The following is a 99,166-nucleotide window of genomic DNA, read 5'->3' on the forward strand; positions in this document are numbered from 1 at the left end:
TATTCAACAATGAAAAACCACAATAGCAGAATGCTGCACCACGAGCGACGCCCATGGCCAAAGACGGCTTTGGGTCAAACTGAGAAGTCCGGGCGTTCAACCGGGAGGTCGGCTTTACCCCCAACTCCGGACGTGGCCTTACACTGCGCAAATTGACGCTTTGTGCCAATGGGCGACATCGCACGCTTGGTTTGATATGAAAGAGGCCGCCCACTGAGGCGGCCTACAGGGGATAAAATGACAGACGTACCGTTCAAAGTAGGCGACCGAGTAAAGAAGCGCTCAGGCTACGAATATCCGGGCTTCATCGTGTCGGTTTTTACAAACCGAGCCGGAGCCGTTCGGTACGTAGTGGAGGCAGACCACCCTGCCTTCTCCGGCATGTTGCACATCTTCAATGGCGATCAGCTTGAACATCGCTAAGGCAAACTAGGCCACTGCGAAAATCAGAACAGGCCACCAGGGCCTAAAACAGGCCAGCACCCGAGTTTCAATAGGCACAGTTCGATAACCGAGAACCTTTCCTGAACTCGGCAGATGTCGTCACGACTTACCGCATGTCTCTTGCGGGTCAATCGCGACCGGGTCGCGGCGATAGCAAGTCCAGCCATGTCCGCTATGCCGCCGAAGGCGGAAGTAGATTCAGAGCATTGGCGGTAACGCATAGGCATGGCGGGTTGATCTCATATGACGGAATCAGCTGTTCTCCTTTGTTCTTTTGGTCCTGTCGGGGTCCCGGTTGGGTCCCGCATGAACGTGAACGAACGCAGAAGATCGCAAATTATCGACGTAAAAAAACCCGAGAAAACAAGGGCGTTCTGCTGATCCAGACCGCTCATAACGGTCTGGTTGCAGGTTCGAGTCGTGCCGGGCCGACCAGCGAAATCAAATGGTTGTCTTCCCATGGCGGAGACGATCGCCGCGACACCATGACCCCGGGCACGCAGGTCGGCGAGACTGCGCGCAACCGCGCGAATTTTCGCAGGTGTTACGACAGACACCGACGTATTTTTCAAGATGATGGGATGGTTGGCGCATCTAACCTCGTTGAAAAGCCTCGCGCGCCTCGCCCATCGAACCGACACCGCCGATCCATGTGCCGACGATTTCAAAGTTCGGATTGAAGGCGACAAGGTCCGCGCGGTATCCGGGCGCGATCCGTCCAAGTTCGGACTCAAGGCCCAGAAATGCCGCTGATGTCCGGGAGGCCATGATGAGGGCATCGACAAGGGAGATTCCGAGCAGCGCAACGGCGTTGCGCACCGCCTCGATCATGGTGAGGTGAGCGCCCGCCAGTGTGCCATCGGGGCCAGTCAGGCGATTTTCGTGCAACGTGATCTGCCTTCCTTGCAGCATGAATTGCCGGTCGTTCGTGCCCGCCAATGGCATGGCATCGGTGACCAGCATCAATCGATCGCGTCCCTTGCAGCGGAAGGCAACACGCAAACCGGCGCGGTCGACGTGGATGCCGTCGCAGATGATCCCTGCAAACAGCCGGTCATCCCCAAGCGCGGCGCCCACCAGGCCCGGCTCCCGGGCGTTCAACTGCGACATGGCATTGAACAGATGGGTCACCCCGGAGACACCGCGATCGACCGCCTGCCCGATTTCGGCTGCGGTGGCATCGCTGTGGCCGGCCGCTATACGCAATCCGGCGCCGATCAATTCGTCGATCATGGACGCGGGCACGCATTCCGGCGCCAAGGTCACAATGGAGCGGCCGCGGCCCCCAAAACTCTTGATGGCGGCGAGATCGCGCCGGTCCGGCACGCGTATCTCGGCTTCCGGGTGAATACCCTTGCGAGACCTGTTGAGAGCCGGTCCTTCCAGATGAAAGCCGAGAACGCCGGGAATCTTCAGACAAGCCTGGGCGACTGCAGCCAAACGCTCGATGATCTCGCTGCGATCGGTGATGAGGGTCGGCAAGCAGCCCGTGGTCCCCTCCTTGCGGTGCGCCTCAACGATGCGTCGAACGCCAGCCTCCGTTGGCTGGTCGTTGAGAAGAACGCCCCCGCCTCCGTTGACCTGGATGTCGATGAACCCGGGTGCAAGGATCGCGTCTGCGGGAAGGTGGATCGAGGCGCGCGCCTCGGCCTCGCCGAAGGTGATGCTTTCAATCCGCCCCTGCGAGATCCTGACCGACCCTGGCCCGCGCATGTCGGCACCATCAAAGATGTGCTGCGCGGCAATCGTGAGAGAGGAAGAACCAGCGTGGCCCATCAGTATTGATCCGAGAATGGCAGTCACGGACTCGTGAGACGAGTCCGGTACAAGACTTCATATGTACACCAAGGCGCTTTGGGAGGACCCGGAGCGAAACCTTCGCGTTAACTTTCCATGGGAACAAAAGGTACCACGTATCTCGGTATCGATGGCGGCGGAACCCGCTGCCGCGCCCGGATCGAGGACGAAAACGGCCGGACGCTCGGTGAAGCGAGCTCGGGGCCCGCCTCGACGCGGATTGGCTTCGAGAAGGCCTGGCGGTCCATCATGGAGGCCACTGAAGCGGCAGCCGCACCGGCCGGACTGCCGCGCGAGGATTTTGCGCGGATGCGCGCCGGAATTGGCCTTGCCGGTCTTGGTCGCAGGGGCGCGGAAGCGGCGCTCAACAAGATCGCCCATCCCTTTGCGTCCGTCATCTTCATCAGCGACGGCCTGGCGGCCTGTCTCGGCGCCCACAGCGGCGCGGATGGGGCCATCGTGGTAGCAGGCACAGGCTCAGTGGGTGTCGGCCTGATCGACGGCCGCGAAATTCGTCTCGCCGGTTACGGCTTTCCCGTGTCGGACGAAGGCAGCGGTGCCGACATCGGCCTGCAGGTTGTTCGACTGGCGCTGCGGGCCGCGGATCGCCGCGGCGAGCTGACCCCATTGCTTTCAGAGGTGCTGGGCGCATTCGATCATGATCCTTATCAGGCGGTGGCCTGGTCTGAAGAAGCCAGGGCCACAGACTACGCTGCGTTCGCGCCGATCGTGCTGCGGCACGCCAATCAAGGCGATCCGGTCGGCCGTCGCATTATCGAACGCGCGGCCGATGCCATTGGCGATCTGCTCGATCTGTTCCTGGCGAGAGGAATTGACCGGCTCTCGCTGGTGGGCGGGCTCGCGGATGCCATTACGCCCTGGCTGACACCTGACTTGCGCGCCCGCCTGAGGCGTCCTGATGCTGACGCGGCGGCCGGCGCGTTACTGGTGGCGCGAGGGCGGCTTGACGTGCCCAAGAGAGAAACTGACGATAAACAGGCTTCAAAGTTCCAAGTTTAAGGGCGAATGGATCAACCATATGGCCACCGAAGAAGTCGATCCTCGCTTTGCCGATCTCGATGCATGGTCGCTCACGTCAGCGATGGAAGCCATGTGGGAGGGGCAACTTGCGGCAGTCGCGGCGATTGGCCGTGCCCTTCCCGCGATCACCGCGGCTACCGAAGCGGCCAAAGCCGCGCTGGGCGATCGAGGACGCATAGTATATGTCGGCGCCGGCACCTCGGGCCGCGTAGCGGTCCAGGACGGCGCCGAGCTGACGCCGACCTTTGCCTGGCCCAAAGAACGCGTCCGATTCATCGTTGCCGGCGGAGACAGCGCGTTTGTAACCAGCATCGAGGGCGCGGAGGACGATGTGGATGATGCGACGATGCAGATCGACGCCGCGCGGCTCACGTCGCACGACGTGGTGATCGCGGTTGCCGCTAGCGGGACTACGCCATTCACGGTCGCGGCGCTGCAGCAGGCAGGCTCTTTCGATGCAGTGACGATCGGTGTCGCCAACAATCCCGGCACCGCACTGCTGGCATCGGCAAAGTTTCCGATCTTGATCGAGACCGGCCGGGAGCTGATCGCCGGCTCCACGCGGATGAAGGCGGGCACCGCGCAGAAGGTTGTGCTAAACCTGATCTCTTCAGGGATCATGCTGCGGCTTGGCCGGGTGTATCGCGGCATGATGGTGAACATGCCGCCGACCAATGCCAAGCTGAAGCGACGCGCCGAGGCCATGGTGGCGCAAATCGCGCACTGTGATCCGTCGCAAGCGGCGCGCTCGCTAGAGCAGGCCGAGGGAGACATCAAGACGGCAGTCCTTCTGGCGTTGGGTGTCGGCAGGGTTGATGCCGAGACCATTCTGAAAAATTGTGACGGTAACCTTCGCCGCGTGTTTGCCGAACTCGCCAAGGATCGTGACTCGCATCGTGACCGGCATCCCAAGGGAGTGGCGGCGCGCAAGCAAGGCGGAGTGGTCGAGCCGTGACGACATCCGCGATGGCGAGCGAAATCGGGGAAAGCGCGGATGTTGTCGCCAAAATTGTTCGTAACCGCCACGCCACGCGCGACATCGCACAGCGAATTGGGATCGGCTCCGCCCCCCTGTGCGTCGTGTGCGGCCGGGGAAGCTCGGGGCATGCCGGGGTTTTCCTAAGATACCTTGTCGAGACGCGGCTTCGCCTTCCCGTTTCAGCCAGCGCTCCTTCGGTGATCACGGCATTTCGCACGCCCTTGATACTGCGCCATGCGCTGTTCATCGTGATCTCGCAATCCGGGCGCAGCCCGGACCTTGTCGCGGCGACCAGGTCGGCGCGCGCCGCGGGCGCCCGCACCGTCGCCATCGTCAATGCGACGTCGTCGCCGGTGGCTGACGAAGCGGAGTTCGTCGTTCCGATCGAAGCCGGCAGAGAACACTCTGTGGCGGCGACCAAGACCGTGATCGGCTCGATGGCCGCTGGCGCCGGACTTGTTGCCGAGCTGACGGAAGATCGTGCGCTGCGGTCGGCCCTCGACCGGCTGCCCGAGCGCCTGCACCGCGCGCGGGCGCTCGACTGGTCCGAGATTGCCGATGATCTCGCCAAGGCGTCAGCTGTGTTTGTGGCGGCACGGGGCCTGGGCCTGGGCTCGGCGCGGGAGATCGCGCTCAAATTTTCGGAAATCCTGCGCCTGCCGTCCATTGGTCTGAGCGCCGCCGAGCTGCAGCATGGGCCGCGGGCCGCGTTATCATCGCGCACGCCGGTTGTCATGATGCGCCTCATGGATGAAACGGCTGTTACGGTGGATGCACTGGTAGAAGAATTGCGCGAGCAAAAGATCACGCTGCATCTATGCGGCGGACCGCATGGCTCGCTGCCCTGGTTGGCTGAGGATGACCCCGCCACTGACGCGATCACCATGCTCGTTCCAGCCTATCGGATCATCGAGCAGACGGCGCGCGCCTGCGGATTTGACCCGGATCGTCCCCCTCGCCTGAGCAAGATTACCGAGACGTTTTGACGGCTGACTCATAACGGCCTGGTTGCAGGTTCGCGTCCTGCCGGGCGTTCCTCAACAGCCGCGGCAGATCGATCCTTCAAGCATCCTATCGAGCCGCGCGTCTTCCTTGTCGATGGTGGGGTCTGTACCAAGCAACGGCCCCTTCATGACGTGGCCACCGATGCCGGATGGCAGCGCTGTACCCAGCGAATTCGTCCCCGGTGCAGCACCACTCGTGCCGAGCGCTCCACCGCCTGGCATCGACATCGACATGTGCGATCCCATGCCGCCACGGGCCAACGCGGCATCCGAGAGCACTAGGCAAGCGGCGAACAAGAGAAGCGAAAGTGGTTTCATGGTTCACACTCCACGTGTTGCGATAGCCCGGACTTAAAGCTAGGTGCTGCGCGCCGCCTGGCCGCGCACGATTGCGCGAGCAGATCATTACAATACCGACAGGATACCGCTCCGAGGGCCTCATCTCGGCTGATCCGCTTTGCTCCGATCGAGCGTTGCAGCAGGGATGCTGCCGCGCCGAGGTTCAGGCTGTCAGCGACGCGGGCCCTCTCCCTGGTCGCCGTTGCCCGACAAGATCTGCGCCGCGCCGCCGATGCCGCGCCGGAAGGCTTCATCGAATGTAACGCCGCGAAGCTGCCAACGGTGCGTCCGGCCAGCCCAATCGATCTGCCACTGCGTGGCCCAGCCGAGCTGCCGATCATCCCAGACCAGTCGCCCGGTCAGAACGGCCTCCGCGTCCTGCTCGGCTGCAACAGGCGCAAGCGCCGACAACGGTGTCGTCCCGAGCGTCTCGCCAGTGACGTTCGATTTCGCCAATGCCGCCGCGCCGGGCAGCACGATAAGCATGCCGCGCTTGTCAGCCGCGGCGAGCAACGCGTCGCGCTGCAGGTCGGACTGGGCTTCATCCAACGTCACGACGTAGTTCCTTGGGCCCTGCTCCATCGCGACAAAGACCGCAAGCACCGGACGGTGCGAAAGCCAGGGCTTGAGGCCGAACGCCCCAAGGATGTCGTTGATCTTGCTCTCCTCAAAATCGACAGTCAGGTCGTAGGGCCGATCGCGGGTGCCCTGCTCGTCACGAATGGGCTTGCCTGCAAACTGATCGCGATAGCTGAATGACGTGACGAGATCTTTTGCCTTCGATTTGTAAGCTGCCAATCTCCGGTCACCGGCGAGTTTCTGTGCGCCGGATGCCTTGATGAGGACATCCTCCAGGCACGTGGCAAAGCCAACCATGCGGTTCGCCTCGCCCTGCCCCGTCACAGTGACCTTCGTGCGATAAAGATCAGCTCCCGCGGCGGCCATGCTACCGGTGCACCAGGTCAGGGCTGCTGCCACAAATATCCTGACAATCGCGCAGTTCGCGCCGCGGCCTATCATGATGGACCAGCGTCTTGTCCTATGCAGATCGGCCATGATGATACCTCCGCGGTTCCGCTCACGCCTCTTGCGAGGTTCTTAAACCGGCGCCTCAACCGGCGCACCGGTCGCGGGTCCGCGCCCTGCGCACCCGTCAGTGAAATCAGGGACTTATTGCTTCATCCTTGCAGCCTGCAATCTTGAATCATCGATCCCAACTGACCGCAAATCTCGTCGCGGCGCAGCATGCAAAATGAGACTACCTGTCAAGTTGCGGCAGGTGAAGTTGCGCGCGCCGGCCCAGTCATCAGCTAGCTTTCGCCCCGGCGATCCCGAATGCATTCCGGCTCACGATGGACAACCGGCCATCAACAGCATGGCGATTTTGGAACGACCTAAAAACTGGCGATACAAGGGAGGGGTTCGATGTTTAAAAGCTGTGCGGGACTGGTCGCGCTGAGCAGCCTGTTGCTTTCTGGCGCCGCCATAGCCCAAGAGAAGATCAAGGTCGGCGTCACCGCGACGCTCGAAGGCACCTACACGGTGCTCGGCGAGGACGGAATCCGCGGCCATCAGACCGCGATCAATACGCTCGGCAAGAAGGTCGGCGACAAGGAGATCGAGTTCATCGTCGCCTCCACGGATGCGACACCCGACTCCGCCATTCGCGCCGTGCGCAAGCTGATCGAGCAGGACAAGGTCCAGATCCTGCTATCGCCGCTGTCCGGCGACGAAGGCATCGCGGTCAAGAACTTTGCCAAGACGCGCCCCGAGCTGACCTTCGTGAACGCGGCTTCCGGCGCGCAGGAAACCACTTATGTCGACCCGGCGCCGAACTTCTACCGCTACAACATGGACGGCGCCCAGTGGCAGGTCGGCCTGGGCAAGTACGCGTACGAAACCAAGGGCTATAAAAAGATAGCGACGGTCGGCGACGACTATTCGTTCATCTACACCCAGGTGTTCGGACTTGTGCTGGAGTTCTGCGGAGCCGGCGGACAGGTCACGAACCGACAATGGGTGCCGCTCGGCACCAAGGACTTTGCCTCCGTTATTGCCGCCCTGCCCGACGACGTCGATGCGATCTATCTCGGCCTTGGCGGCGCCGACGCCGTCAACTTCCTGAACCAGTATCAGCAGGCCGGCGGCAAGGCCCACCTCATGGGCGGCTCGATCATGGTCGACCAGACCATCCTCTCCGCAAAAGGCAACGCCAAGAATGCGCTGATCGGCACCATCGCGGCGAGTGGCCAGGCCGATACGTGGGAGGATCCAGGCTGGCAGAAATTCGTGAAGGCCTATCAGGATGCCTTCCCGCCGAACAAGCGGTTCCCGAGCCCGTCGCTGCTCGCCACCAACTACTACAACTCGACGATGGCACTGATCCTCGCACTGCGTCAGGCCAACGGCGATCTCAGCAACAACCAGGCAAAGCTGAGGGAAGCCCTCGCCAAGATCGAGCTCGACGCGCCCAACGGCAAGATCAAGCTCGACTCCAACCGCCAGGCCATCGGAACCAACTTCGTCACCGAGGTGGTGGACGACGGCAAGGGCGCGTTGTTCAGCAAGGTGGTGAAGGTGATCCCGAACGTGAACCAGACCCTGGGCTACGATCCCGCGGTATTCGCCAAGATCGGGGTGCCGAGCCGAACGGTTCCGGAGTGCAAGAAGTATTGAGTTCTTCGCATTTGCGAACGGGCCCCGGTCACGCGCCGGGGCCCGGGCTGGACGTGATCTTCCCTTGCATTCCCGCGGCGGATGTTGAACGCTGGTTGAAAAGACAAGAACATCCCGCGGGAGGGAAGGCATGAGCAAGGCTCTCGCCGTCTTCCACGGCCGGTTCGGTCGCGCGACGGTCTATCAGTTGAATCGCCCCTTCAACATGCATGCGCATCGCGAAGGGCATCTGATTTTTCATGTCGGTGGAACGCCAGCCCGCATTGATGTGTGCGATGAGCGATGGCTGCTCACAGAAGACTCCATTGTTGCCATCAACCCCTGGGAACCACACAATTTTGTCCCGACGGATATGGAGAATGGCGCGATCTTCTTCGTCCTTTACGTCAACGCCGAATGGTTCGCCCCCGATGCGGCGCGCGCGCACAGCCTGCGGTTCGGCCGCACCTGTTTCAAACGAACGGTTCCCCTCGACCGCCATATCAGGCGAACCGCCGCGCTGGTCTGCGGCGCGCCTTCGCTAAGCAGCCTCGATTGCGAACTCAGGCAGTTGATCGACGGTTGCTATGAGGAGAGCTGGCAGAGGCCCGAGCCGGTGCAGGAGACGCGCGCCGCCGCCGCCGTCACCGACTTTCGCGTCCGCAAATCCATCAAGCTGATGTCCGAAAGCCCTGGCGCCGAGATCGAGCTGGATTCGATCGCGCGGGAGTCGGGGCTGTCGCGTCCGCACTTTTACAGGTTGTTCCGTACCCAGACCGGCGTCACCCCGAACCTCTATCTCAATACACTGATCATGGAACAGGCGCTCGACGCCCTCGTCGCGACTGAAGTGCCGATCGCCGATATCGGCTTCGATCTCGGCTTCTCCTCCCAGAGCGGTTTCACGCGCTTCTTCGCCGCCAATGTCGGGATGGCGCCGACCGAATACCGCCGCGCCGCCAAAGTCTTGCGCCCCTGAGTGTATCAGGCGCGAAAAGATACTGACAATCAAGTGCAGGGTTTGCAGCGCCGTTAGGATGCCCAGAAAACGCGAGCCGAAACGGCCGCGGGCGTCTGGGAGGACGGCATGGTGACGGCCGGGCTGCTACCGTGACAAGATTCATCGAACGCCATCCGGCATGGGCGCTGATCCTGCTGATCGCGGTCGCGGTGATGCTGTGGCTGATCCTTGCCGTCTGGCCGCCCGGCCTCGAAGAGGCGATCGGCAGGAAGCGGGTCTTTCTCAACGCCGTCTTCAACGGCATCACGCTCGGCAGCCTCTACTTCCTGGTGGCCAGCGGCTTCACCCTGATTTTCGGCCTGATGCGCAACGTCAATCTGGCGCATGGCTCGCTCTATCTGTTCGGAGGCTATATCGGCTACGCCATCAGCGTCTGGACCGGCTCATGGGTGCTCGGTTTCATCATCGCGTTTGTCGGTGTGGCGCTGGTCGGCGTCGTCCTGCAGATCGTCGTCTTCCGCCGCATGGAGGGCGAGGATTTGCGCCAGACCATGGTCACGATCGGGCTCTCGATCGTGTTTGCGGATCTGATGCTGTGGGCGTTCGGCGGCGACTTCTATCAGATCCAGACCCCGAGCTGGCTGGTCGGCCCAATCGAATTGCCGCTGGTCACCGCGGTCAAATCGTCGGGCGAGGCGGTCTATCTGCGGTACCCGATGGTGCGGCTCGTGATCTTCGTCGCTGCCGTGGTGATCGGCATCGCGATGTGGCTGGCGCTCAATCGAACCCGCGTCGGGATGATGGTGCGCGCCGGCGTCGATGACCGCGACATGCTCGCCGCGACCGGCGTGCCGATCCAGCTCGTCTTCGTGGCCGTGTTCGCACTCGGCGCGGGGCTTGCCGGCATCGCGGGCGTGGTCGGCGGAACCTTTCAGTCGATTTCGCCCGGCGAGGATACCCGCTTTCTGCTCGCCTCTCTGGTGGTCGTCATCGTCGGCGGCATGGGATCGATCCCGGGTGCGGCGCTGGGCGCCGTGATCATCGGCCTCGCCGAGCAGCTTGGCTCCGTCTACATCCCGACCTACGCGATCGTGGTGACCTTCCTGATCATGGTGCTGGTGCTGGCGCTGCGGCCGCAGGGCCTGTTGGCGAGGCGCTGACATGTCGCTGGTCCAGGGCGCGCATCCTCAGACCACCCAGCCGGCAGAAGGGGCGCGCGCGGCGTTGCTGGCGTGGCCGGAATTCAACAAGCCGGCGGTCTGGCTGGTGGCGGTGATCCTCCTGATCATGCCGTTCATCGCCAGCGGATTCTTCCTGATCGAGATCTTCGCCACGACGCTGATCCTCGGGACCATCGCCCTCAGCCTGATGTTCCTGGCAGGCTATGGCGGCATGGTCAGCCTGATGCAGCTCACCATCGCCGGCTTTGCCGCCTATATGGTCGCGGTGTTCGGCATGAGCGCCAACACCAATATCAGCCTCGGCTGGCCGTGGTGGCTCGCCACGCCGATGGCGCTGGTGCTCGCGACCGCCTTCGGCACGCTCGGCGGCGCACTCGCGGTGCGCACCGAGGGCATCTACACCATCATGATCACGCTCGCGATCGGTGCGGCCTTCTACTATTTCACCAACCAGAACTGGGCGATCTTCGGCGGCCACACCGGCATCAACACCATCGCCACGCCGAAATTCTGGGGCGTCGACTGGCGCTCCGACATCCCCTACTATTACGTCACGCTGGGCGTCGCCGCGTTTTGCTATTTCGCCGTTCAATATGTCTCGCGTGCGCCGTTCGGCCTCGCGCTGCAGGGCGTGCGTGACAATCCACGCCGCATGGCGGCACTCGGCTTTAACGTCAACGCGCACCGCGTGGCAGCCTACGCCTTCGCATCCTTTATCGCCGCACTCGGCGGCGTGCTGCAGGTCTGGAACTACCGGCAGATCTCGCCAGGCTCCGTCAGCGTCGGCGCCTGCATCGATATCCTGATTATCGCCGTGGTCGGCGGCATCACCCGTCCCATTGGCCCCTTCATCGGCGCCTTCATCTTCGTCATCCTGCGCACCTTCGCGCTTGATCTGCTGGTCAAGTTTGGGCTCGACGGCAATCGCTTCCGGCTCCTGATCGGCCTCGGTTTCCTCGCCATCGTGTTCTGGTCATCGGATGGCGTGATCGGGCTCTGGGAGCGATGGCGCCGCCGCGCAACCGCTACCGACAAACGCCCGGGCGGAGGCCACGGTCATGGATAGATCAGCGCCACGCTTTTCATCCGTCGGCGCCGGTGCCGCGCTGGAGCTGCGCGGCGTGACGCGGCTGTTCGGCGCACTCGCGGCACTGACCGACGTCACCATCACGGTCCGCCCGGGGGAACGCCGCGCCGTGCTCGGCTCCAACGGCGCCGGCAAGACCACGCTGTTCAATTGCGTGACCGGCGACTTTCCGCCCTCCTCCGGCACCATCCGCTTCTTCGGCGAGGACATTACACACTTCCCGCCTTACGAACGTATCAGGCGAGGCTTGCGCCGCACCTATCAGATTTCAGCGCTGTTTCCAGGCCTCACGGTGCGGGACAATGTCTACCTCGCCTGCCGCGGCGTTTCCCGAGGGCGATTTTCTCCGCTGCGCCCGGGCGCAAACGATGCCCTCATGCATGCGACTGAGTCGCTGATCCAGGCGGTGCATCTGACGCCGGTCAGGGAACAGTTGGTCGCGGAACTCGCGCATGGTCAGCAGCGACAGCTCGAGATCGCGCTCGCGCTTGCCGGCGCCCCGCGCTTCATCCTGTTCGACGAACCGGCCGCGGGCCTCTCCCCCACCGAGCGGCGCGAACTGATCGAAATCCTGACGTCGCTGCCCGCCCATATCGGCTACATCATCATCGAGCACGACATGGATGTCGCGCTGCGCGTCGTCGAAAGCGTCACGATGATGCACAACGGCCGCATCTTCAAGGAGGGCCTGCCGCACGAGATCGAAGCCGACCCCGAGGTTCAGGAACTCTATCTGGGGGCCGGTCATGAGTGAGGTCCGCCGCTCCGCGCCTGCCCTCGAAGTCCGGGGCCTCGACGTCTACTACGGCCATTCCCATGCATTGCAGGGCGTCGACCTGACGCTGGACTCAGGCGTGTTCTCGGTGGTCGGCCGCAACGGCATGGGCAAGACCACCCTGTGCAAGACCATCATGGGCCTGTTGCGGGCGAGCGGTGGCTCGGTTCGCGTTCGCGGCGAGGATATCACCCGCCTCAGCCCGGCGCGGATCGCGCAGGCAGGCGTCGGCTATGTCCCGCAGGGACGGCGGCTGTGGCGCTCGCTCAGCGTCGCGGAGCATTTGAGCCTCGCCGCCGGGATGCGGCGCGGTGCCTGGACCATCGATCGCATCTACGAGACATTTCCCCGCCTTGCCGAGCGCAAGGACCATGGCGGCGGTCAGCTCTCGGGCGGCGAGCAGCAGATGCTGGCGATCTCCCGCGCGCTTCTGACCAATCCGAATCTTCTCATCATGGACGAGCCGACCGAAGGCCTTGCGCCTGTCATCGTCGCCCAGGTCGAGGAAATGCTGGTGCGCCTCGGCGAAGACGGCGACATGTCGGTGCTCGTGATCGAGCAAAATATCGGCGTCGCCACGGCGATCTCGAAGAACGTCGCGATCATGGTCAACGGCCGGATCAACCGGATCATCGACTCCGCGCGCCTTGCTGCTGACCGGGAACTGCAACAACGCTTGCTTGGTGTGGGGGTCGTTGGTGTCCACGCCGGACCCGAAACGGATATCGAAACCGCGGATGCGAGCGCCGCGGCCGAGGCGCGTTCCGCGCCGCCGCGCGCGCCAAGCGCGGCTCCAATCCGGATCTACATCTCCAATCCCACGCTGCCGACGCGCTGGTCTCAGCCGGCACCCATTGCCCGCATCGAGGCCGCCGCGCGCACGCTGTCGACGGGCGTTACGCGGATCGAAGACGCCACCCGGCAAAAGCGCCAGGCCGGCGCGGCCGTACAAAGCGCATCGGGGCCACCCGTTATCCTTGTCGCCGGCACGCTCGATACCAAGGGCGAGGAGTTGCGTTTCATTCGCGACGTGATCGCCGGACAGGGCTTGCGGACGCGGCTGGTCGACGTGTCAACCAGCGGCAAGCTCTCCACCTGCGACGTCTCCGCCCAGGAAATCGCGCTCAATCACGGGCGCGGCGGATCGAGCGTGTTCGGCACTGATCGCGGTGCGTCGGTGACGGCGATGGCGGACGCGTTCGCCAACTGGCTGCGCCGCCAGGGCAATGTCGCGGGCATCATTTCGGCGGGCGGCTCCGGCGGCGCCTCGCTGGTCGCGCCCGCCATGCGCGCCCTTCCCGTCGGCGTGCCGAAACTCATCATCTCCTCGGTCGCTTCGGGAGATGTCGGCCCCTATGTGGGACCTGCCGATATCACCATGATGTATTCGGTCACCGACGTGCAGGGCCTCAACTCGATCTCGCGCGCCGTGCTTGCCAATGGCGCCAACGCCATCGCCGGCATGGTGAAGGCGCGTCTCGAAAATCAAAGCGCGGTCGAGCGTAGCGCACAGGTCGCGTTGCCGGCGGTCGGCATCACCATGTTCGGCGTGACGACGCCGGCCGTGCAGAAGATCGCAGCCGACCTGCGCAACGATTTCGAATGTCTCGTCTTCCACGCCACCGGCGTCGGTGGCCGCTCGATGGAAAAGCTGGTCGATTCCGGCATGCTGGCCGCGGTCGTTGACCTCACGACGACGGAAGTCTGCGATCTCCTGATGGGCGGCGTGTTTCCCGCCACCGACGATCGCTTCGGCGCGATCATCCGCAGCCGCCTGCCCTTCATCGGCTCTGCCGGCGCGCTCGACATGGTCAATTTCGGCGCGCCGGACACCATCCCTGAGCGCTACCGCCAGCGCAAATTCCACGTTCACAATCCGCAGGTGACCTTGATGCGCACCACGCCGGAGGAGAACGAGCGCATCGGGCGCTGGATCGGCGAGAAGCTCAACCGGATGGATGGGCCGGTGCGTTTCTTCCTGCCGGAAGGCGGCGTCTCCGCGCTCGACGCGCCCGGCCAGCCGTTCTGGGATCCGGAGGCCGACGCGGCGTTGTTTACCACGCTGGAGCGCAGCGTGCGCCAGACCAGCAACCGCCAGCTTGTCCGCGTCAGGCGCCACATCAACGAACCCGAATTTGCATCCGCCATCGTCAACGCGCTCCGCCCTCTGGTCGGACGCCCGGGGACCCGTCGGAAAGTTGCGAGGTGACCATGGCGAAGTTCGAACGTTCAGCCATCCTGAAGAAGTTTCGCAACATGGCCGCCAAGGGCGAGCCGATCGTCGGCGGCGGCGCCGGCACTGGATTATCCGCCAAATGCGAGGAAGCCGGCGGCGTCGACCTGATCGTCATCTACAATTCCGGCCGCTATCGCATGGCTGGCCGCGGCTCGCTTGCCGGAATGATGCCGTATGGCGATGCCAACGCGATCGTCGTGGAGATGGCCGGTGAAGTGCTGCCCGTCGTCACGAAGACACCGGTGCTGGCCGGCGTCAACGGCACCGACCCGTTCCGCGACATGGACCTTTTCCTGGACCAGTTGAAGGCGCTGGGTTTTGCCGGCGTGCAGAACTTTCCGACCGTCGGGCTGATCGACGGAGTCTTTCGCGCCAATCTCGAAGAGACCGGCATGTCCTACGCGCTGGAGATCGACATGATCGCCAAGGCGCATGACAAGGACATGCTGACGACACCCTACGTGTTCAGCGAGAGCCAGGCGACAGCGATGGCCATCGCAGGCGCGGACATCATCGTCTGCCATCTCGGCCTGACCACCGGCGGCGCGATCGGCGCGCACACCGCGCTAAAACTCGAAGACTGCCCGGAACAGATCGACACCTGGGCAGCAGCGGCGCTCTGCGTCAATCCGGGCATACTGGTTCTGGCCCATGGCGGTCCCATCGCCGAGCCTGATGATGCCGACTTCATCATGAAACACACGCGCAAGTGCCACGGCTTCTACGGCGCCTCCTCGATGGAGCGCCTGCCGGTGGAGCGGGCGCTCACCGAACAGGTACGTAAATTCAAGGCGATCGGCGCGCGATAACGCCGGGAGCAAAGGGAGGAAAAGATGTCGGGGACTCTGGTTGGCGAATTGATTCTCTGGCTGATCATAGCGATCGTCGTGATCGCCATCGTCGTCTACATCGTGAACTGGCTCTACCACCGCTCGTCGAAGGAAGTGTCCTTTGTGCGAACCGGTCTGCTCGGCGAGCGCGTGGTCATCAACGGCGGCGCCTTCGTGCTGCCGTTCATTCACGACTACACGCCCGTCAACATGAACGTGCTCCCGATGGGCATCGTGCGGGCCAAGCATGACGCGGTCATCACCCGCGACCGCATGCGCATCGACATCGAGGCCGATTTTTACGTCCGCGTGCAGCCGACGCGAGAGGCGGTCGCCATCGCCGCCGCCACGCTCGGACGACGCACGCTTGAACCCGAGCAATTGCACGCCCTGCTCTCCGGCAAGTTCGTTTCCGCCATACGTTCGGTGGCCGCCGAAATGACCATGGAGCAGATGCACGAGCAACGCGGCGAATACGTCACCCGGCTCAAGGCCGCCGCCGCCGAGGCGCTGGCCCAGAACGGGCTTGAACTGGAGTCGGTCGCCATCACCGATCTCGATCAGACCGACCTCGAATACTTCAATCCTTCAAACCGGTTCGACGCCGAGGGTCTGACCCGCCTGATGGAGGACATCGAGGCCAAGCGCAAGCTGCGCAACGACATCGAACAGGATTCGATGATCAAGATCCGCACCCGCAACCTCGATGCCGAGCGCCAGGCGCTGGAGATCGAGCGCGAGAGCGAAACCGCCCGCCTCGAACAGGAACGCGACATCGAGATGCGCCGCGCGCTGCAACGCACCGAGGTGGCGCGCGAACGCGCACTTCGCGAAACCGAGGCCGAACAGGCGCAGATTTCCGCCCGTGAGGCGATCGAGAAGGCCCGCATTGCCAACGAACAGGCGATCGCCGAAGCCCGCATCTCCTCCGAGCGCGAGACCCGTCACCGTGAAATCGAGCGCACGCGCGCGGTGGAAGAAAAGGAATTGCTGGCGCGCGAGGAAATCGAAAAAGCCAAGATCGCCAACCAGCGCGCGGTCGACACCGCGCGCATCGCCTCGGAGCGTGAAGTTCGCCAGCGCGATATCGAGCGCACGCGGACGATCGAGGAAGCCGAAATCACGGCACGTGAGGCGGTCGAGAAGGCGCGGATCCAGCAGGATCGCTCGATCACGGACGCACGGATCGCCAACGAGGAGGAAACCCGAAGGCGGGAGATCGAGCGCACCCGCGCGGTCGAGGAAGCCGAGATCGCGGCGCGCGAGGCGACCGAAAAGGCCCGCATCGCCCAGACCACGATCGTCAACGTCGAACGCATCGCCTCCGACGAGCGCACCCGCTCGCTGGAAATTGCGCAGGTTCGCGCCATTCAGGAAGCCGAAATCGAGGCGCAAAAGTCAGTGGAAGCCGCACGGATCGCCCGCGAGCGGACGCTGGCGGCCGAGCGGATCGGCGCCGAGCACTCCACGCGCAAGCTGGAAATCGAGCGCAACCAGGCGCTCGAAGTCGCAGGGATCACCGCGCGCGAGGCAACCGAAGCCTCACGTATTGCCCAGGAAGAGCGCGTTCGCTCGCTCGAAATCGCGCGCAACCGCACGATCGAGGAAGCCGATATCGCCTCCCGCGAAGCCATCGAGGCCGCGCGCATTGCCCAGGAGAAGGTGATCGCCGCCCAGCGTATCCGGGCCGAGAAGGAAACCAGGGGCCTCGAGATCGATCGCACCGAATCGATCGAAGCCGCCGAACTCAAGCGGCGCGATGCGATCGAACGGCGGCGCGTCGAGGTCGAACTGGCGCTCGAGTCCGAACGTATCGCCTCGTCCAGGACCCGCGAAGTGCTCAATATCGACCAGAAGAAGGCAGTCGAGATCGCCGACGAGGAGCGCGTGATCGCGCTCGCCGCCAAGCGTTCCGAGCGCATCGATGCCGATCGCCAGGTCAAGCAGGCGGAAATCATCGCGCGCAAGGAAGTCGAGACGACAGATGTCTCGCGCGAACAGGCGCTCGAAGCCGCGCGGCTTTCCCGCCGGCGCGCGATCGAACAGCTCGAAGTCGCCCGCGTCCAGGCGCTGCAGGAAGCCGAGATCGCCTCCCGCGAGGAGGTCGAGCGGGCCCGCATCGCCTCCGATCGCGGCCTCGACGAAGCGCGCGTCGGCCGCGAGCGCGATCTACGCAAGCTGGAGGTCAATCGCGAGAAGGAGGTCGAGACCGCGCTGATGGAGAAGGCCATCGCCCTCTACCAGAAGTCTCTCGAGGAATCGGCCGCCAAGGTGGCAGCCGAGGATGCGCGCGTGGGGGCGACCGAGGCGGCCGAACGCGTCGTCACCGCCCGCGACAGCGAGATCGCCAAGCGCCAGAAGACCATCGAGGTGCTGCTGGCGGAGAAGCGCGCCGAGGAGACCCGTATTGCGGCCGAGGCCGAGCGCGTCCGCGCCGCCGTCGAGGCCGAGGCGCAACGGCTGCTGAACGAAGCCGAGAACGTACTCACTGATCAAGCGCGCTACTCGCTGTTCCGCCGCAAGCTGCTCGACCGCATCGAGGGCATCGTGCGCGAGAGCGTCAAGCCGATGGAGAAGATCGAGGGCATCCGGATTCTCAGTGTCGACGGCCTCAACGGCGGTGGCGGCGGTGGCAATGGCGGCCGCAGCGCCACCGACGAGGTGATCGACTCGGCGCTGCGTTACCGGGTGCAGGCGCCGCTGATCGACTCGATCCTCGCCGATATCGGCGTCGAGGGCGGGAGCCTTGCCAGGATGCCGGGCCTGATCCGCGAGGCGCGCGACATGCAGGGCATCAAGGAATCCGCGCGCAAGGGCGGTCCAGGCAAGCCTGACACGCCTCCCGCCGCTCCCACGTCCGGCGAGCCCGCCCCCGAACGCGGCCCGCGCAAGAAAGGTTGAGATCACGTCATGGCCCGGGTCTACGTCTCCACCGTCGTCAACGCCCGCAACGACCGCGTCTGGGCGCGCGTGCGCGACTTCAATGGTCTGCCGAACTGGCATCCCGCCATCGCGGAGAGCCGCATCGAGGGCGGCGAGCCCGCGGACAAGATCGGATGCATACGGGATTTTCGCCTGCGCAACGGCGACCGCATCCGCGAAAAGCTGCTCGGGCTCTCCGACTACGAGATGTTCTGCACCTACTCCATTCTGGAGTCGCCGATGGGCGTGGAGAACTACGTCGCGACCCTCCGGCTGACGCCAGTGACCGATGGCGACCAGACGTTCATGGAATGGACAGCAGAGTTCGACTGCGCGCCGGAGCGCGAGAATGAGTTGGTCGGCAATATCGGAACCGGCGTGTTTCAGGGCGGGTTCGACGCGCTCAAGCGCGCCTTCGGAGGCTAGCGTGCCGCATATCGTCAAAAGCACGATCCTCGACGCGCCGACCGGCGCGGTCTGGAATGTGCTGCGCGATTTCAACGGCCACGACCGCTGGCACCCCGCGGTGGCGACCAGCACCATCGAGCGCGCGCAGGCCTCCGACAAGATCGGCTGTATCAGACGCTTCAAGCTGCAGGACGGTTCGGAGCTGCGCGAGCAGCTGCTGGCGCTGTCGGACCTCGAACAGACCTTCAGCTACTGCCTGCTCGATACGCCGATCCCGATGTTCAACTATGTTGCGCATGTCCGCTTGCTGCCGGTCACCGACGGCGACCGCACCTTCTGGCATTGGGGATCCAGGTTTACCACGCGGCCCGCGGATACCGAGCGGCTGACCCAGATGGTCGCAGAACAGATCTATCAAACCGGCTTCGATTCCATTCGCCGGCACCTGAAAGGGACCGCATGAACGCGGAGACGAAATCATGCCTGTCACGGTGAAGACTTTTGCGAGTTTTGGCGAGGCGGCATCGGCATTGTCGTCCGACCGCAGCGCGCGCTATCTCGGCGGCGGCACGTTGGTGATGCGCGCCCTCAACGAGGGCGACGTCTCGATCTCGACCGTCGTGCGCGCGACCGACAGCGCGCTGACACGGATCGATGTTGCGAGTTCACGTGTCACGCTTGGGGCTGGCGTCACCTTCGCCAGGATTCTGGCCGAGCGCGATCTCGCCTTTCTGCATGCGCCGGCGCGTTCGATCGGCGGACCGGCGGTGCGCAATATGGGCACGGTGGGCGGCAATCTGTTCGCACCCTCTCCTTACGGCGATTTCACCGTTGCGCTATTGGCGCTCGACGCAACCGTCTCCGTCCAGGGCGGCCTTGGCGCCCGCGATATGCCGATCGAGGAGTTCCTGCAATCCCGCGAACGGCAAAGCGGCGCGCTCGTGCTGGCTGTCTCCTGTCAGCGACCCGCGAGCGCCGACGCCTTCCGCTACCGCAAGATCGCCCGCATCAAGCCGAAGGGCGGCTCCGTGATCACGATTGCCGCGCATCTACCGGTCAGCGGTGGCCGTGTATCGGGGGCGCGCATCGCGCTCGGCTCGATGGCCGCGACGCAGATTCGCGCAAGGGCCGCGGAGCGTGCGCTGGAGGGGCGCGCGCTGGACGATGCCGCGATCAGCGCCGCCGCCGCGGCCGCAACGGAGGGCGTATCGCCCGCCGACAACGCCCTCGGCAGCGCCTGGTATCGCCGCGAGATCGTCGGCGTCCATCTTCGCCGCCTGTTATCCGGCCTGGAGTAAGCATTCATGACCAAGACCCCGCTCCAGTTTCGTCACAACGGCCGCGACGTCGCTTTGTTCGTCGATGGCGGCGTCAATCTGCTGGTGGCACTGCGCGAGTTGATCGGCGACATGACGCCGAAATTCGGCTGCGGCCAGGGCGGTTGCGGCGCCTGCAGCGTGCTGATCGACGGCGAACTCCATCTCTCCTGCCTGACGCTGGCGGAAACCGTGAACGGCCGCTCGATCGAAACGCTCGACGGAATGAAGGACGGCCCCAATCTGCATCCGCTGCAGCGCGCCTTCATGGAGCAATTCGCGGCCCAGTGCGGATACTGCACGCCGGGCATGCTGATGGCGGCGAAGGCGCTGCTCGATCGCAATCCCTCGCCGACCCGCGCCGATGTCATCGAGGCGATCTCAGGCAATATCTGCCGCTGTACCGGCTACGAGCCGATCATCAACGCCGTCCTCGCCGCCGCCACGAGCGGACGCGCGCGCGCCTGAAGGGAACGACCATGCTGGAACTGCGCAAGGACATCTTCGCCGACGAGCGCGATGATAACTTAAAGGAAATCGGAAAGGGCACGCAGCGCCAGGACATGCTCGGCCATGTCACGGGCACCTCGACCTATTTCGACGACCACAAGCTGCAGGGCATGCTCCATCTCAAGGTGTTGCGCAGCCCGCACGCGCATGCCCGCTTGCGGCGGATAGACACGACGGAAGCCGAACGTGCGCCCGGCGTTCGGCGCATCATTCGCGGCGCCGACGTGCCGATCAATCTCAACACGTTGCTCAGCCTCATCAACTTCGGCAAGGACGACGAGCCGTCGCTCGCGGTCGATAAGGTCCGCTACAAGGGCGAGCCGATCGTCGCCATCGTCGCCGACACTCCGCGTGAAGCCTATGAGGCCATCGCGAAAGTACGGGTCGACTACGAGCCTCTGCCCGCGGTGTTCGACGTCGAGGAAGCGCTGAAACCAGGCGCCCCCGTCGTCAACGAGACCTACCCCAAAAACACCTTCGTCTATCACGACGTCTACGATCATCAAAAACTGCGCTTCGGCGACGTCGAGCGCGGCTTTGCCGAGGCCGATCACGTCCTCGAACAGCGCTACCAGATGTCGCCGATCGAGCATGCGCCGACCGAGACCAACGGTTCGATCGCAGCGCCCGACACCAACGGCCGCTATGTCGTCTATACTTCGACGCAGGCGCTGTTCTTCTCGCTCGATACCTGCGCCAAAATCCTCGACGTCCCCTCCAACACCTTCCACTTCATCGGCGGAACCGTCGGCGGCGGCTTTGGCGGCAAGGTGGACACGCTCACCGAACCGCTCGCCATTCTCGGCGCGATGCTGACCGGGCGTCCGGTGCGCTATCAACTCGGCCGCGAAGAGGAGATGCAGTTCGGCTCGCCGCGCGGCGCCGAACGCATCTACATCAAGGACGGCGTGATGCGCGACGGGCGTATCGTCGCGCGCAAGATCCGCGCCTATTTCGACAGCGGCGCCTATACAAGGCTTTCAAGTTACGCTGTGGTCAAATGCGTGGCTCACCTGCCCGGTCCCTACACCATCCCGAACGTTCATGGCGACGTCTATTGCGTGTTCACCAACCGCACGCCTGCCACCGCGATGCGCGGCTTCGGCGTCACGGCGATGGACTTTGCGCTCGAATGCCAGATGGACAAGCTCGCCCATCTCGTCGGCGTTGACCCGATGGAGTTCCGCATCCTCAACGCCTATCGCGACGGCGACATGAAGGCGCACCGGCGCGAGGCGAAAAACACCGCGCTGATCGAATGCGTCCAGGTCGCTGCCGAAAAGGCCAAGTGGCCGCTTCGCGAAGAGGTCAAGCGGATGTCGTCGCGCGCGGATGGCGGTGGCAGCCGGGCGGCGATATCGCCGACGCCGCGCGAGCCGGTTGCGCAACGCGCAGCCGTTTCGCAGCAACGAACCACCTACGATCGAGCGCCCCCTGCAACGATCCAACCACCGCCGCCCCCCGCGCCGACGCCTCCTCCCCCGAGGCCATCAGCTCCGTCGCCGTCGCACGGCGCCACCCGCTTTTCCTCCGTCTTCGGCACCAGGAGGCGCTGACCATGGCAAAGCATCGCGGACGCGGCATCGCGTCGATCAACTATCCCATCGGCATGAACCTTGGCGGCGACCCCAGCCAGGCGCTGGTTCATTCCAACCCCAGCGGCAAGTTCACGGTGTCGCTGTCGTCGATCGATCTCGGCCAGGGCATGAAATCGGTGACGCGGCAGATCTGCGCGGAAACGCTCGGCGTTCCCGTTGAAGACGTCTATGTCGATACCGCGGACTCCGACACCGGGCCGCACTGCATGGGCTCGTTCGCTTCGCGCGGCACCCATCGCGTCGGCAACGCGGTCATGGCGGCGGCCAAGGAAGCGCGCGGCGTCATGATGGAAGCCGCGGCCGAGGAACTGGAGGTCAACGCCGCCGATCTCGATACCGACGGACGCGGCAATATCCACGTCAAGGGCGCGCCGCACCGCTCGATCTCCACCAAGGACGTCGCCATCGCCGCGCAGTTCAAGCAGGGCAAGACGATATCGGGACGCGGCATCTTTCTGGTGCCGCTTTCGGAAGTGAATCCCGAGACCGGCGAGATGTCCCCTGCCACCTGCTACGCGCATGCGTGCCTGGTCGCCGAGGTCGAGGTCGATGACGAGACCGGCGAGGTCGCGATGATGCGCATGGACAGTGCGTATGAGCTCGGCCGCGCGCTCAACCCGCGATTAGTCGAGCAGCAGCTCGTCGGCGGCGCGTGGATGGGGATCAGCCACGCGCTGTTTGAAACGCCCGAGCCTTATTATCCCGACCCCGCGCATGGCCCGCGCGATTTTGTCGAGTATCTGATGCCTGGCCCCGGCGACATCTGCCCGCACGATATCGCGGTGCTGGAACGCCCTGCGGCCGATGGACCGTTCGGCGCCAAGGGACCGGGAGAGATGTGCGCCAATCCGGTACTCCCAGCGGTCGCCAACGCCATCTTCAATGCGGTCGGCGTCCGGATGGACGAATTGCCAATCACGCCGGAAAAAGTCTTGCGGGCGATCAAGGCTCAGGGCGGCGCGCGGCCGCAGGCGAGGCGCTGAGGCAGAACATGGCGGTCCGCGGCAACATCGTCGGCATCGACAGCCCGGAGGCGCTCGAACGGGCGTTGCGAACGGCGTATTACCTTGCCGACGAAGGCCTCGCGACGGCCGCCTATCTGGCGCTCGCCCTCGGCAAGCCGCTGTTGCTGGAAGGCTCGCCCGGTGTCGGCAAGACCGAAGCCGCAAAAGCCATCGCCGCCGTCCTCGGCCGCCGCCTGATCCGGCTGCAATGCTACGAGGGCATCGACGCATCAGCCGCGCTCTACGAGTGGAACTATCCGCGCCAGATGCTCGCGATCCGCCAGGCCGGCGAGGAAAGCATCGACATCTATGGCGAGACTTTTCTGATCGAGCGGCCGATGCTCGCTTCCTTGCGCGCGCCTGACTCCACGGTGTTGCTGATCGACGAAATCGACCGCGCCGACCAGGAGTTCGAGGCGTTCCTGCTCGAATTCCTCTCCGACTTTCAGATTTCCATTCCCGAACGCGGCACGGTGCGCGCCGCGGAACGTCCCGTCGTCGTGCTGACCTCGAACCGCACGCGCGACCTGCACGAGGCGTTGCGCCGCCGCTGCGTCTATCACTGGATCGAATACCCGACGGCCGAGCGCGAGGCGCGCATCGTGATGATGCGGGCGTCGAGCGTCGCCGAATCCACCGCACGCGCCGTCGTCGCCGCCGTCGGTAGGCTCCGGCGCGAGCCGCTGAGCAAGGCGCCGGGTATTGCGGAAGCCGTGGACTGGGCCGAAGCGGCCACGCTGTTGCACGAGCGCGGCGCGCGCTGGCCGGATGCCTTCAAGCGCTCGATCGGCGTCGCGCTGAAGGACGAGGAAGACCTTACCTTCATCTCCGGCCGCCTCGACGCGCTGATCGCGGAGGCGGCGGCATGAGTGAAGCGTTTCAATTGCCGCACGCCGCGCGCGTCTTCGTGTCTTTTGTCGCACTGCTGCGCGCCAATGGTTTCGCCGTGGCGCCGGAACAGACGATAGCATTCCTGGCGGCGATCGAGCTGCTCGGCCCGCGCAGCATGAAGGCGATCCACCTCGCAGGCTTGGCGACGCTCGCCCCGCCGCCGGAACGGCGCGCGACATACGACCGGCTGTTCGACATCCATTTCCTCGGTAGCGAAGCGATCGATCATGCGGGCGCGGAAGATGAAGAAGTGGTTCGCCTGCAGGAGGAAGGACGCGGCGAGGACGAAACGCTGCTGGCCGACGAAGCCAACGAATCCGGCCTTGTCGCCGCCCGCGCCGAGGCGCTGGTCGAACGCCGCTTCGCGGCAAGCGCGACCGGCGATGCGTTGCGAAAACTGTCGCGCGAGGCCCCCGCCCGACTGCCGCGGCGGCGGGGACATCGCCGCATGCGCGCCCGCCGCGGTCCCTGGGCCGATCTGCGCCGTACCCTGCGCGAGAGCGTACGTAACGATGGCGAAGTGCTGCGGCTCGGACGGCTGAAGCGGCGCGCCCGGCCGCGCAAGGTCTTGTTGCTGATCGACGTCTCCGGCTCGATGAAGGGACGCACCGACGACAACATGAAGCTCGCGCATGCGCTATCGCACACAGCTCCCAATGTCGAGGTATTCACCTTCGGCACAAGGCTCACCCGCGTCACCCGCGCGCTTCGTCTCAAGCGCCGCGAGCAGGCGCTGTCCGCCGCCGCCCATCTCGTCAGCGACTGGGACGGCGGCACCCGCATCGGCGACGCGCTGCAGGCCTTCCTGGCAGTGCCCCGGTTCGGCAGCTATGCGCGCGGCGCCGCGGTCGTCATCGTCTCCGATGGGCTGGAGCGCGGCGATCCCTCGGCCCTGCGCGACGCGGTCGCAAAATTGTCACGACGCGCCTGGCGACTGAGCTGGCTGACGCCGCTCGCCGCCGGCCCCGGCTTTCAGCCGCAGACCGAAGCGCTGATCGGGATCCGGCGTTTCGTGGATGATCTGGTCGACGGCGGATCGTCAGCCGCGATCGTTTCGCATGTGCTCTCGCTTGGACAAAGGAAGGCCGCGTGACCGAAATCGTCGATGCCCATCATCACATCTGGCGTCAGGCCGACCTGCCCTGGCTGAGCGGCCCGATGCAGCCGCGCATCTTCGGCCGCTACGAGCCGATCCGGCGCGACTATCCGATCCAGGAATATCTCGCCGACCTCGCCGGCTCCGGCGTAACGCGCTCGGTCTATGTGCAGACCAATTGGGCCAACGACCGCTTCGAGGACGAAACCGCCTGGGTGCAGGAGACCGCAAAGGACCATGGCTGGCCGCACGCCATCGTCTCCTATGCCGATCTTGGCGTCGATGACGTCCGCCCACAGCTCGATCGCCTGGCGCACTATCCGCTGGTGCGCGGCGTACGCATGCAACTACACTGGCACGAAAACCCGCTCTATCGCTTTGCCGCGCGGCCGGACCTCTGCACCGATCCGCAAATCCGGCGCAATATTGCCCAGCTCGCCGATTACGGCTTCAGCTTCGACCTGCAGGTATTCGCGCCGCAGATGGCGGATGCCGCCGGTCTCGCCGAAGCCTGTCCTGACGTAACCTTCATCCTGCAACACGCCGGCATGCTGGAAGACCTTTCACCTGACGGCCGATTCGCCTGGCGCGCTGGAATGATGCAGCTTGCGGCCTGTCCGAATGTCGTCTCAAAACTTTCCGGGCTCGGCACCTTCATCCACCGCAACGATCCCGCGCATGTATTCGACGTCCTCACCGAGACGGTGACGATCTTCGGCGCCGACCGCTGCCTGTTCGGCTCCAATTTTCCGATCGAAAAACTTTGGACCAGCTATCGCGAACTGATCGACGCCTATCTCGCCGCGACAGCACACCTTCGTGCGGATCAGCGCGATGCCGTTCTGCGAACGACCGCCGCGCGTGTTTACCGGCTGGACACATAAGCGAATAAGTGGATTCGGGGAGAGACACATGCCGCTTGAAATCAAGATTTTGGACTATGGTGATATCGAACTGGAATCGAGCTTTCTCGTGCTCGGCCGCGATTGCGGCCGCACCCGCCGTGTCCTGACGCTGGGCTTTCTGATCGTCGGCGGTCCCTATCCTGTCGTGGTGGACACCGGCTACCGCTCCAACCAGATCATGGAAACGCTCGGCATGCGCGGGCTTCAGTTCCACGAGAACATGATCGAGAACCAGCTCGCGCGCCACGGCGTGCGCATGGGCGACGTCCGCTACGTCTGCCATACCCATCTGCATATCGATCACGCCGGCAAGGACGACCTGTTTCCGATGAACACGACGGTCGTGCTCAACCGCAAGGAGCTGGAATATTCCGTCTCCGGCCTGATGCACCCGCAATATCCGGCACCCGATATCAAGCATCTGATCGATCGTCTGCACACCAAGAGCGCGCTGCGCTTCCTCGATCTCGAAGTGACCGGCCCGGTCGAGCTGATGCCGGGCGTCTATTGCGACGCCGCCAACGCCCACACCGAAGGCTCGATGAACATCCACGTTCATACCGCTGACGGCATCGCCACCATCTGCGGCGATGTGATCTACGACTTCAACGACCAGATCGTCACGCCCTTCAACGAGATCCACGACGCCGAGCCGCGCACAACAGGCAATCACGGCACCAGCAAGCGCGCGGAAAAGGCCGCGATCAAAAAACTCCTGAGCAACTCGCGCTATTTGCTTCCGGTGCACGACCGGCCAGCCAAGATCGAGGGCGGCATGGTAGTCGGCCGGCTGCACGATCAGGTGCCCGGCCCGGTGGTTCAGAGCCTGCCGCAGCGCAACTGGTTCCCGGCCTGAGCGCTGAAAGGACGGACCGATGACGCACGTCACGCTGCGCCCGGAATTCGAAACCCTGGTCGACCCCTATGCGCCCGTCGGCCAGGTCGGCACCGGCTTTGAATTCACGGAAGGCCCGATCTGGCATCCGGTCCATCATTTTCTATTGTTTTCGGATATGCCGGCCGATGTCCGCCGGCGATGGGATGCCAAGCGCGGCGTCGTCGAGGCCAAGCGTCCTTCGAACAAATGCAACGGCATGACCTATGACGCGGAGCTCAACCTGATCGTCTGCGAGCACGCCACCTCGTCCTTGATCCGCGAACGTCCCGATGGAAGACGCGAGGTGATCGCCTCGCATTTCGAAAATCAGGAACTCAACAGCCCGAACGATGTCTGCGTACATTCGAACGGCGCGATCTATTTCAGCGATCCCTGGTACGGCCGCATGCCGGTCTATGGCGTCGAGCGGCCGCGCCAACTTGGCTTCCAGGGCGTCTACCGCGTTCCATCAGGCGGCGGCCCGCCAAAGCTGGTGGTCGACCGCCATCTGTTCGACCAGCCGAACGGGCTCTGCTTCTCGCCCGACGAGCGCCTGCTTTACGTCAACGACACCACGCAGGCACTGATCCGCGTCTTCGACGTCGAGGCCGATGGCTCGCTCGCCAATGCGCGCGTCTTTGCCAGCGGCATTCGCTCCGAACTCGAACCCGGCCTGCCCGACGGCATGAAGTGCGACCAGCGCGGCAATGTCTGGGTCACCGCGCCCGGCGGCGTCTGGGTCTATTCGCCTGCCGGCGAGTTGCTCGGCAAGGTCCGCGTTCCCGAGCTCGTCTCCAATCTCGCCTGGGGCGGACCTGAGTTTCGCACGCTCTATCTGACTGCGACACATTCGGTGTACGCGATCCCGGTCAAGGCTGGCCCGCGCCACGAACCCTATATGAGCGGCCGGACTTCGACCGGTCCTGATGCCGGCTCTGCTGCGCCCGCCTCGCCTCAACTGGCCAGTGGCGACATGCAGCTCGATCCACGGCGCTGCGCGATGATCATTCAGGATCTGCAAAACGACGTGATCATGGAGGGCGGCGCGTTCGCCGATTCCGGCTCGCCTGGGCACGCGCGCCAGCAGCGGGTGGTCGACAATGTCCGCCGCCTCGCCGAGGCGGCGCGGGCGCGCGGTGTCGTCATCATCCATGTCTGGTTCATCGTCGAGCCGGGCGCGCCCGGCGTCACACTCAATGCGCCGCTGTTCGAAGGACTGGTCGATAGCAACGCGATGGTGCGCGGAAGCTGGGGCGCCGCGCCGGTTTCGGGGCTCGAGCCGCGCGCCGGCGATTTCGTCGTCGAGAAGATGCGCATGAGCGCCTGGGAAGGCACGCGGCTGGAGACCATTCTCAAGGCGACTGGCCGCGACATGATCATCAACACCGGCGCCTGGACCAACATGTCGGTCGAGCACACCGCCCGCACCGGCGCCGACAAGGGCTACTTCATGATCGTTCCCGAGGATTGCTGCTCGACGATGAATGCGGACTGGCACAACGCCTCCATCAACTTTGCGATGCAGAACGTTGCCGTCGTCACCAACGCGGATGCGGTGCTCAGGGGACTGGGATGACCAGAGCTCGGCCATGCCAAAACTCTTTCACCTGAGCTGCTCGCCGCGGGCCGACTCGGAATCCTCCGCCGGCGCGCGGGTCTTTATTGATCGCTTCCGCGAGGCACGGCCGGACTGGGACATTGACGTGATGAACCTGTGGCGGGATCACCTGCCGGAGTTCGAGGGTTATGTACTGGAGGCCAAATATGCCCGCATCGGCGGCCGGGCATTCACGGATTCGCAGCGCGACGCCTTTGCGGTCACCGAGCGCATCGCACTCCGGTTCGCGCTCGCCGACCGCGTGCTGATTTCGACGCCGATGTGGAATTTTGGCATTCCCTACAAGTTGAAACAATGGATCGACGTGATCACGCAGCCCGGGCTGGCGTTCCGCTTCGATCCGGCGCAAGGGTATCTGCCGCTGTTCAAGGACAGGCCGACGATCGTGATCCTGGCGAGCGGCAGCGATTTCATCACCGGCATGAATCGCGGCCGCATCGACATGGCGACGCCCTATCTGCGCGAGGCGCTCCGCTTCATCGGCGTCAACGACGTGCGCTTCGTGCCGATCGGCCCGACCACCGGGCCGACGGAGCCGATTCGCGCCGCACGCGAAGGTGCGCATCGGCGGCTGGCCGAGATGGCCGCGCGATTCTGATCCGTAGGCTTGGCGGAATCAAAGCCTTGGCGGAACCGGAACATTTGCGGCAGTATCGCGCTTACCCGGTTGCGCCAAGGAGAACCCCGTTGAAGTGCTACGAGCTACAGGGACCGAGCGGAATCGATGGGCTTGCCCTCGTCGACAAGCCCGTGCCGGAGCCCGGTGACGGCGAGGTGCTGGTTCGGCTCAAGGCGGCAACGCTGAACTATCGCGATCTTCTCACCGTAAAGGGCGGTTACGGCTCGCGTCAGAAGTTTCCGCTTGTGCCGGTGTCCGACGGCGCCGGCGTCATCGAACGCGTCGGCCCGGGCGTGCGGGAATTCGCAGCCGGTGACCGCGTCATCGGCAGTTTCTTCGAAAGCTGGATCAGCGGCGAGCCCAGCCAAGCAAAGATGCGCGCAAACCTCGGCGGCGCGGTGGATGGCGTCCTCACCGAGTATCGGATCTTTCCAAAGCACGCGCTGGTCCGAACGCCGGAGCACCTCAGCGACATCGAAGCCGCCGCGCTGCCCTGTGCCGGGGTCACGGCCTGGAGTGCGGTCGTCAAGCTCGGCGGCGTGAAACCCGGCCAGACCGTTCTGACGCAAGGCACCGGCGGGGTATCTCTCTTCGCACTTCAGTTTGCCAAAATGTGCGGCGCGCGCGTCATGGCGACCTCGTCCAGCGACGCCAAGATCGAACGTCTCAAGACACTCGGCGCCGACTTTACATTGAACTACAGAGCGACACCCGACTGGGGAAAGAAAGCCCGCGAGTGGAGCGGCCACGGCGTCGACCTGGTCGTCGAGGTGGGCGGGGTCGGGACGCTGAACGAATCGATCAGGGCGACCAGGATCGGTGGCACGATCGCGTTCATCGGCGTGCTCGCCGGGCCGCCGCCGTCCGACTCGCGGCTGCCGTTGATGGTCATGCAGCAGCAGCGGCTGCAAGGTGTCACCGTCGGATCGGTCGAAGACCTCAAGGCGATGGCGGATGCGATTGCGGTTCACCGAATGAAGCCGGTGGTCGACAAGACCTTTTCGTTCGATCAAGTGAAACAGGCGTTTGCCCATATGGAAAGCGGCGCGCATTTCGGAAAAGTGGCGATCGAGATCGGCTGACCGCGACATTTCGCCATCGAATGCCGATTTCAGCGACAGGTTCCAGCTGCAAGATTTTGCCGAGTTTTGAGCGTATTCGGGGATCGACAGGCGTCTACGGAAAGGATCCTCGATGCTCATGGCCACAACTGGCAACACGGAGCGTACAACTCTTGCTGGTTCCAGCAATTGCTTCCGCCGCCATTAGGCTTTAGATATCCGCCATTCGCGTCGTCGAAAACCAGCGCCGCCTGGCGCTCGCGGGCGCTTAGCGTGATTTGCAACCGAGCTGGGGACACCGCCTCCACGGAGGGCTTGAGGGCCTGCCCCCTTCTACGGCGAGACATGTAGACCGGCTGTGAGCGAGACTGCCCGCGCGAAAACGATGCAGCGAGCAGCCGGATGGAAATGAATGATGACCGAAGACAAGAGCAAATTGCTGAGATCGCTTTCGATCGATCGCAGCGCCAACAAGCCGGAACGGTCCAATCGCCGCTGGTTGCCGATCTCGGCGGCGATTGTCGCATGCGTCGTCGCATTCGCCGCCTTTGGTGCTTACGAGTTCCGCCGGCAGGACCCGCCGAAGGAAACCGCATCGCAGATCGCACAACAGCCCGCCGCGCAGCCACAGACACCCCAGCAGCCCGCACCGAACAACAAGGCGGCCGGCAATCTGGCGGCCTCCGGCTATGTAGTCGCGCGCCGCAAGGCAACCGTCGCAGCCGAGATCACCGGAAAGGTGGTCGCGGTCTTCATCGACGAAGGCATGACGGTGACCGAGGGGCAGATCGTCGCGCGGCTCGACAGCGTGCTTGCCGAAAGGGACTATGAGCTGGCCCGCTCGCGCGTCGAGACGGCCGATGCCGCGATCGCCGCGATCACCGCCGATCTGGAGGACGCGACCCGGATCATGACGCGGATACAAACACTCTCGCAAAAGAATTTTGCGACCGAGGCCGACCTGACCAAGGCGCAGGCCCGGGTCGGTGTGCTCAGTGCACAATTGCGCCAGGCGAGGTCGCAGTTCGAGACCGCCAAGATCGACGCCAAGCGCAGCGCCTCGATGCTCGACAAGCATCAGATCCGGGCGCCGTTTGCCGGCGTCGTCATCGACCGCAGCGCGCAGCCGGGCGAGATGATTTCACCGATGTCGGTCGGTGGCTACACCCGCACCGGCATCTGCACCATCGTCGACATGGATTCGATCGAAATCGAAGTCGACGTCAACGAAGCTTTCATCGGCCGCGTCGTCCCCGGCGGCGCCGTGAACGCGATGCTGGATGCCTATCCGGACTGGACCATTCCCGCCTCTGTGATCGCCATCGTTCCGACCGCGAACCGCGAGAAGGCCACGGTCAAGGTGCGCATCCGCTTCGACAAGAAGGACCCGCGCATTCTGCCCGACATGGCGGTGAAGGTGAATTTCCTGGCTGACGCCAAGGTAAAGGGCACCACCGAGACCACCGCCGCGAACTAGCCTCCAGCCGGAATCCTCAAGGGAGACAAGCGTGACAGCCGAGCATCCGATGGTTCGCCTTACCGGCGTAGCTAAGCGTTTCACCAAGGGAAAAGAGACGATCTCGATCTTCGATCATCTCGATCTGGCGATTCCCCGCGGCGATTTCATCGCGGTGATGGGGCCGTCCGGTTCGGGCAAGACCACGCTGCTCAACCTGCTGGGTGGCATCGACCGCGCCGACGCCGGCGAGATCGCGGTCGCGGACCATCGCATCGACGGTCTCTCCGAGGGCGAACTTGCTGCCTGGCGGGCCGCCAATATCGGCTTCATCTTCCAGTTCTACAATCTGATGCCGATGCTGACCGCGGCGCAGAACGTGGAGCTGCCGCTGTTGCTCACCAGGTTGAACCGCAAGGAGCGCGCCGAGCGCGTTCACACCGCGCTTTCCGTGGTCGGGCTCGCCGATCGTATCAAACACCGTCCGCGCGAAATGTCGGGCGGCCAGCAGCAGCGCGTGGCGATCGCGCGCGCCATCGTCTCGGATCCGAACCTGCTGCTGTGCGACGAGCCGACCGGCGATCTCGACCGGCAATCCGCCGACGAGATCCTTTCGATCCTGCAACTGCTCAATGGCGAACTCGGCAAGACCATCGTGATGGTTACGCACGATCCTGCCGCGGCAAACTATGCCAAGCGCGTCCTGCATCTCGACAAGGGCCGTTTCGTCGAACGGGAGCTTGCCGCGTGAACGACTTCGACCTGGTCCGGAAAAACCTGTTCCGCCGCAAATTGCGCGCGGTGCTGATGATCGTGTCGATCCTGATCGCCTTCATGATCTTCGGCGTGCTCGCGGGATTTTACCGCGCCTTCACGGCCGGCGAGGATGCCGCCGCGGCGGACCGGATGATCACCGTCAACAAGATCAACTTCACCCAGCCGATGCCGATAGCGTACTTCAATCGCGTGCGCGCGATCGAAGGTGTCCGGCAGGTGACCTTCGCCAACTGGTTCGGCGGCTATTATCAGGACCCGAAGAACTTCATCATGGCGCTCGCGATCGAGCCGAACACCTATTTCGACGTGTACCGCAGCGAGTTCGAGGTTCCGCCCGACCAGCTTCAGGCCTTCACCCGCGACCGCGGCAGCGCGGTGGTCGGCGAAAGCCTGGCGCAGAAATGGGGCTGGAAGATCGGCGATCGCATCCCGATCGCGAGCAACATCTTCAGCCAGAAGAGTGGCGGACATACCTGGGATCTCACCGTCGCCGGCATCGTCAAGGGCAAGGCCGACCACGTCGACACCAACTTCCTCCTGTTCCAGTACCCCTATTTCGACGAGACCCGTAGTTTCGGCAAGGACACCATCGGCTGGATGATCCTGCAGACCACCTCGCCTGAGAACAACGATCGCGTGGCAAAGGCGATCGACGCGATGTTCGCCAATTCCACCGCCGAGACCTCGACCGATACCGAAAAGGCGTTCGGCAAGGCCTTTGCGGCACAGTTCGGCAATATCGCGCTGATCGTGCTCTTGGTGGTCGGTGCCGCCTTCGTCACCATCCTGATGATCGTCGGCAATACCATGGCGCTGTCGATCCGCGAGCGTACCCGTGAGATCGGCGTGCTGAAGACGCTCGGCTTCTCAGGTCCACGGATCCTGGCGATGGTGCTCGGCGAATCCGTGTTGCTGGCGCTGCTCGGCGGCATTCCTGGCCTCGCAATTGCGGCGCTGATCGCGATGGCGCTCCGCACCAGCCTCTCTAGCATCGCGCCCGCCTTTGCCGTATCGCCGACTATCGCTCTGCAGGGGCTTGGGCTCATGATCGCGCTCGGGCTGATCACGGGTATCATTCCCGCGCTCAACGCCATGCGGCTCAAAATTGCAACCGCGCTCGGACGGGGATAGGCATGCATTCGCTCTGGCTTCAAGTCGCGGCCGTCACATCAATCAATCTCAGGAGCATTGGACAGCGGCGATGGCTCTCGCTCTCGACAGTGATCGCGATCGCTCTGGTGGTGATCGTCCTCCTCGCCTTCCTGGCGATGGCCAACGGCTTCCAGCGCACCATCGCAGGCGCCGGCGCCGATGATATCGCCATCGTGCTGCGGGCCGGCTCGCAGGCCGAAATCAACAGCACGGTGAGCCGCGATCAGGTGCGGCTGATCGAGGACGGTCCCGGCATCGCCCGCGGCAGCGACGGCAAGCCCCTGATCTCGCCGGAACTCTATCTTGTGGTCGACGGCATCAAGCGCTCGACCAAGACCAAGGCCAACCTGCCGCTGCGCGGGATCGGCGAACAGGGCAGCGCGCTGCGCAAGGACATCACCATCACCGAAGGCCGCATGTTCAGCCGCGGCAGCAATGAGGTGGTGGTCGGCAAGGCATTGCAGCGTCAATTCGAGGGATTCGACCTCGGCAGTACCGTGTCGTTCGGCGCCACGCGCTGGAACGTCGTCGGCGTGTTCGACGCGGGCGGCAGCGTATTCGAGTCCGAGATCTGGGCCGATCTCAATGTGGTGCAGAGCCTGTTCAACCGCAACAACATCGTCCAGACCGTGCGCGCACGCCTCACCGGACCGGCCGCACTTAATGAACTCAAAAGCTATAGCGACAACGATCCGCGGCTGAAGCTCGACGTCAAATCCGAAGCAGCCTATTTCGCCGAACAGGCCTCGCAGACCTCCGATCTGATTCAGAAACTCGGCTGGCCCTTGGCGATCGCGATGGCGCTGGGTGCGGTCGCCGGCGCGCTCAACACCATGTATTCGTCGGTCGCGGCCCGCGCGACGGAAATCGCAACGCTGCGCGCCATCGGCTTCGGCGGCTTCCCCGCTTTTGTCGGCACGCTGGCCGAGTCGCTGTTGCTTGCCGCCATCGGCGGCCTGTTGGGCGCCGCCGCCACCTATCTGATTTTCGACGGCGTTACAGCGTCGACCCTTGGCGGAAACTTCACCCAAGTGGTGTTCGACTTCAAGCTCAGTCCCTGGCTGATCGCCGAGGGCGTTGTGCTTGCGCTGATCGTAGGCCTGATCGGCGGCTTGTTTCCGGCCCTGCGGGCCGCGCGACTGCCGATCGTCGAAGGCCTGTACGCGCACTGAGTTTTCTATTCCCCCTTGAGGCCGGCCGCGCGGATCACCTCGCCCCATTTGCGCGTCTCGTCGTCGATGAACTTTCCGAACTCGGCGGCCGTGCCTGAGCGCGCTTCCAATCCCTGGGCGAGCAGCTTCTGCTTCACCTCGGGATCGGCAAGGACGCGAATAACCTCCGCCTGCAAGCGATCGACGATTGCGCCCGGCGTTGCCGCCGGCGCCATGAAGCCGTACCAGCCGGAAGCGATCACGTTGGAAAGTCCCTGCTCACGCAAGGTCAGCGCCTCGGGGTAGATCGGGCTGCGCTCGGCCGACGCCACACCCAGCACGCGCAACTGCCCGCTCTGGATGTGCGGCAAGGCCGTGCTGATCGCGGTCAACGTGGCGTCGAGACGGCTCGCCAGCAGTTCCGTGTAGGCCATGTTATCGCCGCGAAAGGGAACGATGAGGCCTTTGACGCCGGCGTCCCTGAACAGCAGTTCGGCGGCCAGATGCGGTTGCGAGCCTGCGCCCGGAGAACCAAAGGTCAGGCCCTCCGGCTTCGACCTGCCGTAGTCGATCATTTCCTGAAGGGTCTTGAAAGGCGCCTGCGCGTTGACCACCAGGAACAACGGCGCCAGCATGGCCATCGCCACCGGCTGCAAATCCTTGCGGTTGTAGTTCAGCTTCTCGAACAGGGCTTCGGCCGTCGCAAACGGCGCGGCCGCATAGAGAAAGGTGTATCCGTCCGGCGCTGCGCGCGAGACCAGTTCGTTGGCGACGCGGGTGCCCGCGCCCGGCTTGTTCTCGACGATGAACTGTTGGTTGAGGCTGCGCCCGAACTGCTCGGCCAGGATACGCAACGAGATGTCGCTCGCCCCGCCCGCCCCGTAAGGCGACACCAGCCGCACGGTCCGCGACGGCCAACTGCCCTCGGCAAATGCCTGATGGTGTGGACCTGCGGCGAAACCGGCGGCGATGGTCCCCAGCAGGGTTCGGCGTGTGACTTTCATGAATGCCTCGTTGGATTCCTTGGGAAGAGCAGCCGCCTGAAGGTGCGGTGCGTCCTTCCCGTTTCATCGAGCCGCGTTGGCGCGATCGCATTGCTGGATCGCCGGGCCTTCGTCGTATCGAGGCTGCAACGATAGAGAGGCGACTTCTATCGAACAATGTGTATTTTTTGACCGATTGATAAGCTTGGCCTATGAATACCGAAACGGGGCTGGGAGGCGCGACATGGCGATGGATGTGACACTGCGGCAGTTGCGCGCCTACGTGGCCGTGCTGGAAGCCGCAAGCTTCTCGGAAGCCGCCAAGACCATGCATTTGTCGCAAGCGGCGCTCTCAGGGCTGATCAAAGAGCTCGAGAGCCGTGTCGGCGTCCGGCTGCTGGACCGGACGACGCGAAAAGTTTCTGCGTCAGCCGTCGGCGAGACTTTTGCACCGATGGCGCGGCGTGTGCTCTCAAACCTGGACGAGGCGCTCGACAACCTGACCAACCTCAAGGAGCTGCGCCGCGGGCTGGTGCGTGTCGCGGCCCCCGAAACACTATCCTGCACGCTGCTGCCGGAGCTGATCGCCGGATACAACAACAGCCATCCCGGCGTTGACGTCCGCTTCGACGACGTGCCGATTCAGGAAGTGCTGGCTGGCTTACAGAACGGCTCTACCGATATCGGCTTCGGCCCGGCCGGCGTCGTTCCGGACCAATCGGTCGAAGTGCACATGATTTGCGCCGATCCGCTCTGGGTGGCGTTGCGCAGCGATGACCCGCTGACAAAGGGCAAGTCGGTCAGCTGGAAGGATTTGCGCGAGCGGCCCCTGCTCAACTACATGCCCAACATCGCCATCAACGTGTTGAGCAACGTGCCGCCCCGGCATCAGCCTAAGGAATTGGTGCCGGTGCACCGGGTGAACACGGCATTATCGATGCTGCGGGTGCGACAAGGCGCCGTGATCTGCCCCTCGATGGCGGAGCCGCTGGTGCGCGGCTTCGGGTTGACGTTCCTGCCGCTGCTGCAACCGGCCGTCAAATGGAGGATCGCGATGTTCGTAACGAACAGCGCATCGCTCTCGCCCGCGGTGGAAAGCTTTCGCGACTTCACGCTGGATTTCAGCCCGAACTGGGCAGCGATCGGCAACGAGCGCCGCCGCATGAGCGAACGGCGCAAGCGCGGATAACGAATGAGCGCGCGACACCCTCACATGTCGTCCCTGCGAACGCAGGGACCCATACCGCGTGATCTCTCGATAAGACAGGTCGCAGACGCATTTCGCAAAACTTCCGCCGGTGGTTATGGGTCCCTGCGCCCGTGCGCAATTGCGCACTAGGCAGGGACGACGTTGAGAGAGCGCAGAGTGTGGCGGGTAAGTCGCTGCTTCATACGGAGAAATTCGCGAAAGCGTGGACCTGGAAGATCGCATCTGCACGAATCATCCAGCGATTGCATTTGTCCTGATGACAAACTGAACCCGCGGCAGTAGCCTCTCCCAAAATATAAAACGCACGGGAGGAGTAGCATGCCAGACGCAGCGGTCGCAGCACGTTCTTCTGAATCAACGAACAGCCGTACGACGCAACAGGTCGATGTCGCCGTCGTCGGCGCCGGGTTCGCCGGCCTTTATCTCCTGCATCGCCTGCGCAAGGCCGGCTTCACCGCTGTCGTGATCGAGGAGGCCGGCGACGTCGGCGGCACCTGGTACTGGAACCGCTATCCCGGCGCACGCTGCGACATCCAGACCATGGACTACAGCTACACGTTCGACCCCGAACTCGATCGCGAATGGACCTGGTCGGAAAAATACGCAACGCAACCGGAAATCCTGCGCTATTTCGGCTTCGTCGCCGACCGTTATGATCTCCGTCGCGACATCCGCTTCGGCACCAAGGTCAAGGCCGCGAACTGGGATGACACGAGTGAGCGCTGGCAACTCGTCACCGACAACGGTGCGAGCGTATCCTGCCGCTATTACATCATGGCCACCGGCTGTCTCTCCACGCCAAAGCCGCCGGAGATCGACGGCGTCAACGATTTCAAGGGGGCGGTCTATTTCACCGGACGCTGGCCGCATGACGGCGTCAATCTCGCAGGCAAGCGGGTCGCCGTGATCGGCACAGGATCATCGGGCATCCAGTCTATACCGCTGATCGCGGAGCAGGCCGCGCACCTCACCGTGTTCCAGCGTACGGCGAGCTTTGCCCTGCCCGCGCATAACGGTCCGGCGCCCGACGATCGCAAGACCTACTTTGAGGCTGACCGCGCCGCCTATCGCGAGCAGGCGCGCTGGTCTCTCGCGGGCGTGCCGTATCCGCAGGAGATGGCGGTGAGCTGGCAATTGAGCGATACCGAGCGCCGCGAGCGCTTCGAGAAGGCGTGGGCGGCCGGCGATCTCGTCCATATCCTGACCCAGCTCTGGGCCGACCAGGGCGTCGATGTCGACGGCAACGCGCTGATCGGCAAGCTGATCCACGAGAAGATCCGCTCCGTGGTGAAGGACGACGAGACTGCCGCGGCGCTGAGCCCGCATGACCATCCATTCGGCTCCAAGCGGCCCTGCCTCGATACCAACTACTATGCGACCTACAACCGCCCCAACGTCACGCTGGTGAATCTGCGGCAGGAGCCGATCAAGGCGATCACCGCCTCCGGCATCGTCACCGACAAGCGCAGCGTCGATGTCGACGTCATCGTGTTCGCGACCGGCTTCGATGCCATGACCGGCGCGATGATGGCGGTGCATCCGATCATCGGACGGGCCGGCAAGTCGTTGTCGAGCGTCTGGGCCCAGGGACCGCAGACCTATCTCGGCCTCACGGTCGCGGGCTTCCCCAACCTCTTCATGATCACCGGCCCCGGCAGCCCATCGGTGCTGTCGAACATGGCGGTCTCGATCGAGCAGCATGTCGACTGGGTGGTCGATCGTCTGGCAGCGTTGCGCGAGGCCGGCTTCACGACCATGGAAGCAACTGAAACCGCGCAGGCCGGCTGGGCACGGCACATGGCCGATTGCTCGATGATGACGCTGCATCGGCTGGCCAACACCTGGTACACGGGCGCCAACGTTCCCGGCAAGGCGCAGGGCGTGATGCCCTATACCGGCGGCGTCGGCCCCTACCGCAGCATTTGCAACGAGGTCGTCGGCGGCGGCATGCTGGGCTTCAAGCTGTCAGGCCCCAATGTTGCCGAGCAATGCAACGACGGTGAGGTGGTTCGCCTGCAACCGGACGTGCGGCTGGTGCTGGGCATGCTGGCGGAGATGAATCTTCCGCAAATCGAACAGCTTGGTGCGCAAGGCGCGCGCGGCTTCCTCACCGAATTCAACAAGGGACGGCCGGCCGGCCGCCCGGTCGGCGAGGTCGGTAGCGGCGCGCTGCAAGGCGCCGACGGCCCGCTGCCCTACCGTCTCTATCGGCCGGCGACGCCGGGGCCGCATCCGATCGTGGTCTATTTCCACGGCGGCGGCTGGGTCTTGGGTGACGAGCAATCCGACGATCCGTTCTGCCGCGACATCTGCCGCCGCAGCGGAATGATCGTGGTCAGCGTCGGGTACCGCCATGCGCCCGAGCATCGCTTCCCGGCCGCGGCCGAGGATGGCTATGCGGCGACGCGCTGGATCGCCGAACATGCGGCCGAGCTCGGCGGCAAACCGGGACCGGTGCTGGTCGCAGGCTGGAGCGCCGGCGCCAACATCACCGCCGTCACCTGTCAGCTCGCGCGAGATCGCGGCGGCCCGCAGATAGCCGGCCAACTCCTGGTGTGCCCCGTCACCGATTGCAGATTCGACCGCCCCTCCTACACCGACAATGCGGTCGGCTATTTCCTGACACGATCGATGATGTTCTGGTTCTGGGACATCTATTGTTCGCCCGCCGACCGCACCGATCCGCGCGTGTCGCCGCTGCGCGGCAATCTGGCCGGCCTGCCCCCGGCGTTCGTGGCAACTTGCGAGTTCGATCCGCTGCGCGACGAGGGTATCGAATATGCCGAGGCGATGGCTGCCGCCGGTGTCCCGGTCGAGCAACTACAGGCGCGTGGCCATATCCACACATCCCTGATGATGGTGGATGTGGTGATCACGGGCGTCAGCGGACGAGCGAAGATGGCCGAGGCCCTGCGCGGTTTTGCGGGATTGCCTCGGAAATTGGAAGAGAGTGGCGAGGACGCTTCGCCGATCGCGGTGAACGCTGCCGCGGGATAGCGTGCAAGGCAGGCAATAGCTTGGGCGACTTGAGCTGAGTATCTCAGGTCTGGTTGCTCAAGAGCGTTTGCGTTGCCTTGACGCTTTGGGCTGCTTTGGCGCCGGCCTCTTGGCCGCAACCCGGTGTGCCGCCGCCAGCGCGGCGCGAGCCCATGCGATGAGTTCATCGGGTTCGTCGAACAGCCGCTCCGGCACGCGCCAGAATGCGAGGTCGATCATCTGGCCCTTCTTCGCGTAATTGAGCGGCGGAAACGCCTCGGCTTCCCTGAACGTCTCCCGGTTCTCATCATCCACGCGGAAATACAGCGTGTTCTCCGTCACCATCCCCAGCATCACCCCGTCGCAGAACACGCCGGTCTTGCCGAACATGCGCCGTAGGGTGATGCGGCCAAGCGGCGCGAGTTGCTCGCGCAGAAACTCGGCATAGGTTTCGCTGGCAACCATCCTTCTATCCGGCTTGGTTCAGACTGTCATGCAATAGATTTTCTACGTCAACCGCTCAACGAATTTCGCTTATTGTCGCCGTGACGTCCGCAATATCCGGGCTTCTTGCCAGATCGCGCAAGATCTCCCATCAAAAGAAAACATCGGAAATCAGATCTCATGACCGGTACAGACGACGCAAAAGCCATCGAAAGCGTGATCCAGTCCTACCTCGACGGTCTCCACGAGGGCGACGCCGACAAGATTGCCAGCGCCTTTCATCCGACCAGTGCGCTGACCAGCATCGCGGACAACGGTGAACTGACGATCACGCCGCGCGACGTCTGGCTGAACAACGTCCGGAACAGGCCGTCGCCGAAGCAGCGGGGCCTGTCGCGCCACGATGAAGTGCTGTCGATCGACCTCGTCGGTCCGACGATGGCTTACGTCAAGCTCAAATGCGCGATTCCGCCGCGCTTCTTCACCGACCAGCTCTCGCTGTTGAAGATCGACGGCCGCTGGCAGATCGCACAAAAGGTTTTTATGACCGAGCTGCGGGAATAGTCTGCCGCAGGCCGGGCCTTATGGGAGGAAGCCGGCGATGAATGTACTCGACGATTACATGGTCGATCCCCGCCTGTCGCTTCTGGACAAGACGCGGATCCAGGCCCAGGTGCTGGTGCCGGTGCTGCAGGCGTTGCGCACGGAATTGGGCCGGGAAAAGGCCGACGCGATTGTGAGGCAAGCCTTGCGCGACTGGTCGAAGCAACTGTTCGCCGCCGTGGGCGAGCGCGTCGAGGGTAGCCCGCGGCGCAAATGGGCGGCCATGCACACCGCGCTCGCCGAAGTCACCGAACGCGAGGTGACGGTGGAGATGAACAGGCACGACAAGGAAGCGCTGGAATTTGACGTCACGCATTGCCGTTTCGCGGAATTCTTTCGCGCGCTCGGCGAGCCGGAACTCGGCGCGCTGCTGGTCTGCGCCACCGACTTCGATATCGTTGCGGCCGGTGGCAGCGAAGTCGGCCTCACGCGCGACCAGACCCTGATGCAGGGCGCGCCGAGCTGTACGTTCCGCTACAGGTTCGCGCCGCGATCATAAATACCTCGTGAAAAGCGCTCTCAATTGCGTATGATGTTTCGCAAAGAAGCCGTGGTCTTACCGGCTCGCAAGGGAGAGCGCCGATGGCAACGACAGCGGAGCAAGCATCACCCTGGCTCAACGGGCGATCATTCGCCTCCTTAAGGGAAGAGTTCGACCGCAGCGGTTACCTGATCTTCGAACGCGTTCTTCCGCCCGAGCGCGTCGCTGAAATCCGAGCGGCGCTGGCGCCGCATCTGGCGCGCGATCTGCTCGGCCGCAACGATTTTGAAGGCACCAAAACCAACCGGGTGTACGCCCTACTGGCGAAATCGCCTGTCTTCGCGGAGCTCGCGATCCATCCGCTCACCATGGCCTTTGTGGAAGCCGAACTCGGCGAGAGCTGCCTGCTGTCCGCCATGCTCGCGATCAACCTGCATCCCGGCGAGACGGTGCAGCCCTGGCACTTCGACGACGGCGCCGCGAAGATTCCGCGGCCCCGCCCAGCCCTCGGCATCAGCACATTCTGGGCGATCGACGACACGACCGAACAAAATGGCGCCACCGAAATCATTCCGGGAAGCCATCTGTGGGACGGGCAATATATCGAGGGCGCGCTGCAGCCTGCTCATTTCACCAACCAAGCCGAGCACGATGAGGGCAACAGGGCGGACGCCGTCAAGCTGATCATGCCGTCGGGATCGCTGGCGATCACCAAGGGAACGCTGTGGCACCGCGGCGGTGCCAACCGGTCAGACCGGCCGCGCCTGATCGTCACGCCGCAATATTGCGTGGGCTGGGTGCGGCAGCTCGAGAATATGGCGCTCGCCGTGCCCGCCGACGTGGCGAGCCAACTGCCGGAGCGTGCACGCGAGCTGATCGGCTACTCGATCCATCCGCCGTTCATGGGTTATGTCGACGGCGTTCATCCCAGGCGCCTGCTGCGCATGCACTGACTGGTGCAAGGGCGCCGCGGCCTCTCCGCGCGCCTTACTCTGCGGCGGTCGCGGACCTCACAGATGCCCGCGCGTCCGCATCGAACACGATGCCCTCATAGCCCTTCTGTGCAACGTCGGTTATGGCGGCGACGTACTTTGGCGTACCGCCATTATAAACGAGATAACGTGTCTTGCCGTGTTCGTGGCCGGGGATGTTGGAATTGTACCCGGTGAACCAGGACTTGGCTTTGCGCATCAGCATGATGGCGTACATCTTGGTCACATGCGCGGTCCAGCGCGCCTGCGCCTCGGCCGTTGGCTCCGCTCGCGTGTAGCCGCGGCGCCAGATGTGCTCGAGCAGGCCCATGCACCAGCCGACGCCGTTCTCTATGCCGCGCGGAAAATTCGTCGAGGCCGAACCGCTCTGCGGCCCGGTCGGCATCAGCAAATTCGGAAAACCGTGGGCCATCATGCCGAGAAAGGTCGAGGGCCCGTCGCGCCATTGGTCGGCCAGTTTCACCCCGCCGACGCCGGTGATGTCGATTGCATCGAATGAGCCGGTGATGGCATCAAAGCCCGTGGAATAGACCAGAATATCGAGTTCGTAATCGCGCGCACTGGTGCGCAGGCCAGTCGCGGTCACGCACTCGATCGGGGTCTCGCTGATGTCGACGAGGTGCACATTGTCGCGGTTATAGGCCTCGAAGTAGTTGGTCTCCAGCGGCACCCGTTGCACGCCAAAACCATGATCCCTGGGAATCAGTTTCTCCGCCGTCACCGGGTCCTTCACCCGCCGGCGGATGCGGTCAGCGATGTAGGCGGAAAACTCGGCGTTGGCCGCCTCGTCGGTAAAGATCTCGCGAAAGTTGCTCAGCCAGATGCCGAAGCCGGGCTCGTCATAGAGATTGTCCCACAGCGCCAGCCGCTCCTCGCGCGTGGCCTCATAGAAGCCGCGCCGGTCCGGCTCGTGCTCGAAGCCGCCGGGGGTCCGCTTGCAGGCCGCGAAAATTTCGTCGTAGCGCGCGCGAATGTCGGCCATGTCTTCATCCGAGATCGGGCTGTTGTTGAGCGGCGCACTCCAGTTCGGACGCCGCTGAAACACGGTCAACTCGCCGACCTTGTCCGCGATCTCGCCGATCACCTGGATTGCGGTCGCGCCGGTGCCGATGATGCCGACCCTCTTGCCGGCCAGCTCGACCGGCTCATGCGGCCAATGAAACGTGTGAAACGAGCGTCCCTTGAAGGTCTCCATGCCTTCCAGGCGCGGCAGCGTCGGCGTCGACAGCAACCCGATCGTGAGGATGACGAACCGGCAGGACAGCTCACGGCCATCGTCGAGCCGGAGCCGCCACAGATGATTTGCCTCGTCGAACCTTGCCTGTTCGACTTTGCGGTTGAACCGCATGTATTTGCGCAAGTCGAATTTATCGGCGACGTAGTTCAGATAGCGCAGGTTCTCCGGTTGCGCCGAGAACCGCTCCTTCCAGTGCCACTCATTGAGCAGCTCCTTGGAGAAAGAATAGCCATAGGTGTAGCTCTCGGAATCGAAACGTGCGCCCGGATAGCGGTTCCAGTACCAGGTACCGCCGAGGTCCGGCGCGGCATCCAGCACAAGGGCATCCACCCCGAGATCGGCCAGCCGCTTGATCTGGTAGATGCCCGACACGCCCGCGCCGACGACGACGACCTCGTAGTGTGGCTTGATGTCCCCGGTCATGCACGGCTTCCGTTGTTGTTTCTTGGACGACTTTGGCGCGGTCGGGGTCGACTATACCCAATAATTCTCGTCCTGCACTTGCGTCAGGATGCCGGGTTGCGCCGCGAAAACGGTCGCTCAAACATTGTTTGAAAGCGGCGCGTGTCGCCTCCCGCCTGGCTGCGTCACATGCCCGGCGCAACGCCGATCTCAGCATGTAGCTGCGCAACATAGGGATCCTGTATCCCCAGCGCTTCCAGCTGCGTCGCCAATTGCACGAGATATTCCCTGTTGGTACCGAGGATGCCCTTCCCGCTCGCGATCAGGCGCGCGGTCTCGGCAAACGACAATTCACCGACATAGCTTGGATGCGAAGGGTTCGAGACGAAGGCGAGCGCATCGATCGGCCCCTGCGGTGTGGCCATCGGCACCATCGCCGGCGCATAGCCGCCGCGCAGCATCTCGCGGCGCCACAGGATCGCGGTTTCGGCATGAACGAAATCGGCGGCTATGCGGAACGCCAGCCCGCGGCAGCATCCTTGCCGCGGCTCCAGCGAAAGCATCAGTGCCGGATAGTCATGCGATCCGCGGCCGAGATTGATCTTCAGCGTGAAGCGGCGCTGGTAGCTCTCAACGTCGGCAAGCCGAACTTCGGCGAAATGAAACCCGGGGTCCCACATCAGCGAGCCGTAGGAATAGATCCAGAGGTCGCAGCCTGCCTTGTGATCGCCGAGCACCGCAAGCCGTGACGCCTCGATCACCTCGTCCGACAGCCGCCAGTCCGCGGGCCATCCCGCGGCCCGCATACGCTGCTCCCACATCGAAAACATCTCCGGCGTCAGGCGCAGCCGCGATTTTTCCGGATGCGTTACCCGGGTCCGAAGCTCTGGCAAATGAATGAATGCGTCCGCGGTCAAGCCGGCATGCCCCTCTTGCAGATGCGGCAATCCTCCGCAATGTGCCATTGTCGGCCGCCTGGCGCCAACCTTGACGACGAACGAATGTGGTCCCCTTGCATGTTATTCTGTCATGGCTCGCCCAGGATTTTTAGGGTGTAATGAAGCTCACCCCGACCACGCCCCACCACAAACTTCCAGCCAATATTTAAGGTCATCCGATGCGCGACCAGTTCTCCAACACGCAAGCGATCCGCAAACCCGCGGTCACCTCCAAAGGCGGTATCGTCGCCGCGCAATCCGGCAGGGCGGCGCAAGTCGGCGCCGAGGTGCTGGCCGCGGGCGGCGACTGCGTCGACGCCGTGATCGCGACCACGTTTGCGCTGGGCGTGCTGGAGCCCTGGATGAGCGGGCTCGGCGGCGGCGGCGCGATGGTGCTCTACCGGGCGCGCGAGGACCGCTATGAAGTGATCGACTACGGCATGCGCGCGCCGGCAAGCCTCAACCCTGCGGATTATCCGCTGACGGGCGGCGGCGCGGCATCGGATATTTTTCCCTGGCCGCGCGTCAAGGACGACCGCAATCTCCATGGCCCCGGCTCGATCGCCGTGCCCGGCGTGGTCGCGGGCATGGAGGAAGCGCATCGCCGCCACGCCAGGCTGCCGTGGAAGGAATTGCTGGCGCCGAGCGTCAAACTCGCCGGTGCAGGTCTTGCGGTCGACTGGTGGACCACTCTGATGATTTCGAGTGTGGCTGCGGACCTGCGGCGTTACCCCGCGAGCGCCGCCGCCTATCTGCAGGACGGCCTGCCGCCCAATCCGCAATGGGGCATCAAGTCGGAGGTCCGCATGCCGCAGGACCGGCTCAAGGCCACGATGGCGCAGCTCGCCAACGCCGGCCCGCGCGACTTCTACGAGGGCGACCTTGCGAAGAGCCTCGCCGCCGACATCCAGGCCGCCGGCGGCGCACTGTCGGTCGACGACCTCAAGCCGTTCCGAGCGCATCTGCGCGAGCCGCTGGCCATTCCCTATCGCAGCGGCAAGGTGTTCGCGACGCCGGAACTGACCGCCGGGCCGACGCTTTCGCGCACGCTCGGCCTGCTGCAGCACGATCTCAAGCCAGCGCGCGGCGGACCGGATGCGGCAGCCTATGTCGCCTATGCCGCGGCGCTGCAGGGAGCCTATCGCGAGCGGCTGAAGGACATGGGCGATGAAGACGGCAGGCGTTCGCTCGGCGCGGAAGCGCTGGCGCCGGCCTGCACCACGCATTTCTCGGCGGTCGATCGCGACGGCAACATGGCCGCGGTGACGCAGACGCTGCTGTCGACCTTCGGCTCCAAGTTCGTCTCAGGCCAGACCGGCATCACCATGAACAACGGCATCATGTGGTTCGATCCGACGCCGGGCACGCCGAACTCGCTGGCGCCCGGCAAGCGCTGCCTGACCAACTACACGCCGGTTCTGGCACAGGCAAGCGATGGCCGCCGCGCTGCAATCGGTGCTTCCGGCGGCCGGCGCATCCTGCCGGCGGTGAGCCAGCTTCTGTCCTTTGTGATGGATTACGGCATGGACCTCGATGCGGTGATTCACCAGCCCCGCATCGACGCCAGCGAAGGCGCCGTCGTCATCGGCGATGTGCGCCTGCCGCAGGCCGCGCGCGAAGCGTTGGGCGCGCGTTTCGATTATGAAGAAGCGCGCATCCAGACCCTGCCGATGAAGTTCGCCTGCCCCAGCGTCGTGCTGCGCGACGGCGACACCAACAGCGGCGCGACCGAGGTGTTCCAGCCGTGGAGCGAGGCAGTGGCGGAGGGGTGACTACATCCCCAACCGGTCCCTCACCCTTCCTGCCAGCACCGCGGCGGTGACGCCGATCGGCCAGAACGCGTGCAGTGGCATCGGCTTGATGCCGGTAACGGGCATGTCGATCTCGGCGTTCTTGCCGCCGACGAGACGGCGCGCGAGCTGCCCGCCCATCGCCGTCGACAGCGCGACGCCGCGGCCGTTGCAGCCGAGCGAGATCAGAAGATTTTCCGCCGGCTCATGCACATGAGGATAGTGATCCGGCGTGATCGCGAGCCGGCTGTTCCAGCCGTGCGTCCAGGTCGCGCCTTTCACACCCGGCCATAGCCGTTCCGCGTAACGCATGAGATAGGCGACGTCTGACGGCTTGCTGATCCAGCGCATCGGCCCGCGGCCGCCCATCAACAGGCGATTATGCGCATCGATGCGGTAATAGACCGTGATGTGGCCGCTCTCGTACAGAACGGAACGCGTCGGCATGATCGCGCGCGCGACTTCCTCGGACAAGGGCGCGGTGGCGGCGATTGACGAGAACACCGGCACGATGGTGCGGCGCAGACCCGGCCACAAAGCATCGGTGAAGCCATTGGTCGCCAGCAACACTTTTTCGGCGCGCACGATTCCACGCGGCGTTTCGATGCACCAGCCAGCACCTTCACGAGATAGAGAAAATGCGGGCGTCTCGCCATGGACGGCCGCGCCGGCCGCGATCGCGGCGCGCGCCAGGCCGCGCGCATAGCTCAGCGGATGCAGGTCGCCGCCGCGATTGTCCAGCATGGCGCAGAGATAGCGGTCGGTGCCGGTCATCTCCCGCATCTGCTCGCGATTCAGCAGCGTCACCGGCATGCCGCGGCGGATACATTGCTTGGCGGTGTTTTCGATCGCCGCCGCGCTTGCTTCGTTATATGCCGCGCGCAGCGTGCCGTTCTGCCGCGCCTCGCAGGGGATCTGGTAGCGGCGGATCAGGTCGAATGTGTAGTTCGTGGTGCCGTAGGAAAACGCGATCATCCGGCCGCCGAGCTCGGTGCCGAAATCCGCCTCGATCTGATCAGGATCATGCTTGAGACCGGGATTGACCTGGCCGCCATTGTTGCCCGATGCGCCCCAGCCCGGCTGTTGCGCCTCCAGCACGGTCACGTCGACACCCTGCTCTGCCAGATGCAGCCCGGTGGACAGTCCCGTAAAACCGCCGCCGATGATCGCGACCGAAACTTTTTTGTCCGCATCGAGCGGCGGCGTGGGCGTCGGCGCCACCGCCGTATCGGCATAGAGGCTTGGCGGCAGCGGCAGCGAGACAGGCGAGTTCATGGACGACGACCGAAATTTAGAGCGGATGCAGCACGCGCCGCAAGAAGTCCTGCGTGCGCGCATGCTGCGGCTGATTGAGAACTGACTTCGCCGGCCCCTGCTCGACGATCACGCCGCCGTCGATGAACAGCACGCGGTCGGCGACGTCCTTCGCAAATGCCATTTCATGGGTAACGACGACCATGGTCATGCCGTCATCGGCGAGCTTGCGCATGACGGAAAGCACATCGCCGACCAGTTCCGGATCGAGCGCCGAGGTCGGCTCGTCGAACAGGATCGCCTTCGGCTGCATCGCCAGCGCCCGCGCAATCGCAACGCGCTGCTGCTGGCCGCCCGACAATTGCGGCGGACGGACATCGGCCTTCTCGGCCAGCCCCACCCGCGCCAGCAGCGCGCGGCCTCGCTCCAGTGCCTCGGCATGCGGCTCTTTTTTCACATAGACCGGGCCTTCGATGACGTTTTCCAGCGCGGTGCGATGCGGAAACAAATTGAAGCGCTGGAACACCATCGAGACCTGGGTGCGGATCGAAACGATCGAAGGCGCGTTGCGATCGACGCGCGCCCCCTCGACGCTGATATCGCCGCTATCGTAGCTTTCCAGCCCGTTGATGCAGCGCAGGATAGTGGATTTGCCCGAACCGGAGGGACCGATGATGCAGACCACCTCGCCCTTCTCGACGGACGCCGTGATGCCCTTGAGCACCTCGACCTTGCCAAAACTCTTATGGACGTTGGAAAGCTCGATCATTTCTGGCCCGCCCGCTTTTCGAAGTGGCGGACCAGAAGGATGAGCGGGATGCTCATGGTGAGATACATCAGCGCAACAAGCGTAAACACGCTGGTGTTCTTGAAGGTCGAAGACGCGATCAGCTTGCCCTGCAGCGCCAGCTCGGCGACCGTGATGGTCGAGGCCTGCGACGAATCCTTCAGCATCATGATCATGACGTTGCCGTAGGGCGGCAGCACGATTTTCACCGCCTGCGGCAGCACCACGCGGCGCATGGTCTGCCACCAGCTCATGCCGATCGCCTGCGCCGCTTCGATCTGCCCTTTATCGATGGCCTCGATGCCGGCGCGGAAATTCTCGGCCTGATAGGCCGAATAGGCGATGCCGAGACCGAGGATCGCCGCCTGCAGCGCGCTCAGCGTGACGCCGAATTCCGGCATCACGAAGTAGAGATAGAACAACAGCACGATGATCGGGATGCCGCGGATCACGTTGATCAGCCCGGCGCTGAATCCCGTGAGAACGCCGATGCCGGATACCCGCATCAAGGCCCAGATCAGGCCGAGCGCGGTCGACAGCAAGAGCGAACCGATGGTGACGATGATCGTCAGCGCCACGCCACTCATCAGGATCGGCAGGAACTCGACCGTATCGCGCCAGAAGGCCTGCATCAGGAACCCTGCGCCTTCAGGCCCCATTTATCGAGAATCTTTTCGACGGTCCCGTTTGCCTTCAGCTTCGCCAGCGACGTGTTGATCTTGGCGAGCAGTTCAGTATCGCCCTTGCGCACGCCGATGCCGACCGAACCCACGGTGGTCGGCTTGTAGCTCTCGACGATGCGCGCCTCTGAGAAGCCGCCCTGCTTGAGGTTATAGGCGAGGATCGGATAATCGGCGAAGCCGGCCTTGAGACGCCCGGCGTTCACGTCGCGCAGAATGTCGGGGATGGTGTCGTAAGCCTTCACCTCGCTGAACAGCCCGGATTTCTTCAGCGCGTCGACGAAGGCGGTACCAACCTGTGCACCGACCACCTCGCCTTTCAGATCGTCCTGCTTGGTGTAGGTCTTGCTGTCGCTTTTCGGCACCAGCAGCCCCTCGCCATAGCTGTAGAAAGGTTCGGAGAAATCGATCACTTCCTTCCGCACCGGCGTCACGAACATCGCCGCCGAGATGATGTCGATCTTGTTCGAGGTGAGCGAGGCGATCAGCGTCGAGAATTGCATCGGCTCGATCTGAACCTTGAAGCCGGCATCCTTGCCGATCTCGGTGATGAGATCGACCATGATGCCCTGGATGCTGTTGGTCTTGGTGTCGAGGAAGGTGAAGGGCACGCCGGTCGGCGTCGAACCCACTTTCAGCACCTGCTGCGCGGATGCCGGCATCGCACCAGCAGCGACAACAACGGCCGCCATCGCAGCCTGGACGAGACGTTTGAGAGCCATGGCACCACCTCCTGGATCGAACACCGCCGCCCGCGTTAGACCAAAGAGTTGCGGGAAACGCCGTTCCGGCCTATTTTCACCATTATGAAATTGTGGTCACACTTGCCACGGCATTGCAAGCGATTTTCATGCACATGAAGGAAGCAGGCTGACGTGAGCGGTGGCAGGAGAATTAAAAGGCCGGCGCCCAAAGCCAAAGCGAAGGCCGCGGGAAAGGCGGCGCGCAGGCCGAAGGCGAAGCCCGCTACGAGGCCGGCCGAGCCCGCGATGGACCTCGCGGTCGGCCGCCGCATTCGCGACCTGCGCCGCGAACACAAACTGTCGCTGGAGACGATTGCAGCGCGCACCGATCTGTCAATCGGCTTCCTCAGTCAGATTGAGCGCGGGCTGTCGTCGCCGTCGCTTCGCGTGCTGGCGACGCTGGCGGACGTGCTCGGCGTCGGCATCGCCGCGCTGTTCGGTTCCCGGCCGGGCGATGACGCGGCTTCCGGCGGCGTGGTGACGCGCCAGTTGCAGCGCGCCGAACTGAAACTGTGGCGCACCGGCATTTCCAAACAATTGCTGAGCCCGGCGGGAACGGAGAACCGCCTCAATCTGTTTCTCGTGCACCTGGAGCCCGGCGGCAACACCGGCGATGAGCTCTACACGCATGACGGCGAGGAAGCCGGATTGGTGCTGGAAGGCGAGATGACGCTGACGGTGGACGCGGAGACCTGGTCGCTCAAGACCGGCGACAGTTTTCGCTTCGCCAGCCGCCGCCCACATCGCTTCTCAAATCCCGCGGAAGATGCGAAAGCGGTGGTGCTGTGGGTGAATTGCGTGACGGCGGTGTCATGAATGACGGTCTAAGACAAGAAATGGATCTGGCCCGGGAGGATTGGAGCCCGCACAGCGCGCATTGGGGCGCGTTCTCGGCCCGATGGAACGGCGCGACGCTGGATATCAAGCCTTACGCGGAGGATCCAGCGCCCTCCTCGATCTTGCAGAACTTCACCACGGCGATGCGCCACAAGGCGCGCATCCTGCGGCCGATGGTGCGCAAGGCGTGGCTGGACCGGGGCGCACGCAGCGAGCGCACCTTCGACCAGAAATTCGTCGCGTGCCCCTGGGACGAAGTGCTCGACCTGCTCGCAAACGAATTGTCGCTGATACGAAACGAATATGGCGCTGCCGCGGTTTTCGGCGGCTCCTATGGCTGGTCCAGCGCCGGACGCTTCCACCACGCGCAGAGCCAGGTTCATCGCTTCCTGAACACAGCGTTCGGCGGCTATGTGCGCTCCGTGAACAGCTACAGCGCCGGCGCCTCGGCTGTGATCCTGCCGCATGTGATGGGCGGCTATGAGGCCGTCTCGCGCCACAACGTGACGTGGGATCAGATCGCCGAGCATACCGATACGGTGCTGGCCTTCGGCGGCATGGCGCTGAAGAACTCGGATGTCGCAAGCGGCGGTATCAGCCGGCATATCGAGCGCGACGCGATGGAGAAGGCCGCGCGCCGCGGCGCCGTCTTCTACAACATCGCGCCTTTGCGCGACGACATGCCGGAAGCGGCCGGCGCCCGGTGGCTGCCGATCCGGGTCGGCACCGACGTCGCGCTGATGCTGGCGCTTGCTCACACGCTCCTCGTCGAGAAGCTCTGGGACAGCGCCTTTGTCGCGCGCTACTGCACCGGCTTCGAAATCTTCGAACGCTACCTGCTTGGCCGTGACGACAACACGCCAAAGGACGCGGCATGGGCGGCCGATATCACCGGCATCCCGGCCGGCACGATCGTCGACCTTGCCCGCCTTCTGCCGCGCGGGCGCACCTTGATCACCGTTTCGCATTCCCTGCAGCGGGCGCAGTATGGCGAGCAGCCGGTGTGGATGGGCGCGGTGCTCGCGGCGATGCTTGGCCAGATCGGCCTGCCCGGCGGCGGATATAATTACGCGCTCGGTGCGCTCGGCCACACCGGCCGCCGGCTCAATGCCGTTCCGATTCCGACGCTGTCGCAAGGCAAGAATGGGACCGCCGACTTCATTCCGGTCGCGCGTGTCGCCGACATGCTGCTGCATCCGGGCGAGAAGTTCGAATACAACGGCCGCTCGATGCGTTATCCCGATATCAAGCTGGTCTATTGGGCGGGCGGCAATCCTTTCCATCATCACCAGGACATCAACCGGCTGCGGCGCGCCTTCAATGTCCCGCAAACCATCGTCGTGCACGAGAGCGCCTGGACGCCGATGGCGAAGTTTGCCGACATCGTGCTGCCGGCGACCATGACGCTGGAGCGCGACGACATCGGCGCCGCCGGCACCGATCCGAGACTGATCGCGATGCGTAAGGCGCTGGACCCGGTCGGCGAAGCGCGCGACGATTTCGATATTTTTGCCGCGCTGTCGCAGCGAATGGGCGTCGAACAGGCCTTCACGGAAGGACGCGACAGCAGGCAATGGCTGGCCCATCTTTACGAGCCGACGCGGCGCGCGCTTGCCGATGCCGGCTGGGATGCGCCGGACTTCGACGAATTCTGGCAGCGCGGCGAACTCGCGCTGCCGTCAGCCCCCGATGACGGCGGCTTTCTGCGCGCCTTCCGCAACGATCCCCTCAACAACAAACTGCCGACGCCAAGCGGCAAGATCGAGATCCATTCGAAAACCATCGCAGGCTTCGGCTACGACGATTGCCCGCCCCACCCGGCATGGCTGCCCTCGACCGAACCGCCAGATTCGCGCCACCCTTTAACGCTGATCGCCAACCAGCCGGCGACCCGGCTGCACAGCCAGCTCGATTTCGGCGCCTACAGCCAGTCCAGGAAAATTGCCGGCAGGGAAGCGGTCCGTCTCAATCCCGTTGATGCGGCGCGCCGCGGCATCGCCAATGGCGACATCGTCCGGCTGTTCAATGATCGGGGCGCGTGTCTGGCCGCCGCCGCCGTTACGGAGGACGTCATGCCCGGCGTGGTGCAATTGTCCACCGGCGCCTGGTACGATCCGCAAGCCGGCGCGGCGGAACATCCGCTCTGCGTCCATGGCAATCCGAACGTCCTCACCCGCGACATCGGCACATCGCGGCTCGCGCAAGGCTGCTGCGGCCAGGTGACGGTGGTCGAGTGCGAGAAGTACCAGGGAGCGCTGCCTGACATCCGCGCCTTCGATCCTCCCGAGCAAGGTTGAAGCGGACACCATCCCACCCGTCCCCGGAACTGCGATGGGCGGCGAGACCGGCGTGAATCTGCTGGCGCGGTCTTTGAATTTCAGGCAGTCGTAAGACATGCCCATTTCCAGTCGTTTCTTTGTTCAATCCACGACCGCCCTGTTGCTGGTTGGATTTCTGGCGCTCCTCGGCATTGTCGGCATGACGTCCTGGCTTGGTGAGCGCGCCCAGGTTTATTTCAACGAAGTCATCGCTGCGCGCGACGCGCGCAGCGCTGCCGTCGATCTGCGTAACGCCGTGCAAACAGCCGAATCCAGCCAGCGCGGGTTTTCGTTGACCGGCAACGAGATCTATCTTGCATCCTACGGCCCGGCCAAGGCCTTGGCTGAGCGGCAGTTGGCTGCGGTCAACCGCATGCTGGCTTCCGATGACGGCGTCAACGCGTCGCTCCAGCGCCTCACGACGATCGTCAACGAGAAATTCGCCGAGATGGATCAGGCCATCGCCTTGAAACGCGAATATCGAGATGCGGATGCGCTCGCGCTGGTCCGGACCAATCGCGGCAAGACGTTGATGGACGAAGCCAATATATTCTTCGCCGGCATCATCAGCGCCGCGGACGAACGCTTGACCGACAGCGTTGCCGAGCAGAGGGCGAACGCGACGCTGCTTCGGCTGTTCTCGATCATCAGTGGTATTGTGATCGTCATCGTGATCGGTATCGCCGCAGTCACCGTCGTGCGTTACACGCGCGAGCTTCGCCGGGCGCGGACGGAAGTGAGCGTGTTGAATGCCGGCCTGGAGCAGCGCGTCGAAGCCCGCACGGCCGATCTGGCGCACGCGAACGCCGAGATCCAGCGCTTTGTCCAGATCATCTCGCACGACCTTCGCGCACCGCTGGTCAGCATCGTCGGCTTCACCGGCGAACTGCAGGACAGCCTGGGGAGCCTTCGCCTGCTCGTCGAGCGTTCCGATGCCGGCAACGGAGCCGACGATCCCGTGTTGCAGGAAGCGCGTGCTGCCGCCACCGAACTGCTGCCCGAAGCGATCGGATATATTCGCTCCTCGACGGAGAAGATGGAGCGGCTGATCGGCACAGTTCTGAAGCTCGCTCGTGAAGGACGGCGGCCGTTGAAAGTCGAGTCGATCGATCTGAAAGAGATCGTTACCGGCGCTGCGGGCGCGATCCAGCATCAACTGTCCGAAGCCGACGGAAAAATCGACATCGATATGGATGTAGCCACGATCCAGAGCGATCGTTTCTCGATCGAGATAATCATCGGCAACCTGCTCGACAACGCCGTCAAGTATCACGCAAAGGATCGCCCGTTGCGCATCAAGGTACGGACGCGCGCGATTGACGACGACCATATCGAAATCGAGATCGTCGACAACGGCCGCGGCATCGCGGAGCGCGATCAGGCGCGCGTGTTCGATCTGTTCAAGCGCTCGGGCACCCAGGACCAGCCGGGCGACGGCATTGGCCTCGCCTATGTCCTTGCCGTCCTGCACAACCTCGGAGGCGACATCAGCCTGACATCCGAACTTGGCCGCGGCACCAGCTTTCGCCTGAGGATGCCGCGGGCTCTAAGTGCAACCAAGAATGTTGCCGCCTGAAACGAAAGCCTGCTAACAGAAGTCCAACGGCCATCTCAGGAGTTGAGGCCGTGGGGACGACAATGTTACCAGGTAACACAGCGATGCGGCCGCAGATCCTGTGGCCGGGCGTGGCGGTTTTCGCACTGGGCTTGATCGCAGCAGCCACACCATCGGCAGCGCAGAGTGGGTCACCCGGCATCACCATGCCCAAGACCCTGCCGCCGTTCGATTCCGCCGCCCCCGCCTGCCGTCCGCCACCAGGCCTCGAAAAGATGCTGGCTTTCTCGCAGGACACAAGGCGCGAATTCATGCAGGGCGTCGATCAAGGGCTGGCGGCCGCCGCAAAGGATCGCGGCCTGCAATATCGTCTGCTTGTCGCCGACAGTGACGCTGCCAGGCAGTCCGAGCAGGTACGATCGCTCGTCGCAGCCAAGGCTGGCGGGGTCGTTGCATCAGCGGTCGATTCGGTGTCGCTTGGTCCGCGCCTGCAGGAGGTCATTTGGTCCGGCGGCTACGTCGGCACCGTTGTCGCGCCGCCCGCGACCTCGCTCTTGAATGCTCCGCAATATCTCACTGGAAAGGCCTTGGGAGACGCGGCGAGCGCCTACATCAAGGGAACACTCGGCGGCAAGGCCAAGGTCGTGCTGTTGACCCAGGACAGTCTGGAGTTCCTCGCGCCGCGTTTCGTCGCGCTGCGCGATTCGCTGCGTGACATCCCGGGCGCCAGCATCGTTGCCGACATCTCGCCCAATCCCGTCAGCAAGGACGGCGGCTTTGCGATGATGCGGACCATCCTGCTCGCGAATCCGGATGTGGACGTGGTGCTCGGCGCGGATAATGTGGTGCTCGGCGCGCTGGCCGCGTTGCGGGCTGCCGGCAAGACGCGCGCGAACCAGTTTCTGGGCGGCATCGACGGCGAGCCGGAGGCGGTGTCGGAAATCAAGAAAGGCAACTCACCCTACAGGATCAGCATCAGCCTGGCCTCACCGGTTTTTGGCTACGCCATGGGCCAGCATGCAGCTGACTGGCTCGAGGGCAAGAGCATCCCACAGGCGATGGATATTCTGCCGAGTCCGCTGACGGCGGCCAACATTGCACAATACGAGGCCGACCTTGCCAATCCCGGACGCGTCTACGCAGATCCGGCGCGACGCGCAGCCTATCTGAAAATGTACGGCAACATCTGCTACGACAGCCGCGATCAGTATGTGAATTTTCCCTGGTCGTCGGAGCGGAAGTAGCGGATATGGACGACGTCGTCTCCGTAACAATCCGATCTCGTTCACGGTGTCGAGACGAGTGAATCTCGCTCTTGGAGGCTCGGGGAGAGGGGCCGCCTCATCGTCATTGCGAGCGAAGCGAAGCAAAGCAAGCCATGCTGTCGCTTGCGGATAGATGGATTGCTTCGTCGCTTCGCTCCCTTGCGCAAACGCTTCGCGTTTGTCGCAGGCAATGACGGCGGCGAGCGTTGTGCGCTCTCACCCGAACCGATGATCGTACCGGCTCACCGTGAGCTCACTCACGTCGATATCCGGCTTCCGCCCCGATATCAGATCCGCCATCACCCTGCCCGAGCCGCACGCCATGGTCCAGCCGAGCGTGCCGTGGCCGGTGTTGAGATGAAGATTGCTGTAGCGCGTCGCACCGATCACCGGCGGGCCGTCCGGCGTCATCGGGCGCAGGCCGCTCCAGAACGTGGCCTTGCTGAGGTCGCCGCCGCGCGGAAACATGTCGGTCAGCGAATGATCTAGCGTCGCGCGCCGCGCCGCATCGAGCCTATCAGAATAGCCCGAGATTTCCGCGGTGCCGCCGACGCGGATGCGGTCGCCGAGCCGCGTGATCGCGACCTTGTAGCTTTCGTCCATCACGGTGGAAACAGGCGCGCCGTCGGGATCGATGACCGGCACCGTGATCGAATAGCCCTTCACCGGATAGACCGGAACAGGAATCCCGATCGGCTTCAGCAAGCGTGGCGACCAGCTCCCAAGCGCCGCAACATAGGCGTCCGCCTGCAACAGCCCGGCGCTGGTGACGACGCCCGTGATCTTCCCGCCTTCCGCAACCAGACGCTCGATCGTCGTATTGAACTTGAACTGCACGCCGAGACGCGCGGCCTCAGCCGCGAGCGCCTGCGTAAACATGTGGCAATCGCCGGTCTCGTCCTGCGGCAGCCGAAGCCCGCCGACGAACTTGACCTTTGATGTGGCGAGCCCAGGCTCCGCGGCGATGCAGCCGGCAGGATCGAGCACTTCATAGGGAACGCCATATTGCTTGAGCACCGCGATATCGTCGCCGGTGCCGTCGAGCTGCTTCTGCTTGCGGAACAGCTGCAACGTGCCTTGGCTGCGCTCGTCATATTTGATGCCGGTCTCGGTGCGCAGCGCGCGCAGGCAGTCGCGGCTGTATTCGGCGATCGGGATCATCCGGCTCTTGTTGATGGCGTAGCGCTCTGCTGTGCAGTTGCGCAGCAGCTTCAGCCCCCAGATCCACATCACGGGATCGAGCTTGGGCCAGATCACGAGCGGGCCGTGACGCATCAACAGCCACTTGATGGCCTTGACCGGCACGCCGGGGCCGGCCCAGGGCGAGGAATAGCCGGGCGACACCTCGCCGGCATTGGCGAAGCTGGTTTCTTGCGCGGGCGCGGCCTGACGGTCGACGACCGTAACCTCATGGCCGGCGCACGCCAGATAATAGGCTGTCGTGACGCCGATGACGCCACTGCCGAGAACGATGACTTTCACAATTCCTCACAGATCTGCCGCGGCAACGTCGCCGCGGCTTCTGTCTTTCCTTGCGAGCAAGGATCAGGCCACGCGCTTGATCGCGTCGCCCAGGATCGAGACGATGTCGTCGATATGGCTCTTCTCGACGATCAGGGGCGGCGACAACGCAAAGGAGTCGCCGCTCATGCGCAGGTAAAGCCCGCGATTGAAGCAGTCGACCATGACGTCATAGCCACGCGTGCCGACGCCGTCCTTGCGCGGCGCGACTTCGACCGCGCCCATCAGGCCGCAATTGCGGATGTCGACGACGTTCGGCAGGCCTTTGAGCGAATGCAGCCCATCGCGCCAGTATTCGGCCATTGACGCGCCGCGCGTCAAAAGCCCCTCGTCCTTGTAGATGTCGAGCGTCGCAAGGCCCGCCGCGCAAGCGGTCGGATGCGCCGAATAGGTGTAGCCGTGGAACAGCTCGATCGTACCTTCGGGGCCGTTCATCAGCGCGTCATGGACCTTGCGGCTGGCGAACACCGCGCCGCAGGGAACGGTGCCGTTGGTGATGCCCTTGGCCGTGGTCATCATATCAGGCGTGACGCCGAAATAATCCGCCGCGAACGGCGCGCCGAGGCGACCGAAGCCGGTGATCACCTCGTCGAAGATCAGCAGGATGCCATGCTTGTCCGCGATTTCGCGCAGGCGCTTCAGGTAGCCCTTCGGCGGCGGCAGCACCGCGGTCGAACCCGGCACCGGCTCGACGATGACGGCAGCGATGGTATCGGCGCCATGCAGCGCCACCATCCGCTCGAGATCGTCGGCGAGTTCGGCGCCATGGTCCGGCTGATCTTTTGCGAAGGCATTACGGGTGAGATCATGGGTGTGACGGATGTGGTCGACGCCAGGCAGATGGGTCGCAAAGGCGCGGCGGTTGGCCACCATGCCGCCGACCGACATGCCGCCGAAACCAACGCCGTGATAGCCGCGCTCGCGGCCGATCAGGCGTGTCCGCGTCCCCTGTCCAATGGCGCGCTGGTAGGCCAGCGCGATCTTCAGCGCGGTATCGACCGACTCGGAGCCGGAGTTGGTGAAGAAGATGCGATCAAGACCTTTGGGCGCGATCTCGGCGAGCCGCTCGGCGAAATCGAATGCCAGCGGATGGCCCATGTTGAACGAGGGCGCGAAGTCGAGGTTCATCAGCTGCCGTTCGACGGCGGTGGCGATCTGGCGGCGGCCGTGGCCGGCATTGACGCACCAGAGGCCGGCCGAGCCGTCGATCACCTTGCGGCCGTCGACGGTGGTGTAGTGCATGCCCTCGGCGGAGGCGAACAGCCGCGGCGCCTTCTTGAACTGCCGGTTGGCCGTGAACGGCATCCAGAACGAATCGGTTTGCAGGGTGTTCGGCTTCTGATGAAGGGTCACGGGTAGCTCCTGTGCTGGCAGCTCAAGCTACCACCGGGCCACGCTCGGGAAGCCACAACAAGTCCTTTTCTTCGCTCCCGCAACCCATTGATTTTGCTAGCCACGTCGGGGCATATTTGTTCGATCCGAAACACTTGCAACAGGGATTTCCGATGAGCGTCGATATCGGTGGGCGACTCCGCTTCGTTCGCGCCCGGCACAAGCTGTCGCAGCGTGAGCTCGCCAAGCGCTCCGGCGTGACCAATTCGACGATCTCGCTGATCGAATCGAACCAGATGAACCCCTCCGTCGGCGCGCTCAAGCGCATCCTCGACGGCCTGCCGATGGGGCTCGCCGAGTTCTTCGCGATCGAGCCGGAGCGGCCGCGCAAGGCGTTCTATCGCGCCGACGAACTGACCGAGATCGGCAAGAAGCCGATCTCCTTCCGCCAGGTCGGCGACAATTTGTTCGGCCGGAGCTTGCAAATCCTGAAAGAACGTTATGAGCCGGGCAGCGACACCGGCCGGGTGCCGCTGACCCATGACGGCGAGGAAGGCGGCATCGTGGTCTCGGGGCGGCTCGAGGTCACCGTCGACGACGAGCGCCGCATTCTCGATCCCGGCGACGCCTATTATTTCGAAAGCCGCCGCCCGCATCGCTTTCGATGCGTCGGCGGCAAGCCGTGCGAAGTGATCTCCGCCTGCACGCCGCCGACGTTTTGAGCAGCAAGGGCGTGCACACATACACCCGCTGCAGCGCTGCCATCGTAACGATCTTCGCCTTGCCTCGGCGGACCTTGGCCGGGTCTAGGGCAAGAAGTGGTCCGCCGATGAATCAAAGGCGGAAATCACCTGTTCTGTTCGGGTTCTGATACCTCTCAGGTGGGCGCGACAACATTCGCCGAGCCAGCCCTGCGCTTGCGTGGGTGGCAAAAAAGCTGAATAGTTTCCGTCGTCCGACGGAGCGATCGGAGGCTTGCGGCTGCGCGCGTGCAGCCGCTTCTTGGAGCTTTTCCAGATGTCGAAGCTCACCGAGCACGGCGCGTGCCTGCTGTGGAAGCCGGAATTGATCTGGCTGAATGCCGTTTCCGACGCGATGGTCGCCACCGCCTTCTTTGCTACGGCGTTCGTCCTCGCGTACTTCGTGTGGCGGCGCCATCGTGAGCTTATGTTCCGGGGCGTATTCTTGATCTTCGCGATCTTCGTCGCGGTCTGCGGAGTGACCCGCCTGCTGTCGATCTACACCCTTTGGGTGCCGGCCTATGAAATCGAGGCCCTGACCAAAGCTTTCCTGGCGCTGATCTCGGTGCCGGTCACGGCAGCCCTACTGCTGGCGCTGCCGCGGATCCTGGTGCTGCCCACGCGCATTCAGCTTGCGAATGCCTATGCCGCACTTGAGGAGGAAGTCAGGCAACGCCGCGAGGCAGAAGCCATGGTCAAGCGCTTTGAGGAGAAAGAGGCCACCGAATCCCAGGTCCAGCAGGCGCAGAAGATGGAAGCCATCGGCCAGCTCACCGGTGGCGTGGCGCACGACTTCAACAACATTCTGACTGTGATTACCGGGACCATCGAAATCCTCAGCGATGCTGTCAAGGATCGTCCACATCTCGTTCAGATCACCAATCTGATTAGCGGAGCCGCAGCGAGGGGGGCGGAGCTGACGAAACATTTGTTGGCCTTCTCCCGTCGACAGCCGCTGCAGCCTCGCAATACCGACGTCAACGCGTTGGTGATCGAGGCTGCGAGTCTGCTGCGGCCGACCCTCGGCGAGCACATCGAAATCGAATCGATGCTGGCGCACGATTCCGCACCGGCGCTGATTGATCCCAGCCAGCTCACGACTGCGATGCTGAACCTCGCCCTGAATGCGCGTGACGCCATGCCTAACGGCGGTAAGCTGACGTTAGAAACAAAGAACGTGGTGCTCGATGAGAGTTACGCCAGCCTGAACAGCGAGGTCAGACCGGGCAACTACGTCATGATTGCGGTGAGTGACACCGGGGATGGAATCCCGAACAACCTGCTCGAAAAGGTGTTTGAACCATTCTTTACCACCAAGGAGGCCGGCAAAGGATCGGGGCTCGGCCTCAGCATGGTGTATGGCTTCGTTAAACAGTCGAATGGACATATCAAGATCTACAGCGAACAGGGCCACGGCACGAGCGTGAAGCTATACCTGCCGCAGGCCACGAGCGGCGGCCCGGAGGAGCCCGCCGGCGCGACTGGCGGATATGCGGGCGAACATGGCGAACAGTCTATCTTGATTGTCGAGGACGACCCGCTGGTCCGCGAATACGTCGTGGCGCAAATCAGCCGTTTCGGATTCCAAACGCTCGCCGCCGGCAATGCTGCCGCGGCGCTGGCACTCATCGATGGACCCGAACGCATTGACCTGCTGTTCACTGACGTAATGCTCCCCGGGGGAGTGAATGGCCGCCAGCTCGCGACTGAGGCAGTCAAAAGACGGCCGGAGCTCAAAGTGCTTTATACCTCGGGTTATGCTGAGAATGCCCTTATACATCATGGCCGTCTCGATGCTGGCGTGCTGCTGCTGCCGAAGCCTTATCTCAGCGCCGACCTCGCACGGATGCTTCTAACCGCGCTGGCATCGTGAGTTCTTCTGAATGGACAGCCGTTTCCCTTGAGGCGTGGCGTAGGCGCGTGTCTGCTTGGCCCCAATAATTGTATATAGCTCGTCTATGAGAACACGGCCCATGGATGGAAGGCCCAAATTTTCAGGAGAGTAATGGCATGCGCAAGGTCTGGATCGAGGCAGCATTGAACGGCTCGTGGGGCCGCGCGCTCCAACCCGGCATTCCCGATACCGTTGAGACCATCATCGCCGAGGGCGTCGCCTGCACGCGCGCCGGCGCCACCATCGTCCACGTCCATGCGTATGATGGCGGCCCGCAGATCTACGACTGGCAGGTCTATGCCCGCATCATCGAGGGTATTCGTAACCAGGTCGATGTGCCGGTCTATCCCTCCTATCCGGCTTTCATAACCACAGGCAGCGACAGCAGCCCGCTCGCCGACGCCGCAGCGCGCTTTGCCGACATCAAAGAACTTGCCGCGCGCGGCCTACTGGATTTTGCCGTCATCGACCCCGGCAGCGTTAATTTGAGCCTGACAAAAATCACGGCAGCCACGCAGCCCGGCGGCACCTACATGAATCCTGAATCCCAGATCCGGTATGTGCTCGATTTCGCCGCGCGTCACAGCCTACACACAGATTTTGCGATCTACGAGCCCGGCTTTTTGCGTGCCGGCGCAGCGCTGGCGCGCGCGGCCGGCGTCAAATCGCCGATCTATCGTCTGATGTTCTGCAATCTGGTCGCGGTCGGCCTTCCACCAAAGCCATATGCGCTTGCTGCCTACCATGCGCTGCTGGAGGAGGAAGCGCCCGGTGCGCCCTGGATGATTGCGGGCGTCAGCGCCGATCTCCGCCCGCTATTCGCCGAGACGATCGCACGCGGCGGCCATATTCGCGTCGGCCTCGAGGATGCGCCGCTCGGGACGACCGCGACCAATCTCGAACTCGTCGAAGAGGCCGTGCGCCTGGTGCGCGAGCACAGCGCGGAGCCTGCTACGCCTGCGGAGATGCGGCAGGTGCTGGCGGCGGCCGGCTGATAACCCCGTTCCTTCCGGCGCCCCCGAAACGGATATCAGAAACCGCAAGTCTCCCTTGGGGCATGCGGCATTACAATCAATCAGGAAGGCCCGCATCGCGGAGACCCTTGGCGAAGGTGGCGAAGTCCTCCTCCCGACGAAATGGTGCCAGATTCCTTAGGTTGGCATGCAGATCGGGATTGCGTTCGAGTGCTTGCAGGACGGCTCGTTCCGCCGGCTCTTGCCGCCCTGCGAGTGTGTTGCTGGCTGCAGAAATACAGGTTAAGAGCAAGAAATTCGTGGGACCGCGCAATGCACTCTCAGCGCATGACACCGCCGCGTCATAGCGGCCCGCCAGAAAATGCGCATACGCCATGGCTCCCTGCGTCTCGTAGTACATGGATGGGTCGAGCGGACTAAGTCGCATGGCCTGCGCAGAGTGCTCGAGTGCGAGGTCCGGCTCTCCTCTCCAAACTCTCAACCAGGCACTGGTGGCCCAAGCTTGCGCGAAGTTGGGATTGCCAGCCAAAGCCCGATCCATGAAAGCCGCTGCGTCGTCGAACTCATGGGCTATAAAGGCGAGTGCATATCCACCCACAGATAGTGCAAATGGATCATCTGTCCCCAGCTCCACAGCCTTCCGGGCCAGCCGCGTGCCTTCCGCACTTTCACTCACTGGATCGTTGATCCAACCATTCGCCTTGCGCCGAACATAGCACCAGGCGGCCATGCCATAGGCACAAGCCAGACGAGGGTCGAGCTCGATCGCCCTGCAAAAAAGCTGCAGCGCTTCGCTGTTCGCGTTGTTAGCCCAACGCGCTTTCGCCAGCCCGCGCAGGTAGTGGTCGTACGCATCCAGACTTTCGGTCGGCTTGCGCCTTGCCCGTCTGATCTCCTCATGCTGCAGCTTCGGGGCGATTGCGCCTACGACGCTGGACGTTAGATTGTCCTGCAGATCGAACATATCCTCGATCGGACCTTCAAAGCGGTCTGCCCAGAGATGCGCTCCAGTTTCGGCATCAATAAGCTGTCCCGCGATGCGCAGGCGATTTCCTGCCTTGCGCACGCTGCCTTCGAGTATGTAGCGCACCCCAAGCTCGCGGCCGACCTGCCTGACGTCCACACTTCGGCCTTTGTAGGTGAAGCTCGAATTGCGTGCGATCACAAAGAGCCAGTGAAAGCGCGACAGCGCCATCGTGATGTCCTCCACGATGCCGTCGGCAAAATACTCCTGCTCTGGATCCAGGCTCAGGTTGGCGAAGGGAAGCACGGCGACTGAAGGTCTGGTGGGCAGCGTCAGAGGGCCTTTCGGCGGTTCTGCCCAGTTGTCGGGCGCTGCGCCGCCTCGCGCTTCCTGCACTTGCCCGACAAAGCGGAAGCCCTTTCGCGCCATTGTCTTGAGAAGGCGCTGCTCTTCGCCGGAATCGCCGATCGCATTCCGGGCGGCGTTCAGGCGGGTCGTCAACGCAGCATCAGATACAATGCGTCCATTCCAAACGGCAATGATGAGGTCGTCTTTGCTGACGACGCGCTCCCTGTTTCGAATCAAGTAATCGAGCAGGTCAAAAGCCTGCGGTGTGATTGACACCGCATCCGCCCCGCGGTGCAGTTCACGCTTTTCGGTGTCAAGCGTGTAATCCTCGAAGAGATAGCGCAAGTTGCCATTCCTTCTGGGTCACCTCTAAGGCGCCCGGAGCACGAAGAATAAGCTGCCGGTAAGGGAAATGTAAGCCACCAGTTAAGCGCGTCGGCGCATCTTGCGGCAACTTTGTCTGATCAGGAAGTCCAGACAGGACACACCGCAATGAGCACGATTCAGGGGTCCACCGAACTGGGACCGGCAACCGCAAAGCGGCAGGTCTACAGTCCTCTCGAAGCATATTGGTATGCATTTCAGGAGTGGCGCAAACGCGAGAAGCTGCGAACCGAGTTGTGTCGCCTGACGGACTTCGAACTTGAGGACATTGGCATCACGCGCGGCGAGATTGACTACATCGCCTCAAACCGCTCAATCTCGCCAGATCCGCTCCGTTGGATGTCTGACATCGCCACTCGAAGCTGATGCATCTCGGCCTATTTCGCCAGCGCGCCAGAAAGCACCAGTTCCAGCTCCAGCCTGACATCTTCGAGCGCCTGGATGCTGCGTGCGGCCCGACACATGGCGACCGTGCCTTCCAGCGAGGCGACGACCAGCGCTGCAAGCCGCCGCGCGCGGGCCGCCGCCACGCCTTCGCGCCGCATCGCCGCGATCATGATGGCTTGCCAGTCGGCGAACACGCCTTCCGCCAGATCGAGCAGACGCTTTTGCGCAGCTTCGTCCGGCTCGCCGTCTTTTTCGGTCGCATCGTTGACATACTGCTCGACCGCGACCGCGAGCACCGGACAGCCGGCCTGGAATTTTGATCGCTCCAGCGTTTGACGCCACAGCGCGATGAAGGCGCGGAGCCCGCTGATCGCGCCATGCTCCTGCGTCAGGTGCCTGAGCGGTCCGCTGACCTGCCTGCCTGCAAAGACAAGCGCGTCCTCGATCAGCTGCTGCTTGCCGCGCGGAAAATGATGGCCGATCGAGCCGCGCGGCGTGCCGGTGTGGCGAACCACGTCGCGCATACTGGTGGCGTTGACGCCACGCCGGCTCATCAGGTCGGCGGCGCCTGCCACCATTTTTGCGCGGGTATCGGACGGCATCGGAACTCCCTCTTTGAATCGCGTCATTGTAGAATATGACGCTTGACATAGCCAGCCTGATCTGGACTATGCCACTCGTCATAGTCGCCCGCGTGAGCCGGCAGGAGGATGCACGATGACCGTTATCTACGTGATGACCCCGCAAGGGCGCTTGAATGTCGATCAGCGGCGCGTATTGGCGAAGACGCTGACGGATGCCGTGCTCGTTCCGGAGGTCGGCAAGCTCGCGCCCGAGGCGCGCCGCGGCTATCAGGTGCATTTTTCCGAGCGGCCGCTCGACATGATCGCGCACGGCGGAGAACTGCTTTCGGACAAGCCAAGCGACGTCATGGTGATCGATGTCGTCGCGATGGACTGCTGCTGGACGCGCGAGGATCGCGCCACCGTCATCCGCAACATCCATGCGGCGCTGGCGGACGCCTGCGGGATGAAGGCGCCGTCGCCGGCCTGGTGGATCAATTTCCGCATCATCGAGGAAGGCAGCTGGGGCTCGCGCGGCGGCGTGCTGTCGTTCCTTGACCTGCTCGAACACGGCGCATCGCACTTTTCGCCGGAACGCACTGCTGCGATCCGCACCGCGCTAGCCGTCAAATACGAGCGATAGCTGATACGCGCACCGCCATTCCAGAACACACCGAGAGGAAAGACCATGAGCGCCGAAGGCAAAATCCGCACCGAAACCCACGATCGCATTTTCAAGATCATCATCGACAACCCTGCCAAGAAGAACGCGTTCTCGCCGGCGATGATGGAGCAATTGTCGGACGCCTTGACCGAACTCCACGACAACGAGAGCCTTTGGGTCGGCGTCATCTGCGCCGAGGGCAAGGATTTCACGGCCGGTCTCGACATGCCGAAATTCTTCGGCCCCACCGCCGAGAAGCGGAATATCAGAGAAGGCAATGTCGATGTGTTCGGCCTCGGCAAGCGCTGCAAGAAGCCGATCGTCACCGCCGTGCAGGGCATCGTCTTCACCGTCGGCATCGAACTGATGCTGGCGGGCGACATCGTCGTGGCCGCCGATGACGCGCGCTTCTGCCAGATGGAAGCCAAGCGCGGCATCGCGCCGCTCGGCGGCGCGCATTTCCGTTTCCTGTCGCGCACCGGCTGGGGCAACGCGATGTATCATCTGTTCCTGTGCGATGAATTCACGGCTTTGCGCGCTCGCGAAATCGGGCTGGTTCAGGAGGTGGTGCCGGCGGGCCAGCAGGTCGAGCGCGCGATGGCGCTCGCCGCGATCATTGCGCAAAATGCGCCGCTCGGTATTCAGGTCACCAAGGAAGCGGCCCTGAAATATGTCGAGCACGGCGAGAAGGCGGCCATCGCCCATATTCCGGCCGTGCGCGAACGCGTGCTGAACAGCGCCGACGCGCGCGAGGGCATTCAGTCCTTCATCGAGCGGCGCGCCGCGGTGTTTCAGGGGCGGTGAATCTGAATCCAACAGCAGGCCGGCGACTTAAACGGCGGGGCACCGAACTTCACCCTGCCGAGGGTCGCACACCCATGTCCGCTAGCCGCTTTGCCTTGCTCGTCGCCGCGCCAGGCAATTCGGCCAATTTGTCATGAGAATACCACGGACAGGAAACCGGCCGCGATGTAAAACGTATCTGTGGGTGTCGACAACGGAGCAAACCCATGCGCGCCATCGTCCTGCTTTTCGTGTTTCTGTTCGGCCTCGCCACGCCCGCATTCGCCGACGACGTCGCCGCCGCGCAAAGCGTGATCCGCGCGCAGGAGCAGGCATTCGGCCGTGATGATGCGGCAGCGGCCTATTCGCATGCGGCCCCCGAGATCAAACAGCTCTTCCCGCAAGCCGACATCTTCATGCAGATGGTCCAGCAAGCCTATCCGCCGGTCTATCGCCACAAGAGTTTTGAATTCGGCGAGGCGCGCGCGGCCCAAGGCCGGATCGCCCAGCGCGTCCACATCGTCGACGACAATGGCGAAGCCTGGGAAGCGATGTACACGCTGGAGCAGCAGCCGGATGGCAGTCTGAAGATCACGGGATGTTCGCTGCTGAAGGCGGGACAGGCGGTCTAAGCCATCGCCAGCCGCTGTCGGGCGCGCATCAACAGCAGCAGCATGATCGCGATGTTGAGCGCATTCCACGCCAGTCCGTTGGCGAACGCCGCGCTGTAGGAGCCGGTGGCGTCGAAGATCGCGCCCGAGACCCAGCCACCGAACGACATGCCGAACACGGAAGCGAAGATCACGATGCCCACGCGTGTCGCGGCCTCGGAGGCCGGCATCGCCTCGCGCACGATGATCGCGTAGCTCGGCACGATGCCGCCCTGGAACAGGCCGAACATCGCGGAGACGATGTAGAGCGAAGTCAGGCCGTCAAAGAACAGATAGAACAATAGCGCCGTGCCCTGCGCCACCGAGCCGATCAGGAGCGTGCGGATGCCGCCGATCTTGTCGGCGAGGAAGCCCGAGCCGATGCGGCTGATGATCCCAAAACCCAGCATCAGCGACAGCATTTCGGCGCCGCGCGCCACGCCATAGCCGAGATCGCTGCAATAGGCGACGATATGAACCTGCGGCATCGACATCGCCACGCAGCAGGCAATCGCCGCGAGCGACAGGATCACCGTCAGCGCGTTGGTGGAGAGGCGCAGGTCCACGCGCGGCGGTGCCGCGTTTTCATGGTTGCGCTGCGCCCCCGCCCCCATCAGCATCCGCAAGCCGATCAGCGCCAGCGTCATCGCCACCGCCGTGAAGATGCCGATCGCAATGTGGGTGGTGCGCCAGCCCATGGTCTCGATGCCGTGGTTGATCAGCGGCGGCCAGATCGCGCCGCCGATGTAATTGCCGCTGGCGGCAACGGCTACCGCGAGCCCGCGGTAGCGGTCGAACCAGTGCGAGGCTTCCGCCATCAACGGCCCGAACGTGGCCGACGAGGACAGCCCGATCGCGAAATGCACCAGGATGAATTGCCAGATCGAGGACGACATTCCCGCGACGATATAGCCTAAGCCCAAAATGCCGATGCCGAGCCCGATGGCGGTGACGATGCCGTAGCGGTCGGTGATCTTGCCGGTCAGCACCGCACCAGAGCCGAATCCGAGCATGATCATCGTGAACGCCAGCGAGGCGGTGCCGCGGCTCGCGGCGAACTCGGTCTGCACCACGGGCAATGCGACCACCACCGACCACATGCCGACGCTGCCGAGCGAGCCTATCAGCACGGCCACGGCAAGCCGGAGCCATGCCCGGCGCGAATCGGGAACGAACAGGTCGGAATCTCGGGTGAGCTCAGAAGAAATTGCCACGGCCGACGCAACTTCGGGGGCAAATCGCCTAACGTCAAGCCACATTGCCGCGATATTGGGCATGCAGTTGTGATGGGGCAGCCTCCCTCGGTGCCTTGGCTGAATCGGCTGACGGCATTAGTTTGCCGCCATGTTCGTTCGCTTGACGAGGCCGGTGCGCGCCAAGGCGGGGTGGTTTGTTGCCCTGCTCTATCTGTTTTGCGTGCTCGCGCCGGGTGTTGCGCTGGCGGTTGGTGATGCCGCGTCGTGCCTCGTGCATCAGTCCGGGATGGCTGCCGCCGCGCATGTGCATGAGGGTGTTCAGCCGCAGCACGCGGCCTCGCACCAGCATCATGCAATGCAAGCGGATGAGCATGAGATGCATCGCGCCGATGCCGGCCACGCCAAGCAAGAGCACGCCAAGCATCAGCACGACGACAAGGGTTCGCCGGCACCGTGCTGCGCCATGCTGTGCGTTTCGGCGATCGCGGTCGATCCGCCCGCCCTCGCAAAACCCGTGCAGCCGATCTCGCTCTGCGTTGCCGAAAATTTTCAGCGCCTGCCGGGCAAGGCGCCCCCTCTGCTCTACCGCCCTCCCATCGCCTGACCTGGCGGGCAGCCGCGCCGTGAGCGCGCACGCGTGCCCGTGGTCCGTCAGAGAATTCAATCAAGTCTGCGCAGTTTGCGGCGTCTCGCGCCATTGCGCAGGCGCATTTCGCAAAAAGCATGCGAAGGAACATCGAATGAAAACCATCGTGACAATCCTGCTGGCGCTTTCAGCCCTGCCGCCTCCAGCGCACAGCCATGAACAGCACGCCCACCAAAGCTATGCGGCGGGCGAGCCCGGCGATCCCAAAAAGCCTTCCCGCACCATCGAGGTCGGGATGAACGAGATGGCCTATGCGCCCGCCCGCATCGAGGTGAAGCGCGGCGAACAAATCCGCTTTGTGATCCGCAACACCGGCGCCGACGATCACGAATTCCTGCTCGCCACCACGGCAGAAAATCTGAAACACGCCAAGGCGATGATGGAGAACCCGCATATGGAGCATGACGAACCGAACGGCGTTCGGCTGGCGCCGAAGAAATCGGCCGAGATCCTCTGGAAGTTTACTCACGCCGGCACGTTCGAATATGCGTGCCTGATCCCCGGCCATCGCGAGGCCGGCATGGTCGGCCAGATCCTGGTGAAATAGGTCACGGTGAAATGAGCCATAGGTAAAGCGAAGGCGGCAAGCTGCGCAAAACTTTCCTGTTTTCGGCGCCCCCGATCCACTACAACCGGGCCCAATCCGAAAGCTGGGAAAGCGAGACCGCCGTGCAAAGGATCGAACATCAAGGTTTCCTGCTGCTGCTTGTCGCCGTCACGCTGGCGTTCGCCTGGGTGCTATACCCGTTCTATGGCGCCGTTCTCTGGGCGATCGTCGTGGCGGTGCTTTTCGCACCGGTCTATCGCAGGCTGCTGCAATCGATGCAGGGCAGACCAAGCCTCGCGGCCGCGGTCACCGTTCTGATCATCATCGCCATGGTCATCCTGCCGCTGGCGATGATCGCGGCTTCGCTGGCGCAGGAAGCCTCGAGCCTTTTCGGGAAGATCCAGTCGGGAGAGTACAATTTCGGCAGTTACCTGCAGCGGATATTCGACGCTCTGCCGGTCTGGGCCACCGGATTGCTCGAGCGGATCAACCTCGCCGACTTTTCGGCGCTGCGCGAAAAGCTCGCTTCCGGGCTCATGAAGGGCGGGCAGGTTCTCGCCCCGCAGGCGCTGAGCATCGGGGTGAACACGTTCGACTTCATGATCGGCCTCGGCATCATGCTTTATTTGTTATTCTTCCTGTTGCGTGACGGCCGGGCGCTGGCCGAACGGATCAAGGAGGCCATTCCGCTGCGCGGCGAGCAGAAGGCGGCGCTGTTCGCCCGCTTCGCCGACGTCGTTCGCGCGACCGTGAAGGGCGGCATCCTCGTCGCGATGGTGCAAGGCACGCTCGGCGGCATCGCGTTCTGGTTCCTCGGAATCCACGCAGCCCTGCTCTGGGGCGTGCTGATGGCGTTCCTGTCGCTGATCCCTGCGATCGGCGCCACGCTGGTCTGGCTTCCGGTCGCGATCTACTTCCTGGCGACCGGCGCCATCTGGCAGGGCATCGGATTGATCCTGTATGGCGTGCTCGTCATCGGACTGGTGGACAATCTGCTGCGTCCCTTCCTGGTCGGCAAAGGCTCCAAGCTGCCGGACTATGTGGTGCTGATCTCCACGCTGGGTGGCATCGAGGTGTTTGGCCTCAACGGTTTTGTCATCGGCCCGTTGATCGCCGCTATGTTCATGGTGAGCTGGGAAATATTCGCGGTATCGCGGCGGGCTGACGCCGCCGGCGGCACGAACCCGTAGCCCCCGTAGGATGGGTGGAGCGAAGCGATACCCATCATTTCATGCTGTTGGCAGCCTGTTGATACCCATCATTTCAAGCCGTTGGCAGCCTGTTGATGGGTATCGCTTCGCTCCACCCATCCTACATACTCCGCCAGCCGCAGGCGCTCTGTGTGCACTAGTGAACTGACTTCCCATCCCGGGGGAGCCTAGGCTCCATCATCACCGCACTGCCCCATGACAGCTATCGGTGACGAGAGCGCTGCCAGCGCTCCCGCCTTCTCGCATGTGGAGTAGAGCCGTGCAGCGACGCCGTGTAAAACAAACCTCGCCACTGGATCAACGTTTGACCGATCACGCGGAGCTCCTGCGAAAAGAGGCGAGAGGCACCCCGCCCGGCATTGAGCGCGAACGGCTTCTCCGCAGAGCGCGACACGCTGAAGCAGCTGCCCACATGGAGCAATGGCTTACGTCTCCCGGTCTGCGAGCGCCGAAGTGAGAACTTCTCTCGGCGGCGTTTAGTCCCTTATTGCTCCTGCAGGCATCAACATTAGAGCCATCAGCCGCGTCATCGGGCCGCGACCCGCAGTAAAAGTGCTTTCTCTGGCGGACCTTCCGATTTCAATCCAGGCGTTCCCAGCGCAAACGCAGTCACGAGCAGCAGGAGGCTCGCGCAGATGATATGTAGCCAGAAACGATCCATCGGCGTTAACAAGCGAGTCCGCTGCCCGTTCCCTGGGAACCGGTTGTGCATGTGCCCTGATCGATCGGGGGAACCTACCCCAGCTCAAAACTGGTGACGCCAAACACCCGCTGCAGCCGCAGCGGCGGAATCGCGCCGGTATACATGCGCGCCGTCTCGAACACCGGCGCGAGCCCAAAATCCTGCGCCAGCGCGATCGCCTCGCGATTGATGCCTGGAACGTCCAGAAAAATCTCGCCGCCGCCCACCCTGCCGAGCAAGGCCGATAAAACCGCCTCGGCAGTGGCGCGATCGTCGGCCACCAGCGGGCCAATCTTAAAACCCTTCCGGCACGGACGGATCACACCCCAGCCGGCAAGCCGGCCATTGCGCATCAGCGCGCAACCGACATGGCCGGGCGAACCAATCCAGGCCCGCAGGAACAAAGATCGCGGCGCCGGAAACACGGTGGCGTCGTCCGCCTCCACATCAACCAGCGGGACATCGGACAGCGCAATGACATCAGCCCGCGGCGCGGCGGGCGCCACAACCGTGCCGCCATAGCGGACGTTGGCGTAAGCGAGCTGAAAGCCGGACTTTCGATAATTGTCCTGCTGCGCCGTCACGCCATCGAGCCCGATCACGCGCGAGCCGGCATGCGCGATGGCCGCATTCCATATCCGCAAGCCGTAGCCGCTGCCGCGCAAATCCGCTCGCACGATGTAAAAGCCGAGAAAGGAAAACCTCGCACCGTAATTGACGCAGGAAACGGTCGCGGCAGGCTTGCCGTCGAGCTCGCCGATGAAAAATCCTTCCGAATCGACGGAAGCAAAGCAGCCGGCATCGGCGAGGCCGGGATTCCAGCCTTCGGCCGCCGCCCAGTCCACAGCTAACGAGATTTCATCCGGCCGCATCGTTCGGATGGTGAAGGTGTTCATGACGACGATCCTCGAATATGCATCTCCAGCCGTCATTGCCTGCGACAAACGCGAAGCGTTTGCGCAAGGGAGCTCGCGACAAAATTGCAAAGCAATTTTGCGCTGAAGCGACGAAGCAATCCATCTATCCTCGCGCGCGGAAAGATGGATTGCTTCGCGGAGCCTGTCATCGGGCGGCGCTTTGCGCCGACCCGTTGGCTCGCAACCACGCCGTTACGCCGCAGGAATTACAATGCCTGCGCCCTTAACTCGCAATGCGGATGCAGATGTGCACAGTCCAGAAATGGCACACTTCTTCGCGAAGAATATCATTGCACCGTGCGGATTGTTTAGCGAAAATTAACCACGCTGGCTGGCGGGGCTGCGCTGTTGGAGATTTCACACATGTACCGATCATCGCTCACGCTGGCCTTTGTCGTCCTGTACTCGGCGGCCGGCGCGGCCAGCGACCTGTCATCTGTCTACGTAGCGCCCGGCGGAATCTACGCGCCTTCCGCCAACGTTTACGTGCGTCCGGGACCGGTCCATCGGCCTTACGCCGAACCCGGTTACGGATATCGGCAGCCCTCTTACGTGGACCCCGCATACCGCGCACCGGCAGCGGTCTATGGCGAGTACGGACCGCCCTACGCCGCGCGGCCGGTCTATGTCGACCGCGCGCCCGCCTATCCCGAGCGTCACTACGCGCGGGAGCGTTACTACGCGCAGGAATATGACTATGCGCCGGAATATGCGCCGCGGCCGCCGCTGCCCGTGCCCTACCGTGCGCGGGCACGATGCGTCGACGACTATGGCAGGTCAGCCTACTGCGATTAAAGCACGCACGTACATTGGGTGGAGCGCGGCGATGCCCATCGCCCCTCCGCGCGCGGATTGATGGGTTTCGCGGAGTTTATCATCGGGCCGGCCGAAGGCCGGACCCGTTGGCTCTACCCGTCGTACGCGCTGTTCGGCAGAGCTATTCTGCGGGCGCGAGGTGTCCTGTCGAACGTGTTGCGACCGTCTCGCGTATCCGGACACGGGCCCGGCGCTTGCGCCACCAGATCACGACGCCGGTCACCGACAGCGCCGCAACCACCAGCCCCATGATCGAGATCAGGATGCGGCCGGGCAGCCCGACGATACGGCCGGAATGCAGGGGGAATTGCGCCTGCACGAAGATATCGGCGGCGGTGCCGATCCACGGCAGTCTCTGGCCGATCGGGCGGCCGTCCTCGCTGTCGTAATAAAGCTGCGCCGGGCCGACGCCGCCGGCCCCGTGGTCATCGCCGGGGTGGAAGAACGCCGCGGCATATACGCCGTGGGCCGGGCCATAATTGATCGAGCCGACCGGCGTGGTCCATCCGCGGCTCTTGCCGTCGGCCGCCGCACGCGCGGCGATGTCTGCAAACGTCACCTTGGGTTCGATCGGATCGTCGAGATGCCGATAAGGACGCTGCTCATACGGTGTCGGCGTATAGTCCGAAACCGTCTTCATCAGCGGCGAGAACACCTCGAAATACAGGTTGAGCGAGAACGCGGTGAAGGCGATCACGAACAACAGCGCCCAGGTCCACAGGCTGAAGGCGCGGTGGATATCGAAATTGATTCGATAGGTGCTGCCCGAGGTCTTGATCTTCCAGGCCGGCGCCCAGCGCGCCCAGAAGCCACGGCCGAGTTCGCGTTCAACGGCAGGCGCTCGCTCCGCCCTGGCGCGGCGCCGGGACGGCAGCGTCAGATAAAAACCGACGAAGCAATCGATGGTCCAGATGATGGCGATGACGCCAAGCACGCGCATGCCCCAGCGGTCGCTGCCCCAGAACTCCGGAATGTGCATGGTGTAGTGCAGCTTGTAGAGGAACGAGACGAAGGTGGCACGCGTCACCGGCCACACCGCCCCCCAATAGCGCCGCCCGAGTTCCGCGCCGGTGTTTGGATCGAGGAAGATCTGATTGTAATCGAGGGTAAATCGCTTGCCGGTGGCGGGATCGATCCGCGGCAGCACGAAGAACCACAGCGAATGATCTTTCTCCGGCGTCATGAACATGTGGACGACGCGCGCGCGCGGATCGCGCTGCTCGATCAGCTTGACGAGATCGATGGAGGGAATTGCGGGACCGCTGCTGGTCACGTCGAACAGATCTTGGTTCAGCGCATCGTCGATCGCATGATCCCACGAGATGATCGCGCCGGTGATGCCCGAAAAGAACAGAAAGCCGGCGGTGAGAAGTCCGGCCCAGCGATGCAGTCGCCCGAAGATCGATCTCATGGTCCTCGCCTGTGCTGTTGGGGTTACCTGATTATCAAAACATACGTCGCAGTGTGCTAGCGGCTCACCATCGATAGGTCAATTTCGCGATCGCCTTGCGGCCTTCGGCATAGAAGCAGCTCGTGTAGCCGTAGCAGGCCGCGACATAGCGGGTGTCGGCGATATTGGTGACGTTCAGCGCCAGGCGATAATTGTCCTTGGTGTAGGCGAGCAGCGCGTCGACCGCCGTCGACGCCGACACCTTGAAGGTGTTCGCGTCGTCGCCGAAGGTCGAGCCGACATAGCGAACGCCGCCACCGATCTGCACGCCGGCGAGCGGGCCACCCTGCAGCGTGTAATCGGTCCACAGCGAGAATCGATTGAGCGGCACCGTGGTCGGCGCCTTGCCGACGTTCACGGGGTCCTGTGTGACGACGGCATCGATGTAGGAGTAGGCGCCACGGACATTGAAACCTTCCGTCAGGGTCGCGGTACCTTCGAGTTCGATGCCGCGCGATTTCACCTGTCCGGTCTGTTCGGGAATGTATAACGGGGGCGCCCCAAAGGTGACGACATTGGACCGCGTCAGATCGAAGGCCGCCAGCGTGATCAGCGCATTGATCCCGACCGGCTGATACTTCACGCCGACTTCATACTGGACGCCGGTTTCCGGCTTCAAGAGCTCGCCGGCGGCGTTGACGCTGAGTACGGGCAGGAAGGATTCGGCGTAGCTGAAGTACGGCGCGATCCCGTTGTCGAAATTGTACATCACCGCCGCGCGGCCGGTGAATGCCGAAGCGTCCGTCGTGGCGGAAGTCCTGTTGAGGTGATTGTCGAGATCGGTCGTGGCAAAATCCTGCCGGCCGCCCAAGAGCAACGAGAGCCGGCCGAGCTTGATCTGGTCCTGTGCGTAGAACCCGATCTGCGACTGCTTGATGCCCTTATCGTCGTACGGGCCGTCATTGGTCCATGTGTTGGTATAGACAGGCGCAAACACGTTGATCTTTCCGGTGCTGTACCCTGAAGCGGCGTCCCGGAACGAGGTGTTGCGGTAGTCGATGCCGAACAGCGTGGTGTGGCTCAGGATGCCGGTGACGAACTTGCCCTGGAGCTGGTTATCGACCGCGAAGGAGTTGATGGTCGATGCACCGCCGGCGCCATAGCGCGACATCAGGCCCGCGGCTTCGTCGGCCAGCGATGCGTAGCCGGTGCCGTAGAAGCTGCGTTGTTCGTTGTGCATCCACGAATAGCGCAGGTTCTGCCGAAACGTGATGGCTTCGTTGATATCGTGCGAGAGCAGGTAGCCGACCGATGCCTGTTCGGTGTCGAACTGATTGAAGTTCGGCTCACCGCCGAAAAAGGTATTCCGGATGAAGCGGCCGTTATTGGCAAACGCCGTGCCCGATGCCGGCAGGAATTGCAGGCCCCAGCCTGTTGTCTCCTTTTGATAGTTGGCCAGCAGCGTGATGGTGGTGTCGTCGTTTGGCTTGAACGTCACCGCCGGTGCGATGAAAACGCGGTTGTCCTTGGTGAAATCGACCTGAGTTTCGCCATCGCGGACGACGCCGGTCAGGCGCCACAACACGGTGCCTTCCTTGTTGGCGGGACCGCCAACGTCAAATTGGCCCTGGTAGCGATTGAAGCTGCCGCCCGACACCGACATCTCGCCGAACTGGTAGGCCGTGGGCAGCTTGCTGACATAGTTGAGAATGCCGCCGGTGCCGCTGCCGCCGTACATCACCGAGGACGGCCCCTTCAGCACTTCGAGACGCTCGGCGCCGTAAGGCTCGAGGCCGAGGAAGTGCACGTATTGGCTGCTGGGCAGCCGGAGGCCATCGAGATAGAGCCCCGGCATGGTCATGTCGAAACCGCGGATCTGCAAGCCCCCGAAGCGCGTGTCGGAGCCGCCATTGACGTCGCCGCTGACACCAGCGGTATAGCGCAGCGCGGCGCCGACGGATTCCGCGCCCTGGTTTTTGATCTGGTCGGTGGTGACGACGGAAATCGACTGTGGGGTTTCGATGAGCGGCGTGTCGGTCTTGGTCGCGGTGCCGCTGCGGGTCGCGACGAATCCGCGCACCGGACCATTGGCGCGCTCACCGCCGGCGCCGGCACCCGATGGTGCCGCAGCCGGCGCCGCTTGCGGCGCGCGGGCAGCGCGATTGACGCGCGCGGCGCGCGTGGTCGCAGCGCGGCGGGAGGGTTGGGCCGCGGATGGACGCGCGCGCTCCTGCGGTGCGTCCACGGTGACGGGAGGGAGCGATGACTGCGCCAGCGCGACGTTAGTCGGCAGCGAGGAAGCAAGTCCGCTGACTGCCCCGAGGCAGATCATTCGCATCAGTTGAAGTTGGGTGGCGGAAAGCGAATGGAACCCTGTAGATGTCACACTGTACCCCGAGGCCTGCCGGCTTGACCGGTATGATTCTTGGTGCTCGCTCTAACGCAGGCTTCTTCGGAGTACGATGGTTGGTTGCTAGAATTTCTCTAGATTGCGCGGTTCCCACTCACGCACTGACGCGAGTGATTTTTTTCGCAGATCGAAGCTCCGGTTTATCGAGGCAGCAGCTGCGATCGACGGAGCATCAATGCAAATACGCGCTGCCGCGACGCTCCGGGAAATGATTCAATAATCGTCGCCGCTCCTCAGGCCTGAGCGATCTCGTCATCGCCCGCTGATCGCGGCGATGTTCGTGGCGAGCTGGGAGATAGTCGACCTGGTCTCACCTTCGGTCGAAGTTTGCCTTTTCTTCTCGAATCTTATCATATGTAAAGGTAAGCGGCGCGCGCCGCGGGTGTCTCCTCCAGGGTCCAGGAGACGAAATATTTTTGCAATTGATTGTAACCGGGGGGCCACTGGATCATAGGATCGGCGGCCTTTCGCCAGGCTGATGAGCCATGACGCATCACGATGTCCCCTTCGTGGTCTCGCTAATCTGGCTGGTCGCACTCAGCGGCGGACTGATCGTCCTGCTTGTTGAGTGAATGTCGCCAGCGACCGCGCAGGATGGTTAGAGCGAAAGCGAAACCCATCACATCGAAGAGGATGGGTATCGCGGAGCCTGTCATCTCTGCGCGAGCGCAGCTGCGCTCGTCGTCACTGCGCGAGCGCAATTGCGCTCGACGTCGGGCGCGCGTTCGCTCCACCCATCCCGCGGACTGCTTCAAATCGTCATCGAGGGTGGCGTCGTTCAAACGCCTCCCGCAAGATTGCGGTAACCTTTTTATCGAGCACTTCAAGACGGCTGCGAAGCTCGAGCTGCTCGTCCGATATGACGCGCTTAACTGTGACTTCAACGATAACAGACAATACGTAACAGACGAATGCTGCCGCCAGAATCGCGGAGACCAGCGGTCGGAAGTCAGGAGCCACGTTCCAAACACCAAGACCTACGACGGCGGCCGCCATCCAGATGACGGCCCTGAAAAATGTTTTCATTTAAAGTGCTCCGGCAGAAGTCCGTGCCGTCACTTCCAATTAGCCTGCCTCCAATAAAGCGAGGTAGCACAGCAACAATCGATTTTCAGGCAGCGAGTTCCCGCAACTAAAGCAGCGTTTTGCTGGAACAATTCAGGCAAGGGCCGACAGTGACGACGGCGGTAGCGCGCTTGCACACAAGACCATTTCTAGATGCGCTTTTCTGCGGTGCACAGAGCGCCCTTCGATACTTCCGGGCTCAAGCATATCAGTATTCGACGGCCCCGAAAACGGGGTGATCGATGGCCGCCGACGCTCCGTTGAGGTCGCTTGCAAAGGCAAAAGCTCGCCGCGGCGTGGTGTCTTCGCAAAATGGGGGCTACCGCTGGCGGCCGTGTCAGCCCTGCCGCGGTCGACCGCAAGCTTCATGCCGCGCCGCTCTAACCCCTGAAGTGCGTAGGATGGGTTCAGCGAAGCGATACCCATCATCTACATTCCATTCGATAATGATGATGGGTTTCGCTGCGTTCTACCCATCCTACGAACTGCTGATTGGCTCACTGTCACTGCCATTTCACCTAGTCCCAGCGGATCGCCATCTCGCTCGTCGGACCCCACCCTAGGCTTTCGTAAAGCGGACGGCCCTGCCGCGTCGAATGAAGGATCGCATAGTAAACACCGAGTTCGCGCGCCCTCGCTTCGGCCAGCGCCATCAACCGCCTGGCCATTCCCTTGCCGCGGTGCTCGGGCTCCACGAAGACGTTGAGGATGTACGCGCGGCGGTGATCGGCCGGATGGCTCGGATGAGGCGGCCAATCGATGACCATCATGCCGAGGCCCGCGATCACAACGCCTGCGTCCTCGAGCACCCAGCCAAAATAGCTGCCGTCTGCAAGTCGCGGTGCGAGCCATTGCTCGAATGCCGCAGTCATCGGCTGCAAGGTTTCGCGCGCGCGACCGGACTCGGCGAACATCCGCTCGCGGTGCTCGCAGATCAGTTTGAGATCGTGCTTTGCAACGGGTCTTGTCGTGATGGCCATGAGGCGCAGTCCCCAGCAGCGTGTAGGATGGGTGGAGCGAAGCGATCCCCATCAACCCATTCAACAAAGGTGATGGGTTTCGCTCGTTCTACCCATCCTACGAATTGTCACTGACCGACAGAAGCCAACAAGGTGCCCGCAAGGCGGAGTCCGTTCGCACTGATTTCCTCGTCGCCCGGCTTGACCGGGCGATCCAGTATTCCAGAGACGGCAGCGATAGAGCCGATAGGCCGCGGCGTACTGGATACCCGCCTTCGCGGGTATGACGTGGGGGTGTGGAGCGAGATTCCTGATTCGCTTCGCTCCCCGGACGAATGGGACCCCCGTTAACCCTTTGCTAACCATACACCCGGCAAGAATTGCCGGGTGAAGTCGAGTGTCGTCGGCCGCGTAGAACGGGAGGAACCCGTGGACGCCAGTGCGGTACCTCACTTTCGAAACGGCGGCCCTTCGGCCGCCGCGCAGACGTTTGGCGCCCGGCGCCATACGCGGGGGGAAGCGGCTACCATGGTCGATGTCACGGCGGGTCAGGGCACAGCAAAGCCCGGCGGCGGATTCCCGAGCCTCAGCGAAATCGGCGATATCTTAAAGCGCGGCGATCTCTTCCTCGCCTTCGGCGTCCTCACCATCCTGGTGGTGCTGATCCTGCCGCTGCCCGCGATCGTGCTGGATCTGTTTCTGGCGATCTCGATCACGGTCTCGATCCTGATCCTGATGACCTCGCTGTTCATCCAGACGCCGCTGGAATTCTCGGCATTTCCGACCGTGCTGCTGATCTCGACCATGCTGCGGCTGTCGCTGAACATGGCCTCCACCCGGCTGATCCTGTCGCACGGCCATGAGGGCACGGCCGCGGCCGGCCATGTCATCGAAGCGTTCGGCAATTTCGTGATGAGCGGTAATTTCGTCATCGGAATTATCGTGTTCGCGATTCTCGTGATCGTGAACTTCGTCGTCATCACCAAGGGTTCGGGCCGCATCGCCGAAGTCGCCGCCCGCTTCCAACTGGATTCGATGCCCGGCAAGCAGATGGCGATCGACGCGGATCTCTCCGCCGGCCTGATCGACGAGGCGACCGCCAAGGCACGCCGCAAGGAGCTGGAGGATGAAAGCGGCTTCTTCGGCGCGATGGACGGCGCCTCGAAATTCGTCCGCGGCGACGCGATCGCGGGCTTGCTGATCGTCTTCATCAACGTCATCGGCGGCATCATCATCGGCGTGGCGCAGCAGGGCATGAGCTTTGCCGACGCCGCCCGCACCTATACCATCCTGACGGTCGGCGACGGTCTCGTGACGCAGGTGCCGGCGCTGATCGTCTCGACCGCGGCGGGCCTCCTGGTCTCGAAAGCCGGCATCACCGGCTCGGCCGACAAGGCGATGATGAAGCAGCTCTCGGGGTACCCGCAGGCGCTCGGCATGTCGGCCGGCGTGATGCTGGTGCTGGCGCTGCTGCCGGGCATTCCGATGCTGCCGTTCCTCGCGCTCGGCGGCGGCGCCGCCGTGCTGGCCTGGAAGGCGAAGAACCGCAACGGCGTCGTCAAGGCGGCGGAAGCAGCCGCAGCGGCAGCGCCCGAACTCGCAGCCGCAGCCGCCCAGGCCGCAGCCGAAGAGCCGATCGCCACCGCGCTCAAGATCGACGACCTCAAGATCGAACTCGGCTACGCGCTGTTGCCGCTGGTCAATGGCCCCGACGGCACCGACCGCCTGACCGAGCAGATCAAGGCGCTGCGCCGGTCGCTCGCCATCGAAATGGGCTTTGTGATGCCGGCGGTGCGCATCCTCGACAACGTCCAGCTCGAGGCCAATACCTACGTCATCAAGATCAAGGAAGTGGACGCCGGTTCCGGCAAGATCTGGCCGAACCAGTTCATGGTCATGGACCCCGCCGGCAACCAGGTCGGCGTGCCCGGCATCCACACCGTGGAGCCGACGTTTGGACTGCCGGCAACCTGGGTCGACGCCGCGCTGAAGGAAGAGGCGTCGCTGAAGGGCTACACGGTGGTGGACGCCGCCACCGTGCTGTCGACGCATCTGACCGAGCTGCTCAAGAACAACATGAGCGACTTGCTGTCCTATGGCGAGGTGCAGAAGCTGTTGAAGGACCTGCCGAAGGAACAGGGCGAGCTGGTCAAGGACATCGTGCCGAGCCAGGTCACGGTCTCCGGCATCCAGCGCGTGCTGCAGTTGCTCTTGGCCGAGCGGATCTCGATCCGCGATCTCTCCACCATTCTCGAAGGCATCGCCGACGCGCTCGCCTTCTCGCGCCACCCCGCCACCATGGTCGAGCACGTCCGCGCCCGGCTGGCGCGGCAGATCTGCGCGCAGAACACAACCTACAACGGCTACCTGCCGCTGATCGCACTGTCGGCGCGCTGGGAACAGGCGTTCGCCGAGTCGATCGTGGGCACCGGCGAGGATCGCAGCCTCGCCATGCAGCCCTCAAAACTGTCGGAGTTCATGACCTCGGTCCGCAACGCCTTCGAGCAGGCCGCCCGCGAAGGCGAAGCGCCGGTGCTGGTCACGTCGGCGGCGATCCGCCCGTTCGTCCGCTCGCTGGTCGAGCGCTTCCGCTCGCAGACCACCGTGCTGTCGCAGGCCGAAATCCACCCGCGCGCGCGGCTGAAGACGGTCGGAAGCGTCTAGGCCGGTAGCCAGACACTGTGCAAATCAGCGGCGAAACCGGCGAAGCCTTTTCGCCACAGGCAAATGGTTTGTTAAAACCGCGCTGATCGGCAGGCTCCACGCCACGCGTGGCGATCACTGCATTAACGCATTGCAATACATGCATAATTCGTAATCTTACCGGCGAAACGCGACCTCCTGATCGCGGCCGTTCAAGTCTTTTCACCGCCTTGTGATTGCCTCTTGGGAACTATTCCTCGGATTCCTACGTTTCCTCCCGCGAGACGTTGAACCGGCTTGCGAACGGCATCGACGAATTTGCAAGGCGGAAGGCGGCAGGAGACTTCCATGAACCATTCGATCTACAGCGCAGATCGCACGACCCATTTGAAGATCGTGGTCGTGGCTTTGGTTGCGGGAATCGTTGTCGCGGGTTTCAGCATCTCCGCGCGCAACACCTCGGATGAAGGTCTGACTCAGACTGCGAGCACGCGCGTGATGAAGGCCGGTAAGCCGGTCGTGATTACGAGCTCAGGCAACTCTGTTGTACGCTAAAGGAGAATTCACGGAATTCACGCGGCACCTTATAGCCCCCCAAAGTCGCCACGTGGATAATTAAGACCCCAACTACCCCCAAGTTGACTACGGAAACGCCCGCTCCCCACGGGCGTTTTCTTTTTGTGGGAGCTGTTGCGGAGTTCGCCACCACACCCACAGACCCCATCCTGAGGAGTTCGTAGCCCGGATGGAGCGAAGCGTAATCCGGGATTCTTGCGACATTCGACGGCGGTCCCGGGTTTCGCTTCGCTTTACCCGGGCTACGGGCTTTCGCGCCGCGGCGCCTAGCGATTGGCCGGCACCGTCTCGATCAGCTTGCCGGTAAAGACCGGCGCCGAGTGCGGCTTGCCGTCTGGTGATCCGCCGGCCTGCTCGATGGTCACCGCAAAGAGCGCGGAATTGATCATGCCGGCGTCGTAATCGGCCAGCACCGGACGCGCGGTAAAGTCGCTGCCGCCAATCACGCCGAGCGAGCGCGGCTGCGGCAGCTTGTCGGAGATCAGCCAAAGCTCGAAACTCTTGCCGGGCTCGGCCTCGGCGCCGACCTTGCGTACCGTGAAATTCTTGGTCGCGGCGTCGACCGTCAGGATGAAGGCGGGCGAGCCAGCGTCACGCTGCAGCAGGGCGACGTATTGCGCCGAGGGCACAGGCGATGGCGCCGGCGTCTTGACCTCGACCGTCTGGATGCGCGGCTTCGGCCGCAAGCCCTCCGGCAACAGTTCCGGCCGATAGACCTGCACCGCCAGCATCCCGACCAGGGCTGCGGCAAGCGCGGTGGCGACGGAAGCGATATTGCGCCAGCGGTTGGCGCGGCCCGCCAACTGGATGACGTTGGAATTGTCCACGGCGGCTGGCGGCGCGGCAGCCGACGGCGCTTCAACGGCTAGCGGCGCCTGGACGGCTGGCGGCGCCTGGGCGACCACCGGTTCGGCCGGCGGCGGAGACGGAGGCGGCGGCGCCTCGGGCAGCACCAGCGGCGCCTGCTGTCCGGTGGAATGGCCGATCGCGGCCTTGATGTTTTCCCACACGATCGGCCGCGGCTCGACGGAGCCGACCATCTGGTTCAGCACGCCGAGCCGGTATTCCCAGGCGTGCACGATCGCGGTGAATTCCGTATCGACGGCCATCATGGTCTCGACCTGCGCGCGCTCGTCGGCATCGAGGGTGCCGAGCGCATATTCCGCGGCGAGCGCGATATGGTCTTCGCTATAGGCCATCGTTCAAGATCCGGACCTCACAGCCCGAGACACTCCCTTATATCCATCATGCTGCGGCGCAGCCACGTCTTCACCGTATTCACCGGCGCCTCGAACTTGGCAGCAAGCTGCTCCCGACTCCAGCCGTTGTAATAGGCTAGCAGCACGAGCTTCTGCCGATCCGGCTCGAGACGGCCGACGCATTCCAGCAACCGCTTCAACTCTTCCGTCATCTCGCGCCGCGCCAGCGGATCGGGTGAATCGGCCGCGACTTCCATCGCGGCAGGCTCCTCCTCGATCGAGCTTTCGCTCTTCTTGCGCACCACGTCGATCGCCCGGTTGCGTGCGATCGACACCATCCATGTAATCGGCGAAGCGAGCGCCGGGTTGAACTGACCGGCACTTTTCCAGATCTTGACGTAAGCCTCCTGAATGACCTCCTCCGCGAGATCCTGACGCCGCAAGATACGGAGCACGACGCCGAAGAGTTTCGCGCGCGTGGCGGCGTAAAGGCGCTCAAAAGCAGCCTCATCCCCCTTCGCCACCGCGGCAATCAGCCATACCAGCTCCGCTGGCGTCAGCATTCAACGTCCCCCAAAACCTCGATCCTCCACCCGCGTCTTACGCCGGAGCCGTCGGGAAGTTTCGTAGCATACCCTGCGCCAAAGGGGCCACCAAGTCGCCGGTTTCGGGGGAATCTGGACAAGAAAAAACCCGGGCCTTTTGGCCCGGGTTTTCGATCATTCAACCGATGAGTGTGAGAAGCGTCAGGCGACGCCAAGCCGGGCGCGCATCAGGCCGATACTGTCCATGTCGGCCTGCTCCCGGGCGCTCTCCTCGGCGCGCTCGCGTGCCTGGTCGCGCTCGTCGAGCAGTTCGACCTTCTTCAGCTCCTCGAATGCTTCACTCAACAGGCTCTTGGCATCCTCGAGCTGGATGCGCAGTTCGTCGGCGGAGCGGGTCAGGTTTTCCCGGCGCTGGATCGCGGCCTTGGCGTAGGTCGGGTAGGCGAAATGGGAGGGGTCGTTGATCCCGGCCCGCTCCTGCTCGGTCTGAATTTCGCGCTCGAGATCGACCGACATGCGCTGGAAGTCGGCGATCATGCCTTCGATCTGGGTAACCCTTCGGCGCTTCTCGTCGACCTGAAATTTCTTCAGGCGGATCAGCGTTTCTCGTGACTTCATCGACTCATACTCCCCAGAAGTCCCAATTTGAACGCGGGACGGAGCCGGCTCCCCCGGGGGGCCCCACCGGCGTCATTAATCATGTGCCGGGGATGATGGCCTGACAAAGTTAGCGTTCCGTTTCCAAATTGGTGAGGATATGCGCCAAATAGCGGTAGCCGTCATCGAGGCTTGATTTTTCGTCCTTGGCCTGACGCAGGAACGCTTCCAGCGGGTCGTGCAGCCGGATCGCCTCGTCGACTTCGGCACTCGAACCCGCCCGGTAGGCGCCGAGCCGGATCAGTTCCTCCATGTCGGCGTAGGTCGCCATTACCTGACGGCCCTTCGTGATAACGGGCAGATAGTCCGGATTGGCCGATCGCGGCATGGTGCGGGAGACCGATTTGAGGATGTTGATCGCGGGAAACCGCCCGCGCTCTGCAATCGAGCGTTGCATCACGACGTGACCGTCCAGAATGCCGCGGACTGCGTCGGCGATCGGCTCGTTATGGTCGTCGCCATCGACCAGCACCGTGAAAATGCCGGTGATGGTGCCAACGCCGATGCCCGGCCCCGCCCGCTCCAGAAGTTTCGGCAATTCGGTAAACACGGTCGGCGTATAGCCCTTGGCCGTCGGCGGCTCGCCGGCCGACAATCCGATCTCGCGCTGCGCCATCGCAAAGCGCGTGACCGAGTCCATCAGGCACAGTACGTCCTTGTCCTCATCGCGGAAATACTCCGCAATCGCCAGCGTCAGATAAGCCGCCTGCCGCCGCATCAAGGCGGGTTCATCCGATGTCGCCACCACCACGACAGAGCGCGCGAGACCCTCGTCGCCGAGATCCTCCTGCAGAAATTCCTGCACCTCGCGGCCACGTTCGCCGATCAGGCCGATGACAGTAATGTCGGCATCGACGTTGCGCGCCAGCATCGACAGCAGCACCGATTTGCCGACGCCGGAACCTGCGAAGATGCCGAGCCGCTGGCCGCGGCAGCAGGTCAGGAACGTATTGAGCGCACGGACGCCGAGATCGAGCGGCGCCCCGACGCGCTTGCGCGAATGCGCCGGCGGCGGCGAATTGCGGTAGGGCATCGGCGACGGCCCCTGCGCCAGCGGCCCCTTGCCGTCGATCGGTTCCCCCATGGCGTTGATGACGCGGCCGAGCCAGGCCGGTGACGGCCGCACCTGGCTGGCCGCCGTAGCGATCACCGCGCGGCAACCGCGCCGCACGCCATCGAGCCCACCGAATGGCATCACGACCGCATTGCTGCCGGAAAAACCGATCACCTCGGCCGGGATGAAACGGTTCCCGCCGGTCTCGATGACGATCCTCGCGCCGACCGACATTGCGTGAATCGGCCCCGCGATCTCGACCATCAGCCCGCGCACGCCCACAACGCGGCCATATATATTGACGCCGTCGATGTCGCCGATCTGCTCCGCAAGCGCCTTCATTGCGAAAACCTTAAGTTTCCGCGCTTTAACCGGAGGCGCTTAACCTCGTGTTTACCCGCATCATTAATCATTGCGTCACTGTCTTTGGTGACTGAGAGCGCTTGCCCATCAGAAGAAGGGCGAAACGCGGGAGTCGGTTAGGCCCGTCTCTTAATCTGGAGCATGAGTAGGCACGGTAAGGAAAAGCTGCTTTCGCGCAACATCTTAGGGCGATTCGATAAAAATTGCACTTAAAGACCTTGCGAAGCGGAATCAGATTTTGTTAACCATATGTCTGTCAGGATCCGAATCAGTTGTTCAAAGGCGTTTTGAGTGCCGCAAGTGCGGCCGACCTGACGCCCGGAGCGGCGGACTAAAGGGGACTGGCATGCGCGTTTTGCTGATTGAAGATGACAGCGCCGTTGCGCAGTCGATCGAGCTGATGCTCAAATCCGAGAGTTTCAACGTCTATACGACGGATCTCGGAGAGGAAGGCGTCGACCTCGGTAAGCTCTACGATTACGACATTATCCTTCTCGACCTTAACCTGCCCGACATGTCCGGCTACGACGTGCTCAAGCAGCTCCGGGTTTCGAAGATCAAGACCCCCATTCTGATCCTCTCCGGCCTCGCCGGCATCGAGGATAAGGTCAAGGGCCTCGGCGTCGGCGCCGATGACTACATGACCAAGCCCTTCCACAAGGACGAACTGGTTGCCCGCATCCATGCGATCGTGCGCCGTTCCAAGGGTCACGCCCAGTCGGTCATCCAGACCGGCGATCTCGTGGTCAATCTCGACACCAAGACGGTCGAGGTCGGGGGTCAGCGGGTACATCTGACGGGCAAGGAATACCAGATGCTGGAGCTGCTTTCGCTCCGTAAGGGAACCACCCTCACCAAGGAAATGTTCCTCAACCATCTCTATGGCGGCATGGACGAGCCCGAGCTGAAGATCATCGACGTCTTCATCTGCAAGCTGCGCAAGAAGCTGGCCAACGCCTCCGAAGGCCGCAACTTCATCGAAACCGTGTGGGGCCGCGGCTACGTGCTGCGCGAGCCGCACGAGGCGGACGAGCGCATTCCCGCCTGATCAGGGTTTAAGGCGAGCCAGAAGGCTCACTCCTCCCGACTGGACCCCGCCCGAAACGGCGGGGTTTTTGTTTGGACGGATGACTTAATTGACTTCCCCGATGAAACTCGATCCCCTTCGTCCCGTAGCTGACTGAATTGTCCATAACCGAGGGGCAAGTCATGAAAAACGTCAGGTTGGTTGCCGCTATCGCACTCGGATCGGCATCGGGCGCGCTCATCGGCTATTCGGCGTTCGCCGGCGGCGACAAGGTCGCGTTCCCGGAGAATTTCGACAAGGACACGCTCTACGCCACGGTCGATCGTTACGACAACAAGCAGTATCGCGAGCTCTATGCGACACCGGCGGCGGTCGATGCGGTACGCAAGGGGCAGCCGATCCCGAGCGGCACGGTGCTAACGCTGGTGCAGTACAAGGCGCAGCTCGATGCGGCCGGCGAGCCTCGCAAGGATGCCAACGGCCGTTTCCAGAAGGGCGACCTCGTCGCCTACACGGTGATGGAAAAGCGCGACGGCTGGGGCACCGAGTACAAGGACGACATTCGGAACGGCGAATGGGAGTATCAGGCGTTTGGCCCGGACAAGAAGGTCAACGACAAGGCCAATTTGACGGCCTGCTTCACCTGCCACAAGCCGCATGCCGGGCAGGATTTTGTTATCTCACTAGCAGGCCTGAAAGGCACGCCCGAAGGCGCCATGGCAAAGCCCGCGTCGGGCCCCGGCGTGGTCTCGATCTCCGACTTCAAGTTCGGGCCGGAGACCGTCGTCGTCAGCAAGGGCCAGACCATCACCTGGCACAACACGGATTCCTCGCCGCACCAAGTGACGGTCACCGGCCCCAAGGCGCAGCGCTCGTCGATCGCGCTGAAAGGCCAGACCACCCAGCTGACCCTCGCCGATGCAGGAATCTACGATTACATCTGCGGCCTGCACCCGGCAATGAAGGGCAAGATCGAGGTCAGGGAATAGCCGGCTGCGTCAAGGCCGCCATGAAAGATTTGCGAGCCCCGCCCGAAATGGCGGGGTTTGGGGCGGACCGCTTCCGTCGGCCTGTCCGGATAACAGCGGCCTCGACTACCTAAGCGCCCAGCGCGGTCGATATCTCGCCAAGCGTCGCCTTCTCGGCGTCGCTCACCTTGACTCCGGCACTGAACAGGCCTCCGCCTTCCGACGCCGCCTCTGCAGTGCTTTGACTGATCTGCCGGAGCCAGTTCTTGAATTCCGCCGCATCACCGGGTGCCTTCGCGGCAAGCAAGGCAGAAACCTGCCGCAGCTCATCGATGCATTTGCCTTTCATTTCAGCCGGCTTGCTGTTCGCAAATTTTGTTTTCAGGCCATCTCGCGCGGCGCTTCGCCCTTCGCTGCTGGAAAAGTCCGTAACCACCGACTTGACCAGCGCGTTGGTGTCGGAGCCGGTCGCCGCCTGGGTGAGCGCGGTACCTCCGGCAAACGACTCCTTCAGCAGTCCCCATAGGCCACTGGGTTCGGCCGCGGTGATGGCCATACCGGCGATCATCGGGCTCTCCAGCAACAGCGTCCACTCATCCTTTGTGAAGCTTGTCTTGTCAGCCATTGATCTTACTCCTGGTGAATACAAACGGCGGGTTGAGCGATCCGCAGCAGCGCGAGTGCGCAAAGCCGCCGGCAGTTGCCCAGCCGTCCGGCGGAGGCCGGACGGCATGACGTTCTGAAATTCAGGAGCGCGCGAGCGCGTCGAGCTTGCCTCGAAGCTCGTCAATCGCCGGCTTCGCAATAGTGCCGGCGCCGGGCGTCGCCAGCACCTTGTCGCACATCTGGTTGATGGCGGGGGTCGCGGCCACGATCAGCTTTACGAGGGTGCTCTTTCCCTCAGGAGAGAGCTGCGTCGCGCGAGAGCTGACCTCATTCAATTGAGCCGTTGCTTCCTTTATTTTTGGCAGGGCAGCCTCGGCCGATGCGGCATCGGTGATGCCGGGAAGCACGGTCCTGATGGACCCAACCGACGTGTTGATCTGATTCGCCAGATTCATCCCGCCGACCGTCAAATCCGCCGGCGCGAGGCCCACGGTTCCGGTCGCGGTCCGCGTCGTGGCGGGAGGCGGCACCTGAGCGACTGTGTCCTCCCCTGAACGACCAAAGGCGAACCAGGCCAGACCACCCAATACCGCCGCGGCGACCAGCCAGTACGGCCATTGCGGTACCGACGTTCTGCTGGCCATCGCCGAGGCTGCCCGACCAGCCCCGGAAATGGTCCGCTCCGAAACCTCCGAAACTCGCCCGCCAGCCGCGCTGGCTGCCGCCGCACCGCTGCGCAAGCTTTCAGTCGCTCCGTCAATGAGACCAGCGGCACTCAACTGACCGGCGAGACCGGGCGGTATTGCCGCAGCGATCTGATCCTTCTGAGAAGTGAGAAGAGACACCAGCCCGCTTGCGTCGAGACCCGTGCTGCGTTGCTGCTGACCTAACGCACCAAGGACCACGGGGCCGAGCATGCCGAGCATCGACTTGCTGGTGCCCTCACTGATGCCCGCGAACTTGCCTATCGTCTGCGCCATTGCGTCCAGCGTTCCGCCACCGAACAGGCCCGAAAGCATGTTCGATCCCGTTTCCGCCAGCGAGTTCTGGCCGGTACCGCCGATGAGATTCTTGAGGCTCTCAAGCGAGGCGGATTGCTGTGTCAGTGTGTTGGTGAGCTGGCGGGCGCCATTGGGAGTGGAGCCAACGTCAGCGAAGCTTGCAAGAAGCGCGGGAATCGCACCCGCGATGGCTTTTTGCGCAACATTGCGATCAAGACCCAGAGCAGAAGCGATCTTCGCTATCATGTCCGGCGTTAGGAATTGCATCACTACAGAGACCAAATTCGCCATGGCGATCCTCCTGAGCAGAGTGCAGGTATTTTCTCAGGTAGTTCGTCCAGTCCAGATTGCGTCTCAAAGTTTGATCACCTTATATTACAACCTCGCCGGACAAATCCGAGTTCCACAAAAGCTGCTACGATTCGGGAACCCGGGAACTACTTGAAGCGGCGCTGGCAGGCGTTATCGCATCGAGAAAACATCGCCGCCGTTGAAACTGCCGCCGCCGCTTCACGCTGAGCTTTCCCGCTGAACCTTCACGCTACTTGGGGCTGATGGAGTACGGCACATGTCGAACGTGGATCTTGCACTGTCAGTTGCGCTTGGCATCGGGCTCGCCGCCGCAACCGGCTTTCGGCTGTTCCTGCCGCTGCTAATTCTGAGCGGCGCTGCCTACACCGGACATGCAAGCCTGAACGAGGGCTTCGCATGGCTCGGCACACCAGCCGCCGTCATCATGCTCGGCACGGCAGCCATCGTGGAGATGGCCGCGTTCTACATTCCCGGCGTGGACAATTTGCTCGATACGGTGGCGACGCCCGGTGCCGTCGTCGCAGGGACGATCGTGTCCGCCGCTGTTATGACCGACCTGCCGCCGATGGTGAAATGGACAGCAGCCATTATCGCGGGAGGTGGCGTTGCCGGCATCACACAGGGTTTGACCGCAATGCTCAGGGCAAAATCCACCGTCTTCACCGGCGGCCTTGGGAATTCGACGGTCGCCACGGCCGAACTCGGCAGCGCCACGCTGATCTCGATTCTGGCGCTGGCAGCGCCGATCGCCGCGCTCGCACTGGTCATTCTCTTCTTCTGGCTGGCATTCCGCCTGCTCCGGGGCCTGGCTCGGGGATCGCATCGGCCGAACGAACGATAAGGCGGGTTTTTGTTTGGGGGTTCGCGGCCGTGACCGGGCTGGTCGCTCAGACCGCGCTGGTCGTCAGCCGGATCGATGGAATCTTGACCAGGACGCTCAGCCCGCCAAGTTCCGCCGTCTGCAGATCAATCTCTCCGCCGTAGAGTTCAACTAGATCGGCGACGACCGACAAGCCGATCCCGGAACCGGCGACGGCCTCGTCAAGTCTGCGCCCGCGTTCCAGAACTCGCTGGCGCTCATGCTCCGGCAATCCCGGTCCATCATCTTCGATATGGATATCCAGACTCTTGGCCGAGTGACTGACCACCATCACGACGGTGCTGCGCGCCCATTTGCAGGCGTTCTCAACGAGATTGCCGATCATTTCCTCGAAGTCCTCCCGCTCTCCGAGAAAAACCAGGTCGTCGTCCACCGACGCCGCAATGCTCAGATCTCGCGCCCGGTAGCCGCGCTCCATGACCAGCAAGATGTCATCGACCACCGATTTCACCGGCACGCGATCGGATGCCAACCGTACCTTGCCGGCGAAGCGTGCTCGCTTGAGATGATGGTCGATCTGGCGGCGGATCGTATCGACACTGAGTCCGATCTCGCTGTCCTGCGCCGTGCCCCTCGTCTCGTTGCGGGCGGAAATCAGACTCAAGGGCGTCTTGATGGCATGGGCAAGGTTGCCTGCATGCGCGCGGGCGCGCCCGACGACAATCTCGACCTGTTCGATGAGGTCGTTGACGCTCGATATGAGAGGATTCAATTCCCGGTAACTGGACGGCTTGAGCCGCGCAATCTCGCCGCGCGTGGCGCGCTCGATATCCTCCGCGAGTATCCGAAGCGGCCGCAAGCCCGAACGAATTTCGCCGATCAACAACCCGCTCAGTATCGCTGCAATAATCGCCAGGCCGAGCAGCAACCAGCGCATCGACAGCCAGACCTCGCGGCCAATATCACGGGACGGTCCTGCCACCGTGATATCGAGCAAGATCGCACCGTCGCGCAACTGCACGACCCGATGCCTGAGACGGAGATCCTCGCCGGAGGGACCGCTGGCCGGTAACGTGAGCGGACGCGGCGGCTCGCCGGGCTCGCCGCCTGCCGCAGCGTCGCGAATTGCCGGTAACTCGCCAAGGCGCAGCGAACGCGAGCGGGCCAGAGTAAGATCGCCCTTGGCGATGCGCCAATACCAGCCCGAGTTCGGACGGTTGAAGGCGGGGTCTTCCGGCTCGCGCGACAACGACAATATCTTGTCGTCGCCGAAATCCACCGCAAGCGCGAGTTCGCCGAGCTCATTCGCCAACCGCGTATCGAAATCGCGCGTCGCTGCGTCGGATACGATCCGCCACGTCAGAGCTGCGGTCAGCAGGAAGCCTGTCGCAACGGAAGTCACCACGACCACGACGAGACGACGCCTCAGCGAGCGCATGGTCACGTCGTTTCGTCCGTCAGGCGGTAGCCCTCGCCGCGCGACGTCTCGATGCGCGTGCGGCCGAACTTCTTGCGCAGGCGGCTGACAATCACCTCCAGGCTGTTGAAGTCACGATCCTGATCGTTCTCGTAGATGTGTTCGCTGAGTTCGGTTCGCGAAATCGTGCGCCCCGGATGCAGCATCAGATAGGTCAGCACCCGACGTTCAAGGGCTGTAAGCCTGACGGGCATTTCGTCGAGCGTGGCCACCCCCGTCGTCGTATCGAGCGCTATCGGGCCAATTCGAATTTCGGGCCGGGCATGTCCCGCCGCGCGGCGCACCAGCGCCTGAAGGCGAAGCAGAAGTTCCTCGAGCTGAAATGGCTTGGTAAGATAATCGTCGGCGCCGGCGCGAAATCCCGCAGCCTTGTCGGCAAAGCGATCGCGAGCCGTCAGAATAAGAACGGCGGTGTTCACGCTCCGGCCGCGTAACGTCTTGAGAACCGACAACCCGTCCATCCCCGGCAGACCAAGGTCGAGGACGATAGCATCGTAGGGCTCGGTCTGTGCCAAATGCAGCGCGTCGATACCCTCGGCGGCCAGATCGACGGCCATGCCGGAATCTCGCAAGAAACGGGCGACTTCCGCGGCTAACCTAACCTCATCTTCTACAAGAAGGATTCGCATGGTGAGTTCCCTGCCGAGACGCCGGCGCTGTCGCAAGGTTCCTGCCGAAAACTGCCCGCAGTGTACGTTTCTGTCAGTTGAAACTGAACCGAGTTTGAACGGCATGCATCGGCCCCGGTTCAAGCGGGAATACTAGACTGCACCGGCATCGCATCATGACGATCCAGGAGACTTCAATGAAAGCGAACCCCAGACAGGCGAGGCTGCTTGCGATGGCCGTTGCGGGCTGCGCCATTCTTGCCACGGCCGCGATGGCTCAAGTTGCGATCGACCAGATCCGTCCCGAAGGAATCAGCATCAAGGGTACTGTCGCGGATATCTTCGGCGATAAATTCGTGCTGGAAGACAAGTCCGGACGTATTCTCGTGCAGACCGGCCCAGCTGGCCCTCAAGCCGCTCCGGTCAGATCGGGAGAGACCGTCACGGTTATCGGCGTGCCGGGAGACCGCACGTTTGATGCGCGAAAGATCCTCCGCGAGAGCGGCGAGATTGCCTTCGACGCACCGCCGCCCCCACCCCGAGAGCCCACCGGCGCAGGCGTCGACCCCGGCCCTCGCCGTCTAATCGGTGGATCGGCTCCTCCGCCGCCTCCCGGCGCCCCGCCAGGACCGCGCGGCGCAGCCGGCGACAGAGGGCCAATGGCCGGCCAAGACCGCGAAAATGTGTTGCGCATCCTCAAGGATGCCGGGTTGACAGCGATGGGCGAGCCAGTCCGGCATCCCAAACACATCGAAATTCCGGCGCGTACCGGTACGGGCAAGACCGTCATTGTGTCACTCGACCGCTTCGGCCGGCTCGATGAAATCGAAGACGCCGATCGCGATCGGGAGCGGCGGCCGGCTCAATCAATCGGTCCGGCGGACGCGGAACGGATCGCACGGGAGGCCGGATATTCCATACGAGAGGCGCCCGAGCAGCGAAAGCACCACTACGAAATTCTGGCCACGAACGCTAAGGGCGAAATCCTCGAGCTTCACATGGATTTTGCCGGCAATATCTACAAGCAAGTGTGGGTCCGTTAGGCCACAGAGCGAGAACATGCGCCACAAACCCCGCCAGCGATGGCGGGTTTTGTTTTGGGGATTGAACCCGCGACCGCGATGCGCCGACTGATAGATCGTGCGAACCTTTAGGAACGCACGAGTCGGGGCGAATTCAATGGTTCTGCAATCCCTCGCCGGGCTGCCGGCGTTTCTGGTCTATTTCTGCACGGCGATTGTTGCCGTCGTCGCCTACCTCTTCGTCTATACCCGCGTCACCGCGCATAACGAGTTCGATCTGATCCGCGCCAACGAGCCGGCAGCCGCAATTGCGCTGGGTTTGAGCTTGCTCGGCTTTGTGCTGCCGCTGGTCAGCGCTATCGCCCATTCCGCCAATGTCTGGGATTGCATGATCTGGGCCGCGATCGCGCTGATCGTGCAGATAACAGTCTATTTCCTCGTCAGGGTTCCCGTGCCGAACCTGTCGAAGCGGATCGCGTCCGGCGAACTCGCCGCTGCGATCTGGCTCGGACTGTCCTCGCTCGCTGCCGGCGCCCTCAACGCCGCCAGCATGATCTACTGACCATGGCCGACAAATCTGACCAGGAATTCGGCAAGCGCAAACCGGTCTCGGTGCCGGCTTCGCCGCGCCCTGCTCCGCCGCCGGCCAAGCGCTCGGGTCACGTCGCTCTCCTGCTGATGGGCACGTTTGCCGTCGGCACCGCCGCCTACACCCTGATGCCGAGCCGCAGCTGCGAGCAACCGCCGAATGCGGCCTCGCCGTCGCTCCAGCAGAGCACTACCGAGTGCTCGTCGCGCAGCTCTTCATCCAGCAGCGGCGGCTCCGGCGGCAGCTCGTCGCGCAGCAGCTACTACTCAAGCGATTCGTCCTCGAGCCATTCATCCTCGGGCACTTCCGATTCCGGCTCGCATAGTGCGCAGCGCGGCGGCTTCGGCTCGTTCGGGCACGCCGTCGGCTTCTCCGGCGGCTGAATTTCATGCAGCGCATCCCCTGCCCCGAACGCGACGACTGGCGTGCTACCGCCGAAAGTGTCGGGTTCACTTTTCACACCATCAACGGCGAGCGCTATTGGGACGAACGGGCCTATTACGCATTCACGCTGGACGAGATCGAACGGCGGATCGAGGGGCCCACCGGCGAGATCGATGCGATGTGCCTCGAACTGGTCGGCCGCGCGATCAAGGACGAAAAATATCTGCGCCGGTTGAAAATACCCGAAGCCTTCTGGCCGCTGCTGTCCGAGAGCTGGCGCCGCCGCGATGCCAGCCTCTACGGCCGGCTGGACCTGAGCTACGACGGCTGGAGCCCGGCGAAACTGCTGGAGTACAACGCTGATACACCGACTTCGATCTTCGAGGCGGCGGTTTTCCAGTGGACCTGGCTCGAACAGGCGATGGATCGCAATATCATCCCGAAGCGCGCCGACCAGTTCAATTCCATCCATGAGCGCCTGATCGATACTTGGAAAAAGCGCGGCGGCGCGAAGCATCTGCATCTCGCCGGGATGACTGACAATACCGAGGACGCCGGCACGTTGGCTTATCTGCAGGACACCGCGAGCCAGGCCGGATTGAAGACCACGCTGATGGACATCAAGGACGTCGGACTGGGCGGCGATGGCTGCTTCGTCGATCTCGACGATCGCGGAATTGAGCTCGCCTTCAAGCTCTACCCCTGGGAATGGATGTTTCAGGACGCGTTTGGCGCGAAGCTGTCGAGCGCGCCGACACGCTGGATCGAGCCGCCCTGGAAAGCGATCCTTTCCAACAAGGGCATCCTACCGCTGCTATGGGAGATGTTTCCAAAACACCCCAATTTGCTGCCGGCCTATTTCGAGGACGATCCGAAGGCTTCCATGCTCGGCTCCTCGTTTGTGCGCAAGCCGCTCTATTCGCGCGAAGGCGCCAACGTCGCGCTCGTCAGCGCCGGCACCACGCTGGTGGAACAGCAAGGCCCGTACGGGGCGGAAGGATTCATCCGGCAGGCTTTCGCGCCGCTGCCGAGCTTCTCCGACCAATACCCGGTGCTTGGAAGCTGGCTGGTCGATGGCACGCCATGCGGCCTGTCGATCCGCGAGGACGAGAACCCGATCACCGGCAACACGTCACGCTTCCTGCCGCACGCGATCGTGTAGCGCGGGCATAAAGGCAGACGAGGCCAAGAACGGGCTCAGCGCGCCGCGGCGACGGCCCGCAGGGTTTGCGGCACCAGGCTCGGCGCCCCCACCCGTATCACCGGCGCGATGTTCGGACGATACAGTCCGCGGCGCTCCGGATAGGGCTTGAAGGTGTTGGTAATGCCGACCACGGATTCGGCCGCGCCCAGCGCCAGCACGCCATCGGGCTCCATCATCCGGGAGAGCCGCTCGAAGATATTGGTCTTGGTATTCTGATCGAAATAGATCAGCACGTTGCGGCAGAAGATGATGTCGAACACGCCGAGATGGGAGAAGTCCTGCAGCAAATTGAGCTGACGATGCTGCACCATGCTGCGGATCTCGGCATTGATCTGCCAGAGCTCGCCGTTCTGGGTGAAATATTTCACCAGCAACCCGATCGGCAATCCGCGCTGCACCTCGAACTGGCTGAAGATGCCGGCTTTGGATTTTTCCAGCACCGCCTGCGACAGGTCGGTCGCGACGATCTCGGTGCGCCAGCCCGACAGCAGGGAACCTGCTTCCTTCAGGCACATCGCGATCGAGTACGGCTCCTGCCCGGTGGAGGAAGCCGCGCACCAGATGCGCAAGGAGCGGCGGGCCGCGCGCGCCTGCGCCATCGCCGGGATGACGGTGTCCCGTAAATGATCGAACGGAATCTTGTCGCGGAAGAAGAACGTCTCGTTGGTGGTCATCGCCTCGACCACCTCCCCCGTCAGCGCTTCGGTCCCGCCCTTCATCTTCGCGACGAGTTCGGGAATTCCCGGCAGGCTGGACTTGCGCGCCAGCGGCAGCAGCCGGCTTTCCACCAGATATTGCTTGTCGGCGGATAGATCGAGCCCGGAGCGCTCTTTCAGAAGCTTACGCAGATACTCATAGTCTGAAGGCGTCACGAACGATCTCCCGAAAACAACCGAACCAGTTTTGGCGCAATCTGATTGAGCGGCAGGACCGCCGCGCAAATACCTGCATTGGTGGCCGCGCCGGGCATGCCCCACACCACGCTGGTCGCTTCGTCCTGGGCAATCACGCTGCCGCCGGCGGCGACGATCTCCTTGCCACCGCGCATACCGTCGGAGCCCATGCCGGTCAAAATCACCGACATGATTCCGCCCTGCCAGACGTCGATGGCGGAGTTGAACAGCGGGTCCACCGCGGGTTTGCAGAAATTCACCGGCGGCCCGTCGTCGAGCGCGATCGCAGTTTCGGCGCCATGGCGCACCACGCGCATGTGGCGGCCGCCCGGCGCGAGATAGATCCGGCCGGGCTTGACGATCTCGCCATCGATGGCTTCATGCGCCGGCCGGCGGCTCGCGCGCCCCAGATGTTCGGCGAGAATCGTGGTGAAGGTCGGCGGCATGTGCTGGGTGATCAGCACCGGAAAACGATCGATCACCGGGCCGATGTCGGCAACCAGCGTCATCAGGGCCTGCGGGCCACCGGTCGACGAGCCGATCAGGAGCACCCGCGGCGCCAGCATGCTGAAGGGCTGGCGCGCCAGTTGCAGTTGCGCAACCGGTGCAGCGGCCGGCTGGGCCGATACTCCGCGTGCCCGCTCAGGGGCCGGCGCCATGGACGGGCTCGCGGCCGGCGACGCACGCCGGCGGGCCCTGGCGCCCAGATGACGAATCTTCTGAATCAGATCGTGGTGGAAAGTCTCGGCCGCGGTGGCCTCGCGCGTGCTCTCCGGCTTTGGGATGTAGTCGGACGCGCCGAGCGAGAGCGCCTTGAAGCTGATCTCCGCGTTGCGGCGGGTCAGCGTCGACGCCATGATGATGACGAGGTCGCGCTTTTTCGCCAGCAGCTGCGGCAGCGCCGAAATGCCGTCGAGCTCCGGCATTTCGATATCGAGCACGGCAACATCGGGCTTGATGCGTTCGATCTGGTTGACGGCGTCGAGACCGGTACGCAAGGAGGCCGAGACCTCCATGTCCGGCTCGGCGCCGATCCAGCGCGAGATCATCCCGCGGATCACCACGGAGTCGTCAACCACCATGACGCGCAGCTTGTCTTGCCGTGTCGAGATGGGTGGCGGAGACTTCGTTAACGCAACACTCATTACTTCACCCGACCCCAACTCAAGCGGCACACTTACAAAAACAACGCCGAAGGCCGTTGAGCCGCCGGGAACACCTGCGCTAGATCAGAGCAGGCCGACTTCCTGGAACTTCGCGGTGACGATGTCCTTGTCGAACGGCTTCATGATGTACTCGTTCGCACCGGCATGCAGCGCTCGCGCAATGTGTGCGACGTCGTTTTCGGTGGTGCAGAACACCACCTTGGGCGCGTCACCGCCGGGCATGCGGCGCAGATTGCCGAGGAATTCGTAGCCGTCCATGACGGGCATGTTCCAGTCGAGCAGAACTGCTTCGGGCATGGCGCGCTTGCAGACTTCAAGCGCCTTTTGGCCGTCCTCGGCTTCGACGATCTGAAAGTCGAGACCTTCGAGGATGCGGCGTGCGACTTTTCGGATGACGCTCGAGTCATCGACCACCAGACATGTTTTCATTTTAGGCCTCCAATTGCACCAGATCCCAAGAGGGATGTTTCCATTCCAGGTTCGGTCTTCATGCCGCCATCAGGTCCGGCACGATTTCGAGAACGCGATCGACATCGAGGACGACCATGAGCTGGCCGTCGAGACGGTGAACACCACCGGCGAGCTTGGCCATGCGGGGATCGAGATTGACGGGGTTTTCCTCGCGGCCATCGTCGCGGAGTTTGAGCACCTCGCCGATCTGGTCGATCAGCAGGCCGTAGGATTCGCCGCGCAAATCGACGCCGACCGCCATCGGCGGCTTGCCGTCGTCGTTCTTGGGCAGCCCGAGCCGGGCGCGCATGTTGACCACGGTGACGATGCGGCCGCGCAGATTGAGCACGCCGGCGATCTCGGCCGACGACAAC

Annotated in this window: 93 protein-coding genes; 59 read left to right on the top strand and 34 right to left on the bottom strand. The window is 63.3% G+C overall.

What is annotated here, in order from left to right:
• Positions 1-237: 237 nt before the first annotated feature.
• On the top strand, positions 238-423 hold the full coding sequence (locus tag KIP88_RS32780; RefSeq protein WP_138829429.1) for a hypothetical protein: 186 nt from the start codon (positions 238-240) through the stop codon (positions 421-423).
• Between the two features lie 615 nt (positions 424-1,038).
• Here KIP88_RS32780 and nagA read toward each other — a convergent pair.
• Complete coding sequence (gene nagA, locus KIP88_RS32785; protein WP_214492293.1) at positions 1,039-2,220, bottom strand: N-acetylglucosamine-6-phosphate deacetylase; 1,182 nt, start codon at positions 2,218-2,220, stop codon at positions 1,039-1,041.
• A 117-nt stretch (positions 2,221-2,337) separates the two neighbouring features.
• Here nagA and KIP88_RS32790 point away from each other — a divergent pair, with 117 nt between their 5' ends.
• From KIP88_RS32790 to KIP88_RS32800, 3 genes are read left to right on the top strand one after another with little or no spacing between them, the layout of a single operon-like run.
• On the top strand, positions 2,338-3,261 hold the full coding sequence (locus tag KIP88_RS32790; protein WP_214492294.1) for a BadF/BadG/BcrA/BcrD ATPase family protein: 924 nt from the start codon (positions 2,338-2,340) through the stop codon (positions 3,259-3,261).
• A 19-nt stretch (positions 3,262-3,280) separates the two neighbouring features.
• Positions 3,281-4,237 carry an N-acetylmuramic acid 6-phosphate etherase gene (locus KIP88_RS32795; protein ID WP_214492295.1) on the top strand — a complete coding sequence of 319 codons (957 nt, stop codon included), beginning with the start codon at positions 3,281-3,283 and terminating at the stop codon, positions 4,235-4,237.
• 11 nt (positions 4,238-4,248) lie between these two features.
• Positions 4,249-5,247, top strand: coding sequence for an SIS domain-containing protein (locus tag KIP88_RS32800; protein WP_214492296.1), 999 nt, complete (start codon positions 4,249-4,251; stop codon positions 5,245-5,247).
• Positions 5,248-5,298: 51 nt separating this feature from the next.
• On the opposite strand, the gene KIP88_RS32805 is transcribed toward KIP88_RS32800, so the two are convergent.
• Both KIP88_RS32805 and KIP88_RS32810 read right to left on the bottom strand, forming a co-directional pair.
• The gene (locus KIP88_RS32805; RefSeq protein ID WP_214492297.1) at positions 5,299-5,583 is read right to left on the bottom strand and encodes a hypothetical protein; all 285 of its coding nucleotides are present in this window, start codon (positions 5,581-5,583) and stop codon (positions 5,299-5,301) included.
• A gap of 192 nt (positions 5,584-5,775) precedes the next feature.
• A complete protein-coding gene (locus KIP88_RS32810) occupies positions 5,776-6,660 on the bottom strand; it encodes a DUF2066 domain-containing protein (RefSeq protein ID WP_214492298.1) in 885 nt (294 codons plus the stop codon).
• 369 nt (positions 6,661-7,029) lie between these two features.
• On the opposite strand from KIP88_RS32810, the gene KIP88_RS32815 reads away from it, so the two are divergent.
• The 25 genes from KIP88_RS32815 to KIP88_RS32935 all read left to right on the top strand — a co-directional run bounded on the left by KIP88_RS32815 (position 7,030) and on the right by KIP88_RS32935 (position 34,711).
• Complete coding sequence (locus KIP88_RS32815; protein WP_214492299.1) at positions 7,030-8,280, top strand: ABC transporter substrate-binding protein; 1,251 nt, start codon at positions 7,030-7,032, stop codon at positions 8,278-8,280.
• 130 nt (positions 8,281-8,410) lie between these two features.
• Positions 8,411-9,238 (top strand): AraC family transcriptional regulator, encoded by an 828-nt coding sequence (locus KIP88_RS32820; RefSeq protein ID WP_214492300.1) that lies wholly within the window; start codon positions 8,411-8,413, stop codon positions 9,236-9,238.
• Positions 9,239-9,369: 131 nt separating this feature from the next.
• Positions 9,370-10,380, top strand: a complete 1,011-nt coding sequence (locus KIP88_RS32825; RefSeq protein WP_214492301.1) for a branched-chain amino acid ABC transporter permease — start codon at positions 9,370-9,372, stop codon at positions 10,378-10,380.
• A gap of 1 nt (position 10,381) precedes the next feature.
• A complete protein-coding gene (locus KIP88_RS32830; protein WP_214492302.1) occupies positions 10,382-11,467 on the top strand; it encodes a branched-chain amino acid ABC transporter permease in 1,086 nt (361 codons plus the stop codon).
• Positions 11,460-12,242: an ABC transporter ATP-binding protein gene (locus KIP88_RS32835; protein WP_214492303.1), complete on the top strand. Its 783-nt coding sequence runs from the start codon at positions 11,460-11,462 to the stop codon at positions 12,240-12,242. The genes KIP88_RS32830 and KIP88_RS32835 overlap by 8 nt, the downstream gene beginning before the upstream one ends.
• On the top strand, positions 12,235-14,472 hold the full coding sequence (locus KIP88_RS32840; protein ID WP_214492304.1) for an ABC transporter permease: 2,238 nt from the start codon (positions 12,235-12,237) through the stop codon (positions 14,470-14,472). Before KIP88_RS32835 ends, KIP88_RS32840 begins: the two co-directional genes overlap by 8 nt.
• A 2-nt stretch (positions 14,473-14,474) precedes the next feature.
• Positions 14,475-15,308 carry a phosphoenolpyruvate hydrolase family protein gene (locus KIP88_RS32845; protein WP_214492305.1) on the top strand — a complete coding sequence of 278 codons (834 nt, stop codon included), beginning with the start codon at positions 14,475-14,477 and terminating at the stop codon, positions 15,306-15,308.
• Between the two features lie 24 nt (positions 15,309-15,332).
• Positions 15,333-18,230 carry a flotillin family protein gene (locus KIP88_RS32850; protein ID WP_214492306.1) on the top strand — a complete coding sequence of 966 codons (2,898 nt, stop codon included), beginning with the start codon at positions 15,333-15,335 and terminating at the stop codon, positions 18,228-18,230.
• A gap of 9 nt (positions 18,231-18,239) precedes the next feature.
• The gene (locus KIP88_RS32855) at positions 18,240-18,677 is read left to right on the top strand and encodes an SRPBCC family protein (protein WP_214492307.1); all 438 of its coding nucleotides are present in this window, start codon (positions 18,240-18,242) and stop codon (positions 18,675-18,677) included.
• A gap of 1 nt (position 18,678) precedes the next feature.
• Positions 18,679-19,122: an SRPBCC family protein gene (locus tag KIP88_RS32860; RefSeq protein ID WP_214492308.1), complete on the top strand. Its 444-nt coding sequence runs from the start codon at positions 18,679-18,681 to the stop codon at positions 19,120-19,122.
• Positions 19,123-19,138: 16 nt separating this feature from the next.
• Complete coding sequence (locus KIP88_RS32865; protein ID WP_214492309.1) at positions 19,139-19,957, top strand: xanthine dehydrogenase family protein subunit M; 819 nt, start codon at positions 19,139-19,141, stop codon at positions 19,955-19,957.
• A gap of 6 nt (positions 19,958-19,963) precedes the next feature.
• Positions 19,964-20,443 (top strand): (2Fe-2S)-binding protein, encoded by a 480-nt coding sequence (locus tag KIP88_RS32870; protein ID WP_214492310.1) that lies wholly within the window; start codon positions 19,964-19,966, stop codon positions 20,441-20,443.
• An 11-nt stretch (positions 20,444-20,454) separates the two neighbouring features.
• Positions 20,455-22,041: a xanthine dehydrogenase family protein molybdopterin-binding subunit gene (locus KIP88_RS32875; RefSeq protein WP_214492311.1), complete on the top strand. Its 1,587-nt coding sequence runs from the start codon at positions 20,455-20,457 to the stop codon at positions 22,039-22,041.
• 2 nt (positions 22,042-22,043) lie between these two features.
• Entirely contained in the window at positions 22,044-23,066 is a 1,023-nt protein-coding gene (locus KIP88_RS32880; RefSeq protein ID WP_214492312.1) for a xanthine dehydrogenase family protein molybdopterin-binding subunit, read from the top strand.
• A gap of 8 nt (positions 23,067-23,074) precedes the next feature.
• Positions 23,075-23,956 (top strand): MoxR family ATPase, encoded by an 882-nt coding sequence (locus KIP88_RS32885; protein ID WP_214492313.1) that lies wholly within the window; start codon positions 23,075-23,077, stop codon positions 23,954-23,956.
• Positions 23,953-25,071, top strand: coding sequence for a VWA domain-containing protein (locus KIP88_RS32890; protein ID WP_214492314.1), 1,119 nt, complete (start codon positions 23,953-23,955; stop codon positions 25,069-25,071). Before KIP88_RS32885 ends, KIP88_RS32890 begins: the two co-directional genes overlap by 4 nt.
• Positions 25,068-25,958 carry an amidohydrolase gene (locus KIP88_RS32895; protein ID WP_214492315.1) on the top strand — a complete coding sequence of 297 codons (891 nt, stop codon included), beginning with the start codon at positions 25,068-25,070 and terminating at the stop codon, positions 25,956-25,958. Before KIP88_RS32890 ends, KIP88_RS32895 begins: the two co-directional genes overlap by 4 nt.
• A 28-nt stretch (positions 25,959-25,986) precedes the next feature.
• A complete protein-coding gene (locus tag KIP88_RS32900) occupies positions 25,987-26,835 on the top strand; it encodes an MBL fold metallo-hydrolase (RefSeq protein ID WP_214492316.1) in 849 nt (282 codons plus the stop codon).
• 19 nt (positions 26,836-26,854) lie between these two features.
• Positions 26,855-28,432 carry an isochorismatase family protein gene (locus KIP88_RS32905; protein WP_214492317.1) on the top strand — a complete coding sequence of 526 codons (1,578 nt, stop codon included), beginning with the start codon at positions 26,855-26,857 and terminating at the stop codon, positions 28,430-28,432.
• Between the two features lie 13 nt (positions 28,433-28,445).
• A complete protein-coding gene (locus KIP88_RS32910) occupies positions 28,446-29,072 on the top strand; it encodes an FMN-dependent NADH-azoreductase (RefSeq protein WP_214492318.1) in 627 nt (208 codons plus the stop codon).
• Positions 29,073-29,161: 89 nt separating this feature from the next.
• Positions 29,162-30,175, top strand: coding sequence for an NAD(P)-dependent alcohol dehydrogenase (locus tag KIP88_RS32915; protein WP_214492319.1), 1,014 nt, complete (start codon positions 29,162-29,164; stop codon positions 30,173-30,175).
• Positions 30,176-30,569: 394 nt separating this feature from the next.
• The gene (locus tag KIP88_RS32920; protein WP_214492320.1) at positions 30,570-31,631 is read left to right on the top strand and encodes an efflux RND transporter periplasmic adaptor subunit; all 1,062 of its coding nucleotides are present in this window, start codon (positions 30,570-30,572) and stop codon (positions 31,629-31,631) included.
• 49 nt (positions 31,632-31,680) lie between these two features.
• Complete coding sequence (locus tag KIP88_RS32925) at positions 31,681-32,361, top strand: ABC transporter ATP-binding protein (protein WP_214492377.1); 681 nt, start codon at positions 31,681-31,683, stop codon at positions 32,359-32,361.
• Positions 32,358-33,518: an ABC transporter permease gene (locus KIP88_RS32930; protein ID WP_214492321.1), complete on the top strand. Its 1,161-nt coding sequence runs from the start codon at positions 32,358-32,360 to the stop codon at positions 33,516-33,518. Before KIP88_RS32925 ends, KIP88_RS32930 begins: the two co-directional genes overlap by 4 nt.
• Before the next feature lie 2 nt (positions 33,519-33,520).
• Complete coding sequence (locus KIP88_RS32935) at positions 33,521-34,711, top strand: ABC transporter permease (RefSeq protein WP_214492322.1); 1,191 nt, start codon at positions 33,521-33,523, stop codon at positions 34,709-34,711.
• Positions 34,712-34,716: 5 nt separating this feature from the next.
• Here the strand turns inward: KIP88_RS32935 and KIP88_RS32940 are convergent, their stop codons facing one another.
• Positions 34,717-35,694: a tripartite tricarboxylate transporter substrate binding protein gene (locus tag KIP88_RS32940; RefSeq protein ID WP_214492323.1), complete on the bottom strand. Its 978-nt coding sequence runs from the start codon at positions 35,692-35,694 to the stop codon at positions 34,717-34,719.
• A gap of 223 nt (positions 35,695-35,917) precedes the next feature.
• Between KIP88_RS32940 and KIP88_RS32945 the strand changes: the two genes are divergently transcribed.
• Both KIP88_RS32945 and KIP88_RS32950 read left to right on the top strand, forming a co-directional pair.
• A complete protein-coding gene (locus tag KIP88_RS32945; protein WP_214492324.1) occupies positions 35,918-36,862 on the top strand; it encodes a LysR family transcriptional regulator in 945 nt (314 codons plus the stop codon).
• 339 nt (positions 36,863-37,201) lie between these two features.
• On the top strand, positions 37,202-39,880 hold the full coding sequence (locus KIP88_RS32950; RefSeq protein ID WP_214492325.1) for an alpha/beta hydrolase fold domain-containing protein: 2,679 nt from the start codon (positions 37,202-37,204) through the stop codon (positions 39,878-39,880).
• 57 nt (positions 39,881-39,937) lie between these two features.
• Here KIP88_RS32950 and KIP88_RS32955 read toward each other — a convergent pair whose 3' ends face one another.
• The gene (locus tag KIP88_RS32955) at positions 39,938-40,324 is read right to left on the bottom strand and encodes a TfoX/Sxy family protein (RefSeq protein ID WP_214492326.1); all 387 of its coding nucleotides are present in this window, start codon (positions 40,322-40,324) and stop codon (positions 39,938-39,940) included.
• Positions 40,325-40,483: 159 nt separating this feature from the next.
• On the opposite strand from KIP88_RS32955, the gene KIP88_RS32960 reads away from it, so the two are divergent.
• The 3 genes from KIP88_RS32960 to KIP88_RS32970 all read left to right on the top strand — a co-directional run bounded on the left by KIP88_RS32960 (position 40,484) and on the right by KIP88_RS32970 (position 42,340).
• Positions 40,484-40,867, top strand: a complete 384-nt coding sequence (locus tag KIP88_RS32960; RefSeq protein ID WP_214492327.1) for a nuclear transport factor 2 family protein — start codon at positions 40,484-40,486, stop codon at positions 40,865-40,867.
• A gap of 37 nt (positions 40,868-40,904) precedes the next feature.
• Complete coding sequence (locus KIP88_RS32965; protein ID WP_214492328.1) at positions 40,905-41,405, top strand: L-2-amino-thiazoline-4-carboxylic acid hydrolase; 501 nt, start codon at positions 40,905-40,907, stop codon at positions 41,403-41,405.
• Between the two features lie 83 nt (positions 41,406-41,488).
• Positions 41,489-42,340 carry a phytanoyl-CoA dioxygenase family protein gene (locus KIP88_RS32970; protein ID WP_214492329.1) on the top strand — a complete coding sequence of 284 codons (852 nt, stop codon included), beginning with the start codon at positions 41,489-41,491 and terminating at the stop codon, positions 42,338-42,340.
• Between the two features lie 34 nt (positions 42,341-42,374).
• Here KIP88_RS32970 and KIP88_RS32975 read toward each other — a convergent pair whose 3' ends face one another.
• Entirely contained in the window at positions 42,375-44,039 is a 1,665-nt protein-coding gene (locus KIP88_RS32975) for an NAD(P)/FAD-dependent oxidoreductase (protein WP_214492330.1), read from the bottom strand.
• Positions 44,040-44,203: 164 nt separating this feature from the next.
• The gene (locus KIP88_RS32980) at positions 44,204-44,935 is read right to left on the bottom strand and encodes a gamma-glutamylcyclotransferase (RefSeq protein ID WP_214492331.1); all 732 of its coding nucleotides are present in this window, start codon (positions 44,933-44,935) and stop codon (positions 44,204-44,206) included.
• Positions 44,936-45,135: 200 nt separating this feature from the next.
• Between KIP88_RS32980 and KIP88_RS32985 the strand changes: the two genes are divergently transcribed.
• On the top strand, positions 45,136-46,728 hold the full coding sequence (locus KIP88_RS32985; protein WP_214492332.1) for a gamma-glutamyltransferase: 1,593 nt from the start codon (positions 45,136-45,138) through the stop codon (positions 46,726-46,728).
• On the opposite strand, the gene KIP88_RS32990 is transcribed toward KIP88_RS32985, so the two are convergent.
• Genes KIP88_RS32990 through KIP88_RS33005 form a run of 4 tightly spaced genes read right to left on the bottom strand, consistent with a single transcriptional unit; the run spans position 46,729 to position 50,189 of the window.
• Positions 46,729-48,021 (bottom strand): FAD-binding oxidoreductase, encoded by a 1,293-nt coding sequence (locus KIP88_RS32990; protein WP_214492333.1) that lies wholly within the window; start codon positions 48,019-48,021, stop codon positions 46,729-46,731.
• A 16-nt stretch (positions 48,022-48,037) separates the two neighbouring features.
• Entirely contained in the window at positions 48,038-48,769 is a 732-nt protein-coding gene (locus tag KIP88_RS32995; RefSeq protein ID WP_214492334.1) for an amino acid ABC transporter ATP-binding protein, read from the bottom strand.
• Positions 48,766-49,419, bottom strand: coding sequence for an amino acid ABC transporter permease (locus tag KIP88_RS33000; protein WP_214492335.1), 654 nt, complete (start codon positions 49,417-49,419; stop codon positions 48,766-48,768). Before KIP88_RS33000 ends, KIP88_RS32995 begins: the two co-directional genes overlap by 4 nt.
• Positions 49,419-50,189 (bottom strand): ABC transporter substrate-binding protein, encoded by a 771-nt coding sequence (locus KIP88_RS33005; RefSeq protein WP_214492336.1) that lies wholly within the window; start codon positions 50,187-50,189, stop codon positions 49,419-49,421. Before KIP88_RS33005 ends, KIP88_RS33000 begins: the two co-directional genes overlap by 1 nt.
• A gap of 153 nt (positions 50,190-50,342) precedes the next feature.
• Between KIP88_RS33005 and KIP88_RS33010 the strand changes: the two genes are divergently transcribed.
• From KIP88_RS33010 to KIP88_RS33025, 4 genes are all read left to right on the top strand, one after another.
• The gene (locus KIP88_RS33010; protein ID WP_214492337.1) at positions 50,343-51,026 is read left to right on the top strand and encodes a cupin domain-containing protein; all 684 of its coding nucleotides are present in this window, start codon (positions 50,343-50,345) and stop codon (positions 51,024-51,026) included.
• Positions 51,027-51,046: 20 nt separating this feature from the next.
• A complete protein-coding gene (locus tag KIP88_RS33015; protein WP_249791179.1) occupies positions 51,047-53,344 on the top strand; it encodes a molybdopterin guanine dinucleotide-containing S/N-oxide reductase in 2,298 nt (765 codons plus the stop codon).
• 97 nt (positions 53,345-53,441) lie between these two features.
• A complete protein-coding gene (locus KIP88_RS33020; protein ID WP_214492339.1) occupies positions 53,442-54,941 on the top strand; it encodes a CHASE3 domain-containing protein in 1,500 nt (499 codons plus the stop codon).
• A 62-nt stretch (positions 54,942-55,003) separates the two neighbouring features.
• Positions 55,004-56,164, top strand: coding sequence for a sugar ABC transporter substrate-binding protein (locus KIP88_RS33025; protein ID WP_249791180.1), 1,161 nt, complete (start codon positions 55,004-55,006; stop codon positions 56,162-56,164).
• A 237-nt stretch (positions 56,165-56,401) separates the two neighbouring features.
• Here the strand turns inward: KIP88_RS33025 and KIP88_RS33030 are convergent, their stop codons facing one another.
• Both KIP88_RS33030 and KIP88_RS33035 read right to left on the bottom strand, forming a co-directional pair.
• Positions 56,402-57,667 (bottom strand): D-amino acid dehydrogenase, encoded by a 1,266-nt coding sequence (locus KIP88_RS33030; RefSeq protein ID WP_214492340.1) that lies wholly within the window; start codon positions 57,665-57,667, stop codon positions 56,402-56,404.
• A 63-nt stretch (positions 57,668-57,730) separates the two neighbouring features.
• A complete protein-coding gene (locus tag KIP88_RS33035) occupies positions 57,731-59,059 on the bottom strand; it encodes an aspartate aminotransferase family protein (protein WP_214492341.1) in 1,329 nt (442 codons plus the stop codon).
• A gap of 152 nt (positions 59,060-59,211) precedes the next feature.
• Here KIP88_RS33035 and KIP88_RS33040 point away from each other — a divergent pair, with 152 nt between their 5' ends.
• The 3 genes from KIP88_RS33040 (at position 59,212) to KIP88_RS33050 (ending at position 62,667) form a co-directional block, all read left to right on the top strand.
• Positions 59,212-59,760: a cupin domain-containing protein gene (locus KIP88_RS33040; protein WP_214492342.1), complete on the top strand. Its 549-nt coding sequence runs from the start codon at positions 59,212-59,214 to the stop codon at positions 59,758-59,760.
• Positions 59,761-60,055: 295 nt separating this feature from the next.
• On the top strand, positions 60,056-61,651 hold the full coding sequence (locus tag KIP88_RS33045; protein WP_214492343.1) for an ATP-binding protein: 1,596 nt from the start codon (positions 60,056-60,058) through the stop codon (positions 61,649-61,651).
• A gap of 137 nt (positions 61,652-61,788) precedes the next feature.
• Entirely contained in the window at positions 61,789-62,667 is an 879-nt protein-coding gene (locus KIP88_RS33050) for a 3-keto-5-aminohexanoate cleavage protein (RefSeq protein WP_214492344.1), read from the top strand.
• Positions 62,668-62,743: 76 nt separating this feature from the next.
• On the opposite strand, the gene KIP88_RS33055 is transcribed toward KIP88_RS33050, so the two are convergent.
• A complete protein-coding gene (locus tag KIP88_RS33055; RefSeq protein ID WP_214492345.1) occupies positions 62,744-64,303 on the bottom strand; it encodes a winged helix-turn-helix domain-containing protein in 1,560 nt (519 codons plus the stop codon).
• 147 nt (positions 64,304-64,450) lie between these two features.
• Between KIP88_RS33055 and KIP88_RS33060 the strand changes: the two genes are divergently transcribed.
• Positions 64,451-64,708 (top strand): DUF1127 domain-containing protein, encoded by a 258-nt coding sequence (locus tag KIP88_RS33060; protein WP_214492346.1) that lies wholly within the window; start codon positions 64,451-64,453, stop codon positions 64,706-64,708.
• 11 nt (positions 64,709-64,719) lie between these two features.
• On the opposite strand, the gene KIP88_RS33065 is transcribed toward KIP88_RS33060, so the two are convergent.
• Complete coding sequence (locus tag KIP88_RS33065; protein ID WP_214492347.1) at positions 64,720-65,331, bottom strand: TetR/AcrR family transcriptional regulator; 612 nt, start codon at positions 65,329-65,331, stop codon at positions 64,720-64,722.
• Between the two features lie 115 nt (positions 65,332-65,446).
• Between KIP88_RS33065 and KIP88_RS33070 the strand changes: the two genes are divergently transcribed.
• The 3 genes from KIP88_RS33070 (at position 65,447) to KIP88_RS33080 (ending at position 67,371) form a co-directional block, all read left to right on the top strand.
• Positions 65,447-65,935, top strand: coding sequence for a tautomerase enzyme (locus KIP88_RS33070; protein ID WP_214492348.1), 489 nt, complete (start codon positions 65,447-65,449; stop codon positions 65,933-65,935).
• A 45-nt stretch (positions 65,936-65,980) separates the two neighbouring features.
• On the top strand, positions 65,981-66,760 hold the full coding sequence (locus KIP88_RS33075; RefSeq protein WP_214492349.1) for a crotonase/enoyl-CoA hydratase family protein: 780 nt from the start codon (positions 65,981-65,983) through the stop codon (positions 66,758-66,760).
• A 206-nt stretch (positions 66,761-66,966) separates the two neighbouring features.
• A complete protein-coding gene (locus KIP88_RS33080) occupies positions 66,967-67,371 on the top strand; it encodes a DUF4864 domain-containing protein (RefSeq protein ID WP_214492350.1) in 405 nt (134 codons plus the stop codon).
• Here the strand turns inward: KIP88_RS33080 and KIP88_RS33085 are convergent.
• Both KIP88_RS33085 and KIP88_RS46745 read right to left on the bottom strand, forming a co-directional pair.
• On the bottom strand, positions 67,368-68,603 hold the full coding sequence (locus tag KIP88_RS33085; protein ID WP_308163688.1) for an MFS transporter: 1,236 nt from the start codon (positions 68,601-68,603) through the stop codon (positions 67,368-67,370). The two genes, KIP88_RS33080 and KIP88_RS33085, sit on opposite strands and share 4 nt — an antisense overlap.
• Positions 68,604-68,637: 34 nt before the next feature.
• Positions 68,638-68,967, bottom strand: coding sequence for a hypothetical protein (locus KIP88_RS46745; RefSeq protein ID WP_249791181.1), 330 nt, complete (start codon positions 68,965-68,967; stop codon positions 68,638-68,640).
• Here KIP88_RS46745 and KIP88_RS46750 point away from each other — a divergent pair.
• The 3 genes from KIP88_RS46750 to KIP88_RS33100 all read left to right on the top strand — a co-directional run bounded on the left by KIP88_RS46750 (position 68,962) and on the right by KIP88_RS33100 (position 70,968).
• Positions 68,962-69,189: a hypothetical protein gene (locus KIP88_RS46750; RefSeq protein ID WP_249791182.1), complete on the top strand. Its 228-nt coding sequence runs from the start codon at positions 68,962-68,964 to the stop codon at positions 69,187-69,189. The two genes, KIP88_RS46745 and KIP88_RS46750, sit on opposite strands and share 6 nt — an antisense overlap.
• A 136-nt stretch (positions 69,190-69,325) precedes the next feature.
• Entirely contained in the window at positions 69,326-69,778 is a 453-nt protein-coding gene (locus KIP88_RS33095; protein ID WP_214492353.1) for a plastocyanin/azurin family copper-binding protein, read from the top strand.
• A gap of 122 nt (positions 69,779-69,900) precedes the next feature.
• On the top strand, positions 69,901-70,968 hold the full coding sequence (locus KIP88_RS33100) for an AI-2E family transporter (protein ID WP_214492354.1): 1,068 nt from the start codon (positions 69,901-69,903) through the stop codon (positions 70,966-70,968).
• A gap of 756 nt (positions 70,969-71,724) precedes the next feature.
• Here the strand turns inward: KIP88_RS33100 and KIP88_RS33105 are convergent.
• Positions 71,725-72,567: a GNAT family N-acetyltransferase gene (locus KIP88_RS33105; RefSeq protein WP_214492355.1), complete on the bottom strand. Its 843-nt coding sequence runs from the start codon at positions 72,565-72,567 to the stop codon at positions 71,725-71,727.
• 384 nt (positions 72,568-72,951) lie between these two features.
• Between KIP88_RS33105 and KIP88_RS33110 the strand changes: the two genes are divergently transcribed.
• Positions 72,952-73,383 (top strand): hypothetical protein, encoded by a 432-nt coding sequence (locus KIP88_RS33110; protein WP_214492356.1) that lies wholly within the window; start codon positions 72,952-72,954, stop codon positions 73,381-73,383.
• A 142-nt stretch (positions 73,384-73,525) separates the two neighbouring features.
• On the opposite strand, the gene fsrB is transcribed toward KIP88_RS33110, so the two are convergent.
• The 4 genes from fsrB to KIP88_RS33130 form a co-directional block, all read right to left on the bottom strand.
• Complete coding sequence (gene fsrB, locus KIP88_RS33115; RefSeq protein ID WP_214492357.1) at positions 73,526-74,815, bottom strand: siderophore utilization protein FsrB; 1,290 nt, start codon at positions 74,813-74,815, stop codon at positions 73,526-73,528.
• A 64-nt stretch (positions 74,816-74,879) separates the two neighbouring features.
• Positions 74,880-76,874, bottom strand: a complete 1,995-nt coding sequence (locus tag KIP88_RS33120; protein WP_214492379.1) for a TonB-dependent siderophore receptor — start codon at positions 76,872-76,874, stop codon at positions 74,880-74,882.
• A gap of 1,089 nt (positions 76,875-77,963) precedes the next feature.
• Entirely contained in the window at positions 77,964-78,230 is a 267-nt protein-coding gene (locus tag KIP88_RS33125; RefSeq protein ID WP_214492358.1) for a hypothetical protein, read from the bottom strand.
• A gap of 557 nt (positions 78,231-78,787) precedes the next feature.
• Entirely contained in the window at positions 78,788-79,249 is a 462-nt protein-coding gene (locus tag KIP88_RS33130; protein WP_214492359.1) for a GNAT family N-acetyltransferase, read from the bottom strand.
• A 507-nt stretch (positions 79,250-79,756) separates the two neighbouring features.
• On the opposite strand from KIP88_RS33130, the gene flhA reads away from it, so the two are divergent.
• Together flhA and KIP88_RS33140 are read left to right on the top strand one after the other, a co-directional pair.
• Positions 79,757-81,892, top strand: a complete 2,136-nt coding sequence (flhA, locus tag KIP88_RS33135) for a flagellar biosynthesis protein FlhA (RefSeq protein WP_214492360.1) — start codon at positions 79,757-79,759, stop codon at positions 81,890-81,892.
• A gap of 327 nt (positions 81,893-82,219) precedes the next feature.
• On the top strand, positions 82,220-82,426 hold the full coding sequence (locus KIP88_RS33140; protein ID WP_214492361.1) for a hypothetical protein: 207 nt from the start codon (positions 82,220-82,222) through the stop codon (positions 82,424-82,426).
• Between the two features lie 287 nt (positions 82,427-82,713).
• Here the strand turns inward: KIP88_RS33140 and KIP88_RS33145 are convergent, their stop codons facing one another.
• From KIP88_RS33145 to fliI, 4 genes are all read right to left on the bottom strand, one after another.
• Positions 82,714-83,646 carry an anti-sigma factor domain-containing protein gene (locus KIP88_RS33145; RefSeq protein WP_214492362.1) on the bottom strand — a complete coding sequence of 311 codons (933 nt, stop codon included), beginning with the start codon at positions 83,644-83,646 and terminating at the stop codon, positions 82,714-82,716.
• Between the two features lie 17 nt (positions 83,647-83,663).
• A complete protein-coding gene (locus KIP88_RS33150) occupies positions 83,664-84,209 on the bottom strand; it encodes a sigma-70 family RNA polymerase sigma factor (protein WP_214492363.1) in 546 nt (181 codons plus the stop codon).
• 183 nt (positions 84,210-84,392) lie between these two features.
• A complete protein-coding gene (fliJ, locus tag KIP88_RS33155) occupies positions 84,393-84,809 on the bottom strand; it encodes a flagellar export protein FliJ (RefSeq protein ID WP_057842912.1) in 417 nt (138 codons plus the stop codon).
• Positions 84,810-84,918: 109 nt separating this feature from the next.
• Positions 84,919-86,244 carry a flagellar protein export ATPase FliI gene (fliI, locus tag KIP88_RS33160; RefSeq protein ID WP_214492364.1) on the bottom strand — a complete coding sequence of 442 codons (1,326 nt, stop codon included), beginning with the start codon at positions 86,242-86,244 and terminating at the stop codon, positions 84,919-84,921.
• A gap of 367 nt (positions 86,245-86,611) precedes the next feature.
• On the opposite strand from fliI, the gene ctrA reads away from it, so the two are divergent.
• Together ctrA and KIP88_RS33170 are read left to right on the top strand one after the other, a co-directional pair.
• Positions 86,612-87,313, top strand: coding sequence for a response regulator transcription factor CtrA (gene ctrA, locus KIP88_RS33165; protein WP_016848562.1), 702 nt, complete (start codon positions 86,612-86,614; stop codon positions 87,311-87,313).
• A 161-nt stretch (positions 87,314-87,474) separates the two neighbouring features.
• Entirely contained in the window at positions 87,475-88,281 is an 807-nt protein-coding gene (locus tag KIP88_RS33170) for a cytochrome P460 family protein (protein ID WP_214492365.1), read from the top strand.
• A gap of 109 nt (positions 88,282-88,390) precedes the next feature.
• Here KIP88_RS33170 and KIP88_RS33175 read toward each other — a convergent pair whose 3' ends face one another.
• On the bottom strand, positions 88,391-88,828 hold the full coding sequence (locus tag KIP88_RS33175; protein WP_249791184.1) for a hypothetical protein: 438 nt from the start codon (positions 88,826-88,828) through the stop codon (positions 88,391-88,393).
• Positions 88,829-89,006: 178 nt separating this feature from the next.
• Positions 89,007-90,158, bottom strand: coding sequence for a DUF937 domain-containing protein (locus KIP88_RS33180; RefSeq protein WP_214492367.1), 1,152 nt, complete (start codon positions 90,156-90,158; stop codon positions 89,007-89,009).
• 277 nt (positions 90,159-90,435) lie between these two features.
• On the opposite strand from KIP88_RS33180, the gene KIP88_RS33185 reads away from it, so the two are divergent.
• Entirely contained in the window at positions 90,436-91,020 is a 585-nt protein-coding gene (locus KIP88_RS33185; RefSeq protein WP_214492368.1) for a DUF4126 domain-containing protein, read from the top strand.
• Between the two features lie 46 nt (positions 91,021-91,066).
• Here KIP88_RS33185 and KIP88_RS33190 read toward each other — a convergent pair whose 3' ends face one another.
• Both KIP88_RS33190 and KIP88_RS33195 read right to left on the bottom strand, forming a co-directional pair.
• Complete coding sequence (locus KIP88_RS33190; RefSeq protein WP_249791193.1) at positions 91,067-92,437, bottom strand: ATP-binding protein; 1,371 nt, start codon at positions 92,435-92,437, stop codon at positions 91,067-91,069.
• A gap of 2 nt (positions 92,438-92,439) precedes the next feature.
• Positions 92,440-93,105 (bottom strand): response regulator transcription factor, encoded by a 666-nt coding sequence (locus KIP88_RS33195; RefSeq protein ID WP_214492380.1) that lies wholly within the window; start codon positions 93,103-93,105, stop codon positions 92,440-92,442.
• 176 nt (positions 93,106-93,281) lie between these two features.
• On the opposite strand from KIP88_RS33195, the gene KIP88_RS33200 reads away from it, so the two are divergent.
• The 4 genes from KIP88_RS33200 to KIP88_RS33215 all read left to right on the top strand — a co-directional run bounded on the left by KIP88_RS33200 (position 93,282) and on the right by KIP88_RS33215 (position 96,241).
• Positions 93,282-94,127, top strand: coding sequence for a hypothetical protein (locus tag KIP88_RS33200; protein WP_214492370.1), 846 nt, complete (start codon positions 93,282-93,284; stop codon positions 94,125-94,127).
• A gap of 136 nt (positions 94,128-94,263) precedes the next feature.
• Positions 94,264-94,668 (top strand): DUF350 domain-containing protein, encoded by a 405-nt coding sequence (locus KIP88_RS33205; protein WP_214492371.1) that lies wholly within the window; start codon positions 94,264-94,266, stop codon positions 94,666-94,668.
• A 2-nt stretch (positions 94,669-94,670) separates the two neighbouring features.
• Positions 94,671-95,078, top strand: coding sequence for a hypothetical protein (locus KIP88_RS33210; RefSeq protein WP_214492372.1), 408 nt, complete (start codon positions 94,671-94,673; stop codon positions 95,076-95,078).
• A 5-nt stretch (positions 95,079-95,083) separates the two neighbouring features.
• Positions 95,084-96,241 carry a glutathionylspermidine synthase family protein gene (locus tag KIP88_RS33215; RefSeq protein WP_214492373.1) on the top strand — a complete coding sequence of 386 codons (1,158 nt, stop codon included), beginning with the start codon at positions 95,084-95,086 and terminating at the stop codon, positions 96,239-96,241.
• Between the two features lie 35 nt (positions 96,242-96,276).
• On the opposite strand, the gene KIP88_RS33220 is transcribed toward KIP88_RS33215, so the two are convergent.
• The 4 genes from KIP88_RS33220 to KIP88_RS33235 all read right to left on the bottom strand — a co-directional run.
• Complete coding sequence (locus KIP88_RS33220) at positions 96,277-97,155, bottom strand: protein-glutamate O-methyltransferase CheR (protein ID WP_214492374.1); 879 nt, start codon at positions 97,153-97,155, stop codon at positions 96,277-96,279.
• Positions 97,152-98,321: a chemotaxis response regulator protein-glutamate methylesterase gene (locus KIP88_RS33225; RefSeq protein WP_214492375.1), complete on the bottom strand. Its 1,170-nt coding sequence runs from the start codon at positions 98,319-98,321 to the stop codon at positions 97,152-97,154. Before KIP88_RS33225 ends, KIP88_RS33220 begins: the two co-directional genes overlap by 4 nt.
• Positions 98,322-98,405: 84 nt before the next feature.
• Positions 98,406-98,771 (bottom strand): PleD family two-component system response regulator, encoded by a 366-nt coding sequence (locus tag KIP88_RS33230; RefSeq protein WP_108517399.1) that lies wholly within the window; start codon positions 98,769-98,771, stop codon positions 98,406-98,408.
• Positions 98,772-98,829: 58 nt separating this feature from the next.
• Positions 98,830-99,166 (bottom strand): chemotaxis protein CheW (locus tag KIP88_RS33235; RefSeq protein ID WP_214492376.1); only part of this gene is annotated, 337 nt, incomplete at its 5' end.

This window comes from Bradyrhizobium sp. SRL28, from assembly GCF_018596315.1.
Lineage (GTDB): Bacteria > Pseudomonadota > Alphaproteobacteria > Rhizobiales > Xanthobacteraceae > Bradyrhizobium.

What these genes read in the sequence shown, in the direction of transcription:
- KIP88_RS32780 (WP_138829429.1), top strand. Translation starts at nt 238, where the DNA reads ATGACAGACGTACCGTTCAAAGTAGGCGACCGAGTAAAGAAGCGCTCA.
- nagA (WP_214492293.1), bottom strand. Translation starts at nt 2,220, where the DNA reads ATGGGCCACGCTGGTTCTTCCTCTCTCACGATTGCCGCGCAGCACATC.
- KIP88_RS32790 (WP_214492294.1), top strand. Translation starts at nt 2,338, where the DNA reads ATGGGAACAAAAGGTACCACGTATCTCGGTATCGATGGCGGCGGAACC.
- KIP88_RS32795 (WP_214492295.1), top strand. Translation starts at nt 3,281, where the DNA reads ATGGCCACCGAAGAAGTCGATCCTCGCTTTGCCGATCTCGATGCATGG.
- KIP88_RS32800 (WP_214492296.1), top strand. Translation starts at nt 4,249, where the DNA reads ATGGCGAGCGAAATCGGGGAAAGCGCGGATGTTGTCGCCAAAATTGTT.
- KIP88_RS32805 (WP_214492297.1), bottom strand. Translation starts at nt 5,583, where the DNA reads ATGAAACCACTTTCGCTTCTCTTGTTCGCCGCTTGCCTAGTGCTCTCG.
- KIP88_RS32810 (WP_214492298.1), bottom strand. Translation starts at nt 6,660, where the DNA reads ATGGCCGATCTGCATAGGACAAGACGCTGGTCCATCATGATAGGCCGC.
- KIP88_RS32815 (WP_214492299.1), top strand. Translation starts at nt 7,030, where the DNA reads ATGTTTAAAAGCTGTGCGGGACTGGTCGCGCTGAGCAGCCTGTTGCTT.
- KIP88_RS32820 (WP_214492300.1), top strand. Translation starts at nt 8,411, where the DNA reads ATGAGCAAGGCTCTCGCCGTCTTCCACGGCCGGTTCGGTCGCGCGACG.
- KIP88_RS32830 (WP_214492302.1), top strand. Translation starts at nt 10,382, where the DNA reads ATGTCGCTGGTCCAGGGCGCGCATCCTCAGACCACCCAGCCGGCAGAA.
- KIP88_RS32835 (WP_214492303.1), top strand. Translation starts at nt 11,460, where the DNA reads ATGGATAGATCAGCGCCACGCTTTTCATCCGTCGGCGCCGGTGCCGCG.
- KIP88_RS32840 (WP_214492304.1), top strand. Translation starts at nt 12,235, where the DNA reads ATGAGTGAGGTCCGCCGCTCCGCGCCTGCCCTCGAAGTCCGGGGCCTC.
- KIP88_RS32845 (WP_214492305.1), top strand. Translation starts at nt 14,475, where the DNA reads ATGGCGAAGTTCGAACGTTCAGCCATCCTGAAGAAGTTTCGCAACATG.
- KIP88_RS32850 (WP_214492306.1), top strand. Translation starts at nt 15,333, where the DNA reads ATGTCGGGGACTCTGGTTGGCGAATTGATTCTCTGGCTGATCATAGCG.
- KIP88_RS32855 (WP_214492307.1), top strand. Translation starts at nt 18,240, where the DNA reads ATGGCCCGGGTCTACGTCTCCACCGTCGTCAACGCCCGCAACGACCGC.
- KIP88_RS32865 (WP_214492309.1), top strand. Translation starts at nt 19,139, where the DNA reads ATGCCTGTCACGGTGAAGACTTTTGCGAGTTTTGGCGAGGCGGCATCG.
- KIP88_RS32870 (WP_214492310.1), top strand. Translation starts at nt 19,964, where the DNA reads ATGACCAAGACCCCGCTCCAGTTTCGTCACAACGGCCGCGACGTCGCT.
- KIP88_RS32875 (WP_214492311.1), top strand. Translation starts at nt 20,455, where the DNA reads ATGCTGGAACTGCGCAAGGACATCTTCGCCGACGAGCGCGATGATAAC.
- KIP88_RS32880 (WP_214492312.1), top strand. Translation starts at nt 22,044, where the DNA reads ATGGCAAAGCATCGCGGACGCGGCATCGCGTCGATCAACTATCCCATC.
- KIP88_RS32885 (WP_214492313.1), top strand. Translation starts at nt 23,075, where the DNA reads ATGGCGGTCCGCGGCAACATCGTCGGCATCGACAGCCCGGAGGCGCTC.
- KIP88_RS32890 (WP_214492314.1), top strand. Translation starts at nt 23,953, where the DNA reads ATGAGTGAAGCGTTTCAATTGCCGCACGCCGCGCGCGTCTTCGTGTCT.
- KIP88_RS32900 (WP_214492316.1), top strand. Translation starts at nt 25,987, where the DNA reads ATGCCGCTTGAAATCAAGATTTTGGACTATGGTGATATCGAACTGGAA.
- KIP88_RS32905 (WP_214492317.1), top strand. Translation starts at nt 26,855, where the DNA reads ATGACGCACGTCACGCTGCGCCCGGAATTCGAAACCCTGGTCGACCCC.
- KIP88_RS32910 (WP_214492318.1), top strand. Translation starts at nt 28,446, where the DNA reads ATGCCAAAACTCTTTCACCTGAGCTGCTCGCCGCGGGCCGACTCGGAA.
- KIP88_RS32920 (WP_214492320.1), top strand. Translation starts at nt 30,570, where the DNA reads ATGACCGAAGACAAGAGCAAATTGCTGAGATCGCTTTCGATCGATCGC.
- KIP88_RS32925 (WP_214492377.1), top strand. Translation starts at nt 31,681, where the DNA reads ATGGTTCGCCTTACCGGCGTAGCTAAGCGTTTCACCAAGGGAAAAGAG.
- KIP88_RS32935 (WP_214492322.1), top strand. Translation starts at nt 33,521, where the DNA reads ATGCATTCGCTCTGGCTTCAAGTCGCGGCCGTCACATCAATCAATCTC.
- KIP88_RS32940 (WP_214492323.1), bottom strand. Translation starts at nt 35,694, where the DNA reads ATGAAAGTCACACGCCGAACCCTGCTGGGGACCATCGCCGCCGGTTTC.
- KIP88_RS32945 (WP_214492324.1), top strand. Translation starts at nt 35,918, where the DNA reads ATGGCGATGGATGTGACACTGCGGCAGTTGCGCGCCTACGTGGCCGTG.
- KIP88_RS32950 (WP_214492325.1), top strand. Translation starts at nt 37,202, where the DNA reads ATGCCAGACGCAGCGGTCGCAGCACGTTCTTCTGAATCAACGAACAGC.
- KIP88_RS32955 (WP_214492326.1), bottom strand. Translation starts at nt 40,324, where the DNA reads ATGGTTGCCAGCGAAACCTATGCCGAGTTTCTGCGCGAGCAACTCGCG.
- KIP88_RS32960 (WP_214492327.1), top strand. Translation starts at nt 40,484, where the DNA reads ATGACCGGTACAGACGACGCAAAAGCCATCGAAAGCGTGATCCAGTCC.
- KIP88_RS32965 (WP_214492328.1), top strand. Translation starts at nt 40,905, where the DNA reads ATGAATGTACTCGACGATTACATGGTCGATCCCCGCCTGTCGCTTCTG.
- KIP88_RS32970 (WP_214492329.1), top strand. Translation starts at nt 41,489, where the DNA reads ATGGCAACGACAGCGGAGCAAGCATCACCCTGGCTCAACGGGCGATCA.
- KIP88_RS32975 (WP_214492330.1), bottom strand. Translation starts at nt 44,039, where the DNA reads ATGACCGGGGACATCAAGCCACACTACGAGGTCGTCGTCGTCGGCGCG.
- KIP88_RS32985 (WP_214492332.1), top strand. Translation starts at nt 45,136, where the DNA reads ATGCGCGACCAGTTCTCCAACACGCAAGCGATCCGCAAACCCGCGGTC.
- KIP88_RS32990 (WP_214492333.1), bottom strand. Translation starts at nt 48,021, where the DNA reads ATGAACTCGCCTGTCTCGCTGCCGCTGCCGCCAAGCCTCTATGCCGAT.
- KIP88_RS32995 (WP_214492334.1), bottom strand. Translation starts at nt 48,769, where the DNA reads ATGATCGAGCTTTCCAACGTCCATAAGAGTTTTGGCAAGGTCGAGGTG.
- KIP88_RS33000 (WP_214492335.1), bottom strand. Translation starts at nt 49,419, where the DNA reads ATGCAGGCCTTCTGGCGCGATACGGTCGAGTTCCTGCCGATCCTGATG.
- KIP88_RS33005 (WP_214492336.1), bottom strand. Translation starts at nt 50,189, where the DNA reads ATGGCTCTCAAACGTCTCGTCCAGGCTGCGATGGCGGCCGTTGTTGTC.
- KIP88_RS33015 (WP_249791179.1), top strand. Translation starts at nt 51,047, where the DNA reads ATGGATCTGGCCCGGGAGGATTGGAGCCCGCACAGCGCGCATTGGGGC.
- KIP88_RS33020 (WP_214492339.1), top strand. Translation starts at nt 53,442, where the DNA reads ATGCCCATTTCCAGTCGTTTCTTTGTTCAATCCACGACCGCCCTGTTG.
- KIP88_RS33025 (WP_249791180.1), top strand. Translation starts at nt 55,004, where the DNA reads ATGTTACCAGGTAACACAGCGATGCGGCCGCAGATCCTGTGGCCGGGC.
- KIP88_RS33040 (WP_214492342.1), top strand. Translation starts at nt 59,212, where the DNA reads ATGAGCGTCGATATCGGTGGGCGACTCCGCTTCGTTCGCGCCCGGCAC.
- KIP88_RS33045 (WP_214492343.1), top strand. Translation starts at nt 60,056, where the DNA reads ATGTCGAAGCTCACCGAGCACGGCGCGTGCCTGCTGTGGAAGCCGGAA.
- KIP88_RS33050 (WP_214492344.1), top strand. Translation starts at nt 61,789, where the DNA reads ATGCGCAAGGTCTGGATCGAGGCAGCATTGAACGGCTCGTGGGGCCGC.
- KIP88_RS33060 (WP_214492346.1), top strand. Translation starts at nt 64,451, where the DNA reads ATGAGCACGATTCAGGGGTCCACCGAACTGGGACCGGCAACCGCAAAG.
- KIP88_RS33065 (WP_214492347.1), bottom strand. Translation starts at nt 65,331, where the DNA reads ATGCCGTCCGATACCCGCGCAAAAATGGTGGCAGGCGCCGCCGACCTG.
- KIP88_RS33070 (WP_214492348.1), top strand. Translation starts at nt 65,447, where the DNA reads ATGACCGTTATCTACGTGATGACCCCGCAAGGGCGCTTGAATGTCGAT.
- KIP88_RS33075 (WP_214492349.1), top strand. Translation starts at nt 65,981, where the DNA reads ATGAGCGCCGAAGGCAAAATCCGCACCGAAACCCACGATCGCATTTTC.
- KIP88_RS33080 (WP_214492350.1), top strand. Translation starts at nt 66,967, where the DNA reads ATGCGCGCCATCGTCCTGCTTTTCGTGTTTCTGTTCGGCCTCGCCACG.
- KIP88_RS46750 (WP_249791182.1), top strand. Translation starts at nt 68,962, where the DNA reads ATGCATCGCGCCGATGCCGGCCACGCCAAGCAAGAGCACGCCAAGCAT.
- KIP88_RS46745 (WP_249791181.1), bottom strand. Translation starts at nt 68,967, where the DNA reads ATGCATCTCATGCTCATCCGCTTGCATTGCATGATGCTGGTGCGAGGC.
- KIP88_RS33095 (WP_214492353.1), top strand. Translation starts at nt 69,326, where the DNA reads ATGAAAACCATCGTGACAATCCTGCTGGCGCTTTCAGCCCTGCCGCCT.
- KIP88_RS33105 (WP_214492355.1), bottom strand. Translation starts at nt 72,567, where the DNA reads ATGAACACCTTCACCATCCGAACGATGCGGCCGGATGAAATCTCGTTA.
- KIP88_RS33110 (WP_214492356.1), top strand. Translation starts at nt 72,952, where the DNA reads ATGTACCGATCATCGCTCACGCTGGCCTTTGTCGTCCTGTACTCGGCG.
- fsrB (WP_214492357.1), bottom strand. Translation starts at nt 74,815, where the DNA reads ATGAGATCGATCTTCGGGCGACTGCATCGCTGGGCCGGACTTCTCACC.
- KIP88_RS33125 (WP_214492358.1), bottom strand. Translation starts at nt 78,230, where the DNA reads ATGAAAACATTTTTCAGGGCCGTCATCTGGATGGCGGCCGCCGTCGTA.
- KIP88_RS33130 (WP_214492359.1), bottom strand. Translation starts at nt 79,249, where the DNA reads ATGGCCATCACGACAAGACCCGTTGCAAAGCACGATCTCAAACTGATC.
- flhA (WP_214492360.1), top strand. Translation starts at nt 79,757, where the DNA reads ATGGTCGATGTCACGGCGGGTCAGGGCACAGCAAAGCCCGGCGGCGGA.
- KIP88_RS33140 (WP_214492361.1), top strand. Translation starts at nt 82,220, where the DNA reads ATGAACCATTCGATCTACAGCGCAGATCGCACGACCCATTTGAAGATC.
- KIP88_RS33145 (WP_214492362.1), bottom strand. Translation starts at nt 83,646, where the DNA reads ATGGCCTATAGCGAAGACCATATCGCGCTCGCCGCGGAATATGCGCTC.
- KIP88_RS33150 (WP_214492363.1), bottom strand. Translation starts at nt 84,209, where the DNA reads ATGCTGACGCCAGCGGAGCTGGTATGGCTGATTGCCGCGGTGGCGAAG.
- fliJ (WP_057842912.1), bottom strand. Translation starts at nt 84,809, where the DNA reads ATGAAGTCACGAGAAACGCTGATCCGCCTGAAGAAATTTCAGGTCGAC.
- fliI (WP_214492364.1), bottom strand. Translation starts at nt 86,244, where the DNA reads ATGAAGGCGCTTGCGGAGCAGATCGGCGACATCGACGGCGTCAATATA.
- ctrA (WP_016848562.1), top strand. Translation starts at nt 86,612, where the DNA reads ATGCGCGTTTTGCTGATTGAAGATGACAGCGCCGTTGCGCAGTCGATC.
- KIP88_RS33170 (WP_214492365.1), top strand. Translation starts at nt 87,475, where the DNA reads ATGAAAAACGTCAGGTTGGTTGCCGCTATCGCACTCGGATCGGCATCG.
- KIP88_RS33175 (WP_249791184.1), bottom strand. Translation starts at nt 88,828, where the DNA reads ATGATCGCCGGTATGGCCATCACCGCGGCCGAACCCAGTGGCCTATGG.
- KIP88_RS33180 (WP_214492367.1), bottom strand. Translation starts at nt 90,158, where the DNA reads ATGGCGAATTTGGTCTCTGTAGTGATGCAATTCCTAACGCCGGACATG.
- KIP88_RS33185 (WP_214492368.1), top strand. Translation starts at nt 90,436, where the DNA reads ATGTCGAACGTGGATCTTGCACTGTCAGTTGCGCTTGGCATCGGGCTC.
- KIP88_RS33190 (WP_249791193.1), bottom strand. Translation starts at nt 92,437, where the DNA reads ATGCGCTCGCTGAGGCGTCGTCTCGTCGTGGTCGTGGTGACTTCCGTT.
- KIP88_RS33195 (WP_214492380.1), bottom strand. Translation starts at nt 93,105, where the DNA reads ATGCGAATCCTTCTTGTAGAAGATGAGGTTAGGTTAGCCGCGGAAGTC.
- KIP88_RS33200 (WP_214492370.1), top strand. Translation starts at nt 93,282, where the DNA reads ATGAAAGCGAACCCCAGACAGGCGAGGCTGCTTGCGATGGCCGTTGCG.
- KIP88_RS33205 (WP_214492371.1), top strand. Translation starts at nt 94,264, where the DNA reads ATGGTTCTGCAATCCCTCGCCGGGCTGCCGGCGTTTCTGGTCTATTTC.
- KIP88_RS33210 (WP_214492372.1), top strand. Translation starts at nt 94,671, where the DNA reads ATGGCCGACAAATCTGACCAGGAATTCGGCAAGCGCAAACCGGTCTCG.
- KIP88_RS33215 (WP_214492373.1), top strand. Translation starts at nt 95,084, where the DNA reads ATGCAGCGCATCCCCTGCCCCGAACGCGACGACTGGCGTGCTACCGCC.
- KIP88_RS33225 (WP_214492375.1), bottom strand. Translation starts at nt 98,321, where the DNA reads ATGAGTGTTGCGTTAACGAAGTCTCCGCCACCCATCTCGACACGGCAA.
- KIP88_RS33230 (WP_108517399.1), bottom strand. Translation starts at nt 98,771, where the DNA reads ATGAAAACATGTCTGGTGGTCGATGACTCGAGCGTCATCCGAAAAGTC.